The following is a 115,343-nucleotide window of genomic DNA, read 5'->3' on the forward strand; positions in this document are numbered from 1 at the left end:
CCCTGGGCGAAGAACGAATACAGCTCCGCCTGGATTCGGTCGTCTGTGACGCGTTCTGCGCCGAGATCGATCGAGACATCTTCTACCGAGCAGATCTTCTGGTAGCCGACGCCGTCGACCTCGGGGTAGACCGTGCGCAGAACCTCGTGGCGGCCGATAACGTCGTGAACTGCCGAATTCAGGGCCGCCAGATCGAGCGCACCCGTGAGCCGAACGGCAACAGGGACATTGTTGACAGCAGAATCGGTGTCGAATCGGTTGAGGAACCACATGCGCTGCTGCGCCAACGACAACGGAACCCGAACCGGACGCACCTGCGCAGTCAACGCCGCACGTGAACCGCCACCGACATGAGAACCCAAACGAGCAGCCAACGCCTCCACCGTCGACGCCTCGAACAACTCCCGCACCGACACCGAAGCATCCAACGCCTGACCCAACCGAGACGTCACCTGCGTCGCAATCAGCGAATTACCACCGAGCGCGAAGAAATCATCATCCAAACCAACACGCTCGACGCCCAGAACATCCGCAAACGTCTGCGCAACAACCTCTTCCACCACCGACGTCGGAGCACGGAACACCGCAACCTGCAACGACGGAACCGGCAACGCCCGACGATCCAACTTCCCGTTCACCGTCAACGGAATCGCATCCAACACCACAAACGCCGACGGCACCATGTACTCCGGCAACAACGAACCCACACTGGTGCGGACATCGTCGACCGAAACGCTCACACCCGCAGCCGGAACCACATACGCCACCAACCGCTGATCACCCGGAGAATCCTCACGAACAACCACCGCCGTCTGCGCCACCGACACATCCGCCAACACCGCAGACTCGATCTCACCGATCTCGATCCGGAATCCACGGATCTTCACCTGATCATCCGCGCGACCCAGATACTCCAAATCACCAGCACTGTTCCACGACGCGACGTCACCCGTGCGGTACAACACCTCGCCGGCATTGAACGGATTCGCCACAAACCGCGTCGACGTCAACCCCGCCTGACCCAGATAACCCCGAGCCAACTGAACACCAGAGACATACATCTCACCCGCGACACCAACAGGCACCGGAGCCAAACGCGTATCGAGCACGAACACCTGCAGACCCGAAATAGCCTGACCCACAACACTCGCCGACGCATCCGCCGCCAACGCAGCATCCAACACACGATGGCTCACATGCACCGTCGTCTCCGTGATGCCGTACATGTTCACCAACGTCGGCGCGAAGTCACCGCGGCGGCCGTACCAATCCGACAAGCGACGCAGCTCGAGCGCCTCGCCGCCGAAAACAACCCACCGCAACGACAACTCAGCAGCCCGACCGGATTCCGACGCCAACCGATCAGCCTCGGCCAACTGATAGAACGCCGACGGCGTCTGATTGAGCACCGTCACCCGCTCAGCAGCAAGCAACTCCAAGAACTGCTCCGGCGACCGCGACGTCACATAATCCACAACCACCAACGTGCCGCCGTACAACAGCGGACCCCACAACTCCCACACCGAGAAGTCGAACGCATAACTGTGGAACATCGTCCACACATCGGATTCGTCGAACCCGTACACACTCTCAGTATTCGCAAACAACTTCGCCACCGTCGTGTGCGGAACCTGCACACCCTTCGGGCGACCCGTCGAACCCGACGTGTAAATCACATACGCAACATTCGACGACCGCAACGGCGCAACACGATCCGCATCCGAAACCACCGAACCATCGAACTCCGACAAATCCACCGCGTCGATATCAACCACAGGCAAACCAGCGGGCAATACCAACTCACGCCCGGACCACGAAATCGCAGCCACCGGAGCAGCATCAGCCAACATGAACTCGACACGATCAGCCGGATACGACGGATCCACCGGCAAATACCCCGCACCGGACTTCACCACCGCCAACAACGCCACCACAAGATCCGCCGACCGCGGCAACGCCACCGCCACCAACGACTCCGGACCACAACCCTGAGCAATCAACCTGCGCGCCAAACGATTAGCCCGCACCGACAACTCACCATACGACAACGACTCGCCACCGAACCGCACCGCAACCCGATCACCAAACCGCGCAGCAGCATCATCGAACCACGCCGACAACGTCGAATCCACACCACGATCGATCTGGCCGGCACTGAAGCGGGACAGCAGGTTTCGTTCTCCATCGACCAAGATGTCAACGTCACCCACCGCTACGGTGGGATCAGCAGTCACCGCACGGAAGGTCCTTACCAGCCGATCACCGAATTCCACAACGGTCGACTCGTCGAACAGATCCGTCGCATACGTCAAAGAGGCGGACATTCCGGCGGGTGCGCCGGCCTCGTCGGTTCGTTCGGTCAGGGTCAACTGGAGGTCGAATTTCGCCAGCGCAAGATCGGCACTTTCGATCGACACTTCGAGGTCGCCCAGTTCGAGCGTTGTCTGTTCGTGGTTCTGGAACGTCAATGCCACCTGGAACAGCGGATGACGAGCCTGCGAACGAACCGGATCGAGAACCTCCACCACACGCTCGAACGGAACATCCGCATGCGCGAACGCCTGTAGATCCACTTCACGCGCCGACGCCAACAGATCCGTGAACGACATCGACGGATCAACCTCGGTACGCAACACCAAAGTGTTGACGAACATACCGATCAGATCGTCGAGCTGCGCCTCACCGCGACCCGCGATCGGTGTACCGATCGCGATGTCGGTCGTTGCGGACAAACGAGAAAGTACGACGGCGAGCGCTGCGTGAACAACCATGAATGGTGTCGAGTTACTGCTGTGCGCAATCGAATTGACAGCTTCGTGCAGGGTGGCGTCGATATCGAACTCGACCTCGGCTCCGCGCCCTGAAGCGACCTCGGGACGCGGACGATCGGCAGGCAGATCCAACTGCTCCGGAAGATCAGCCAACGCATCCGACCAGAACGCAATCTGCTTCGCGATCACGGACCGCGGATCGTCCTCGGACCCGAGAACCTCACGCTGCCACAACGAGTAATCGGCGTACTGCACCGGCAACGGCGTCCAAGCCGGCACCGACGCTCGTGTACGTGCTTCGTAGGCAACCATCACGTCACGGGTCAACGGACCCATCGAGAAACCGTCGGTCGAGATGTGATGCACGACGAACACCAGAACGTATTCGCTGTCGCCGACTTTGAAAAGCTTGGCGCGCAACGGGACTTCGGACGTCACGTCGAAGCCGACTGTCGCCAGCTCGGCGACGCCCGCAGCCAGGCGATCTTCCGTGATCGACACGGGGCTGAGATCGACGACAACGTCTTGGACGTCGAGGACGTCCTGATAGCCGACGCCGTCGACGTCTGGATACACAGTTCGCAGTGATTCGTGTCGGCCCACGACATCGATCACGGCGGCGTCAAGAGCTGCCACATCGAGGGCGCCCGAAATCCTGATCGCCGCCGGGACGTTGTTCACTGCCGACGCGGGTTCGAACCTGTTCAGGAACCACATGCGCTGCTGTGCCAACGAAAGTGGGATCCGAGCTGGCCGGGGCTGCTGCACCAGTGGGGCGGTGGCGCCCGAACCGGCGTGCAGCTCGAGCCGGACGGCGAGTGACTGCACGGTCGACGCTTCGAAGAGCGCACGAACCGGAACGCTTGTGTCGAGCGCCTCTCCCAGCCGAGCGGCGACACGGGTCGCGATCAACGAGTTGCCGCCGAGTTCGAAGAAATCATCGTCGCGGCCAACCTGTGCGACTCCGAGAACTTCGGAGAACACCTGCGCGACAGTCTCTTCGACGGTCGTGATCGGCGCCTGGTACACCTTGGACTCGAACACGGGCGAGGGCAGAGCCTTGATGTCCGTCTTGCCCGCGGTGGTCAACGGAATCGAATCGAGTACCAGTACCGAGTCGGGGACCATGTAGCCGGTCAGGAACGTCGACACCGACTCGATGACCTGTGCGGGATCCACCTCGGCGCCGGCCTGCGGCACGACGTATGCAACGAGACGATCTCCGAAGTGATCGTCGGAACGAACGAGAGCAACAGCTTGCGCAACGCCCGCGCAACGGGTCAGCGCGGCCTCGATCTCGCCGAGTTCGATACGGAACCCACGGATCTTGACCTGGAAGTCACTGCGGCCCACGTACTCCACTGCGCCACCGTCGATCCACCGGACCACGTCACCCGTGCGGTACAGCCGCTCTCCCGGCGCCCCGAACGGGTCTGCGACAAAACGACCCGCTGTCAATGCCGGCTGTCCCAGGTATCCACGAGCGACCTGAACACCCGACACGTACAACTCACCTGCGACACCAACCGGAACGGGCTGCAAGCGGCCGTCCAAGATCCGCGCGGCCATTCCCCGAATCGGGCCGCCGATGTTCATACGATCAAACGCGGTCAGCGTATCGCTGATGTTCGAGGCGACTGTCGACTCCGTCGGACCGTACGCATTGAAGAATCCACGCACACCGCCATCCGGAAGCGGCACCGCCCACTTGGCAACGAGAGACCGCGAACTGGCTTCGCCACCGACGACAACCACCCGCAACGCGTCGAGCCCGCTCGGATCCACTGATGCCAGCGCAGCGGGCGTCACGAACGCATGCGTCACGCCCTCCGAGCGCAAGATCTCGGCCAATTCCGCGCCGCCGTACACCGTCGTCGGCGCAATCACCATCGTCGATGCTGCTCCGAATGCCATCAGCAACTCGAGAACAGAAGCATCGAAACTCGGCGAGGCGAAATGCAGCGTTCGAGCATCCGCGGTCAGCGCATAGCGCTCGACCTGCTCGGCGCAGAAGTTCGCCACACCCGCATTGGTGACCACAACGCCCTTGGGCAGACCCGTGGTGCCAGAGGTGTAGATGACGTAAGCAGGCTGCCGCTCGTCGATCGCACTGCGTCGATCCGAATCACTCACCGGCGCGCAAGATTCTGCCGCGCACGCCGCCACTGTCTTCTCGTCGTCGAGAACAACCCACGTCAACGCCGACGGCAATCCTGCCTCGACGTCACTGAGCGCAAGACCCAGCACCGCACCGGAATCGGAGATCATGTGGGCGATACGGTCAACCGGATACGTCGGGTCGACGGGCACGAATGCAGCACCCGTTTTCACCACTGCCCACAGAGCGAGAACCGAATCGGCCGAACGCGGAATCGCGATCGCGACCCGATCCTCCGGCCCGACGCCCTTCGCAATCAGAACACGAGCGAGTCGCGACGACCGCTCGTCGAGTTCGCGGTAGCTGATCGACTGACCGTCGAAGCGAATCGCATCCGCCGACGGATCCACAGCGGCCGCCGCTGTGAGGATCTCGACCAGGGTTCCCGAGACCGACTGACCTCCATGAACATCGGCCAGCACACCCCGCTCGGCCGCATCGAGAATATCGATGTCACCGACGACAATCGAAGGAACCGACACGACAGTCTCGAGGATACGAACCAGACGCCGAGCAAACCCCTCGACCGTCGAAACGTCGAACAGATCTGCAGCAAACGTGAATTCGGCCGAGAGCCCTTGCTGGATCCCGTCTTCGCCGATCGACTCTGTTACTGCGAGTTCGAGGTCGAACTTGGCAGTGGTCGTGTCGATTTCGGCGGCCTTGATCGCCAGTCCCGGCAGTTCCAATGCCGTTTGCGCGAGATTCTGCAAGGACAGCACAACCTGGAAGAGCGGATGTCTGGCCTGCGACCGGGCGGGAGCCAAGACGTCCACCAACCGCTCGAAGGGCACGTCCGAGTGAGCGAACGCTCCGAGCGCGGAATCACTCGCCGCAGCCAGCAGATCCGTGAATGCCTGGGCCGGGTCGACCTCGGTCCGCAGAACAAGCGTGTTGACGAACATGCCGACGAGATCGTCGAGCGCCTCGTCGCCACGACCGGCAACGGGAGTGCCCACGGCGATGTCCGAGGTTCCGCTCAGTCGGGCCATCAGAACGGCAAGCGCCGAGTGCAACGCCATGAAGAGCGTCGCGTTGTTCTCCCGTGCCAGCGCGTCCAATCGACGGTGCACATCCCCGGAGATCTCGAACGCGAATCGCTCGCCGCGCATCGACGCCACATCAGGCCGAGACCGGTCCGACGGAAGCTCGATCACATCCGGTAGGTCTGCCAGAGTCTCGGTCCAGTACGAGATCTGCTGCGAGATCAGTGATTCCGAGTCGTCTTCCGACCCCAGAACCTCACGCTGCCACAACGAATAGTCGGCGTACTGCACAGTCAACGGCTGCCACGCCGGCGCGATCCCGTCCTTGCGTGCCGAGTAGGCAATCATGACATCGCGAGCCAGGGGCGCCATCGACCAACCGTCAGCGGCGATGTGATGAACCACGATCGCAAGGGTGTGCTCGGTGTCGCTGACCGTCAACAGGCGGACACGGATCGGCACGTCGACGGTGACGTCGATCGCTGAGGATCCGATTGCAGCGACTCGACTTTCGAGCTCGTCCGGATCCGAAACCGACTCCACGGTCAGCCCGCCGAACGCCTCCGAGAGCGACAGAATCGACTGCTTCGGTCCGGAAGCCCCGTCCGGATATACCGTTCGGAGCACCTCATGCCGGGCCAGTACGTCCTCCAGCGCCATTTCCATCGCGGCAGTATCGAGATGACCAGTCAGGTGCAGAGCAAAAGTGATGTTGTAAGCAGCTGAGTCGGTGTCGAAGCGGTTCAGGAACCACATGCGCTGCTGCGCCAGCGACAACGGAATTTCCGCGGGACGCACCTGTGCGACGAGCGCCTTCTGCCCGCCGCTACCTACGTGCGACTCGATGTGTGCGGCGAGCGCCTCGACGGTGGAAACGTCGAATAGCGTTCGCACCGGCACCGTAGTGTCGAGCGCCCGCCCCAATCGGGAGGTGACCTGAGTAGCCACCAGGGAGTTGCCACCGAGTTCAAAGAAGTCGTCGTCGAGGCCGACTCGTTCCACTCCGAGAACATCCGCAATCACCTGCGCGACAATCTCTTCCACCGGCGTGGTGGGTGCACGAAACTCGCGGACCTCGAAAACAGGCTCCGGCAAAGCCCGGCGATCCAATTTGCCCACCGGGGTCAACGGAACCTCAGCGAGTTCCATGATGACGGACGGAACCATGTAGCTCGGCAGAGCCTCCGCCACGAACGAGGCGAGCACGTCCCGATCGAAACTCGACCCGTCAGCCAGTTCGACGTAGGAAACGAGGGTTGTGACACCCGCCGCGCCTTCGCTTCCGACCGTCACCGCGAAGCGCACAGACCCGTGCGAGGACAGAACTGCGTCGATCTCACCGAGTTCGATACGGAATCCGCGAACCTTGACCTGGAAGTCACTGCGGCCGACGTATTCGAGAACCCCCGCGTCACCGCGCGCGTCTCCGCCGGTCCAGCGCACGACATCGCCGGTCCGGTACATTCGCTCGCCATCCGGCGAATACGGGTTGGCGACAAACCGTTCCGCAGAAAGGCCTCGCCGCTCATGGTAGCCGCGAGCCAATGCAGCGCCCGCAAAGTAGAGCTCTCCCCTGGTACCGACTGGAACAGGATGCAGACGCTCGTCGAGTACCAGTGCCGACATGCCCTCGACGGGACGCCCGATGTCGATCGATCGGCCGATCGCGAGATCGCCGAACGACGAGATGATAGTGGTCTCGGTCGGACCATACCCATTGAAGTAGGCGCGCCCTGGGGCCCATTTCGCCAGCAACTCGGGAGTGGTCACGTCACCGCCGACGGAGACGACTCGCAATTCAGGCAGCTCTGCCGGCTCCATGGTCCCGAGTACTGCGGGAGTGATGATCGCGTGTGTGACCTTCTCGGAATGAAGAAGATCCGACAACTCGTGTCCACCGATAATTGTCGACGGAACGATCACCAAAGTTGCACCCGCGGAGAAGGCGACCATCCATTCGAGTACCGACGGGTCGAAGCTCGGTGAACAGATATGGAGGAAGCGCGAGGACTGTTCTACCTCGTAACGACGCTGTGCTGCGTCTCTGACCCCACGGAGTCCACCGTGAGTGACGCTGACACCCTTCGGTTTTCCCGTGGAACCGGATGTGTAAATGACATATGCAACGTGAGAACTGTGAATCGGAGCGATTCGGTCCTCGTTCGTGACCGGCGCTGAAGATTGCGCCGACAGTTCTCCGTTCAGCGCCTGGCCGTCAAGGACCAACCATTCTGTGACCGCAGGAAGCTGATCTACGAACTGTCCCGACGTGAGTCCCATCGCGGCCGAAGAATCGGCCAGCATGTGCCGGACACGATCTTCCGGATAACTCGGGTCGACTGGGACGTATGCCGCCCCTGACTTCGCCACCGCCCATACTGCACAGACCATCTCGTACGAGCGAGGAAAGGCGAGAGCAACAATGGTCTCGGGGCCGGCGCCACGTCCGATCAGAACCCGTGCGAGCTTCGACGACTGCTCATCGAGCTCTCGATAGGTGATCGATCGACCCTCGAAGCGCACAGCAACCGAATCCGCCTCAGCCGTGCCGGACAGGAAGATGTCGACGAGACTCTGCCGGGGCATCGTGTCATCCGCGGCTACGACCGTCAGATCGGTGCGCTCGGAGCGTGAGAGCAGGTCGATATCGCCGACGATCGTTTCAGGTCGGGTAGCCACGGCATCGAGGATGCGCACGAACCGAGTAGCGAAAGTGTTCACCGTGGCCGGATCGAACAGGTCCGTGGCATAGGTGAAGGTGGCGCTCAAGACGTCCGAGTCTTCGCTGCCTTCAGGATTCTCGGACACCATGAGCTCGAGATCGAATTTGGCGACCGGTACTTCCAATTCAGCTGCAACTGCTTTGACACCTGAGAATTCCAGTTCGCGTCGTCCACTGATCTCCGCAGTGAGCGCAACCTGGAACAGCGGGTGTCGAGCCTGCGAACGCGCCGGACTCAGAACTTCGACCAACCGCTCGAACGGCACATCGGCATGCCCGTAGGCAGACAAGCCCGATTCCCTTACCCGAGCGAGCAACTCTTCGAATCGTTCGTTCGGATCGACCTCGGTGCGAAGCACCAGGGTGTTCACGAACATGCCGATCACGTCGTTGAGCGCTTGATCGCCTCGCCCACCGATCGGGGCACCGATCGCGATGTCGGAGGTACCACTGAGCCGGCTCAACAGCGTTGCATATGCCGCCTGCAACACCATGAACAGCGAGACGCTCCTCGAGCGCGCCAACTCGTTCAACTTGCGCGTCGTGCGTTCGCTGATCTGAAAATGGTGCTTGGCGCCGTGATTGGACGCGATGGCAGGACGAGGTCGGTCGGTCGGCAGATCCAACTGATCCGGCAGATCGGCAAGTGCCCGGCGCCAGAAGTTTATCTGGCGAGACGACTCCGAGCGCGGGTCTTCGTCGGATCCCAGTGCTTCGCGCTGCCACAGGGCGTAGTCGGCGTACTGAATTGGCAGCGGCGTCCACGCCGGCGCAGACTTCTCACTTCGCGCCGAGTAGGCGACGAGAAGGTCACGTGCGAGCGGACGGAACGACAGTCCGTCTGCAGCGATGTGATGGAGAACCATCACCAGGACGTAGTCCGTCGGAGACACCTCGAAGAGGGCAACCCGTACCGGGATTTCGAGCGTCACGTCGAAGCCGCGAGACGCCACGTCGAACAGCGCCGCGTCGAGATGCGAATTCCGAATCTTGACCGGATTCAACTCCACCGCGGCCCGGTCGACCGGCAGAACCAGCTGTTGCGCGGTTCCGTCGACATCAGGGTAGATCGTCCGCAAGGACTCGTGTCGCTCGAGAAGATCCATCACCGCGGTATGCAGGGCGGACGGGTCCACCGAACCGGTGAGCCGGACTGTGAACGGAAGATTGTAGGCGGGCGTCGACGGATCGAGACGGTTGATGAACCACATGCGCTGCTGCGCAAGCGAGAGCGGGACGACCTCGGGACGAGGCTTGGCGATCAGCGGGGTGAGCTGCCTGGCGTTGCCCGCCACCGACTCGGCGCGGGCCGCCAGGGTGGCGACCGTGGTGGATTCGAAGAGCTCTCGAACGCCGAGTTGCACTCCCAATGCCGAACCCACTCGCGTCACCAATTGTGTTGCAACCAGAGAGTTTCCACCGAGCTCGAAGAAGTCGTCATCGATACCGACGCGCTCGACACCGAGAACGTCGGCAAACACGTCCGCCACGATGCGTTCGATTTCGGTGCGGGGCTCGCGGTACTGCTTCGCACTCGCGAACACCGGCTCGGGCAACCCGGCACGATCCAATTTGCCACTCGTGTTGAGCGGCAACGCATCGAGCACCATCAACGCGGCCGGAACCATGTACGACGGGAGGCTTCGGCCGGCGAACTCACTGAGCACCGCAGCATCGATGTTTCGGCCTGGACCCGGCACTACGTAGCCGACCAATTGATCACCGGTCGGGGTGACGGTCACCAAAACGACAGCCTGCGAAACGTCGGGGTGCGCCAGAAGGACGGTCTCGATCTCGCCGAGTTCGATGCGCTGCCCGCGGAACTTCACCTGGAAGTCTGTACGCCCGATGTAGTCGAGATTTCCGTCCTCACGGCGACGAACGAGGTCGCCGGTCCGGTACATACGCTCACCGGCCGTGCCGTACGGATTGGCTACGAACCGATCCGAGCTCAGGTCCGGTCGACCAACGTATCCGCGCGCGAGTTGAACGCCGGCGAGATAGAGCTCACCCGGCTGCCCGATGGGGGTCGGGCGAAGTTGTCCGTCCAGTACGTGCGCCTGAGTGTTCCACTGCGGCATACCGATCGGCACGGAAGTAGTATCCGTGGCCACGGCCTCGTAGTACGTGACCGATACCGCGGCTTCGGTCGGACCGTACAGGTTGTGCAGTCCGGCTCCACAGAGTTCGCGGAAGGCGGAAGACGTCTCGGGCGGGAGCGCCTCGCCGATGACAAACACGTGGCGCAACGAATCACAAGATCCGGCAGGTGCATTCGCAGTGAACAGCGTGAGCATGGATGGCACGAAGTCGGTGATCGTGACGCCGAGCTCCGCGATCTTGTTCGCCACGTAGATCGGGTCTCGATGACCGTCCGGAGTCGCGACGACGAGCGTGGCGCCGACCTGCAACGGCATGAAAAATCCCCACAGCGACACGTCGAATGTCGTAGCGGTCTTCTGCAGGTAGATGTCCGACGCCGAAAGCCCGTACTCGGCGTTCATCCACTGAAGCTGATTGTTGATCGCCGCGTGAGTGACCGCGACACCCTTGGGTCGACCGGTCGAACCCGAGGTGTAGATCACGTACGCAGTGTTCGAGAAATGCAAGGGAGACAGGCGATCCGCGTTGACGATCGGTCTGCTGTCGAGCTGCCCATAGTCCAGTGTGTCGATCTCGATGACCCGTGTGCCCGAGGGCAGATCCACGTCGTCCCGCGCAGTGGTCACAACACACGTGGGCTGCGCCGACTCGAGAATGTAGGCGGTGCGGTCGGCTGGGTGGTCGGGATCCACCGGTACCCAGGCTCCGCCGGCCTTGGCAATCGCGTACAGACCGACCATCAAGTCCAAAGACCTGCGGATCGACAGTCCTACAAGCGATTCGGGCCCAACACCCATGGCGATGAGTTGACGAGCCAAACCATTTGCGCGAGAGTCGAATTCGGCGTACGTGAGGCTGGCGCCTTCGAAAACGACAGCGGTGGCATCGGGAGTTCTCTCGACCTGACGCTCGAATGCTTCGGTGATGGTCTGCGAGGCAACGTGGAAGCCGGTGCGGTTCCACAAGGCAACCTTGTTTCGCTCCTCGTCGGTTGCGACAGGAAGATCCCAGACCTTGCGGCTCGTTTCGGCCGAGACGAACTTCTCGAGAAACTCCACGAACCGCGAGTGATTTCGCTGGGCGTCCGCGGGCGCATACAGATTGGGATTCGACTCGAAGTCGATGTGTGTGCGGGTATCGCCGACGCTCTGATACAGGTTGACACCGAGGTCTTCGATCAAACCCGTGGACAAGATGTGAAGTTCGCCGACGAGGGGCCCGAACGCCAACTCGGTGGAAAACATCATGATGTTGATCCAGGGGCCGAAGAATCCGCCCCGGCCCGGCCCGTCCCCGCCGCGAACCATGTCCTCGTGTCGGTATCGCTGGTGGCGCAGTGCGCCGGACATTTCGTTCCTGACATCGTCCAGAAGCTCCTGGACGGTGGTGTCCGCGGTGACGGTCAGGCGCAGCGGCACGACGTTGGAGACCATGCCTCCGGATCGACGCAGCACGGCTGTTGTTCGACCGGAAACGGGCAGACTCAGCGACACGTCCTCTCGTCCGGTCATCTGAGCGAGGTACGCCGCAAACGCCGCGACGACAGTGCCGGCAACAGTGGTCTTCTCGATGCGCTCGAGGAACCGCCCGAGCAGAGCCTCGACGTGGTTGGACAGCGCTGCACTGTCGATCCGACTGACTGGAGCCGGCGCGGCACTTCGACCCGCGAGGCTCGAGATCTCGTCGAGATTCTCGATCTTGTCTGCCCAGTACTTGCGATCGGTTTCGAAACGACTCGACTGGCGGTACTTGTTGTCCACCTCGTAGACGTTCCGGAGATCGGAGGCCTCACTCGGCTCCGGATCCCGGCCCTCCACGCGCGCCGAGTACAGCTCCGCCACACGAGTGACGAACGTCGACGCACCGAAACCGTCAAGAATTGTGTGGTGGACCCGTGTGTACCAGTAGTAGCGATTCTCGCCGAGCCGCAGGATCGTGGCAGAGATCAAGCGGTCCGTGAGCATGTCGATCGGCCGGCTGCGATCTGCTCGCATCCACCGCATGGCAGCGTCGTGCGAGTCGTCTTCACTACGAAGGTCGACGTAACCGACCGAATCATCGAGTGCGGGGTCGATGATCTGGTAAGGCTGGGCGTCGATCTCGAAGATCCGGACGAAGGCCGACCCGATTTCGCGACCGGCGTCTGCGCAGGCCTGCCGAAGGGCGTCAAGTTCCAGAGCACCACGGAGTTCGACGTACTGAGCGATGTTGACCGGAACGGCGGGATCGAGGTGTTGCGCGAACCACATACCGAGCTGGGCCGCGGAAAGCGGGAATGCGTCGGATCGCTGAACGTCTTCCGGCGAGCTGCCGACCTCCGGCTTGCCGCTCCCCAGTTCTCCGTTACCCAGCGAATTCACGCCCACAGCCTCTCTTCCACACCATTGCGCACCCGTGCGAGCCGAACGTCCGATTCGCAGCAGCTACCGACCTCATCCAACCTCGACGAGCCAGAACCACCCATTGTCTCCGATACATAGGTGACAAGAGAAATCCATACCCCGGTGTATCGACGGTTTTGTTGCAATTCGTTACAAATCGCCCAGCTCATCTACCCCCCGATCGCATTGCCGAAACGCACCGTTCAGACGCGGCGCGCGACACCTCTCCCCCTGGGACAATCAATTGCAACCGACGATCTACACCCCAATCCACATCAGTCACCTCGGACAATTTACAGGGCCGCCGGGTACTGGGTGTCTGAGCTCGAACAAGATTCGACAGTCGCTGATCGAGACTATCGGTACTCGCCGACAGACCGACGAAAGAACGCGCCGACCAGCGGTCGGCGCGTTCTTCGATTTACGGTACGAAGCTTCAGGAAAAGCCCACACCAGTCACACTCTTCAGGTGCTCGCTGCTGACCCCTGGAGCCAGCTCCACAAGCTGCAGCCCGTCCGCGGTGACGTCCAGCACTGCCAGGTCGGTGATGATCCGGTTGACGACGCTCTGACCGGTAAGCGGCAGCGTGCAGGCCTCGACGATCTTGGGATTGCCGTCGCGGTCGGTGTGCTCCATCACGACGATGACGCGGCGGGCACCGTGGACCAGATCCATCGCCCCGCCCATACCCTTCACCATCTTGCCCGGCACCATCCAGTTGGCAAGGTCACCGGTCTTCGACACCTGCATCCCGCCGAGCACCGCGGTGTCGATGTGACCACCGCGGATCATGCCGAAGGAGAGAGCCGAGTCGAAGAACGCGGCGCCTGAATTGACGGTGACGGTTTCTTTACCGGCATTGATGAGGTCGGCATCGACCTGATCATCGGTCGGATACGGTCCGGTACCGAGGATGCCGTTCTCGCTGTGGAGGACCACCTTGACGCCCTCGGGCAGGTAACTGGGGATCAGCGTCGGCAGGCCGATGCCGAGGTTGACGTACTCCCCCGGCCGCATCTCGGCGGCAGCGCGAGCGGCCATCTCGTGGCGAGTCCAACCGATACGGGTTTCCTCTGCACTGGTCACTTGGTGCCTCCTGAGACGGTCCGCTTCTCGATCCGCTTCTCCTGTGGGCCTGTGTGTACGACGCGCGCGACGAACACTCCAGGTAGGTGCACGTGCGCGGGGTCGATGTCGCCCGGCTCGACGAGGTTCTCCACCTGCGCGATGGTGATCCGGCCGGCCATGGCAGCAAGCGGGTTGAAGTTCATCGCCGTCTTGTTGAAGACGAGATTTCCTTCGGTGTCGCCGTAGTCCGCGTGCACGAGCGCGAAGTCAGCGGTGATCGCCTCTTCCAATACATACGTGCGGCCACCGAACACTGCCGTCGCCTTCGGTGGCGACGCCACGGCGATCGAACCGTCCGGGTTGTATCGCCACGGCAAGCCGCCCTCGGCGATCGGGGTGCCGACGCCGGCCGGAGTGTAGAACGCCGGGATGCCGGTACCGCCTGCTCGCAGCCGCTCGGCCAGCGTCCCCTGCGGCGTCAACTCCACTTCGAGCTCACCGGCGAGATACTGGCGCGCGAACTCCTTGTTCTCCCCCACGTACGACGCCGTCACCCTGGCGATCCGGTGCGCGCCGAGCAGAATGCCGAGACCGTAGTCGTCGACACCGCAGTTGTTGGAGAACACCTCGAGATCGGTGGCGTCGCCGTCGGCGATCGCCGCGATCAGTGCGTCGGGAATACCGCACAGCCCGAAGCCGCCCACTGCGAGCCTGGATCCGCTCGCGATGTCGGCAACTGCCTCAGCTGCCGTATTCACGACTTTGCTCATCCGTTAGTTCTCCTTCTGCTGAAAGATTCCGGCTCGGTGAAGAAGCTTCTCGGCGTGACGGAGAACGGGAGCGTCGACCATCTTGCCCTCGAACGCGAACACACCACGTTCAGTAGACACCGCGGCAAGCACTCGTGTGGCCCAGTCGATCTCTTTTTCCGAAGGTGCGAAGGCCCCGCGGATGACCTCGACCTGACTCGGATGGATCGCAACCTTCACGTCGAAGCCGACTGCGACGGCATCAGCGGACTCGACGCCCAGGCCGACGAGGTCCTTGATGTCGAGGTACACGGAATCGACAGCCAACCGGCCGTAGCTCTTCGCGGCCAGGAGAGACGTCGATCGGACGTGCTTGGCAACGTCGCGGTACGAACCGTTCGGGTGCCTGCTCGAGTTGCCGCCGAGACCGGCAACAAGATCCTCGGCTCCCCACATGACACCGATGGCGTTCGCAGCAAGCGCGATGTCGGCCACGGCGAGGGCTCCTCGCGGGGACTCGACGAGCGCAACCACGTCCGCCGGTGCGAGCGAGAGGACGTCCTCGGCCGATTCGCACTTGGACAGCATGAGACGCGAATAGTGTGTGCCGTCCAGCGCGATCAGATCGAGTTCGTGATCAGGCGTACCGACCGGATTGACGCGCACGACCGTCCGCTCCGGATCGAGAGGCGTGTCGATCAGGGCTGCACGTGCGGCTTCCTTGTCGGCCGGAGCCACACCGTCTTCGAGATCGAGGATCACGACGTCGGCAACAGCCGCGGCCTTCGCATAGCGCTCGGGACGATCCGCCGGGCAGAACAACCACGCCGGCCCCGGCGGTGTCCACGTCATGAGGACACCTCTGCCGGACGCAGTTGCACCAGTGTCTTGCGCGTGGCCAATGCGACGACGTCACCGTGCTGGTTACGCCCGGTGTGCACGAGCGTCACGATGCCTTCACCTGGACGGCTCTTCGACTCGCGCTTGTCCGCGATGAGCGTCTCGGCATACAAGGTGTCGCCGTGAAAGAGCGGCTTCGGGAAGCTGATCTCGGAGAAACCGAGGTTCGCCACGATGGTGCCCTGCGTCAACTGCGCGACGGACAGGCCGACGATGGTCGACAGGGTGAACATCGAATTGACCAGCCGCACACCGAATTGAGTGTCCTCGCTGTACGCGGCATCGAGATGCAACGCCTGCGTGTTCATGGTCAAAGTCGTGAACAGGACGTTGTCAGCCTCGGTCACCGTCCGGCCTGGGCGATGCTCGTAGATCGCGCCGACCTCGAACTCCTCGAACCAGAGCCCGCGCTGAGTGATCTTCTTGGGGTTCGTCACAGCCCTGCCTCACGAGCGATGAGCATCAACTGCACCTCGGTCGTTCCCTCACCAATTTCGAGGATCTTGCTGTCACGGTAGTGGCGCGCGACGGCGTACTCGTTCATGAAGCCGTATCCGCCGTGGATCTGCGTGGCGTCACGGGCGTTGTCCATGGCAGCTTCGGAGGAAATCAGCTTGGCGATAGACGCCTGCTTCTTGAACGGCTTGCCCGACAACATGAGTGCGGCCGCGTCGTAGTACGCGGTACGTGCGACGTGGGCACGAGCCTCCATACGCGCGATCTTGAACGCGATGGCCTGGTTGTGTCCGATGGGGCGACCGAACGCCTCGCGTTCCTTGGCGTACTTGATCGACTCGTCGACGCAGCCCTGGGCGGCACCGACGCTCAACGCGGAAATAGCGATGCGGCCTTCGTCGAGGATGCGCAGGAAGTTCGCGTAGCCGCGGCCGCGCTCACCGAGCAGATTCTCTTCGGGGACACGAACATCGGCGAACGTGAGCGGATGGGTGTCGGATGCGTTCCAACCGACTTTGTTGTACGCCGGTTCGGCCGTGAAGCCGGGCGTCGTGGTCGGCACGAGGATCGTCGAGATCTCCTTCTTGCCGCCGTCCTTGACACCCGTGACCGCGGTGACCGTCACGAGCTTGGTGATGTCGGTGCCCGAGTTGGTGATGAACTGCTTGTTGCCGTTGATGATCCACTCACCGCTGTCGAACTTCGCGGTGGTCTTGGTTCCGCCGGCGTCGCTACCCGCACCGGGTTCGGTCAGGCCGAAGGCAGCCAACGACTTGCCGCTGGTGAGCTGCGGAAGCCACTCCTGCTTCTGTGCCTCGTTACCGAAACGGTAGATCGGCATGGCACCAAGGGACACACCAGCTTCGAGAGTGATCGCGACGCTCTGGTCGACCTTGCCCAGCTCTTCGAGCGCCAGGCAGAGTGCGAAGTAGTCGCCGCCCATTCCGCCGTACTCCTCGGGAAACGGCAGGCCGAACAGTCCCATGTCGGCCATCCCGGCCACTACCTCGTACGGGAAGGTGTGGTTGGCGTCGTGCTCGGCAGCAACCGGTGCCACTACGGTCTTCGCGAAATCCGCAACCGTCTTGGCGAGCTGCTGGTATTCGTCCGGAAGCGCTCCGGTGGCAAGGTAATCGGACATCAGGCGTCTTCCTTCTGCGTCGTGTTCTCGGTCTTTACTTCTGCAGTCTCTTCGTCCGCGACAGGTACCACGCGGGCCAGAACCTGATCCACCATCACCTGATCGCCCTGACGGACAAGCACTTCCACGATCCCGTCGATCGGGGACGTCAAGGAGTGCTCCATCTTCATGGCCTCGACCACGACGAGTGGTTGTCCCGCGCTCACTGCCGCGCCGTTCTCGACGTTGACTGCGATGACGGCACCGGGCATGGGGCTGGCGATTTCGGCGTCACCGGCATGCTTGTCCTCACCGCGAACGCTGACTTCGGCTACCTCGCGCACGTGCCAGGTTCCGCCGCCTGCCAGCCACAGACCGCCATCGGTCTGGGCGACGACAAACGTGCGTCGACGTCCGTCGATCACCACCGCCAGTTCGGATCCCGTCAGGGTCGCGCTGAATGCGCGAGGCTGTGAACCTTCGACCTCGACCTTTGCATCCGCGGGAACGCCGACGATCGCAACGTGCGCCGTTCGGGTGCCGGCGGAGAGCCTGATGCTGGTCGGAGCGGGAGTTCCGACGCGCCACCCACTCGGGACGTCCCAGGGATCAACGGATTCCGAAGTTGTCCACCGCGAGAGCCAGCGATACGCCGCGGCAGCAATGAGCACCTCGTCGGAGGCGTCGGCTGCGACAAAGTCTTCGACGCGACGATCGAGCAGACCGGTGTCGAGGTTGCCCGCGATCACATCCGGATCAGCGAGGAGGAACCGTGCGAATTCGATGTTGGTCACGACTCCGAGCACTGCGGTGTCACCGAGTGCGCGATCGAGCTTGCGCAGTGCGCCCGCGCGGTCGGGAGCGTGGGCGATGACCTTGCTGAGCATCGGGTCGTAGTCACTGCCGACGACGGTGCCCGCGAGCAGTCCGGAATCGACGCGCACGCCGGAACCTGACGGCTCGACCAGATCGACGACGCTGCCGCCGGTCGGCAGGAATCCACGGCCCGGATCCTCCGCGTACACACGAGCTTCGATGGCGTGCCCGGTCAGCGTGATGTCACTCTGGGAGAAGGCCAACTTCTCCCCTGCTGCCACACGGACCTGCCATTCGACCAGATCCAGTCCGGTCACCATTTCGGTGACGGGATGCTCGACCTGGAGGCGGGTGTTCATCTCCATGAAGAAGAACTCGTCCGGCTTGTCGGCGGAGACGATGAACTCCACGGTGCCGGCGCCGGTGTAATCGACGCTTCGAGCGGTGTTGCACGCTGCCGCGCCGATCCGGTCACGGGTCACCTGATCGAGCAGCGGCGAGGGAGCCTCTTCGATGACCTTCTGATGACGCCGCTGCAGGCTGCATTCGCGCTCACCGAGGTGAACGACGTTGCCGTGCTGGTCGGCGAGAACCTGGACCTCGATGTGCCGGGGCCGCAGGACGAATCGCTCGAGGAACAGGGTGTCGTCGCCGAACGACGACGCGGCCTCACGGCGGGCACTGCGAAGAGCCTCGGCCAGATTGGCCGGATCCTCGACCAGACGCATTCCCTTGCCGCCTCCGCCGGCCGAAGGCTTGACCAACACCGGGTAGCCGATGTCCTCGGCCGCTGCGATCAGTTCTTCGTCGGTCAGATTGGGGCGAGCGATACCCGGGACCACCGGCACGTCGAACGCGGCAACGGCGTTCTTCGCGGTGATCTTGTCACCCATCACCTCGATGGCGTGCTCGGAGGGGCCGAGGAAGGCGATTCCGGCAGCCGCACAGGCAGCCGAGAACGCCGAGTTCTCCGACAGGAAGCCGTAACCGGGGTGAATACCCTGAGCACCGGTGGACTTGGCAGCGTCGATGACCTTGTCGATGACGAGGTAGCTTTCACGCGCCGCGGCCGGTCCGATGTTGACGGCAGTGTCGGCCTCGCGGACGTGGCGAGCATTCGCGTCGGCGTCGCTGTAGACGGCGACGCTGCGAATTCCCAACTCACGCAACGTGCGGATCACGCGAACCGCGATCTCACCGCGGTTGGCCACGAGAACAGTATCGATAGTGCGCAACTCAGTCATTTCGCTCACATCCGGAAGACGCCGTAGGAGACCGGCTCGATCGGCGCGTTCGCGCACACCGAAAGGGCCAGGCCGAGAACAGTTCTGGTATCTGCAGGATCGATGACACCGTCATCCCACAGCCGCGCAGTGGAGTAGTACGGATTGCCCTGAGCCTCGTACTGCTCGCGGATCGGCGCCTTGAAGGATTCTTCGTCCTCGGCCGACCACGGATTACCCGCGCTGTCGAGCTGGTCACTACGAACCGTCGAGAGCACCGACGCGGCCTGCTCGCCGCCCATGACCGAGATGCGCGCGTTCGGCCACATCCACAGGAAGCGAGGTGAATACGCGCGTCCACACATGGAGTAGTTGCCGGCGCCGTACGAGCCGCCGATGACGACTGTCAGCTTGGGGACCCGCGCACACGCGACTGCCGTGACCATCTTGGCGCCGTGCTTGGCGATGCCGCCGGCCTCGTAGTCGCGTCCCACCATGAAGCCCGCGATGTTCTGCAGGAACAGCAGCGGCACACTGCGCTTGTCGCACAGTTCGATGAAATGTGCTCCCTTCATGGCGGATTCGCCGAAGAGCACGCCGTTGTTGGCGATGATGCCGACCGGGTGGCCCTCGATGTGCGCGAAACCGGTGACGAGCGTCTTGCCGTATTCAGCCTTGAACTCCTGGAACGCGCCACCGTCAACGAGCTTGGTGATGACCTCGTGCACGTCGTACGGAGTACGGGGATCAGTCGGAACGACGTCGTACAGCTCGCTCTGATCGGCGACGGGCGGAACCGTGGAGATGACGTCCCACGGGCGCTCGGAGCGGGGGCCGAGCGTGGCAATGATGTTGCGCACGATCCGAAGTGCGTCGCGGTCATCCTCGGCCAAGTGATCGGTGACGCCGGAAACCTTGGAGTGCAGGTCGCCGCCGCCGAGCTCTTCGGCCGTCACGATCTCACCGGTGGCAGCCTTCACGAGCGGCGGTCCGCCGAGGAAGATGGTGCCCTGGTTGCGGACGATCACTGCTTCGTCGCTCATCGCGGGCACGTAGGCGCCTCCCGCGGTGCACGAACCGAGAACTGCGGCGATCTGGGGAATCCCCTTGGCGCTCATGGTCGCCTGGTTGTAGAAGATCCGGCCGAAGTGCTCACGGTCCGGGAAGACCTCGTCCTGGCGCGGCAGGAAGGCGCCGCCGGAGTCGACGAGGTAGATGCAGGGAAGGTTGTTCTGCAGCGCAACTTCCTGCGCGCGCAGGTGCTTCTTCACCGTCATCGGGTAGTAGGTGCCGCCCTTGACCGTCGCGTCGTTGGCAACGATGACGCACTCGCGACCCGACACACGGCCGATACCGGTGATGACGCCGGCGCCCGGGCACTCGTCGTCGTACAGGCCGTTGGCCGCCAGTGGGGACAGCTCGAGGAACGGGCTGCCCTGGTCGAGCAGCGAGTCGACGCGATCTCGCGGCAGCAACTTCCCTCTGCTCACGTGACGCTCGCGAGAGCGCTCGTTGCCACCCAGCGCTGCTTGCGCCAGTTTCTTCTTCAGTTCGTCCACCAGAACGGTGTGATCGGACCGGTAGCCCGATCCTTGCGTGATTCCACTGGGAGTCATCCCGCCGCCTTCGCCATGAGTTAATGCTCGATAACTGAAACTAGATTAACTATGATTAACTGAGTTGTCCAGAACACAAGCGAAGAAAGATCGAGAGAATGACCTCTGAGCAGGTAGCAGCTCCGACGCGACGCGATCAGATGAAGGCCGACCGTCGACGTCAGCTCTTGGACGCCGCCGCACGGTTGATCGCCGAACGCGGATTCGTGAGTGTGCGACTCGAAGACCTCGGCGCGGCCGTCGGCATCAGCGGCCCGGCCGTGTACCGGCACTTTCCGAACAAGGACGCCGTCCTCGTGGAACTTCTCGTCGGCATCAGCACGCGCCTGCACGAAGGCGGCTCTGCGGCAGCGGAGGCAGCGGACTCACCGAGCGCTGCTCTCGACGCACTGGTGGAGTTCCACCTCGACTTCGCACTGGGCGAGCCGGACCTGATCCGCATCCAGGACCGCGACCTCGAAAGCTTGCCGGCCGACGCGCGTCGACAGGTACGCCAGACGCAGCGCAAGTACGTCGAGGTCTGGGTCGGGGTGCTCGAGCAACTCGATCCCCAACTCGATCAGGCGGACGCACGAATCAAAGCGCATGCCACCTTCGGTCTGATCAACTCGACCCCTCACAGCGCCAACCCCGCTTCGCCGGCACGCGCGCGTCGCGTCCTGCGGGATATGACGCTCGCCGCACTGCGCACCCACTGAAACCGGACACGGCACAATCGGTGGCAGACTGGTTACACCAGCTAACAGATGAGGGTGCCGAACGTGGAAGACAGCAGTGGGGTCAGCAGGGCCGATTTCGCCGAACTGCGGACCGAGTTCTCCCGCTTCATGATGTTGTACCAATTCGGAATCTCCGAACTGATGACCAAGGTGAACATCCTCAAGGACGAGTTCACTCACATCAATCAGTACAGCCCCATCGAACACGTCACGTCACGAGTCAAGTCACCGGACAGCATCCTGCGAAAGGCTCAACGCCTGAACGTCCCGCTGACGATCGACGACATCTCGAAGAACATCTTCGACATCGCTGGAGTACGTATCACCTGCAGCTTCATTTCCGACACGTACCGAATCGCCGAGATGCTCACCAGCCAGACGGACCTTCGGGTGATCGAGCGCGAGGACTACATCGCCGATCCGAAACCCAACGGCTACAAGAGCTTGCACTTGATCGTCGAGGTCCCGGTTTTCATGAGTGACCGCGTCAGGCACGTACCGATCGAACTTCAGATCCGCACGATCGCGATGGATTTCTGGGCGAGCCTCGAACACAAGATCTACTACAAGTACAACCGCGAGGTTCCCGTCGAACTCCTCGACGAACTCACCGAGGCAGCGGCCGCGGCACACCGCCTGGACGTCAAGATGGAACGACTCAACGACGAGTTCGCGAAAATCAAAGCGCTACCGCATCCTGACGACGAAATCCTCGAGCAGGATCTGCCGGCGCAGTTCCTCGAGGCGCTGCATCTTCAGCGACGGGCGCTCTGACTTCGGTCCCCCTCCCCTGAGCGAACGCGCCTTTCGGCGCATCTGAGGCGACGAAAGTGCCGTTCGCTCACAACTGGGGTCGGACAACTAGGGCAAACCAAAAGTGCGCCCTCCCGAACTTCGGGAGGGCGCACTTCGCGAATTGCGTTGGCTTGCTATTTCTTGCCAGTGACGGCGCTGTAGCCGATCGAGAGCACGGCCGCCGCGGCGATGCTGATGATCCAGCGGATCCAGTCGATTCCACCCGTGTCGCCCTTGTCCGAGATCGCTCCCCAGACCCAGTACCCGATAAGCGCTCCGGCGATACCCAGCACGACGGTCACGATCATGCCGTACTGCTGCTTACCTGGCAGTACGAGACGAGCCAGGATTCCGATGACTGCGCCGAAAATGATGGTTCCGATAATTTGCCCCATGACAGCCCCTCTCACACGTCGTGCATGCACGCGGACGGAAGATCACCGCTCAGAGAAACAATAACCACAGTCACACACAACTGTCGCTTGTTGACCGAATTGTTGTCCGAGATGCAACCTCGACGCGTTACATCCACGACATTCGCGAGTTATTTTTTCGCAATCAAGCGGACCTACCGTTCCCATCCATGCCAACTTCCGTAAAACTGCCGAACAGCGAGCTCGCGCGACTCGCCAACAAGCCGCCCTGGTACCGATCACTGTTCGTGCAATTGATCGCCGCTATCGTCATCGGTGTTCTCATCGGCTGGTTGTGGCCGGAATTCGGCGCGAACCTCAAGCCCCTCGCCGACGGGTTCATCAAGCTGATCAAAATGCTGATCGCGCCGATCATCTTCTGCACCGTTGTGATCGGGATCGCCCACGTCGGGGATCTGAAGGCCGTGGGGCGTATCGGCGTCAAAGCACTCATCTACTTCGAGGTCGTGACCACCTTCGCCCTGTTGTTCGGGCTGCTCATCGGAAATCTGATGAAGCCGGGTGCGGGATTCGACATCGATCCGGAGACGCTGGCGAACGGTGCGGACGCCGTGGCAGCCAAGACCGGAAGTGGCGAACTTCCCCACACCGTCGAATTCCTGCTCAATATCATTCCGGTGTCGATAGTTTCGGCCTTCGCCGAGAACGCACTCCTCCAAGTCCTCTTCTTCGCCGTACTGTTCGGGCTCGCATTGGCCAAGGCGGGTGAGAGTGGACCACCGATCGTGTTCGAACTCGTCGATCGTCTGAGCCATCTGTTCTTCACGATCATCGGCTGGATCATGAGACTGGCGCCGTTGGGCGCTTTGGGCGCGATGGCGTACATCGTCGGTCAGTACGGGATCGCTTCGCTCGGAAGTTACGGAAAGCTGATCGCCGCATGCTATCTCGCCGCCGTCCTGTTCATCCTCATCCTGGCCGCGATAGTCAGGTACTTCGCGGGCGTGAACCTGTGGAAATTCGTCAAGTACATCAAGGACGAACTCTTCCTCGCTTTGGGAACGGCGTCGACCGAAGTAGTTCTGCCCCGAATCATGGTCAAGCTCACCAACGCCGGATGCTCGCGCACTACAACAGGATTGGTGGTGCCTACCGGCTACTCGTTCAATCTCGACGGCGCAACGCTGTACCTGTCGATCTGCATGCTGTTTCTGGCGCAGGCACTCGGCGTGGACCTGACACTCGGTGAACAGATCACTGCCGTCCTGGTTCTGATGCTCACCTCGAAGGGAATGGCCGGCGTGCCGGGATCGTCATTCCTGGCGCTGTCGGCCACCGTGGCCGCAATCGGTCACGGCGCAATTCCGGTTGCCGCAGTCGCACTGCTACTGGGCGCGGATCGAATCATGGACTCGATGCGGGTGTCGGTGAACCTGCTCGGGAACTGTGTCGCAACCTTCGTGGTCGCCAATTGGGAGGGGCAGCTCGACAAGGAGCGCATGCGCCGAGTGCTCGACGGAGAAGACGTTCCACCGCTCGAGGAAGTCGATCCGATCACGGGGAAAACCGTTCCGGCACCCGAAACCGAAGGCATCCTGACCCGATAGGTAGGGCCGGCTACCGATTGCACATCGGAAATCGGTGCTGAAGAGTCGCGGGGGCAGACTTCACTGGAAAATCCAGACCGACAGCTACAAAAGCAAATATTTGCAGATGGCGACAACCCGGCCGACGAGGGACCGTTGAATCTACAAATACGACACTTGCGCTGCACCGACTCCACTTCACTGAAAAGCAACTTGCGACATCCAGATATTGCCCGGCGGTTGCCGCAGTGGCGATTCAAAATTCAGCGAACGGGCAGCATTATATTTGCCGGAATTAGAAGGGCTAAAGTCCGGTGTTCGACCGACGAATAGACTCGAGTGGGTAAAAATCAATCAGTTCCGAAAGGCTTATTCTGCATGCATTTATGCCATGCCAGCTGCACTTATGCTGATAGTTTCCCGCAATAAGCTGTTGCAGGATTGATCATATGGCCCTCGGTTCAAATTGTCCGAATGGTCACCTATTGCTATCGTAACCTTTGCGAAGGACTGGACCCGATTGCCCAGCAAAGGAATACAGTGACCGCATCCATGCAGGATATTGAACACTTGTCCACTAATCGACTTTCGGTGGTTGTTCCGGTATTCAACGAAGAGAACGCGGTTTCCGGCTGCATCGAGCGTCTACTGACCCAGTCGGAAATCGATGAGATTCTGATTGTCGACAACAACTCGACGGACGGTACTGCATCGATCATCCAGGAGTTCGCCGAGAAGTACGACAAAGTCAGATATGTCTTCGAGGCCCGCCAAGGCGTCGTACACGCCCGGAACGCGGGCTTCGACGCCTCGACCGGCAACATCATCGGTCGTATCGACGCGGACACACGGGTACAACCGGGATGGGCTGATGCGGTCAAGAGTTTCTTCCAACGCAGCACCGCTCATTCAGCGGTTGCCGGACTCACCTACCTCTTCGAATCGCCGTTTGCTCGAATCCACCGCTACGCACTGGACAGGCAGGTGAAACAGGGGAAGTTCGATTGCGAACGTCAAGTACTCGCTGTCGCCGGAGCGAACATGGCGATCAGAAAGAGCGCATGGCTGTCCGTCCGCGAGCAAGTCAGTGACCGGCCGGACATCCACGAGGATATCGACCTTTCACTGTGCCTTCGGGAGGAAGGGATGACGATCGGTCAGATCGCCGACATGCGAGCAGAAACGTCCGGTCGACGCGGTGAAACCCCTCCGTTGGAGTACCTGAAGTACAACCAAGCATCCGAATCGGTTCTGCACCTTCACAACATCATGAATTGGCGCCTCAAACTGACCATCTGGGGCGACTCGATGCTCCACGCGCTCGTGTGGCCCGTCTACCGCATCTACAACTTCGAGCAGGAGCGCCTGGAGTTCAGGCGCTTGTTCGGCATGTCGAAAGGTCGAATCATGCCAGTTCACCAGTAACCCATCGAATTTCGCTAATCACCGAAGGTTCGCAGCCACCGAATTTCACGACAGTTTCAACGCCGTGATGCGGTCTTCACTGGAACGCAACAGCACCTTCTCCCCCGCCCACAGCTCCCGCGGCATCGCCCAGGGGGTGAACTCGTCGTCCCCGTCCTGGTCCACCCGAACCTCCCAACTACGTTGGCCGGTACGGACATCCGTTCCGTAGACGTTTTCCTCGTCGATAACGACATCGCCGTGCCAGACAACCTCCCCGGCGCGCTCGGCGTTCGATCGCCACAGGACCTCACCGGTGAGCAGGTCCACGAACTGGACCTCGGGTTCGGAACCGGAACGGGTCACGGCAACCACGTTGCCGATCACCGCCAACGACTGTGCGGTGTCGAAGAGTTCACTGTTGGACCACAATTTCTCGCCGGAAGTCCGGTCGAAACCGCTGTGTCCCAGAATGATCGGAGTCGATCCTCCTGCGGGATCATCTCGGCTGTATCGCCCGCCGTAGTACGAGGACTCCGAGGGCAGTTCGTCTGTCCTGGCGAACTCGCGCCCGTTCTGATCGAGCGCGTACTCACTTGTCGGACGGCCATTGCCTTCGCAACCGCCATCCGACACCAATGTCACGCCGTCCGACGATGTGTGCGCGGTCGAACAGGTGGAGTAACCGTGTACCCACCGCTGTTCGCCGGTCTTCAGGTCGAATCCCAGAGACTCGTCGAGAGCGATCACACCCAGATCGCCGTGCACCGACATCACCGGATCGACGTATCCGGCTTCCCACGATCCACCGACGTCGAACGCTTTGGACCAGTTCGCTTCCGGATCGTCGACGGTTCCGCTGTGCACGCGAACGTCGTTGCTCTCGATATCACCCTCGAGCGCGAGGACCGTGTCACCCGAGACAACCGCGATGATCGGTGCCCACGGCGTCTTGATGTCTCGACGCTCTCCTGTCTCGCTATCGAAAAGTGAGTACGAACCACCGGATACGTACGGCCCGGAGAAACACAGCACCGAACTGCCGAGCAGAGTCTCGGAGCAACCACCGACGTCGACCGCCGACGTGCGCCAACGGACAGTGCCGTCGTCGGCATCGAGTGCGACCAATTCCGCGTCGTCCAACGAATATGCCTGGCGGTCCGGCATACCGATCATCGTGACCACGAGTGATCCGGCGTCGATGAATCCGCCCATGTCCATGTTGAATTCGGTTCCAACAAGTGGGCTCCGGAAGATCGCGAACTCGCGCCCGAGAATCTCGGAGGCCTCGACGCTCCATAGCGGCGACGAGATCGCTGTCGGTTCGGAACTCGTCGACGTGACCACCGTGGCGATGGCGGCAGTGACGGTGACTACGGCTGCGGCGGCCGCGATCCGAAGTCGCGATTTCGGGGAGAATCTGGTGGTCATCGAATCTCCAGGCCTTCGGTCGTCGCGAGAAACTCCAACTGCGCGAACGTCATCGGATCGTTCGGGATCGCAGCCGACGACGAAACCGAGACTTGGGTCCCATTCGGGCGGGTGACGACCACCGACCTGCTCGTTTCCTGCGTAGATTCTGCTTTCGAGCCGTCATTTGTCATGGGCACGGTCGTGTAATCCCGTTCGTCTCGCTCGATCACGGATCCATCCGTTCGCGTCACGACCTCCAAGGGGTGCCCGTCGTAGGAAGGGTCGTATTTGTTGGGCTCCGTAGGGAGTGGTTGTCCGCCGGTAATTGTCATGTTGAGGGTCGACTCGCTGTCTCCCGTCCGGGTGAGAAGTCTCTGACATGCAGTGGACTTGTCATTCTCCGCCACCGTCAGAGTGCCCGGTCCGGTATCAAGAATCGGAAAACCCGGAGGTACAGCGCGCCATCTGACTTCGAGTACCGCGTTGAGACGTTCGATCGTCGCGCGATCGAGTTCGGCCACGTCGCCAGAGTCTCGGGGGATCCCGTGGCACCCGGGCGAAAGCGGTGCCGTACCCGGCGGAGCAGGCGTCGTGATTCGCAGTTGCGGCAGGCTGACCAAGGACACCAGTTCGTCGATGGTCAGTGGAAGCGCGCCGCTTGCCTGAACCTCGGCGCCGACTCGGTCGGCAGTGTCATCGAGATAGGCGTGAACTCGTGTGCCATCGATGCCGTAAAGGAACGCCGAACGAGAGAGAGTGCGTTGTCCGTTGATTTCACTCCACGAGTCCTGCACGTCCACAACTGAACCATCCGCGAGTGAGCGACGTTCGACGAGAGAACCGGCAATGCACGGAGGAACCGGCGCCTTACTGCTGTTGACCGAGACCGACAGTCCACCACTGGCCTCGCCTCGAAGTATTGTCGCCGACGCATCAGTGGACGCCAGATCCTCGATCGTCCATCCCTCGGGCAACTCGTCCGAGGTCGACGGTGCCGAGATCGGACCGAACTGGAGTGATCGGCTCGGACTGGCGAACTTGATCTCGACGCCGTCCGGAATCGCATCGGCGACCGCATCCGACATCGATACAGCTTTGGCGCCGGAAAACCACGGAAAACGTGGGTCGTCGTACGCGTCGTCGCCACCTGTCGATGTGAAGATCGAGATTCCGTGTTCGTCGTCCGGCGCTTCGACGCTTTCACAACCCGGAATCGTGGTCGGGTACACCGCGCTCGGCGTGACGTACGAGAATTCAGGCACGTCTTCCGCCGGAATCTCGTCCGGCGTGGATGTCATGGTGATCGAAGATGACGCAGCTACCGAGATGTCATCGGACGGCGAACTGCTCCACCGATCCACCAGCCCGGCAACCACTGTCCCACCGGCGATCAGGGAGACGACCGTCAGCGCGAAGGTCCACTTCTCGGCCCGCTTCGAATCGGTTTGCTCCTTCGACACGTACCCTCGCAGTCACCGTCACGGCTCGCCCCCGATGCGCGTCGCCTCTGGAATTCCTGTCGCGATCACAGCAATTTCTGTTACCAACCGGATGGTTTCCTATCGCGCGGGCTCCGTATGAACACAGAAGAACGGGGTGCCAGTTGCTGTGCAACCGGCACCCCGTTCTGACTGCCTGAGTGCTTACACCCTCACAGGCACCTGATTCGGGTCTGGATCGGAATCCGGATCCTGCTCGATCGGAATCCGTCGAATCGCTTCACCCTCGATGTCGACGTTCGGCAGGATCTTGTCGAGCCACGCCGGCAACTTCCACGCTGAATCACCGAGAATCGACATGACCGCAGGTATCACGATCATGCGGATGATGAAGGCGTCGAAGAAGACTGCCGCCGCGAGGCCGAAGCCCATCATCTTGCTTGTCGTCTCCGAGGACAGCATGAATGCGCCGAACACGGAGATCATGATGATGGCCGCCGACGCGACCACGCGAGCACCATGGGTGTAGCCGGAGATGATGGCGTCCTTGGCCGACAATCCGTGCACGTATTCCTCGCGCATTCGCGTCACGAGGAACACTTGATAGTCCATCGCCAACCCGAAGACCACACCGATCATGAAGATCGGCAGGAACGAGATGATGGGTTGTGTGTGCTCGATCAGCCCGAAGTCGCCCTCCTGGAAGATGGCCACCGTGGCGCCGAAGGTCGCACAGACGGAAAACAGGAATCCGAGAGTTGCGGTCAGCGGCACCAGGATCGAGCGGAAGACGACCATCATGATGATGAACGCCAGCCCCACAACCACGATGAGATACGGGATGAGCGCGGAACTGAGCTTCGACGACATGTCGGCAACGATCGCGGTTTGCCCCGCTACACCGAGTTCTGCGCCTTCCGATTTCACCGTCGATCCGTAGTCCCGGATCTGATTCATCAGCTCGTGGGTTTCGGGGCCGCTCGGTGACATCTGCGGGGTGACCGCGATCAGCGCAGAGTTGGCGCCCGCCATCGGGTTTGCTGCGTCCGGTCCGTTTCCGACCCACATCAACTGATCCGGAGTTGCGACGTTGTCGAGGCCCTTGATGTGCGCGACAGTGCCTTCGGCAATCGCGGTGATGTCGGTGCCGCCAGGCGCGTCGAGCACGACGAACAATTCGCCATTGACGCCTTCACCGAACCCACGTTGCAGCAGGGCAAGTGCCGGCCGCTCTTCGTCCTGAGTGAACGAGAGTCCGAGTTCGAGCTTCGTCATCGGAATAGCCGCGATCACCAGAAGCACCAGCGCAGCACCCGCGATCGGCCACGGGTACTTGGTGACTATCTTGACCCAGCGATGTCCGTTGGATTCCATCGTCTCGGGCTCGTCACCGTGGCGCAGCCCGGGGATACGAGGCGAGAACGCGAATCGGCCGAAGATACCCAGAACCGCTGGGATCAATGTGATTGCGCCGAGCACAGCGATGATGACGGCAACCGCTGCCGAGATTCCCATCTGCGTGATCATCGGAACCCCGACCACCGCCAGGGCCGCCAGCGCAACCACCACTGTCAGGCCTGCGAATACGACAGACGAACCGGCAGTACCTACTGCGCGTCCGGCGGCGGCTTCCCTGGTTCCGCCCAGGTTGAGCTCACTGCGGTAGCGCGACACGATGAACAACGCGTAGTCGATCGAGACTGCGATGCCGATCATCGTGACGATTCCCGTGACGCCTTCGTTGATGTCGAAGAAGCCCGAGCCGAGGGTGACCGTCAGAGTGGCCAGCGCAATTCCCAGAATTGCAGTGAACAACGGGATGAACGCCGCGATGAGTGCACCGAACGCCACGATCATCACGATGAACGCCACCGCGAAGCCGAGCATCTCCGACAGACCGCCCGCGGCCTGCACCTGCATCATCGAGCCGGTTCCTTCGACTTGCAAGCCGCCGGTGCGGAACTTTGCCATCAAGTCGAGGAACGCCGTCTTGTTGGCCTGCGTCTGATCCTCGATGCGAATCGACTGATTGAGCTGGATCAGCCCGACCTTGCCGTTGTCGCCGAGAACGGCCGACGCCACCGCTGGATTGGCCTCCGCGAGAGTGACCGGATTGACGATCTTCTCGGGATCGACGATGTCCGGCAACGTCTTCGCCTGCGCGATCAACTGATCGATCTGATCGCTGTGCGCGGCAAGCCCGTCGTCTGCCGCGATGAGAATACTGGTCGACGCCTGAGTTTGCTGCTCCGCTGCCGCTGCAAAGTTCTCGTTCATCAACTCGGTCGCACGCTGTGAATCGGTGCCCGGAAGGTTGAATTCTTTGGAGAACGTCGGATTTGTGGCGCTGATTGCGCCCCCCACCACCGCGATCACGATAATCCACGCCGCCACCACAAGATACTTGTGGCGGAAAGCGAACTTCCCCAACCTGTAAAGATACGTAGCCAACGTAGGCCTCTCTCGCCGTGGACTGGTCTGTCCGAAGAACACGGAGTCTTTCGGTGCCAAGGTCATACGGTACGGACCGACCGGCTCGTTGGCACCTGGTATATCTGCGAAAACGGCATATCCGGCGCGCTCTCCGTCTCCTTTTCAGACCGCTCGGTACCGTGGACACGACACGGGCAGGCGCCTCACCAGAGCAGACGTCGCGTAGTACGAAAGGCAATCCCATGAATCACGGCCAGGCCGTCGATCGCGATCTCCTCCTTGCCGGCCAACAGCGACTCGACGCGCGGGGGCCACGATTGACGGGATCACCTTCACACCACGCGGTGGTGGAGGAAGTCGCGAACGAACTGACCGAACTGGGCCTCGAAGTCCGGCGTGATTCACACACTTTCGAACGCTGGGATCTACCGGCAACGTCTGACGGACTTCGCATCGAATTGCCCACGGGGCCGATCAAGGTTTCGTCCGCATTCCCCTACTCGGGATTGACCGGCCCTCAGGGAATCTCCGCTCCCCTGGTCCACGTCAGCGCGCGACGCCCCAAGTGGTCCTTGGCCAAGGGCGCGATCGCAGTGATCGAGGTCCCGCACATCGATCTTCCCCGCAAGCTACTGGTCAGCGAGTGGGGTCCGATCGCCACCGACGAGACACTTCGAAATCCGGTTCTCTCCGCGACTCTTCTAGGCCCGAAACTCGACAAGGCCCGCAAAGCCGGAGTGCTCGGCGTGATCGCGGTGTGGCGTGACATCGCTCCGGACAACGCGCTGGGACAATATCTTCCGTTCACGCAGCCGTACCACGACATCCCCGCCGTCTGGGTGGCCGGCGACGACGGCAGGAAGGTTGTCGCTGCAGCTCGTTCCGGCCAGCGGGCCACTCTGGTACTGGATGCGACTCTGCATCCGGACACCCGGACCGACACGGTGTGGGCGGTATCCCCGGGCACATCACCGGAAGAGACGATTCTGCTCATCACTCACAGCGACGGAACCAACGGCGTCGAGGAGAACGGGCATCTGGGAATGTTGGCCTTGGCGCGGCACGCCGTCGCGCAGCCGCATCGACGGTCGTACGTTTTTGTGCTGACGACCGGCCACCTTCGCATTCCAGCGGTGTCCAAGCACGGACAGGCAACGTCCACCTGGCTCGAAGCACACCCCGAGATGTGGAAGGGCGAAGACGGTCAGGCGCGCGCAGTAGCGGGGATCGCAATCGAACACCTCGGCGCACTGGGTGATACCGAAAACACCTCGACCGGCAGCTATTCGTTGGAGACCACTCCGGAACCGGAACTGCTCTACGCGACGAGTCGGGAAGTACACGACATCGTTGCACCGCTGTGGCGCGACATCGGGGCAGGCGATCGCCGAATCGTGGCGCCGGGACCGGTCATTCATTTCGGTGAGGGTGAACCATTGTTCGAGCGGAAGATACCGGCGGTCGCCTTGGTGACGGCGCCGCAGTACCTGCTCGCTCTGCGTGACGCCGACACAGTCACGCACGTCGATCTCGACGCGATGGTCAAACAGGTCGAAAGTTTCCGCGATCTGCTCGACGCCTTCGACGCAACCGACACCGCGGCTTTCGGTCCGGTGGTCTCGCGCTCGGTGTTCGCGAAGTTCTCGGCGCTACTTCAGTTGATGCAGATTTTGTCGAAAGCCAAGAAATAGTGCTGTGCGCCTTTATTAACCGCGGGCGGTTAATAAAGGCGCACAGCACTTGGGGTTACTTGTCGTGAATGATCACGCCACGGATGTTCTTGCCGTCACGTAGATCCTGGTAGCCCTTGTTGACGTCTTCGAGGCTGTAGGTGTTGGTGATCAGTTCGTCGAGCTTGAGCTGACCGGCATCGTAGAGACGCAGCAGTCGCACGATGTCGTACTGCGGATTCATGGACCCGAACAACGTGCCCTTGATCGTCTTCTGATTCAGCGTCAGGTCGGTACCCGACACGTGAACGGTCAGCTTCGCGGGGTCGGCGAGTCCCGTGATCACCACGGTGCCACCCTTGCCGATCACTGCCGTCGCTGCACTGACCACGTCCTCGTCGACGGTGCCGACAAGGATGAGCGCAGCGTCGGCACCCTGTCCCCACGTCAGCTCGTTGACCTTGGCAGCAGCGCTCTCGGCGTCTGCAAAGGCATGGGTTGCACCGAACTTCAGTGCGGTCTCACGCTTGAGAGCAACCGGATCGACCACAACGACGTACTTGCAGCCGGCCGAAACGGCGCCCTGGACGGCGTTGATGCCGAGACCACCGATGCCGTAGATCACCGCGGTGTCACCGGCGCGGAGGTTGCCTGCGTTGACGGCCGTTCCCCAACCCGACGGCACGCCGCAGCCGACGACCACTGCCGTCTCCAATGGAAGCCAGTCGTCGATCTTGACTACCGAGTGCTGAGAAATGGTGGCGCGCTCGGAGAACGTTCCCAACATGCACATTCCGCCGAAATCCATTCCGTTGCCGTGGAAACGGAAGGAACCGTCGGGCATCGAGCCTTCGAGGATGGTGGCACCCATGTCGCAGAGGTTCTGGCGACCGGTCGAGCAGTAGCGGCAGGTGCCGCAGTTGGGGATGAAGCTACACACGACATGGTCGCCCGGCTTGACCTTCGTGACGCCTGGGCCGACCTCTTCGATGATGCCCGAGCCTTCGTGTCCGCCGACGATCGGGTAACGCGGCGGGAGATCACCGTCGGTCAGGTGCAGATCCGAATGGCACAGTCCGGCAGCGGTGTACTTGATCAGTACCTCACCCACACCCGGGCCGTCGAGGTCGAGTTCCATGATCTCGAAAGGCTTTCCGGGCTCGAGCAGTACAGCAGCTTTGGTCTTCACTGGTGATCTCCTTGATTGTCGGACGAGAGAATGAGCGATGGGGTCGGTCAGAGAGCGATGTTGACGGCCTTGGTCTGGGTGTAGAGATCGATAGCCGAAGCGCCGAGCTCGCGGCCCCAGCCGGACTGCTTGTATCCACCGAAGGGCATTGCAGTGTCGAAGCCGTTGTACTGGTTGATCCACACCGAGCCGGCCTTCAAGCGCTTCGCCGTGCGGTGAGCCTTGGAAATGTCCCGGGTCCAGATGCCGGCGGCCAAGCCGTAGATGGAATCGTTTGCGGCAGTGATCGGTCCGTCGTCCGCGTTGAACGGCAGCGCCGCCACGACGGGTCCGAAGATCTCCTCCTGAACGATGGAGAATTCGGGCTTGACGTCAACGAAGACGGTCGGCTCGACGAAGTAGCCCTGATCGCCCCAGCGGTTGCCGCCCGTCAGTGCACGTGCGCCGTCGGCGATTCCCTCACGCAGGTAGCCGGTCACCTTGTCGAACTGCTCCTGCGAGACCAGCGGTCCGAGCTGGGTGGTGGGATCGAGGCCGGGTCCGATCTTGACCTGGCTCGCTGCATGCGCGACGGCCTCGGTGAACTTCTCGAAGATGGTGTCCTCGACGTACAGACGAGTACCCGCAACGCAGCACTGTCCGTGGTTGAACAGCCACGCGTTGAGCGAACCCTCCACCGCGGAATCGAAATCGGCGTCGGCGAACACGATATTGGGGCTCTTGCCACCGAGCTCGAGCGTAACCTTCTTCAGATTGCCCTTGGCGGCGTCGACGATCTTCTTACCCACCTCGGTGGAACCGGTGAACGCAACCTTGTCCACGTCGTCGTGGCCGGACAGAGCAGCACCTGCATCGCCGAAGCCGGGAACGATGTTGACGACGCCGGGCGGGAAGCCTGCTTCTTCGAAGACCTCCGCGAGAAGCAGTGCGGTGAGCGGGGTCTGCTCAGCGGGCTTGAGGATCACCGTGTTGCCGGCGGCGAGCGCGGGGGCGAGCTTCCACGACGACATCAGCAGCGGGAAGTTCCACGGCACGATCAGTCCACAGACGCCGATCGCCTCACGCAGGGTGTAGGCGTGGAACTCGCCGCCCGGAGAGAAGGGCATCGACACGTTGACGGTGCTGCCTTCGATCTTGGTGGCCCAACCCGCGTAGTAGCGGAAAACGTCTGCGGCCCAAGCCACGTCGACGGCGGTGGCGATGGCAACGGACTTGCCGTTGTCGAGAGCTTCGAGCTGACCGAATTCCTCGGCACGAGCACTGAGAATGTCGCCGACGCGCCAGATCATCCGCTCGCGCTCGTTTGCCTTCATACGTGACCAGGGGCCGTCCTCGAAAGCCGTTCGAGCGGCACGTACCGCGCGGTCGATGTCTTCGGCCTGACCGTGTGCCACGTCTGCGAGCTTCTGTCCGTCAGCCGGGTTGTACGTCGCGAAGGTCTGACCCGAAGCGGCGTCGACGAATTCGCCGCCGATGTAGAGCTTCTTCGGTCCGTTCAGGAAACCCTGTACCGCGGAACTGATGGTGTGTTCGGCTACTGCCGTCATCGGAAACTCCCCTGAAGTAGTGAGGTGCGAATGTGATGCACGCCATACTTCCGCGCTTCCGGGGGTGCTAACTGTCCGAACTTTGTACAACTGAAGTCGGACAGCAAACTACACAGTGATGTCGAGCGCCCGCATCCGTGTGTAGAGAGTGCTTCGGCTGATTCCGAGTTGCGCCGACGCGTGAACCTTGTTGCCGCCGCAGTCTTTCAACGCTCCGATGATCGCCTGGCGCTCGGCTTTCTCCCGCCCTGCCAACCGCGACACCTTGGTCGTGGTGCGATAGTCCTCGGGCAGATCAGCGACGTCGATGCGATTGCTCGAGCGTTCATCCGAGGCGCGATTCAACACGACGCGCAATTCGGCCAGGTTGCCCGGCCAGTTGGCCGCCGCGAGTGCTTCGGCAGCGCTGGCGGTCAATCTCAGTTCTGGTGAGATCCCCTCCAACATGACTTGTGCCAACTCGGCGATCTCAGCCTGTCGCTCGCGCAGTGGGGTGATGACAACCCGGGAGGCGCATCGTGAGAGCAGCGCGGCGATGGTCGGCGGAAGATCAACTGCCGCTCCGCTGGTCAGTACGATTTTCGGCCCCTCGGCGCTGGCGTCGATCAGGTCTGCGACCAGCGGCAACACCGAGTCAGGAAGGAGTTGTACCTGTTCGATCACGACCACGCCCGAACGCTTACGGGATGCTCGCACGAGATCGGTGACCCACTGCTCACGGCCGTCGAACGCGATTCGCGTGGCATCGAGCCAACTCGCATCGACACTGCCGACTACGTCCGATGCTGCCGAGGTTCGGCCGGATCCCGCTTCACCCGAGATCGCCACGGCGGCAGAGGTTGCCCGCGCCCGCATCAGGTCGCGCCGCAGTCGTTCGCCGGGAGACGGTGCCCGCTCGTGCGTTCTGCGGATCGGTGCCCGTTCCCGTTGGAGTGGTTCGACCAGGAAGAGCGCACCACCGTCAGCCCCGGAAATCCGGTCGGCTTGAACTCGCGCCAGCGCGCCGGACGCCAATTCGACTGTCACCAATCGTGATTGGTCCGGATTCAGGTCGGCAATCAAGGAACGGAGCGATACATGGTCTGCGGTGTCGAGCAGATCCAAAGCGGTTCGGTTGCTCAGCAGGATGTCGTCGCCGATGGCCGCGACGGCAATGTGGCGCTGATGTGAAACTCGCTGGAATGCGTCGACCAGCCGCTGCTCCGATGCTTTCGAGCCTTCGAGCAGCCGTTTCTCGATGTCCGCTGCAGCACGCGCAAGGAAGGGCGCGAACAGTGGGTTGGCCTGCGAGACAACGCCGGTCATGTCGAGAATGCCCTCGACACGACGTGTGACGGGATGCAGGATCGGCTGTCCGTAGCAGCTCAAACCCTTGAGACTGTCGAGGAAATGCTCGTCACCGTGGATCACCACGCTTCGTCCGACCTCGAGGGGCGTACCAAGCGCGTTGGTGCCGGCGTGCTCTTCACCGAAGCGTGAACCGTTGACGACACCCAACCGCTCGATCGTTCGCTCGACGCGACTGTCGGAGTACACCGAAGCGACCACGCGGCATTCGCGATCAGCAAGCAGCACGCAGAAACCGGTGCCCGCGATCTGTTGCGAAACTTCGTCGAGCACGGGTGCGGCGGCCCGGAGCAGACGAGACTCACCGTCCTGCTCCTCGGTGTCCACGGCGATGGCCGACGACGGGTCGAGGCCACTGAGTCGAGAACGCTTCCAGGAGAGCGCGATCTCGGGGCGTACCGGCTCACGCTCCCCTGGGTTCGCGGACATACTCTCAGGCCTGACCGATCAATTCGATCGCCTGTTCTCGCATCGCGATCTTGCGGACCTTGCCCGTGACTGTCATCGGGAACTCGTCGACGACATGGACGTACCGCGGAATCTTGTAGTGCGCGAGCTTGCCGGTGCAGAACGCGCGGACCGAATCGGCGTCGAGATCGTCTGCACCTTCGCGCATCTGGACCCACACCATCAATTCCTCGCCGTACTTTGCGTCGGGTACGCCGATGACCTGCGCATCGAGAATGTCGGGGTGGGTGTAGAGAAACTCCTCGATCTCACGCGGATAGACGTTCTCGCCACCGCGGATGACCATGTCCTTGATGCGTCCCGTGATGGCGACGTATCCGGCCTCGTCCATTACTCCGATGTCTCCGGTGTGCATCCACCGGGCAGCGTCGATCGCCTCGGCGGTCTTCTCCGGGTTCTCCCAGTATCCGAGCATGACCGAGTAACCACGCGTGCACAGTTCACCCGGCTCGCCACGGGGCACCGTCAATCCGGTTGCCGGATCGACGATCTTGATCTCGAGATGCGGCCCTACCCGTCCGACCGTTTCGGTGCGCTGCTCGATCGAATCGTCCGAGCGGGTCTGCAACGACACCGGCGAGGTCTCCGTCATGCCGTAGCAGATGGACACCTCCGACATGCCCATGCGATCGATGACCTGCTTCATCACCTCGACCGGGCAGGGCGAGCCCGCCATGATGCCGGTGCGAAGGGACGACAGATCGAAGCTGTCGAAGTCCGGCAACGCCAACTCCGCGATGAACATCGTCGGAACGCCGTAGAGGGACGTGCACTTTTCGGCCTGAACGGCTTCGAGCGAAGCACGCGGATCGAAAGCCGGACCCGGAATGACCATGGCAGCACCATGACTGGTGCACGCAAGGTTGCCCATCACCATGCCGAAGCAGTGGTAGAACGGCACCGGGATGCACACCCGATCGACCTCGCTGTAGTGGCACAACTCGCCGACGAAATAGCCGTTGTTGAGGATGTTGTGGTGACTGAGCGTCGCGCCCTTCGGGAAACCGGTAGTACCCGAGGTGTATTGGATGTTGATCGCGTCGTCGGCCGACAACGCGGCCTGGGCTGCGGCGAGCGGAGCCGGATCGCTTGCCTGCGCCGCCAAGCCGTCTGCAAGCACCGCGTCCCACTCGGGTGAACCGAGCAGGAGCACCGACGTCAGATCCGGGCACTGCGGCCGCACCGTCTCGATCATCGACGCGTAGTCCGAGGTCTTGAAGCTGGCCGCAGACACCAGCGTCGAGATCCCGGCCTGCTCGAGTACGTACTGCAACTCGTGCGAGCGGTACGCCGGATTGATGTTGACCAGGATCGCGCCGATCTTTGCCGTCGCGTATTGCGTGAACGTCCATTCCGGACAGTTGGGAGCCCAGATTCCTACCCGATCGCCCTTCCCCACACCACGGGAAAGTAGTCCGGCAGCGAGCCCGTTCACCTGCTCGGCGAACTCCCGGTACGTCCATCGTCGACCGCTGGCGTGGTCGATCAACGCATCGCGGTCGCCGTGTGCGGCAACCGTGCGATCGAGGTTGTCTCCGATGGTGTCGCCCAGCATCGGACCGTCCCATACTCCGGACGTATAGCTGGGCAGCGGCGTACTCATGTGTTCTGTCCTCTCCGGTTACCTGTTCAGGCACCTATGAGAGGGGCCGCCGCAGCGGACCCTCTCATCTACGAATTTACTCGATTCGGTGTGATGCACGACATACTTCCCGGTGCGGGGTGGCCGTAACTGTTCAGAGTCCGGACACCCCACCCGACTGCTGTGCGCCTTTATTAACCGCCGGCGGTTAATAAAGGCGCACAGTGGTTACAGCGCGTGGTCCTTGGTCTCGACGAGTGCCCAGGTGCAGATCAGGCTCAACACACCCAGGATCGCCAGCATGACTCCGATGGCCATACTCCCGTAGGCCGAGGCCAGCGGTGCGGCGATCAGCGGCGGCACTGCCCCACCGAGCACTCCGGCGAGGTTGTAGCCGAGGCCGGCACCGGTGTAGCGGTAGCGGGTCTGGAACATTTCCGGAAGCAGCGCACCGCAGGGGCCGTAGGCGATTCCGAAGATCATGAGTGTGCCGAACATTCCGATGATGAACGCGATCGGCGATCCCGTGTCGAGGAGCGGGAACAGCACCAGCGCCCAGACGACGGCCAGACCACACGAGATCATGATGACCTTGCGGCGCCCGATGCGGTCCGAGTACAGAGCGGAAACGACGATCGCCGCACCGAAGACAACCGCGGAAGCGATACCGACCGACAGGACGAACGGACGGGAGAAGCCGAGGGTCTTTGTTCCGTAGCTCGTCAGGAAAGCCGTGCCCATGTAGAAAAACGCGAACAGGCAAGCCAGGGCGCCTGCCGAGAGCAGGATCTCCTTGGTCTGGAACCGCCAAGCATCCAGGAACGGGAGGGTGCGTGGTGCTTCGTTCTTCTGCTCAGCGACGCGCTCTGCCTGCTCCGCCTTGAAGACGGGAGTCTCCTCGATAGCGAGTCGCATGTAGAGGCCGATGCCGACCAACACGATGGAGAACAGGAACGGGATACGCCAGCCGTAGTCGAGGAAAGCCTGGTTGGTGTCGCCGAGAACTGCGCCGGTGATGAGGAAGGTACTGCTCGAGAGAACGAAGGCGATTGCAGGGCCGAGCTGCGGGAACATCGCATACAGACCACGTTTGCCCGGTGGAGCGTATTCCGCCGTGAGCAAGGTTGCGCCTGCCCACTCACCACCGACCGCGAAACCTTGGCCGAATCGCAAGAGCACCAAGATGATCGGGGCCGCGACACCGATGGTTGCAGCACCCGGCAGCAAGCCGATCAGGAGCGTCGAGATACCCATGAGCAGGAGCGTCGAGATCAGCGTCTTCTTGCGACCGATGCGATCACCGAAGTGTCCGAACAACATTGCGCCGACGGGCCGGGCAATGAATGCGACTGCGAAAGTCGCAAACGATGCGACAGTTCCCGCAGTGGCACCGAGCGCGGGGAAGAACACCGTCGGAAAGACAAGTGCCGCAGCGGTTCCGTAGATGAAGAAGTCGTAGAACTCGATAGTCGTGCCGATACAACTCGCGATTGCGACGCGCCGCACACTGGTGGTGTTCTGCGGGGGCTGCGTCGCACCTGCGGCACTCGCACCCCCGGCGCCGGCGGCACTGGTGCCGCCTGTGGGAGAGACTGTGGTCACTCGATTCCTCCGTGGTCCCGTGGTGTCGCCCTGTGGGCATCACCGTCGATAGAAGGAAAGGTAGTGATGTGGCTCACCCCCACACTACCCCCGAAAGGGGGTACGAGTGATCTCGGTCACCACTTGTATGCAATGGTCACGAGTTTCACGACCCTCGACATGCCGCAGGCCGTCCGATTCGTTCACACGAATCGGACGGCCCTCGAGAAACTGCGTCACGGTGCAACGCTACGGATCAAGCCTTACCGGCAGCCCCGAACAGTTCCTGACGGATCTCGCCCCACACCGTGGCGTAGGAGTCGATGATCGGTTCGGAAATCCACTTGGACTCCCCCGCTTGCACTTTCACGAGAGCATCCGAGAAGAGATCCTGGTAACGAGACAACCGCGGAACGAATGCCGACAGATCGTCGAACAGGTTTGCAGCCCGGCGATCCAACTCTGCAAGGGAATCCGCATCTGCGTCGTCGATGAGCGCGGCGAACTCCTCGTCCAAGGGAAGGAACGCCTCGTACACCTCACCGATGGAGTCCTCGTCGATCGAGACGCGCTCGGCGTCCAACTGATCTTCGAGTTCTGCCAAACCTTTCTCGGTCAGGCTGATGGCGTTTTCCGCTTCGACCGCTTTGCCCTGCGCGACAAGTGCGTCGTACGCAGCTTGACCGGAAGCCGAGCTGACGCCCAGGTGCTCGGCCAGGACGACCGCTCCGACCCGCTCCTTGAGACGTACTGCCTGGAGCAGTGCCAACTCGTCCACATTGCCAGCGAAGGCCATCGATTTCTCCTACTCACGTGCCGCCTCTGCGGCTCCAGCATCACAGCGGACACCCGTGGGTTTCCGCAGCCCGACAAAGGGCTCGACAGAATCAGATCACACCCCGATCGATCGTTGTGAAGTCACCGCGACAAGTCGACCGTCACGCGACGGAATCGACCTGATCGGGGATCACGCTGCCGTCCGCACGAGTCACGGCGCCTTTCTCCCCGGCCGCGTCGGTGTAAGCATCGGTCGAGCAGCGATAGGGAGCATCCGCCTGTGCCTTCGGTTCGATGAACATGGGGTTGACCAGCCATTTCCCGTCACTGTTGTCGTAGGCATTGCACATCAGTTCGGGATTGTTGCGGTTGATCACCAGGCGCGCACCGGTCGCATCTCCGAGGAACGTCACGTCGGTGACAGAATCACCGGCAGCAAATACCTGACGTCGATCGGCGGCCAACTGCTCGAACGCCGTAGGCCCTTGAACCCCGTAGACAACCTCGTTGACCTGGCACCGCTTGCCGTCGATGTACGGAATGACAGAGTCGTCGCCGTCCGCAACGCCACCACACCCACGCAGGCGCCCGGTGAGAACCCCGCCCTCGACGATGGGCCGAACTCCCATCACGTGATCGGCGTCCAATCCCAGCTGTTCCGCCCAGACTCGAACGACCGGTTCGGCCGAGGCGGAGATGATCCGCACGTCGAATCCATGAGCGCCGAGGGATTTCACCAAATCTTCGATTTGCGCGTAGTACCGCACCGAGCCGTCGACTTCCGTCGTACCGACGGTCTGATCGGATCCTTCTGCAGCAGCGAGATTCTCGGCACGGGCTGCGCGAGCGTACTCGGTGATCTCGTCCTCGGTGTGCCCTGCCATCAACTGCACGGCCCACGCGTATGCGGCTTTTGTCCGGCGGTGATCGTAACCGTCGAATGCGGCCTGCCCGTCGCGAGTCTTCTCTTCGAGTACCGCAACGATCTCGTCCGCGCAGTCCAAGTCGGTGCTGGTTGCCAACGGTTGCCCCGGCGCGGTCTCGGAGCCGCACGCGGCGGAAAGTGCGGCAGCGCCGGCTGGCGTCATGAAGCGGCTGGTGGTTGCCCAGTCCCCTCCGGCAGGCTGTAACACCTTGTTGTTCTTGATCATCCAGAATGCGGTGGCGCTTCCGATGTCGTTCTTGACAACTGTGTTGTCCCAGTCGAAGAGCGCCAACGGAGCTCCGTCATCGACATCACCTGCAGCTCCACACGTTCCGAACTCCGTCATCATGGCATCCAACGTCACACGGTTGTCGCCGTACCACGCCAGACTGGGATCCAACGCAGAACAGGATGAACCCCTTTGCGCCACATCTTCTTTCGGGGCACTCTCGGCCGAACTACATGCAGTTGCACTCAACAGGACACTACCTACCGCCAACGCACACAGGGCGCGGGCATGCAGCGAACGGAACATCGATTCCCTCGTTTTCGTCGTGATTCGGGTACGACGGCATACCCGAGTGTCGATCGACCCGGGTATGCCGTGCAGTTGTCAATTAATCGAGCGTCAGCACTTCTCCCGACGCAACGGCGTCGGCGCGAGAGGTGTCCTTGAGGTCGACGCCGGAGCGGCCCAACTGGCGCGCTCCCGCCACCAATCCCAGGACGACACGAGCAGCCTGCTCGTATCCGAGTCCCTCGGGTGGGTGGACATTGGAAATGCAGTTTCGATCCGCGTCGGTACGACCGACGCGCGGAAGGTGAGTCAGATAAATCCCGACGCTGTCCGCAACGGAGAGCCCTGGACGTTCGCCGATCAGGACGATCGCCGTCTGCACTCCCATCGCGGCAGCGATGTGATCACCCAGTGCCACACGGGCATTCGTGGCGATCACGGGCGGCGCAATCGAGTACCGCTCCCCCAACACCGTGACCAACGCAGACAGTAATTGCTCGCCGTGGTCCATCAGTGCTCGCGGCGAGAGTCCGTCGGCGAGGATGAACCCGATTTCCTTGTCGGAACTCGCGATCGCACCCAGGTCAGCCGGTTGGCGCCCCAGGTCGGGTCTCCGGAGATACTCACTGCGGGTGGAGACGCTGCTCGCGACCACCACCGGCGCCCCGATGCCCACCCCTTCGACCCGACTGGCAAGCGTCTCGGAGTCGAGTGGCTCGTGGACCGCGTCGCGGGCTGCGGCGTGAGCTGCCTTGAATTCGAGAACCCGCTTGGTGGGCAACGAATCTCCGGCACGCCCCAGCCCGATACGCGATTGTGTGGTCTTGCGCAGTGGACCCCAGAAATCGAGGATCGGTGCCTGATCTTCGGTCATGAGTTCACCGTCAAAGCCCGCAACGGCGACATTTCGGCATCGATCGGAAGAACCCGACCGTTTGCGTCGGTCATCCCCAAGTTGTGGAGCCAGGTCTCGAACTCCGGGGCGGGCTGCAAACCGAGAACCTTACGCACATACAGCGCGTCGTGGAACGCCAGACTTTGATAGCCGAGCATCACGTCGTCGGCGCCGGGCACCGCGATCACGAACGCCGCGCCGGCGACGCCCAGCAAGGTGAGCAGGTTGTCCATGTCGTCTTGATCGGCTTCGGCGTGGTTGGTGTAGCAGACGTCCACTCCCATCGGCAGCCCGAGGAGTTTTCCGCAGAAGTGATCCTCCAAGCCCGCGCGAATGATCTGCTTGCCGTCGTAGAGATACTCGGGACCGATGAAGCCGACCACGGTGTTGACCAGCAGCGGTTCGAGATCACGTGCCACTGCGTATGCCCTGGTCTCGAGTGTCTGCTGATCGACCGGGGCTCCGCCGGTGCCGTAGTGGGCACCTGAGCTGAGGGCGGACCCCTGCCCCGTCTCCAGGTACATGACGTTGTTGCCGACCGTTCCGCGGTTCAAGGAGCGCCCGGCCTCGTTGCCCTCACGCAGGAGCGGAATGTTCACTCCGAAACCGGAATTGGCGCCTTCGGTACCGGCAATCGATTGGAAGACAAGATCGACCGGCACCCCCGATTCGATCAGTCCGATCGTGGTGGTCACGTGCGAGAGCACGCACGACTGAGTCGGGATCTCGAATCGCTGACGGATGTCGTCGAGCAGGTGGAGCAGATCCGAGGTGGCCTGGGGTGAGTCCGTCGCCGGGTTGATACCGATGACGGCGTCGCCACATCCCATCAGGAGACCGTCCAATGTGGCCGCCGCGATGCCGCGTGGATCGTCTGTCGGGTGGTTTGGCTGGAGTCGGGTGCTCAGCCGGCCGGGCAGTCCGATGGTCGTACGGAACCCCGCGGTCACGGTGATGGCCTTCCCGACGGCGATCAGGTCCTGATTGCGCATGATCTTGCTGACCGCCGCAACCATCTCGGGGGTGAGCCCGGGACTTACGGCGGACAACCGTGCGGAAGCTTCCGGCGCCGACGCGGTCTCGAGCAACCAGTCTCGTAGTCCGCCAACAGTCAGGTGGGCCACCGGCGCAAAGGCCAGGCGATCGTGGCTGTCGATGATGAGCCTGGTTACCTCGTCGTCCTCGTACGGAACCACCAGATCTTCGAGGAACACCGTCAACGGAAGATCAGCCAGAACCCATTGAGCAGCAGCACGTTCGGCGTCGGAGCTTGCCGCGCAACCGGCTAGTTCGTCACCCGACCGCAGTGGTGTCGCTTTTGCCATCAGATCGACGAGACCGTCGAACGAGTAGTTGGTTCCGGATACCTGCTGGTGATACTTGGCCATCCCGCGACTCATCCCAATTCTTCTTCCGCCTGTGCAAGTACAGCAAACTCCTCGTCCGGCGAGTTGGCAACAAGGTGGTGACGACTGTAGAGACCGAAGTACGCCATCAGAACTCCGAAGGCGACCAACGTCAGCAATGCCGCAACGGGATCGACCAGGAAGGTGGCCACCACCGACACTGCCGCGATCACGAGCGCAAACGAGGTGGTGGCGATACCGCCGGGCGTGCGGTACGGGCGCGGCATGTTCGGCTCACGCTTACGAAGAACGATGTGACTCACCATCATCAGGACGTAGCTTACTGCCGCGCCGAACACCGCCATGTTGAGCAACATTGCACCTTCACCGGTGAGTGAGAGCGCGAAGCCGATGATTCCGGGTACGACGAGCGCGAGAGTGGGGGCCTTGCGCTTGTTGGTCACCGACAGGTTCTTCGGCAGATAGCCGGCGCGGGAGAGCGCAAACGTCTGGCGTGAGTAGGCGTACATGATCGAGAAGAAGCTCGCGACCAGACCGGCAAGTCCGATGTAGTTGACGGCCTTTGCCGCTCCGCTGTCCCCCAGAGCCTCGACGAGCGGATTTCCGGAGGTGGACAGGGCGTCTGCGCCGAGCGCACCGGTGGCGAGGAAGAGAACCGTTGCGCCTGTGACGATCAGGATCAACATGCTGATGATGATGCCGCGGGGGACGTTCTTCTCCGGCTCACGTGCTTCCTCGGCGGCCAGCGGTACACCTTCGACCGCAAGGAAGAACCAGATCGCGAAGGGCACGGCGGCCCAGATTCCGAGCAGACCGAATGGCAGGAACGACGACGATCCGACTGCGCTGGTGTCGACGGCGATATCGGTGAGGTTGGACGAATCGAAAAGGCCGACAGCCGAAACCGCGAACACGACCAGGCCGACGAGTGCAATGGCGGTGATGATGAACATCGCCTTGAGTGCCTCACCGGCGCCGGTGAGGTGAATGCCGATGAAGATCGCGTACACCGCGAGGTACACCCACCAGCCGTCGGTGATCCCGAACAGGTTCAGGGACTCGACGTACGCACCGATGAAGGTCGCGATCGCTGCGGGTGCTATCGAGTACTCGATGAGAATTGCTGTGCCGGTGGCAAATCCGCCCCAGGGCCCCATGGCCCGTCTGGCAAACGTGTATCCACCACCAGCGGCAGGAAGTGCCGACGACATCTCGGCCATACCGAGCACCATCGCCAGGTACATACCCGCGATGACAACCGCCGCGATGAGAAGGCCACCGAAACCACCTTCAGCCAGACCGTTGTTCCAGCCGGCGTAGTCACCGGAAATCACATAGCTGACACCCAACCCCGCAAGCAGCACCCACCCTGCTGTTCCCTTTCGGAGTGTTCGTTTCTCCAGATACGAATTGTCTTCCGCATGGAAGTCTGCGCCGTCGTGGTGTGCACCCGCGGCACCGGCGTTTTTGCCGGTTGCGTGGTCGGAAAGAGACATGTCCATCCTCTGAATCGGTCAAGAATGAGACGACGCACGGTGGATGCGTCGCGTGAAATGAACGGTATGTGGGCGATGTACGGAGAAGGTCGCCTGGAGATGACCGTGCTGTTAACTGGCTGTCATGTGAGCGGCCCCGAGTCTGTTCAGATCTTCTTCAGGCTGCCGTTCTCAGGATCGGGCGGCCGCGCCCGGCACCGGGCAGGCGTCGACGGCCTCGGCGACCACCTGGGGAACCGTCGGGGGCAAAGGACGCACGCCCGCTTCCCAATCAGCGCCCACGAGAATGCTCGACGCGCCGAGTGCTTCGTTTTCGTCCGGTGTGAATGCCCTTGCTCGACTGAGGAATCTGAATCCTTCAGGAGACTCCAGGCTGAATCCACTGCCGCGGCCGGGCACGACGTCCAGTACCAACTGGGTGTGCTTCCAGGCTTCGAACTGTGATCCGGAAATCCAGACCTGTACAGCGTCGGTTCCGGTGGGAAGGTCTTCGGGAGTCTCTCCGACAGCAAGTCGGAGATCGACGATTCCGAGTAGTACGTCACGGTCCCCGACGATGAATTCGCCTGAGGGATAACACATCGGGGCCGAGCCGTCGCAGCATCCGCCGGATTGATGCATCATCAGTTCGCCGTGAGTCCCGCTGAGGCGGCGCAGGAGGTCAGCCGCCCCAGCGGTGGTCACCAACCGGGGTGGAACGGCGCCGGTATCGGGTGTGTCCGTGGCGCTCATTCCAACCTCCGTGTGTTTGTGCAGGTTTCGCGTGTTGCAGTCTTGCTCACCGGCACCCGCAGCGAGGGGCTCACGGGTGCCGGTGGGTAGATCAGAAGAAGCCCTGAGCCTTCTGGGCGTAGCTGACCAGGAGGTTCTTGGTCTGCTGGTAGTGCGAGAGCATCATCAGGTGGTTCTCGCGGCCGATGCCGGACTGCTTGTATCCACCGAAAGCGGCGTGTGCCGGGTACTGGTGGTACGTGTTGGTCCAGACGCGACCGGCTTGGATGTCGCGGCCTGCGCGGTAAGCAACTCCGCCGTCGCGGGACCAGACACCGGCGCCCAAACCGTAGAGCGTGTCGTTGGCGATTTCGATGGCCTCGTCGTAGTCCTTGAACGAGGTGACCGAGACGACGGGTCCGAAGATCTCTTCCTGGAAGATGCGCATCTTGTTGTTGCCGGTGAACACCGTCGGCTGGACGTAGTAGCCGCCGGACAGGTCTCCGCCGAGTTCGGCTCGCTCACCACCGGTGATGACCTTGGCGCCTTCGGCCTTGCCGATCTCGATGTACGAGAGGATCTTCTCGAGCTGATCGTTGCTGGCCTGGGCACCGATCATGGTGTCGGTGTCGAGCGGATCCCCTTGGCGCACAGCCTTGGTGCGGATGGCTGCCATCGCGAGGAACTCGTCGAAGATGTCTTCCTGGATCAGCGAACGTGACGGGCAGGTGCAGACCTCGCCCTGGTTGAGGGCGAACATCGTGAAGCCCTCGAGTGCCTTGTCCTGGTAGTCGTCGTTTGAGGCGAGAACGTCGGAGAAGAAGATGTTGGGGCTCTTGCCACCGAGTTCGAGGGTGACGGGGATAAGGTTCTGCGACGCGTACTGCATGATCAGGCGACCGGTGGTGGTCTCACCGGTGAACGCGATCTTCTTGATACGCGGGCTGGACGCGAGCGGCTTTCCGGCCTCGACGCCGAAGCCGTTGACGATGTTGAGAACACCGGCAGGCAGCAGGTCACCGATGATGCCGATGAGGTGCAGGATCGAGACTGGCGTCTGCTCGGCAGGCTTGAGCACGATGGCATTGCCGGCAGCGAGGGCGGGGGCAAGCTTCCACACGGCCATGAGGATCGGGAAGTTCCACGGAATGATCTGGCCGACTACGCCGAGCGGCTCGTGGAAGTGGTACGCCACGGTGTCGGAGTTGATCTCCGAGAGCGAACCTTCCTGTGCGCGAATAGCTCCCGCGAAGTATCGGAAGTGATCGATGGCGAGCGGAATGTCGGCGTTGAGGGTCTCGCGGATCGGCTTGCCGTTGTCCCACGACTCGGCGAGTGCGATGGATTCGAGGTTCTCCTCCATACGATCAGCGATCTTGTTCAAGATGATCGCGCGCTCGGCGACCGAGGTCTTGCCCCAGGCCGGAGCTGCTGCGTGCGCTGCGTCGAGAGCGAGTTCGATGTCTTCTGCGGTGGAACGAGCCACATCACAGAAATTCTGTCCGGTCACCGGTGTCGGGTTCTCGAAGTACTGACCCTTGACCGGAGCAACCCATTCGTTGCCGATCCAGTTGTCGTATCGAGACTGGAAGGACATGATCGCGTCGGCGGTACCTGGGCGGGCGTACACGGTCATTGCAAGCTCCTATGTAAACGTGATCTTCCTGGGCGCACCCACCAAATCGGTGACTGCAATCCCACCCCCCGGTGGGGTGTGATTCACAACACTAGGAGTTGCAACGTTGCAAGTACGTTGCGTGCGAGAAACGCAGATGATTCTCAGATGCCCAATTGGCGGTCGAGGAGATCAATTCTAGCCTGGACCTGCGAATACAGCGGAGATTGAGGATCCAACGTGGACAGGTAGGCCTCCCACACGACGGAGTCTTCGCGGCCGTGCACCGACGTGGTCCACCGGGCCAGAAGGTTGGCGTCACCTCCACGCAGCAGAGCTGCCTGGACCCTGGTGCGTAGTTCTTCCCGCACCTCTTCGATTCCCGGGGAGGCAGAGCCCGCCAGCACCGGGCCCGAATACAGTTTCATCGCCGTCGCTGCGTCGCCTCGGTCCAACGCTGCCCGCACATCGCCGACATCTGTCGTGAACTCCGTGATGATCCGATAGGGGCGCGAAGCCAGCCGGTCGGCGCCGAAAACCTTACGAAGCCGCGACATTTCCGCGCGAATGGTCACTGCGTCGAGTTCGCCCTCGTCGAGCAGCACCGCAAGGTGGTCGGAGCTGAGACCCTCCGGGTGTTCGGAAAGCAGAAGGAGAATCTCGGCGTGACGCTGCGAAATCGGGATGCGGTCACCGCCGCGAACCAGCGTCGGCCGGCCGGCACCGAATGTTTCGAGGCGCGGAGCCGTGGCACTGAGTGGGATGGGCGAGTTCAAGAGATGGAATCGCAATTCCGATTCGGCGGCCGCGACAGTTGCACGGATCAGTGACAGCACTTCGGGAACCGCAACCCTGGGACCACCGGTGATGTCGATGGCACCAAGGATTTGCCCAGTGGTGGGATCGTGGACGGGTGCGGCCGAACAACTCCAGTCGTGCACGGTTCGGTTGAAATGCTCGGATCCGAAAATCTGTACGGAGTGATCGAGAGCAAGCGCCGTTCCCGGCGCATTGGTCCCGACACGATCTTCGCTCCAATCGGCGCCTTCGACGAAGTTCATGGACAACGCCTTGTCCTTGGCCGAGTTGTCACCCTCCACCCAGAGCAGTCGACCGTGTGCGTCACTGATCGCGATCAGTAGTCCGGTCTCGGCAGCATCTTCCACCAGGAGTTTCCGAATCACCGGACGGATCAGTGACATGGGATGCGCGGAGCGATATTTTTCGAGCTCCAACCCTTCGAGCATCTCAGGGTTGCCGACCACATCGGGATTTACCCCCTTGTTGCGGCTACGCATCCAGGACTCGAGTACGACCGAGCGGACATGGGAGTCGTCGGTCAGCCCCTGGCCGGGCACGCCGCGAGCATCGATGAACGACTGATGGGCAGACGAAAGTCGCCGCGCGAGTAACGCGACGTCATCGCCTGGCCTGACCGCCACCCACGGGTTGCCGGGCACAGCCTGTTCACGTGCCATATTTTGCGTTCCTCCGCTCCGTGGACCACTGTAACGCCGATCACAGCCCATAGGCGAGAACGACCATTCGGTATGACTGCCGACCCAGCCTGCTGCCCCTCGCGGTCACTCGTCGCCGAGCAGAATGGCGCTTGCTCGTTCCGCGACCATCACCGCGGTCGCATGCGGGCCGCGGGTCGGGATCGTCGGCAGGATTGACGTGTCAACAATACTGAGTCCTTGCGCGCCGATCACACGGCACCGACCGTCGACGACTGCGAACGGGTCCGCCTCGGCACCCATCACGCAACTACCGGACATATGCAGCGACGTTCCCAGGCGGGATTCGACCCACTCATCGGTGTACTCCACGACGGGGCGATCGATCAACCCCGTCTCGGCGATCGACTCGAGAAGATTCTCGGCGATCCGCATCCCTTCCCGAATGGCAGCTCGATCGTGCGCCGACGCGACGTAGTTGTACCGAATACGCGGCGCCCCAGCGGGATCCCGCGATGCCAGTTCGATGCTTCCCCGGCTGTGCGGCGCCATGAGGACCACTCCGACGCCGTGGTCCATGCGAGGCACACCGGGAACCAGTTCGGTGAAAGATGCGGTGTACGGACGAATTTCGATCTCAGCGAGGTTGAGGGCTGTCTCCAGCACCGGAGTCTGCGATCGAATCGTGCGGGGCTTCGAAAAATGGTACGGCAGCAGCACTTCCGGGTGGTCGACGAAGTTCTGTCCGACGCCCGGTCGATCGAGAACGACGGAAACTCCCTGCCCTACAAGTTGTTCCGCTGGACCAACACCGGAATTGAGGAGAATGTGCGGTGTCGCCACCGCACCCGAACACACGACCACATGGTCGGCACGAATGCGTCGGACATTGCCGTCGCCGAGAACGTCGACGCCGATCGCACGGGTACCCGAGAACGCGATACGAATGACGTTCACTCCGGATTCCACCCGCAGATTCGGCCGGTGCAACGCCGGCATCAGATACCCGATCGCCGTACTGATGCGACGATGATCCGACACGTTCAGTGGCACTCGGCCCACCCCGAACGAGTCCGGCGCATTCTTGTCGACGTCGTCGGGAAAGCCTGCTCCGAGCGCTGCCGCATGAAACTCGCCGCTCAGTGGATGCAGTTGGTCCCACGCTCGACGCTCGACCGGGATCGGTCCGGCGGTCCCGTGGAACTCGCTCTCGAAATCACGATCCGTTTCGGACTTCTTGAAGTACGGCAAGACGTCGTCGTATCGCCATGAACTCGGCCAATGCTCGAAATCAGCACGGGTCGCGCGGGTGAAGTACGCACCGTTGACGGCTCCGGATCCACCGAGTGTCCGCCCCCGCGCAATTGTGGACGCCCGACGCGGCGTCAGTTCGACCGGATAGGTCCACGTGTATTCGCTCGCAGGTCCGACCGGCAGTCGGTACGGATCACCCAGGACGTCCGGGAGTTCGAGCGCCGATCGATATCCGCTTCCCGATTCGAGGAGCATCACCGTGGCGGATGGATCTTCACTGAGCCTGGCTGCGACCACGCAACCACACGTGCCACCACCGACAACCAGGAAATCTGCGTAGTCGGCTTCTGTCACTTGGTGATTCGAGGTTTCAGCGCCGCCCAGTCGCGGGCGTCGAATGCGCCACGCCAGAGTCCGGCTCCATACGCGATGTCGTCGGCTCGTTTGAAGAAGACGTACCGAACCGGTCCCAGCCCGCCTGGCTCACGGTGGCGATACCAGTCCACCAAACCTTCGGTGACTGCTGCAGCGACGGCCAGCCGCCGAATTCGCCTGGAGGCGATCACCGCCAGGAGCGTCACGGGCCAGTAGTGACGACACATTGCCGAGGCGAGTTGCCAGAATCCGCCGACAACTCCCTGCGCGGTGAGGATCGCCGCGATCCGGGTGGGTTGACTCAGGCCGGTGAACATCTTTCGCAGCCGGTAAACGGTAAACAGCAAAGCGCCGAGTGCGCCGGCAAGACCGGAACGGGTCAGTGTTGCGGCGGCGATGCACGCGAAGAGCGTCGAGAACGACATCGCCATCGGCGGAACCGAACCCTCGTGTCTTGCAGCCAACGGCGCCGCACCCGTGCCGTAGAACGCTCTCCTGGCGAACCACTTGTCGAACTGAACTCGATGATCGTGGGCGACATGCGCAACCGGTTCGTACCTCAGTCGCCAACCCGCAGCCTGCAGTCGCCAGCAGAAATCGACGTCCTCGGCTACTTCGAGACCCTCGTCGAAACCGTTGCATTCGAGTGCCACGTCGCGCCGGACGATCACGGCGGCGCTGGGGACATAGGCGACCGGACTGCCCGACTTCACCGCAGCTTCCTTGCGTCCGAGGTCGAGAGACGATCGCATGTTCTCGTACCGCGCCAGCGCCGTCCCGTACGGATCGAGGGCGACGATGCGGGGTGCAACAAGGGCAACCCCCGGATCGCTGAAGTGGCCCAACATCAACTCGAGCCAACCGGCACGCGGTATGACGTCGGAGTCCAGGAAAGCTACGAAACGTGTTTGGGCCGAACGCAATCCCGAGTTTCTCGCTGCCGAGGGTCCGCGGGCACTCTCGTGCCGGACCACTGTGATGGTGCCGGTGCCCGGGCAGGCGCGACGGGGCTCCACCGGCACTTCCGAACCGTCGTCGACAACGATGACGGTCAGATCCTTGAGGACGGGCAATAGGCGTTCGACGCCGGCCTGGTTGTCCTTGACCGGAATCACGACCGTGACATCGGCAGCGGACGGCGTCGACATCGGACGAGGATTCGCGACACCTGAATCGAGAAGGTGTCGCGCAACCGCAGCGCTCTGCTGATCGACCACCTCGAGGAAGCCGTCACCGATCATCGCCGCAGCCGTCGGCGCCAGCTTGAGCATCCGCGTCGGAGATCCGCCGATGAGTACCCGGCCACCCGAGTACGTGCGCACCTTGGGGTCCAACCGAATGCCGAAGCCGTCGGGGAGTCTTGCTGGTCGCATCAGATGATCGTAAGGGACGTAGCCCGTCGTGCTGCAACTCGTCGCAGCCTCGAAAGCCGTCGCAGGTGGACCGTCCGCCCCCACTCGGTCGTGGTCGTCACCGAAGCCTCCCATCTGGACCAGGCTCCCACCGGGCCAGTCCATCCGTCACGCGTCCTACCAACTCACCGAAGATGTATGCGCCGTCTTCGGCGGTAGCCCCGACTGGATTGCCGAGAACGCCGTTTTGCGACACAGCGACCATACCGCCCGAACGCATTCCTGGCATCAGGTCCGCGATAGGAGACAAATTTCCTGTCTCAGCAAGGCTCATGTGCACCAAATCGGGCGAAAGGTGCAGCAATAGGCTCGTTTCAGTGTGTCCGGCATGGGCGTCGGCACCCGGAACAGCGCACGGCACCCAAGCAGCATCACGCCCCTCATACCGCAGAAGTGCCACCGCTTTGGCCAATGCGGGACCATTTCCGCCGTGGCCGTTGACGAACAGCACCCGCTTCGTCCATCGGAACGCCGACCTTCCGTATTCGACGACGACGGTTTCCATGGCCTCGGCACCGATCGAAATCGTGCCGGCAAACCCTTCGTGTTCGCCGCTCGCCCCGTATTCGATGGCCGGGGCCATGACGACGTCGGGCAGAGCCTGTGCGACTGCTCTCGCGATCCGAGTGTCGGTATCGAGAGGCAGGTGCGGTCCGTGTTGTTCGAAAGAACCGACCGGGACCACGACGGTGAGCGCAGTGCCCTCGAGCGCAGGACTCGGGATGGCAGCAAGGTCACGCGGAGAACTCATCCCCCGATCGTATTGGTGCGGGCCCCTCCCACCGCAACACTGCATGCGGATACACCGGGGCATTGTTGTGCCCCGGCGTATTCGTCAGTTGTCGCGGTTCACGCCGCTGTCGGTGGGCTGTTCCCGCCGATCGGCTGTTGATACGGATCGATCGACATCGGTGGATAGAACACCGATTTGCGATCCGGACCGATCTCCACCCGCCACTCCGTGTGTGCAGTGTCCGGTGATGATGACCGCACAACAAGATCAGATTGTCGAGATCTGTTGGGCCACCATCGTTCCAGTGAACAATATGATGGGCATCGCACCACCCCGACGGTGTCCCGCACCCCGGAAACGCACACCCGCCATCACGAACCGTCAACGCCCGCCGCTGCGGAACCGTCGCCGTTCTCGCTTCCTTGCCGCAGTCGAGCGGAACACCATTCTCGTCCAGGAGGATCCGGGTGACGGTGCAGTCGCACGCCAACATCCGGGCAGTATCGATACTGATCGGGCCCACCCAATCCGTCCACGCAAATCCCAGCTCCTCGGTGGACGGCAACAGGTCTTTCAGAACTTTAAGGTCTGTCATATCTTTCGCCGACGCAGTCACCGTGATGTGCGGTTTCACCCCGCCCTCGATCGGACCCAACCCCGCCCGCTCGTACCGCCGCAACAGTTCGCAAAACCCGTCCGCCCGCCGTAATGCCGGAGTACGCGTGTCCTTCACGCCGTCCTTCTCCGGCGTCGGCGCAGACAGACTCGACAACAACGTGATCAGACGCGCCCCGTTCACAGCATCCAAATCACCCTTCACAGTGACCCGCCCGTACAAGCCTTTCGAGGCGTAGAACTCGTTACGTTCGGAATCCTCGCCGACCGGAACGCCGTCCTCACGCTTGCCGTACTGCTTCTCGATCCGCCGGATCGCTGCCCGCACCGCATCACAATCGGCGATGTTCTTCGACGCCAACCCCAACAAGATCCCGCGGGCTTTGTCCACATCCGCCGAGGTCATGTTCTTCGGTGGATGCTGACAGAATGACGCCACCTGACGGGCTTTCAACGCATCCACGTCACCGCGATGGAATGCATCCGCGACAACAGGTTCGAGCATCAACAACCGCGCCAACCCGACCAGCAGACTGCACTCACCGATCGCCAGATTCGTCGACCCGTGCAACCACTGAGCGATCGCCCGAAAACCCTTCCCGCCAAGAACGTCCCGGGAAAACATCTCCACGATCAGCAACACCATCCGCGACTGCAACTCGTGCCGGGCGCGCACCAGATCCAGAACCTCACCCTTGAGGCCCACGCCATCCAGTTGCCACGCTTCCCGACTGTCCATGCTCAAAACATACTTTCGAGAACCAGGGACAAAACGGACGACTATATCGCCAACGCGGCCCGATGCCCCTCGATGACGGCCGCGTGCGAACGCCTCGGAGACAAGGCGTCACCGATGCGAAATTTCTCGAAACAGCTTCCCTGCAAGGTGTTCCACAACTCGTCGACAGGTTCCTGCTGTGTCGCGAAGACCACCCAGTCGACTGCAACTTCCTCGGTCACACCCGTCGGAAGGTGAACCAAGCTCACGAGCGGCGAGGCCCCAGCGCTCACCGAAGTCACCATCAGATCTGTCCGTTGACCGATCGACTTCTCGAACGCTCGGCGGTTCCACCCCTCGAAATCCAGGGTGATGCTCAGGTCCTGCGCGACCACCATGCCGTTGGTCGCGATCGTGACGGCACAGCCTCGATCAGCGAGGAACTCCGCCACCGACGTACCTTGATGGAATCCCAGTTCGTCGTAGACGAGCACCGTTCCACTCGGCAGAATCTTGCCGTCGAGAACGTCTCGAACACCCACCACACGCTCTGATCTACCCGCCCACGCTGGGCGTAAAGGCCGCGCTCCGGTTGCAATCACGACCACCTCGGGCGCGCGCTCCTCCACGATCGCGAGATCAGCTCCAGCATCCAACTCGATCGTCACACCACTTCGGCGACACTCAGATTCGAGATTCCGGACGAGGTCGGCGAGCTCACGGCGAGCCGGTACCACCGAGGCGGTAAGAATCTGTCCCCCAAGTCTTCGTTCACGCTCGAACAGCGTCACCGCATGACCTCGCTGGGCCGCTGTAGCCGCAGCTTGCAGGCCGGCGGGGCCGCCACCGACCACCACCACCGTGCGGCCCCGTCGCCGCGGCATCGGCAGCGGTACCGATTCCCGACCAGCGCGCGGATTTGCGGTGCACCCCAACCAACGTCCCAGACCCATCCGCCCGACGCATTCCTGGTTGCAGGACAGGCAGGTTCGCACCTGTACCGATTGACCAGCACGCGCTTTGTTCACAAAATCCGGATCGGCGATCTGCCCGCGAACTACGCCCACCAGATCGCATACACCGTCCTCGAGTGCAGCTTCGGCTTGCTCCGGCGTCTTGAAACGGCCGACTCCGACGACTGGAAGATCGATGACCTCCCTGATCGCAGACGGGACGAAGTTGGCGTAGCCGGTGGGTACAGCCATCGATGCTTCGACCAGATGCAGTGTTTCCGTGGCCATTCCGACGGTGGTGTTGATGTAGTCGACGTGACCGTCAGCTTCGATGAGTTGGGCGGTGGTTACCGCGTCGGACAGTTCGATGCCACCCCGCGTTCCTTCGTATCCACTCAGGCGCACACCGAGCACACGATCCGGGCCGATGGCCTTACGCAGTACCCCGAGCACTTCGAGAAGGAAACGCGCACGATTCGCCACGCCCCCGCCGTAGCGATCAGTGCGCAGGTTGGTCGAGGGTGCGAGAAACGCGCGCACGATGGACGACTGCGACGCCTGCAATTCCACCCCGTCGAAGCCACCGGCAACGCAGTTGCGCGCAACAAGGGCGAACCCTGCGAGAATCTCGGCAATGTCCGCGTCGTCGACAGCCTTGGGCACCTCGCGGAACAACGGATCCGCAACGGCGCTCGGCGCCAACAGCGGCGATCGCGAATAGGTTCCAGCGCCCTGACCCCCATTGTGGTTGATCTGCGCGAGAATCGACGAACCATGCGCATGAACGGCGTCGGTGATCCGCCGGTATCCCTCGATCGCTTCCGGCCGATAGCCCGCAATCATCTTCTCGTACGGTCGATCCGAAGGATGCGTCGAGTGCTCCTCGGTGATGATCAGACCCGCACCGCCGCGTGCCCGCGCCTCGTAGTAACTCGCGTGCTGCTCCGTCGGCAACCCGTTCTCCGCGTAATTGGTCAGGTGTGCGGAGAACACGACCCGATTGCGGAGTGTCAGGTTGCCCAGGCGCAGTGGCGCGAAGAGGCGCGGGTACGGCGTCATCAGACCTTGGAGTTTCCTTGATCGAGCGCGATATGACTTGCCGTGACGGTGCGGGAACCGTCACCGGCGAGCCACAGGACGGTATCGGCGATCTCGTCAGGTTCGGCGAAAGCGATGTCCGAGAGGATCGGAGTGAAGTTGGGAAGGTACTGCGGAAACTTTGCAAATACCTCGAGAGCGCCCTGGTCGACCCCCATCGGCGTATTCACTCCGTAAGGATGGATCGAATTGACCCTGATCTTGTACTCCCCCAGTTCCTTTGCTGCGGCCTGCGTCAGGCCGACGAGACCGAACTTGGCGCTCGCGTAGTGCGCCTGTCCGGGCAGCGCCTTGAGTCCGGCCACCGAACTGACCACGATGATCGATCCACCGCGCCCACCCTCGATGATCGCCGGCACCGAGGCCTTGAGGGTTTTCCAGACTCCGGTCAGGTTGATGTCGATCAGGGTTTCCCACTGCTCGTCCGACATTTCCCAGAATCGATTCCAGTTGCAGACCCCGGCGTTGGCGACCACGATGTCGAGTCGTCCGAACTGTTCGACGCCGTCCTTGACCACCGCGGTGAGCGCTGCGCCGTCACGGACATCGACCTCGCGGGCGAGGATCTTCCCGCCCTCCGCTTCCACCAGACGTATCGTCTCGGCAAAGTCCTCGGAAGTTGCTGCGTCGTAGGAATTGTCCGACGCCACCGACGCGCATACGTCGACCGCGATGATCGCTGCTCCCTCGCGCGCCATCTTGACCGCGTGCGCACGTCCTTGACCGCGCGCTGCGCCGGTGATGAAAGCAACGCGACCTTCGAGCGAACGAACTGAACCCTGTGTCATGAGATAGCCCTCTCTGCAGAATTGAAACTCGTTCTAGTAGTAAACCCTGCAAAGCGCCCTTCGCGGATGGATTCGAGAACAGTTCTCGGGGCAACCGAGTCGCCCACCTGAACGTCGGCCTCTTCCTTCAGCGTTTCGTTCGGCAGACGAGGCGAGCAGTCGATCACCACTTCGCACTCGAGCTGTGACCGCTCGCCGGTATGGACGTGTTCGACGCAGACGGCCCCTCGAGTGATTTCGGTGACACGTGACGCGAGCACCCTGGTGACCCCGGCCTGCTGGATGCGCGTGTTGGCGCCGACCAGATCCCCACTCGCACCGAGCCTCGAACCGACGATGCTGTCGGGAGTCACAATCGAGACGGAGATGCCATGGGCCGCGAGTGCTTCTGCGAGCGCCACCGCGATCGGTCCACCGAGGGGATCGATCAGCGCGACCGGACCCGGCCCCACGGTGCTCAACTTCTCGAAGGCTTCCGACGCATCCAACCATCGAACCGAATCGTCGACCGGATACGTCGGCGGCCTCGCAGCACTACCGGTGGCAACGACAACAAACTCGCCCCGGCTGCGTGCGTCACCCAGGTCTTGGGCGTCGAGCGCCGCCCCGGTCCGCATCGTCACGCCGCTACGACGGCATTCGTCCTCCAACCACTGCGCGAGGAGTGCGAACCGGCTACGGCCGTCACCTCGCGCAAAAGTTCGGATCATGCCGCCGAACTGCGATGAACTCTCGACGAGTGTGACCGAGTGCCCCGCCACCGCCGAGATCCGTGCGGCTTCCATCCCAGCGGGGCCACCCCCCACGACCAGCACGGCTCCCGGTGTCGAAATCTGCTCTCGCTCATCGGGGTCCACCGTCTCGAAACCCGCGCTCGGATTCCCGACGCACGTCACGACAGGATTGCGAGGATCACGCACGAGGCACGTCTGATTGCAGAGCACACACGGCCGGGGACGATCGCCGCGCGCGGCTTTCACAACCAGGTCCGGGTCTGCGATCTGGGCCCGGGTCATCTCGACGAACTCACCTACTTCCAGCGCCGCGTGAGCGTCGGCGATGTCCACGACGCTCCCCTGCACGACAACAGGAATCGACAGAGCGGCCTTGATCTCACGGCACAGATCGAGGTTGAAGTTCGGCGGGCAGTGAAAATCGGGGCGGTACCCCTCAGACGAATAGAGTCCGCCACGAACGACGACAAGGAGATCGAGGAACGGAGACACTTCACGCGCGATACCGATGGCAAGATCGGGCGTCAGGCCCGCCCATGGAGCTTCCTCGTCACAGGACAACCGCAGGGAGACAACGTGATCCGACCCGACTTCCTCGCGCACTGCCGAGATGACCTCGCGAACAAGAGCAACGCGATCGCTACCGTATCGGTCTTGCCGAGTGTTGGTCAGACCCGAAAGGAATTGTCGCAGAATGCTTCGAGGACCGGCATCGAGTTCCACTCCGTCCATTCCCGAAGCGACGGCCAGCGCCGACGCCTCACGGAAGCCGACTATCAGCTGGTCGATTTCCGGCTGCCCCATTGCCATCGGCAACTCACGCGTCGCCGGGTCGGCCACTCTTGACGGTCCCCACAGCACCGACTGGGAGTATGCGCTCGATCCCTGCATGCCGGTATGACCGAGCCCGGCCAGAACCAGCGTTCCGTACGGAGCACATGCAGCCGCGATCGACTGCCACCCCGGGCCACATTGCGACGCCAACGGCGCCCGCTCGTACGGCCAGTCGTTCTCCGATACCGAGGCCACTTCGGTGACGACGATCCCGGTTCCGCCCTCGGCGCGGCGCTGGTAGTACGCACGGTGCCGATCGGAAAGCGAGCGTCCCACAGCAAGATTGGTCTCGTGCGGACCGAAAACAACCCTGGACCGGACGAGGCGTCCGGCCAGGGTCGTGTGTTCGTCGAGTGTCAACTCACAGCTCTATCGGAGCCGTAATCTCAGCTGGCACCCAATGTGCGTGTGAAGCCTTCCGGAATCACCAGGTCCGCCGGGCTCAGTTCGGTGATGGACGAGTGGCCGAGGCCCATCAGCCCCGAGTCGATGCCCATCCGCATGAGGTCGAGCACGTTCTCGACACCGGCCTGGCCGTTGGCCGAGAGGCCCCACAGGTAGGCGCGCCCGAGCATGACGGCCTTGGCTCCGAGTGCGAGCGCCTTGACGACGTCGCCGCCGCGTCGAATGCCGCCGTCGAGAACAACTTCCACCTGATCGCCCACGGCCTCGGCAATGCCCGGGAGCACACGGATCGGCGCCGGGGTGCCGTCGAGGTTGTTACCACCGTGGTTGGAGACCGAGATAGCGGAGACACCGGCGTCGACAGCTCGCTTGGCGTCGTCGATGCGCATGATGCCCTTGAGCATGAACGGTCCACCCCACTGCTCACGAAGCCAGGCGATGTCTTCCCACGTCGGAAGCGGAGTCTGCATCCACTCGCCGTATGCGCCGAAGAACGTCGGTGCAGGCTGGCCGGGAGCCGCGAGGTTGGGGGTGGTCAGGTCCGGGATCTTGCCGGTCTTGGCGAACTCGAGCAACCACTTCGGGCGCATGATTCCCTCGGGTGCGAACTGGAACATCGCCTTGAGGTCCATCTTTTCGGGGATGGACGGGCTGCCCCAGTCGCGACCGTACGAGAAGGACCAGTCGGTGGTGATGATCAGGCCCTTGGCACCGGCAGCGCGAGCGCGCTCCATACGCTGCAGGAGCACGTCGCGGCTGCCGACCCAATACATCTGGAAGAAGACCTGCGGGTTGGCCGCGGCAACTTCTTCGATGGACTTGCTGGCAAAAGAACTCAGTCCGATGGCTGTTCCCCGTGCTGCAGCCGCACGGGCTACCGCTACTTCACCGTCGGGGTGCACTGCCTGCACACCGGTCGGTGAAATCATGACGGGCAACGAAATGTCCTGACCCATAATGGTGGTGGACATCTCGCGCTTGTCCGACAGCCCGGCAGCGTGGGGAGCGAAACCCAATTCGCTGAATGCCGCGACGTTGTCGTCGACCGTCAGCCCTTTCTCGGATCCCGCTACCAACGCCGCGTACACGGACTTGGGCAACCTCTTCTTCGCACGGCGCTGTGCTTCTGCCACCGTCTCGAAGAAAGCATTCTTAGCCATTGAACTGACCTCTCTGGGGTGCAGCTTTCGCCGCACTGTCGGTATCGCGCAGTAGTTACTGCATTCCCGCAAGCGGGTTTTCGTCACAAATCTTGGCGGGCGGACGCATCATCAGTGTCAGTGGCACCGATGCACGTGGGGTCTTACGTTGACCGGAACGGGAGTGGTCGACACTGGACTTCGGGACCTCTCCCGCCGACGCCAGTGCCATTTCACCGTTGCCGATGACGCACTCGGGGTCAGGTCCGTCCATCGGCAGTCCGGTGAAGAACTTGGCCGCCATGCAGCCTCCGCGGCAGGAGTCGTAGTGGTTGCACTTGCTGCAGGCGCCACCGGTTTGGGGCGAGCGCAGCTCCTCGAACAGGTCCGAGTGCTGCCAGACTTCCTGGAATCCACCGTCTTTCACGATGTTTCCGGCGAGGAACTGCTCGTGAATCGCGAAGGGGCATGCGTACACGTCACCGACCGGGTCGATCAGGCACACGACGCGGCCCGCGCCACAGAGATTGAGACCGGGCAGTGCATCGCCGAAGGCGGAGAGGTGGAAGAACGAGTCGCCCGTCAGGACGCCTTCGCCATTGGCGACCAGCCAGTTGTAGAGCTCGCGCTGCTGCTCCGGACGCGGGTGCAGGTCGTCCCACACGTCGGCGCCGCGGCCCGAAGGACGCAGTCGAGTGATGCGCAGGGTCGCGTCGTACTTGTCCGCGAGAGCCTTGAACTCGTCGAGCTGACTGACGTTGTGCCGCGTGACGACCACCGAAATCTTGGCGTCCTTGAAGCCGGCTTCCTTCAGGTTCGCGAGAGCGCGCTCGGCCATCGCGAACGAACCAGGCCCGCGCACAGCGTCATTGACCTCAGCGGTGGCACCGTCGATGGAAATCTGCACGTCGACGTAGTCACTGGCTGCGAGGCGCGCCGCGACCTTCTTGTCGATCTTCACGCCGTTGGTGGAGAACTTCACACCAACCTGGTGGTCGGTCGCGTAGTCGACGAGCTCCCAGAAGTCGGAGCGTACCGTCGGCTCGCCGCCACCGATGTTGACGTAGAAAACCTGCATACGCTGCAGCTCGTCGATGATGGACTTGCACTGTTCGGTGCTCAGCTCGTTGGGGTCACGACGACCCGACGACGAAAGGCAGTGCACGCAGGACAGGTTGCAGGCGTAGGTGAGTTCCCACGTCAGGCAGATGGGGGCGTCGAGTCCGAGTTCGAACTGATCGACGAGGCGACCCACCTTGGCGGGCGGGGAGGGCTGTTCAAGAACTGAGGTCATGGCTGTGTCCTCGCGAAGAAATGAAGCGGGCGAACGTGCGGAAGGGCTGTTCCGCACGTGGGGGCGAGCGTCTGGCTCAGACAGGCACGATCATGTGCGAGTCGGCGAGAGTGCTCAGCGCGCGGGCATATTGGGGAGCCGCGTCATCTTCGATGCCTTGCGCACGTAGTGCGGACCTGACATCAGGATGGTCTGGCAACGCCTTGACCACCGCAACGATGGTCGTGTTCTTCAGGAACGACAGCTTGCGTGTTCCGAAGTGGTAGAGCAACGCCCCGAAAGGTTCGGGGCGAAGCGCTACCTGCGGGTGGAGTTTCCACCCCGCATCGAGATCCAAAGCAGACACGGTCAGTACACGCCGCACATGCCGTCGATGGAAACTTCCTCCACGAGGGACTCCTCGACGAGGTCGTTCTCGAGCGCCTTGTTGTCACGATCTGACATGGATTCCTCCTGCGGTCGCACTCCGTCTGGAAGTCTGTAGATCAGACTTCCAACCTGGGAGTTGGTGGTCACTAGTGGGACTTCACTGTGACTCGGTTCACCACTGTAATGGCATCGAGTGCAGAATGACACACATGGAGCGAAAAAAGTATGCGTAGCCGCAAGAAACCGTCCGCTCGGATAGGTCGTCGCCCCTCCACAACGAAGGAGGGAATCAGCACGATCGGGATCGAACTGTTTTCGACAGTCGGCTTCAACGAGGTGAGCGTCGACCAGATAGCCGACGCCGCCGGCATCGCGCGTCGGACCTTCTTTCGCTACTTCCCGTCCAAGAACGCCGTCCCCTGGGGAGACTTCGACGGACATCTCGACGAGATGCGCGAGCACCTGGATTCACTGCCCGCTGATATTCCGTTGGTCGACGCACTCGAATCCGCATTGTTGACGTTCAACACCTTCCCACCGGAAGAGACTGCGGTACATCGCAAACGGATGGAATTGATCCTCGAAGTTCCGACGCTTCAGGCATACTCTGTGGTGATGTACGAAGGTTGGCGGCAGGTGGTCGCCGACTACGTCGCACGCCGAATGAATCTCGAGCCGACCGATCACGGCCCACGCACGGTCGGCTATCTTCTGCTCGGGGTCGCGATGTCGGCGTACGAGCAGTGGCTCACCGACGATTCACTCGAGCTACCGGAACTCTTGAAAACAGGTACGCAGTCCCTGCGGACCGGTATCAGCACCTGAGAAAGCATCACCACCTGAGAAAGGCGATCATGTCCACCATCACGAACGAACCCGTCCTGGATTCCCTGGCGCCGTCGACGCCGGGCTTGTGGTCGTTCGGACATGTCACCGTCGAACGCGTCGAGTCCGGTCCGATCTCGCTCGATCGCCGAGGCGGTCGCCTCCACGTCAGGCACTCCCTCACTCCCGCCGATCTGAGTGAGCGACTCGTCGCCGGAGTCACCTCGTCGATCCAGGACGCGGAGTTCGGTCAGGACGAATTCGAGTTGACGATGGTCGGCCTGGTTCGCTCCACCGTGGACGACGCTCTCGAATCCTGGACCACCTACTACCGGAACTCACTTGCCGAACTACTGGACGGCACTGCAGATTTCGCGCCGATTCACGACAAAGCCGAAGAGCTGGTCCGCGGTTCCGTGCTCGATCTGGGTTCCTGCTTCGGTTTCCTGCCCCTGCGGCTCGCGCGCGCCGGAATGGACGTGACCGCCACGGACATCCTGCCCGGAACGATGATCCTGCTCGACGCGGTTGCCCCCGAACTCGGCATCACGATCGACACGGTGATCTGCGACGCGGGTGAAGTACCGGCACCGGACAACAGCGCCGACACCGTCACCGCGATTCATCTCCTCGAACACGTCGACGACGCAGTCGGCGAGGCCGTGATCGCGCAAGCACTCCGGATCGCGCGTCAACGGGTCGTCCTTGCCGTCCCCTTCGAAGACGAAGCCACCGCGTGCCACGGCCACATCCGCACTTTCGATCTCGAGTCACTGCGTGCGGTCGGCCGGCAGAGCCGTGTGCCGTTCGAGGTATTCGAGCATCACGGCGGCTGGTTGGTGCTGGACGCTTCGGCCGCCTGAAAAGAACTACCCTTCTTTCAGCGTATGGGCGACAAGCGCATTCGCGTGCCCATGACCCATACCGTGCTCCGACTTCAACCAGTTGACCAATTCCATGTGCTTCGTTAGGTCTGAGCTTCTGATCAGCTCTTGCCATTCACCGATCGGCCGACCGTACTTCTTCTCGATCGACGGAAAATACGACGCCGGGCCTTTCACGGGTTCAGTCATGACCGGAATCTACCTCCACCGCCCGACAATATTCGCGCACCGGCGGCGCCCGCATGTCCGCACCTGCGGAATCGCTGGGTAGATACGCGACCATCGCATTATGGTCGAAGAACACCCACCCGAGAGCACAGGAGTTCAGCGATGCGACTGTCCACACGAAATCAACTCACCGGCACCATCACCGAGGTCAACCTCGGCACCGTCATGGCGACGGTCAAGGTGAAGTTGGACGGCGGGAATCAGATTGTGACCTCGTCGATCACCCGCGATGCCGCACTGGATCTCGATCTTGAACCAGGCCAAGCCGCAACGGTATTCGTGAAGTCCACCGAGGTGACGATCGGCGTCGAGTAACTGGCGAGCGATGTGATCAGGGCCGGGTGAGATGCGTGGTCATCGTGTAGTCCTTGCTCGGCCCCGTCACGGTCCAGACGACAGTCCAGGTCGATCGATCTCCGGCAGTGACGTCGATTCGCCCGCGGTAGGTATCCGCACCGCACAGGTGCTCGACTTCCTCCCCCGGCGCCCAGTCGTGGAACTCTCTGCCGTCTTCGAATGTCACGGCCCACTCGAGGCCGCGCTCGGCAACGAACAGAGTTCGGAACACGGGTAATTCCAGGTCGCCGTCACGCAGCGTGCCGCTCTCGTACCAGCGCATCCGACCGTCACCGGCGTCGGAGATAGTGGTCTCGCCGAATACATGCTTGGTGGAACCGGAAAGGCGGTCGACGATGTCCCGCTCGAAGTGCCACTTTCCTACCAGCGCCCTCGGCTCGATTTTCGCGTCGTCGACCATGTGGCGATTCTAGTGACCCTGCATTGCCCGACGACACCGGAGACCGACTCGAACACACTGCGAGAGTATGTTCCGAGTACACCCGGAACACGCAGGAGATTTTCACAACCATGAACGATTCGGCCGCCCTTCACAAACGCGCAGTGTTCGCCGAGGATCTCGAGATCGGCCAAGTGATCCCATTGGGTTCGTATTCGGTGACCGAAGAGGAAATCGTCGAGTTCGCAACTCAGTGGGATCCCCAGTGGTTTCACGTCGACAAGGAAGCCGCCGAGTCCGGCGTCTTCGGCGGGTTGATCGCCAGCGGGCTGCACACCCTGTCGATCTGCCAGAAGTTGGTGGTCGCCAGTCTCTACGACCAGTGGAACGTGATCGCCGGGAAAACCATGCGCGACGTGAGCTTCCTCCGTCCGCTTCGCCCCGGTGACACCCTGAGCGGAATGGTCACCGTCGACAACGTCGTGTTCGACAATCGCGCGCGAGGATTGGTGACCATCACAGCGAAATTGGTCGATGCACACGGCAATCGCGTTCTCGACGTGGTCACTGACGCCTACCTGCACTGCCGCTCGACTCGCGGACAGTGAATTATCGGTAAATTTCGCACCACACTGTTCGAATTGCCGTACTTTCAGTGACGTTGCGACGCAACAATACCCATCCCTGCAATCAGGAGTTCCTCACACATGAGCAGCCTCGGCGAGATCAATCCTCTCGGCATTCTTCAGATCCTCATCTACATGCTCTTCGGTGGGTCGTCCAGCACTCCCGAATAGACCCTAGCTTGCCATAGCCATAGTCAGCACCTAGGGTGCTGACTATGGCAATTACTAGTCAGGCATCAGTGGCGGCCGCGCCGTCGACCGACGCAGCGCGTCATCACACCGAATTCGACTCCAGTTGGCGGAGTTTCGACGGCATCCAGGGCGGACTCGCAATTGCACGGATGCTGCGGGTGGCGGCCGACGCGTCCGGAGCCGAACCGCTGGCAGTCACGGCGCATCTGGACCGCCCCGTTCCTCCTGGGCCGGCCGAGTTGACTGTCGGCGAGATGCGGGGCGGGCGGACCGTCAGTTGCCACGTCACGCTGACCGGTTCGGGATCCGCTCTCGTTCGGTTGGCCCGCGACATAGGAGCTACAACAATGTCCGCCCCTGTCGCCGAACCGGCTCCGGCCGACCCGTCAACCCTGCCGCCGCTGGAGATCCCGGTGGATTTTGTGCCGTTCGCCCAGCACCTCGACATCCGGCCGATCAATTCCGCGAGGCCGTTCGCCGGTGGCGACTCCCCTGAATTCGACGTCTGGATCCGCCTGCTCACAGACCTCGATTTCACGGCCCAAGAGCGCGCCGCGGTCCTTCTCTACGCGCTTCCGCCCGGACTGTTCGCGACACTGACGATGCCCGTGGCCATACCGACCATCGAGTTCACCGCGCATTTCACCCCGGAGCACCTCACGGCAGATCCCCGAACGCTGTCACCGTGGTATCGCCTACGCCACGGGACTGCCTGGGCGACGGACACTCTCTGTGTTGACGAATCCGAACTATTCGACTCGACCGGACGACTTGCTGCTCGGGCTCGCCAGCTTCGTCGAATTCTGAGTTGAGTTTCAGCTCTCCTACACCTGGAGGTCGCGACGACGGAACGCAACAAGCGATGCTGTCGAAAGCACCACTGCCACAACGATCATTGCCAGCAGTGGCAGAACTGTCACCGGCTCGGCAGGGGCACCCGGCACGTGAGTGTAGGGCGACAGATCCAGCACTACCTGCGGAAGCTTCAGCAACGTGCCGAGTTGCCCGAGCACGATGCATGCCGCCAAGATTCCCCAGGAGAGCGCCGACGCGTACGTCGGAAACAGTCCGAAAGCCAACGACACCAACCCCACGACTACGAGCACCGCAGGCAGATAGGCCAACGCGGCGCCAGTCATACGAAGTGTGTTGCCGCCGATGTCGTCCGTGACGAGCCCGAAGGCAAAACCGGTTAAGGCACCCATCAAGACGTGCGCGAGGATCACGCCGCCCACAACCACACCCAGGTGGGAAAGCATCCACCTCCACCGCGACAAAGACGTTGCCAGCAACGGTTCGAGCCGTCCCGATGTTTCCTCGCCCCGCATCCGGAGAAGACTCTGGACCGAATACGCCGCGATGACTGTCGACGTGAGCCCCAGAGCAGTGGCCAAGTAGGAATCCACCAGATCCGATCCGCCGCCGCCAAGTTTCTCGAACATCTCCGCGGTCTGCTGCGACGATCCCACCATCGCGTCGATCTCGTTGCCCACAGCGCCGTACGCGAACCCGAGTATGACAACGGCAAAGATCCACCAGAACATCGTCATTCGCTGCATGCGCCACGCCAGGCCCCAGGCCGACGGTAGCCACGATGCCGCGACTGGCGGGCCGGGTCGGGGCTGAACGAGTCCCGCTCCCTGATCGCGATGGCCGATGAGAACAAAAGCCACCACCACGTGCACAGCCGCAAATCCGATCAGCAACAACAGGATCCACCAGGCGTCGTCGTCGAAGGGCCGGATCTGTTGTGCCCATCCGATCGGCGAGAGCCACGACAACCAGCCACTGACCACGCGAGTTCCGACGTCGACGACCGTACTGTTCACGTCGCCGATCGCGCGCAGCATGAAGGCAACGCCGATCGCGGCACCCGCCAGGCCGTTGGCCGTACGAGCACCATCGGTGATCTGCGCCGTCACGGCTGCCACTCCGGCAAACGCGATTCCGGTCCCACCTATCGAGGCGCCCAACGCGAACGAACCGACGACAGGCAAACCGACGGCGATCGATCCCAGTGCAATTCCCAGTGCAAGAACGACGTTCGCACCGACCGTTACGATCAGTGCGGAGGTCAGGAGCGCTCGTCGACCTACCACCGCTGCACCGATCATCTCGGCTCGGCCGGTCTCCTCGTTCTGTCGCGTATGGCGAACCACCGCAAGGGTGCTCATCAATGCGGCCACCAACGCGAACACGAGCACCGACTGACTGGCGACTATCGCGCCCTGCGAATCACCGGACACGATCCCGTTGGTCGCCAGCGCGACCGGCGATACCGCGGAACTGACTGCGATGTTTCGTAATTCCTCGGGTGTCGAGTACAGCCCGGTCACACTGGCGACAACCAGCAGCATGAACAAGACGATGGAGATAACCCACACGGAGAGCTGAATTCGGTCCCGCCGCAAAGCCAGCCGAACCAGTCGGCGTGTGCCGGTGAATTGACTTGCCGAGGTCGGTACCGGTGGAGCGGCCTCGACAACAACGGTCACGGCCGTACTCCGGTCTCGGCTCGCAGGTGTACCGAAGTCTCCCTAGCCCGTTCGTCACCGTAATGCCGCAAGAAAAGTTCTTCGAGAGTCGGCGGAGTGGAAGTGAGCGCCACGATTCCGAATCCGACCAAGTACGTCATGAGTGGTCCGAGTTGCGCGCTGTCGACTTCGCAGGTGACGTGGTTACCGTCGATCACCGCGTCGTGGACACCGCCGAGTCCGTCGAGTCCACCGATCGGACGCTGCGTCTCCGCCGCGACGGACGTGCGCGTGAGATGCCTGAGTTCGGACAGTGTTCCCTCTTCCACCGTCCGCCCGTCGCGGATGATGCTCACACGATCGCACAGCGCTTCGACCTCGGCGAGGATATGGCTCGACAGCAGTACCGTCTTTCCGGCGTGAGCCACCTCCTCGACGCAGTCCTGGAATACCGCCTCCATCAACGGGTCGAGCCCCGATGTGGGTTCGTCGAGGACGTAAAGGTCGACGTCGGACGAGAACGCGGCCACGAGTGCAACCTTCTGCCGGTTACCTTTCGAGTACGTGCGCGCCTTCTTGGTCGGGTCCAATTCGAAGCGATCGAGCAACTCGCTGCGGCGTTTTCGGTCCAGGCCACCGCGCAGGCCCGCCAACAGATCGATAGCCTCACCGCCGGTGAGGTTGGGCCACAGATTCACGTCGCCAGGCACATAGGCGAGACGTCGATGCAAAGTGACAGCGTCTCGCCACGGATCGCCGCCGAGAACGGTTGCGTCTCCGGAGTCCGAGCGGAGCAGGCCGAGGAGCACCCGAATAGTGGTGGACTTTCCGGAACCGTTCGGCCCCAGGAATCCGTGCACTTCACCCGTCGAGACGTCGAGGTCGAGGCCGTCCAGCGCGCGGGTGGTACCGAAGGTCTTGACGAGGCTTTTCACTGAAATTGCCGCACCCATGAATTTGACCGTACGCCGATTTCACAAATGTGTGAAGATAGAAAAGACGGAAAGATCGAAGGGTTCCGATGACCGACACCAGCCACACCGTTGCACCGGACGAGAGCCGACACTATGTCGAGCGACTCTCACTCGTACTGAGCAACATGGGTTTTCCGCCGATGCCCGCCCGCGTCTGGGCCGCGTTGATGACCAGCGAGGCACCCTCGTCCACGCCAGGAGATCTCGGATCTCGGTTGGGAGTGAGCCCCGCCGCCATTTCCGGAGCCGTCAGATACCTCCAGCAAGTCGGATTGATCGAGCGTGTGGCCGTCCCCGGATCGCGGCGTCAGCACTACTGCGTCAGCGTCGACATGTGGGCCGACGCGTTTGTCACGAAACAGTCCTCGCTCTACCAGGTCTCGGCAGTTGCGGACGAGGGCATACGAGTCCTCGGTGAAGGAACAACAGCCGGCGATCGAATTGCAGATCTGCGCGACTTCTTCGACTTCATGGCCGCGGAAATGCCGCGAATGCTCGCGGACTGGCGCTCCCGGCGAAAAGACCGGACACCTGGCAGGTAACTTCAGGTTTACCCGCAATTTCGGCGGGGTACCTCAATTCTCGTTCCAGCATGGTCAGGTGCGGTGTAATCGAGGAGTTGCTGATGAAGCTGTCGATCAGGGGCGCGAACACTTCACCGACTCCACCCTTCGCGCGTACCGCTTCACCCGAAACCTGTGAACGATCGATTTCCCTGAATCGCACCGCCGCCGAGGCATTCGCCGGTGATCACCATGCACTGTCGAAACTACTGGCCCGGTTGCACCCTCGCGTCGTTCTCTACTATCGCGCCAGACTCCTCGGGACGCCCGTCGCGACGTTCGCCGACGATCTCGCCCACCAATGCACCCTGGACGTCGTCACACGAATGTCCGACACGATCTCGGCCGACACACGCATCGAGACCTTCGCGTACGAGTTGGCCTCTCGACGAATTGCGTCAATTCCCCAGTCACGCAACATCGACGGACAATTCAAACGCCCGCGCCGCCTGACCGACGACCAACGTGAGGTTCTGGTACTACGAATCGCAGTGGGTCTGACTGCCGAGATGACCGCGTCGACTCTGCGCACAACTCGTTCGAGCGTGCTCCTCCTACAGCATCAAGCGCTGCGCGCCTGGACGGTCTCCGAGCAGAGCTAGATCAGACCTTGCTTACTCGCGGCGTAGACGGCCTCTGCTCGACGGCTCACCTCGAGTTTGCGCATGATGTTGCTGACGTGAAACTTGACGGTGGTCGGTGAGATGAACAATCTCTCACCGATCTTGATGTTGGACAAGCCGTTTGCGAGGAGTCTGAGCACTTCGAGTTCGCGATCGGTCAATCGTTCTTTCGACGACGACTGCCCGTTGAGCGATCGCACGACAGCTGACGCGCTGCGCGAATCGAACGCACTCTCACCCCGCGAGACCGCCCTGATCGCACGCACCAATTCGGTGGTGTCGACGTCTTTGACGACATAGCCGCGAGCACCCGCGTGCACCGCTCGCACCACCAGTTGATCGTCGAGAAACGTGGTGAGAACCAACAGTCCGAGGCCGGGATGCGCCGAGGACAGCTGGCCACACAGGGTCAGTCCCTCGTAGTCGGAACTGGCGGAGAGTTTGAGATCCATCAGGACGATGTCCGGGCCGACCTTGTCGACCACGGCGAGTGCCTCGGCGAGGGACGACGCCTCCCCCACGATCTCGAGATCGCTTTCGCGCTCGAGAACCGAGCGGAGCCCTTGCCGCAGAATTGCATGGTCGTCGACCAGGACGATTCGAACCAATCCCTGAACCGGCGATGCTCCGCGGGTGATGACGGGACGCGCAGTGGTCATGATTCCTCGCTCTCGATTTCAGTGGTGGAGCAAAGGTTTTCCATGCCCGAGTCGAACGGCAGTGGTAGTCGCACGAGAATCTGAATCCCACCGATCCGCGCGCGCCGTACTTCGAGCGCACCACCCAACTCGAGTGTTCGCGCCTGCATGTTCGCGAGACCGCGATGGCGGCCGTCGACGTCGTTGGTGGCTGCGAGTTTGAGGATCAGACGCATTCGCGCAGGGTCGCCGTCACCGTCGTCGGAGACCGACAGCAACACGGAGTCCGCCCGATAGGTCAGACGTAGCACCGCCCGATTCGCGTGAGCATGGACCGCTGCATTGAAGAGAGCTTCCCCCGCGATCCGGAGAAGAGCGTGTTCGGCATCGCCCGGAAGTTCGGTCGGGGTACCGCCGACGCGAACGCTCACCGCCAACTCGTCCGGCATGTGAACCACGCCGAGTTGCTCGAGCATCTCGGGCAACGACGTCCGGTCCGCGTCCGACGAATGATTGAGCGCGTAGATCGCCGAACGAAGCTGCTCGACCGCCCTCCTGGTCAAATCCTTTGCCAAGTCCAGTCTTTCACTGCGTTCAGCCTCCGGGATGTCACTCCGGCAGACCTCGATCTGCATGCCGGCCGACAACACCGCCTGTGTCACACTGTCGTGCAGTTCGCGGGCGATCCGGTGACGTTCGTCGTCGACCACTTGGTGCCGGTGCGCCACTCCGAGTTGACGCTGGGTGGACTCCAATTCGCTGTTGCGCACCGCAAGGTCGGCTGCAGTACGATTGGCCTCCGCATACGCATCTTCGGCACGCTCGAGCAGCAGTTGTCCGCGCTGATAGAGCGCCGAATTCTGCAGAGCCACAGCAGTCTGGCTGGCCAGAATGCTGAGCACGGCTCCGTCCGTCGTGTCGAGGGTTCGGTTGGCCGGCGTCCAGGCTGCAAAGGCACCTACCACGCCGCCACCGAGCACGATCGGCACAAACGCGTAGTGCGCGTCGATCACCGAGTTGGATTCGATTCTTCCGTACCGGATGTCGTCGAGGCATTCGACGACATCCTCCGGAAGTGGCGGCCCCTCCACATTGTCGACCAGAAAAGGGGTGGCGTCCGGGCCGAGAACCAGTCGCCGTGGTCCGGCGTCGGGCAAAGTTCCGTCAGCCAAGGCGAAGACTATCCAGTTGGCACTCAGATGCGCACGGGCAGCTTCCGCGACCGCGCAGACGAGGGTTTCCGGCCCCTCGACGGTGCGCACCAAAGCCCGCGAGATCAACTCCAAGGCATGCACGACGCGTTCGAGGCGCTCGGCCGCACCGCGATACTGCGGGTAGAACGAACTCTTACCCGATCGTAATCCGGTGAGCCGGGACAGGTCCGCGGTCATCGCCTGCACCAATTCACAGCGGCCCTCTTCACAGCGTCCATCTTCACAAGGCACCTCGGAACAACGCCACCATCTGTTCCTGCGTCGCTTCCCTGGGATTGGTGGACATGCAGGCGTCGAGCAACGCGAAGCTGGCGAGCCTACTCAGGTCTTCCTCGCGAACACCCAACTCCCCCAGCCCCTTCGGCACACCGACCTCCCGGGCGAGACGTTCGACACGGTCGGCCACCGCCAGCGCTGCTTCCTCCGGGGTGCCGCGCTGCTCGGGAAGACTCAGTGCCGCAGCGATGGCGACAAAGGGGGCGGCGTCCGTGGTGGAATTGAACCGGATGACGTGGGGCAAGAGAATTCCGTTGATGACGCCGTGCGGAAGGTCGAGCATGCCGCCCACCTGATGGCTCATGGCGTGCGCGGCTCCGAGTATCGCGTTGGTGAACGCCAACCCGGCCTCGAGGCTCGCCTGCGCCATCACCGATCGAGCTTCCATCTCCATCGGGTCCTGGATCGTGTGCACCAGATTCTCGGTCACGAGGCCGACAGCGCGGAGCGCGTGATGATCGGTCAACGGATTGTGCGCCAGTGAGACGAAGGCTTCGATTCCGTGCGTCAGTGCGTCCAATCCTGTTGCCGCATTGAGCCACTCGGGCATCGTCGTGAGCAACCGCGGATCGATGACCGTCACATCTGGAACCAGCGCCCGGCCGATGATGGTGATCTTGGTGCCGCGGGTCGTGTCCGTGACGATGCAGAACTGCGACACGTCCGCGCCCGTGCCGGACGTGGTGGGAACCATCACCAACGGCGGGATCGGTTTGGTCGCCTGATCTACCCCCTCGTAGTCGAGTATGTTGCCACCGTTGGCAGCGAGGACGGCTACACCTTTAGCCGCGTCGATGACCGAACCGCCGCCGAGCGCGATGATGACGTCACACTCGCCTTCCTGGTACACCTCGAAACCGGCCGCGATCTCGAAGTCCTTGGGATTGGGCGTCAGCCCTGACCACACCGTCGCCGTCAATCCCTGCTCCGTGAGATGGTCTTCGAGTTCGCTGACCCATCCCGCGTCGATCAGACCGGGATCGGTGACCAGGAATGGTCGGAACCCGCCGAACCTCAGAGTCGCGTGTGCTGCCTCGACCAGGGAACCGATACCGAAGACGATCTCGGGGGCGTGAAATTTGACCAGTCGAGCAGCAGTGCCGCGGCGATGAACACCGTGGTTCACAGCATCCGGGTATGCCACGGACACGACCCCACTCTCCTCTCGCTGCTCTGAGATCTCCGGTCGGGATTTCGCATCCGTCGCTCTCAGCGCATCAACTCCCACGTGCACAAACTGGTGTGATCCACCTTACAATCGCTGGCCCCGAGCCTACGCGGACAGCAGTCGGGGCACACCCACCGAAGGAGAGGCGCTTACCTACCCGTTCGGGCAGGTAAGGCGTCTCGGGAAAATGAATGGCGCGGCGAGAAGGTCCCGCTGTACTTTCGGTTGCGGCCAGAGTGGCCCGTAGAACCGATTCAGAAGGTGTTTATGACCCAGCCCGCGCCGAGCGCGCCTCCCGCCCCTGCACTGCCGGCAACCTCGAGGGTCACATGCTGATCCTCGAAACGTCGGACTGACAGCCGCGAGGCCCCCTCGGCCTGCTCCTACTGCTTTGTTCACTCAGCTAGGAGTTCTCCAGTGCCTCAATCACACAATTCCATCTCGAAAACCGACACCTTCTCGTGCATTCAGTGCGGACTCACAGTCATGACGTACGGCCCCGATGGTGATCGCCGAAACCACTGCCCCAGTTGCCTGCATTCCCGACACTTGTTCGACCAGGTGGAAGGTGGACCGTCGGACTGCGGAATGCGGATGGCTCCCATTTCGATCGCAGTACTGCGCAGTGGCGATTGGATGATCATCCACCGCTGCGCACAGTGCCTCGAGCTCACCTCCAACCCCGTCAGCCGAGACGACAACCAGTTGTTGTTGATGAGAATGGCAGTGCGGCCGCTCGCGCAACCGCCCTTCCCGCTCGAAGCCTTCGGCGACTTGTGAGGAGGAATCAGATGCCACGTAGGAATCCCAGCACCCGCCCGCGGCGGGCACCGCAACGGGCCAAGCACGTACTGCACGGAATCGGCGGAGAACAAGGATCGAGCTTCCGTTGTCTCACATGCCGTTTGGACATCTCCACTGCGGCGCCGGGTACCGCTCATCGGAACCACTGCCCGAACTGTCTGGCCAGCCGCCACGTGGACGGTCGCGTTCCGGGCGACCGAGCACAACAGTGCCGAGGTGCCATGGCGGCGCTCTGCCTGTCGGTCCGGCAAGACGGTGAATGGATGCTCGTTCACCAGTGTGTCGAGTGCAATACGTTGAAAGTCAACAGGATTGCCGGCGACGACAACGTCTTGGTCCTGCTGCGCTTGGCGCTACGTCCGTTGGCAGACCCTCGCCTGCGCTCGCGCGCGTTGCTAGCGCTCTGATGATTCGTCCGGTGCAATCGTGCGGTTCTGCGCACGATTACACCGGACGAACACCACGAACACGATCCCGGCGAGCAAGCCCACCGCCGTCGGTCCGAGGACCAGTCCCGAGTACAGCCACGGGGCAGGTTCTGCCGGAAAGAGGTCCATGAATCCGGGTCCGGTGTATGTCGGTTCGGAAAACGGCTCCCGATAGGATCCTCCGGTGAGAATGTGCGGTGACGCCAACGACTTCCACCACCACTGAAACACGCCGAGCGCCACAACCCCACACACGGCGCCGAGCACTGTCAGCGCCGCGATCGGTCGCCAGATCGATCCCCTGATTTCGGACATGAGATCAAACTAGTTCACGACAGATCGCGCAGTGACATCGGTGAAGTGCACTGACATCAGCGAAGTGCGTGCCCCAGCTCGGCGGCCTTTGCCATCAGTTGCGCGGCATCTCGGGCAACAACAACCTCGTCGCAGATCTCCGAATACTCCGGCATCGCGCACGATGCCTGGTTCCAGTAACGCTGTGGTTCAGGCGTAATCCAGGCCAGACGGTGGACCTTTCGGCGGAGTTCCTCGAGCTTGTCCGCCTGCGGGGGCAACCCGTTGCACCGACCGTCGCCCACGATGATGACAGACGTCCGTGAGTTCAAGGTGTTTCCGTGCTCGTCCAACAATTCTGTGAGCACCCGCCCGTAATCGCTGCTGGCTTCCAGATCCAGACCCGGGTGCGCGAGTACCGCGGCCAGTGCGCCGTCACCACTACTGGCGAGAAGGGTGTCGGTCACGTCGACCGGACGATCGACGAAGGCGAGGACTTCACAACGATCTGCTCGGCGATGCATTGCCTGAGCCAAGCGCAGAGTGAACGCGGTGATGGGGCGCACGGACAGCGACACGTCGGCGATGAGAAGTAGTCGAACACGATCGGGGCGAGGAGCTTTCACGACGAGATGGAAGGGTATCCCGTCGGTGCGCAGGCTCGAACGCACCGTGCGCCGCATGTCGAGATGCCCACGAGAGCGCTCTCGGGGCCGCGGTCTGGACGGTCCTCTCATCCGCCGAAGCACTTCGTGGCACGCGAGTTCGATGTCGTTGTGCGTTGCGCCCGCAGCAGATTCGCTGTCGGGCGCATCGGGAGCGCTTTCGGCGAGTGCAGCGGCCGAGAGTGCTTGCACGAACGCTTCGACCGCCTCGACGAGCCGGTTCAGTTGCGCCTGCGTCAGCGGCCCGTCGTCGGAGACGTCCGCATACGCTTTGCTCGGGTCGTATGCATCCAGCCAGGCGAGGATCGACGTCGGATCGTCCCAGGACAACGAACCGACCACTGCTGCAGCAACACTGGTGCTCAAGTCGCCGACCACTGCCGATGCGGCACGGTCCACGTCGACCGTGTAGCTGACTCCCCGTCGACCGGTCTCCGAACCGGTATCCACCGACAGTTCCGCATCGCTGGACGTCATCGACACATCGTCGTCGTCCTTGTGCGGGTTGAACCCCTTCTCCGCTTCCGGAGTATCGAAGTAGTCGCCGACCTCGGCTGCACGCTCGTTGTACTCGGCATACCGGCCTACTTCTTGATCCTCGTCGATCCCCAGCGCGGTGGGCAGACCGTCCGCCACCTCGGCGCGCGAAGCCATCCGCTCGGCGTGCGCTTTGCCTGCGGCTGGCCGGAACAGCGCGTCGAACGCCCGATCGAAACCGGCCTGCTCGTGAGAGTACTTGGCGCACACTGCCCGAAGACATGCTCGCAACGTCTCACGATCCGAAGCGCCGACCATCGCGAGAACACGCCGAACCTCGATGACCTCGGCCGGTGACGCGGAAACTCCGGCCGCCCTCAGCAATCGGCCGAAACTCGCGGACACCACGTCGAGAACAAACGACGGTTGCCACACGGCAAGGCCACCGAGCGTCGTCATCGCGTCGAACGGATTCCGCTGCCGCCGCGGATTCCCTGTTGATGAGGGTCACGTCCACCCGTGCCCCGGAACACGGCCGTCGTCGTGTTGGCGGGTTTGCTTGCCACCGTGGCCCGCTCGATCGGCTCGCCACCGTCACGCGACGATGATTCGAAACGCTTTCCGTCGAATCGTTCCTTGGCCAGCGTCACATCGGACGAGTACTTGAGCAACGCCGTGAGCAGGATGTCGCGCACCTTGGCGTCGGAAGCGGTGTCGAATCCGCCGGCCGCGAGCACTGTTGCCGCTCTGGCCGCGTCGATGACCTCCGAGATGGACGGGCTCTTGCGCAGCGGGAGATCACGCAAGATGCGAGCCAATTCGACAACCTCGGTGGCCGTAGCCGTATCCACCTCAGGCGCTCGGGCCGTGACGATCTCGCGTTCACGCTCCGATGTCGGATAGCCGAGATGGTAATGCAGACAACGACGCTTGAGCGCGGGTGAGAGCTCGCGGGTGTCGTTGGACGTCAGGATGACCCAGGGCTGCGAGCGGGCAACGAACGTACCGACCTCGGGAATGGTGATCTGCTGTTCGGCGAGAATCTCGAGGAGCAGTGCTTCCATCGATTCCTCGGTGCGATCTACCTCGTCGACCAGAAGCACTACCGGATCGGGTGAGAGGATTGCTTCGAGCAGCGGTCGTACGGACAGGAAGTTCTCGGAGTACAAACCGAAATCCTGATCGGCCAGAAACTTGGACGCTTCGGCGACGCTGTCGAATTCGGAAACCTGATCGCTGATCCGGTCGCGGAGCATCTGCACGTGCAGGAGTTGCTTCGCGTAGTCCCATTCGTACAGGGCGCGATTGTCGTCCAGCCCTTCGTAGCACTGCAATCGCACCAGTTTGCGGCCCCCGATCGCAGCCAGAGACTTCGCCAGTTCCGTCTTGCCGACACCGGCCGGACCTTCGAGCAGGAGCGGGCGCCCCAGCGCCGTCGCCAGATGAACGACTACCGCGAACTCGTCATCGGCAATGTAGTCCTGCTCTCGCAGAGCATCTTTCACTTCGATTCCGCTGGAGAAACTGCGACCGGACATGGAACACCTTTCATGGGGGGCAAGCCCCTGTGCGCCTTTTTGGTAGTGCGGGCTACCAAAAAGGCGCACGGGGCCGAAGGCCCTGCTAGAAGTACGACTTGTTGATCGCGTGATCGACAACCGGGATCATCGACTCCACGGTCACCTCACGGGGATTGCCCGGGGTGCACCAGTCGTCCTGAATGTGCTCGGAGATGGCGCGCACAGTCTTCTCGTCACCCTTGATGACATCACCACGGCCCTCGTACTTCTTGGTGTTCATCTGGTTCTTCGCGTACGAGTCGGTGCGAACTTGACCGAAGTTGTCGGGGATACCGACGTCCTTGGCCAGACGGATGGCAGCCTCGACGGCAGCATCTGCGGCCTGAACCGTGGTGAGGTTGCGAGTGTCGACACCGAGTGCGCCGGCCAACTGGGCGTAGCGCTCGTAGCGCGAAGGCAGGTTGTACTCCCACACACGCGGCAACGCGATGGCGTTGTTCAGACCGTGGTGGCTGTCGAAGAAGGCACTGACCGCGTGCGAGATCGAGTGAACGATGCCGAGGCCACCGGAGTTGAAGGCCTGCCCGGCAATGTACTGCGCGTTCATCATTCCCTCGCGGGCCTTGAGGTTGCGCGGCTCGAAGACGGCCTCGCGCAGGTTCTTCGCGACCAACTCGACCGAGTAGATCGCGTTACCGAGCGAAGGCGCGAAATCGAGACGAGACACGAAAGGCTCACTGCCGTGCGCGAGTACGTCGAAGCCGCAGTACGCGGTGAAATGCTGAGGGCAGGTGTAGTAGAGCAGCGGATCGTCAATCGCCAGGGTGACGATGGTCGCCTCGTCGAAGCCCACCCACTTGTGCGGGTTGTTCATGTCCGACGTGTCGGTGATGACGTACGCCCACGACGTCTCGGAACCCGTTCCGGCCGTGGTGGATACGGCGATATGGGGCGGGTTCTCCTTGTTGGTGGACTTGGCGAAGCCCTCGAACTCGTTGATGTTGCGACCGTCGTGTGCGATCACGACGCGAGCGCCCTTGGCGGCGTCGTGGCTCGAACCACCGCCGATCGAGATGATCGAGTCGCACTTCTCCTTCTGGTAGAGAGCCGCGGCCTCCATGACGTTGTAGTCCTTGGGATTCGACTCGACCTTGTCGTAGAGCACGACCTCGACACCCTGGTACTCGATCTTGCCGACGAGTTCCTCGATGATGCCCGAACCGCGCAGACCGGTCGTCATCAGAAGGGTGCGCTTGAAGCCGAGGTTCTTGGCCTCCACCCCGATGATGTCGTGAGCGCCCACACCCATCAGGGCGCGAGGGAAGGGGTGGAACTCCTTGATGGGAAAGTCCCAGATCTGGTTGAGCTCGATAGCCATCGGTATCTCCTCAGGGATGTGCACGAATGTGACTGCGGGAGGGATTCGAGCCGAATCTTTGTGACCGGCGTCTCACCTGGTTCCCACTGTGTACCGACAAACAGCCCGTGCACAGACTTCGGCAGCTCAACCGCCCGGACGCCGCTCACGAACCGCCCGTTCGGGCAGGTCGACGCCACCCCGGACTGCCAGGACGGCTGGATCAGACCGCCGTGGTTCCCGCTGATCGGGAACGTGTTGCTCGGCGACTACGATCCCCAGTAGCTTTTCATCACTGCTAACATTGAACTAGAACACGTTCTAGATGTTGCACTTCACTGACCTGCGCTTTACCCAGCTTCACGAGAGGACTAGCTTCGCGATGACGACAGTCGAGGTACCGCACAGCTCGCGATCGGCGGTACTCACCGTGTCCGGAGTCATCGAAGAGACTTCCGACGCCCGGTCGCTGGTGTTCGAGATTCCCGCAGAACTGAAGGACAAGTTCGACTACAAGCCAGGTCAATTCCTGACCCTGCGCATCCCGAGTGATCAGACCGGCTCGGTCGCACGCTGCTACTCGCTGGCCAGTTCACCCTTCACCGACGACGCCCCCAAGGTGACCGTCAAGCGAACCGTCGACGGCTACGGCTCCAACTGGTTGTGCGACAAGCTCCAGGTCGGCGACACCATCGAAGTGCTGCCGCCGTCAGGTGTCTTCACGCCCAAGTCGCTCGATCACGACTTCCTGCTCTTCGGTGCAGGCAGCGGTATCACTCCGGTGATCTCGATCCTCAAGTCCGCCCTCACGCAGGGCAGCGGCAACGTCGTGCTGATCTACGCGAATCGCGACGAGAAGTCCGTCATCTTCGGCGCCGAACTTCGCGAATTGGCAGCGCAACACCCCGGCCGCCTCACCGTTGTCCACTGGATCGAAACCGTGCAGGGACTCCCCGCCGTCTCACAGTTGGCGACACTGGCCAAGCCATTTGTCGCGTACGAGGCCTTCATGTGCGGTCCAGGCCCCTTCATGGACGCCGTCCACAAGGCACTGGCAGAGGCCGGCATGCCCCGCACGCAGGTTCACGCCGAGGTCTTCAATTCACTCGCGGGTGACCCGTTCCGTGACGTCGAGGTAGCCGAGGTCTCCGACGAGGAAGCAGCCGACGCCGCAACCGTCGAGGTCGAACTGGACGGTGAAACCCACACCCTCGTCTGGCCGCGCAAGCAGACGCTCGTCGACATCATGCTCGCCAAGGGCCTCGACGTGCCGTACTCCTGCCAGGAAGGCGAGTGCGGGTCGTGTGCCTGCACCGTCACCGAAGGCGAAGTTCAGATGGACAACTCCGAAATCCTCGACGCCGAGGACGTGGCGAACGGCTACATCCTCGGTTGCCAGGCGAAGCCGATCACCGATCACCTGAAGATCGAGTTCTGAACCCTGCCTCGATGCATGACGGCCCCTGATTCCCTGCGGAATCGGGGGCTTTGTCATGTTCGGAGTCTCCCGAGTCATCTCCCGAGTCATCTTCCGAGTCCCGCCGCGAAACCCACGCAGGCTCCGTTGTGGGCAACCGCCACAGCGCAAGAATCAGTGCGAGGGTCACGATCAGGAAACCCTCACGAAGGACCAACCCGAACGGCAGCAGGAGCGGTGACGTCTCGATGAACTGCTGTCCCATACTCGGCCCGCAGTAGACGGTGGCCAACCCCAGAGCGGCCGCACCGAACTGCAGCGGCGATCGAAGCCGAAAAAGAACCGTGACGGCGGCAGGCACGAGATACACCCAGTGGTGAATCCAGCTGATCGGCGAAAGAATCGGCGCGCTCAATCCGATCACCAACGCCGCATCGACCGCTCGCCCGACGCGATAGACATCTCGGGCGATCCATAGCGCTACCCCCGCGCACAGCACGGTCGACGGCATCGCCAGAGACGCTGTCCATGGGCCCAGCGCGGCAAGTCCGCCCTGCAGCGAACTGTTGCCGGCACTCGCGATCGCCTGCCCGCTCAAATCCACCCGGTCGCTGAGGTTCCAGACGACGTCCGACCAGAAGGTCCAGCTGACGGCCGGGTCCACCACTGCTGCGACGGCGGTCGCCGCGGCAAATCCGATCGAACTCCAGATCGCGAGTCGCCACTGCTTCGTGACGACGAAGTAGACGATGAAGAGAGCCGGAGTCAGCTTGATCGCGGCCGCGACGCCGATCAGCAGTCCTCGCGGAAACCACCGGCCGAATCTCGAATCCTCTCGGCGAGTCACGTCGAGCAGTACGAGCACCATCAGCACCAAGTTCACCTGGCCGAATGAGATGTGCGCACTGACGATGGGGGTCACCGACACGGCCAGGACCAATGCCGCCATGACGAGCGGCCGCTTGGGGACGCGAGCGGGAGTGAACCTCGCAACCGTCCACACCAACGCCGCGATGCACAATCCCGACCACAGCAGATAGGCAGTCCACCAGTCGAAGAGGACAGTCGGCCAGAGGAAGATCACCGCGAATGGGGTGTAGGTGAACGGCATACCCTCTTCGACGATCAACGGGCCGGACAGATTGCCCTCGTAGATGTTCGATCCCGCTGCGAACGCCTGGGCAGCGTAGCGGTAGACGAGAAAATCAACGGGTTCGACGGCTCGAACGGAGTACACGAGATAACACAGAGCTGCGACGCCGGCAGCGATCAGTGAACCGATCGTCACAATTCGAGACGCCTCGACACGGGTGGCGGGCATACCGAGAATCGTCCCACAACCTACCGAGCGGTACTTCGCTAGCGGGCCGCCCGGAAGTGCGCTCGCTCTTCTGCGGTCAGGTGTTCGCACGCGTAGCTCAGCGCCGTGCGTCCCATGTCTGCTGCATTCTTCGCGAGGAAACCGGTCAACAAATCCCGGTCCACCCGCTTGCCCACCTCGCGGAGCATCCAGCCCATCGCTTTCTGGGTCAGGTCTCGTCGATCACCCAGCACCTGCGCGGCAAGCTCGAGCGTGGTCGACCCGTCGCCGCGAGTGATGAATCCGTAAGTCGTCAGCAGCGCCACCCGTCGTCGCCACAGGTCACCCGAATCGGAAAGCTCGAAGATCAGCCGGCGATCTCGGTCGTACAGCCAGCCGCCGAGGATCTGTCCGGCGGACGAATCCACCAGATCCCAATTGTTCACCCGCCCGTCCTCGACAGCGCTGAGATAGAAGTCGGCGATGCGGGCGCGACTCTCGTCGTCGAAAAATTTTGGGCGACTGACCTTTTCGAATCGAGCAACCAGGATCAACAGACCGGCCAACCGATGCTCGTGGACGTCGCTGTCGAGAAGGAGGCGTACCTGAGGCAACTCGAGACCGACATGCTTCTTCACCACCGAACGCGTCTTCGGTACTCGCACGCCGATGAAGACGTCACCCTCGCCGTACTCCCCCGGCGCTGTCTTGAAGAACTTCTGTAGCTGGACGGCATCCGCGGGATCCGCGAGGTCGGCCAACTGTTCGATCACGTCCTGGGCACTCGATTGCGTCACCCCAGAACCTTCTCACGGGTCGTCTGTGCGGACTCTTCGATTCTCTCAGCGTCCTCACACCGTGTGCCCTGCTCGGCCACAGGTCGGCAGACGACACTCGAGGACAGTCAGTGAAAGGACCACCCATGATCACCGCCGCTATCGCATTCACCACTCTCACCCTCATGGCACTCTCGGGACATATCGCGGCCAGCGCTCCGCGCGGGCTCGTGGCAATCCGGACGAATAGTCACAAATCTTGATATTCGAGCCTCCACATCGCCTCTAACTGCAACGCGAATGCAATTGGCGGAGAGTTGATCTCGATCTGCCGCGGGCGTGTACTACAGGTGGACACACTCTCGTCTTTGGAGGTCTCGTCATGAAGTCGTGGAATCGAATGCAAGATGCCGTCGCGGTGGTTCTCGGCGTCTTTGCGGCTCTCTCGCCGATGTGGCTCGACACCACCGATCGGGCAATGTGGTCACTCGTCGTCCTGGGTGTCCTGGTTGCACTGTCGGGTCTGGCGCACATGGCACGTCCGGACATGGCCATGGCGGATTACGCGATGGGCGTTTTCGGCGTCTTGATGTTCATTTCACCCTGGGTCATGAGCTTCGACTCTCTACGCGGTGCGTCGTGGACGGCCTGGGTGGTCGGGGTCCTGACCGTTGTGGTCGCGGTGAGTGCGATGCCGGTGATGAGTGCGCGGATGCATCACGGGGGTCACGGCGGCGTAGCCGCCCATTGACGGAGCGGAGTAGCCGCCCATTGACAGAGCGGAGTAGCTGCCCATTGATGAATGGCTGGCTGCAGGCTGGATCAGGCTTTGATCGCGCCCAACAACCGCCCGGCGTCGAAGGCTTCGGCGCTGGGCGGTAGCGCGCCCGGACGTCCACTCACGAAAACCTCGACGGTTCCCGATCCTTCACCCGCGTCACCGAGCCCGTCGATCCGCCGCAGGGTCTGTCGTGCAACGGCTTCGGCACTGTCGAAGAGTGTGACACCGGCGGGTAGCCGCGCTGCGATTTCGTCCGCGAGCAGTGGGTAGTGCGTGCAGCCGAGGACAACGCCGTTGACGTCGTCCGGCGTCCGGGCCACTGCGGATTCGATGGCTGCAAGTGCGGCTGCACGATCACCGAGGTCTATCGAATCGGCCAGGCCGTGGCACGGCACCCCGACGACCTTGGCGCCGTTGCCGAACTGTTCGATCAGATCGGCTTGGTACCGGCTGGCAGTCGTCGCGGCGGTAGCCCAGATCGCCACTGAATCGCACGCGGCGGCCGCGGGCTTGATCGCGGGCACCGTTCCGATGACCGGCACACCCGGTCCGACCAGTTCGCGGACGTGTGGGAGAGCGGTGACGCTCGCGGTATTGCATGGAAGAACGATGACCTGAGCCCCACGATCGAGGCTCCGCCGCACCGCACCGAGTACCCGGTCGACGACCCACGGCTCGGGCTTGGGCCCCCAGGGGGCGCCGTCCGGATCGAGGGACAGCACAAGATCGAGATCCGGGCGCAGGCGTCTGAGCCACGCAGAGGTAGGGAGCAGGCCCAGTCCCGAGTCGATGAGTGCAACGATCACCGCACAAATCTATCGCCTCGGAACCGGTCCTGCCTCATCCGTTCAGGCCGGTGTGGACTCCAACACGTCCGAGATGGGCGTGCCGGCTGCGATCTTCGCGCGCATCTTCATCACAGCTCCCGCGCTACCGCCGCCGACGACAGCTGCCAGCACACCGTCGCGCTCGTAGTAGGCGACGAACTTTCGGCCGTCGTCCTTCACGATGTGAACGGTGTCCGTGGGTGCGACGGTCCCCAATGCCTGGATCTTGACGTCGTACTGATCGCTCCAGAAGTACGGAACCTGCGCCGGCGCATCCGGATCACCCGTTCCGGTGATCGCTCCCGCCAGGATCTTGGCCTGGTCCCCAGCATTGGTCCAGTGTTCGACACGCTTGCGTCGATCTCCGATCTGCCAGGACGCGACGTCGCCGACCGCCCAGACGTGTTCGGTGCTGGTGCGGCCGACGCCGTCGCAGAGCACTCCGTTGTCGAGTTCGATCCCCGAACCGTCGAGCCATTCCGTGACCGGCACCGAACCGACTCCGATCGCGACCACGTCGACCGGGATTTCCGAACCGTCACTCAAGGTCGCAGCGGCAACCGCTCCGTCGCCGGACAACGAGGTCAAGCCCGTACCGACTCGGACGTCGATGCCCTCGTTCCGATGCAGACGTTCGACGAGGGCGCCGACGGTGGGGCCGAGCACCGACGCCAGCGGCGTCGGCTGGGGTTCGAGCAACACGACGTCGACGCCGTGAGACTTCATGCTCGCGGCCAGTTCGCAGCCGATGAAGCCGGCCCCGACGATCAGCGCACGCTTACCGGGAGCAAGGTCGGCGCGGAGGGCCAACGCTTCCTCGATGGAGCGCAGAACGTGCACTCCGGACAACTCCGGAAGGCCGGCGATGCGACGCGGAGTCAGTCCGGTCGCGATGACCAACTCGTCGTAGTCCAGGGTGGATCCGTCGGCGAACGCCACCGACTTGGCGACCGTGTCCACCGAGGTTGCCGGCGAACCGAGCTTGAGATCGACCTTGTTCTCGACGTAGAACTCGGCCGGACGCAAGGTCGTCTCGTTTTTGTCGCCGCGGATCACTTCCTTCGACAACGGAGGCCTGTCGTAGGGCAGATGCGTTTCTCCACCCGCGAGCGTCAATTCACCTTCGAAACCCGCTCGTCGCAGTTCCTCGACGGTCCGCAGTCCCGACAAACCCGCACCCACGATCACTATCCGTGCCACCACGTACCACCCTGTCCGACCCATGTCACTTGCAGCGCTCACTATGAACGCCGTCACTATTTGCCTCCGACTCTGCCATACCAAATGCCGGAGTAGGTGTGGTGCATCCCGCATGGTCACCTACCAGTCACTACAGTTGGAGGTACTTCAGACGCACGCACTGACACATGAGCAGGGAGCCCCCATGACCAGCGATTCCAGTGAAAAGAACAGCGTCCGATTCGGCGCCGACGGTGGCGCGGAACTAGTCAGCACCCAGGGTAAGACGATCATCGCCGACGCCGTGGTCGCCAAGATCGCCGGTATCGCGACCCGCGAGATCAACGGCGTGTACGACGTCGGCGGGGGCACAGCGCGTGCGGTGGGGGCACTTCGCGACCGCATACCGGGCGCCCGCGTCAACCATGCCCAGGGCGTGGCGGTGGAGGTAGGCGAGAAACAAGCCGCCATCGACATCGGCATTGTCGCCGAGTACGGCGTCGCACTCCACGAACTGGCGGTAGGTATCCGCCGCAACGTCATTGCCGCAGTGGAAAGCATGACGGGTCTCGAGGTCACCGAGGTCAACATCACCGTCTTCGACGTCATGCTCTTCGAGGATGCAGAGAGCGGCGGCAGTACCGATCCGGAAGCCAAGCCGAGGGTTCAGTGAGTACCGCCGACGCCGGCCGCGAGATCGACGCGGCCGAGGTAGTCGCCGACGCGGTTCTTGCCATCCCGGAAGTGGCAGATCTGCACGGAGGACAGTTCGGCGAAGTGGGAACCTACCTCCCCGGACGCCGCATCACCGGCGTCGTCGTCGACGAAAACTCTTGTGCTGTACACATTTCCGTTCACTATCCGGCAGACGTTCGCAGCGTCGCCGAACGCGTACGAGCGGTGGTGGCGAGATTGGTCGACGTACCGGTGAACGTGACCGTCGGCGACCTGTCGACAGCGGGATATCTACCCGTTGATGCCGAAAATGCAGTCACCGAGCCTGCCACCGTCACAGACATTGCACCGAACATTCGAGAAGGGAACTGACATGAACAGCACCACCGTCGGACTGCTGGTCGGTCTGCTCCTCGCACTCGCCGGAATCATGGGTGGGTTCAGCGGTTTCGTCTTCGCAGTCCTGCTCGGCGCCGCCGGTATGGCGATCGGAGCACACCGCGACGGACATCTCGACCTCGGCGCGATCCTCCGAAGCCGTGGCCGTGGCTGAGCCGTCCGATCCCAGCGCAGCGGACGATCCTGGCCTACGCGGCTCCTTGGTCATCAAGGACCGTGCGATGGCCAAGATCGCCACGGCCGCAGCGGTGAACGTCCCGGGGGTGGTCCGCCAGTCCGGTGGCTTGACTCGCCTGACCGGACGCGACCTTCCGCGAGCCGACATCTCGATGGGTAGCGACGCCGTCGCCATCAATCTCTTCCTCGCCGTGTCCTGGCCGTGTTCGGTCACCGAGTTGACCGGCCGGGTGCGAACGGAAGTCGGTCGCAGCGTCGAATCGCTGACCGGGCTTCCACTCCACGACATGAACGTGATGATCGCGGCAACCGAGGGTTCTGACGACTCCTGTGTTTCCGGCGTCGAGATCGCGGAGGGCCCGGCACAGCAGGCACTCTCGGATCCGATTCCGCCGCGGGTCCCCTCTGCGAACCCGGCGGCCGCGGTTTCGGCCGTCGTCATCGCGTGTGGTCTACTCGCACTCGCCTTCGTCGTCTCGCGCGAATGGTTCATCAACCGTGGAACTTTCGAATCGGCACCCTGGATCCGAAACTCCGTGGAGTGGACGTCTCGTCTGCACTGGCAACCGTGGCTACTTCCGGTGGCGATCGCTGCCGTTGTCGCGGGTGTTGTCCTGATAATGTCGGCGATCAAACGCCGTGCGAAAACCCATGTCCCACTCGGGAACCCGAGCGCATCGACGGTGTGGATGCGGCCGACTGACATTGCACGTCTGTGCAGTAGCCACGCAGCGGTCGTTCCCGGCGTCGGCTCGGCTCACACCAGCGTCGACCGTAAACACGTCAAGGTCCACATCGAATCGACCGGTGGCGATCGAGCTGAACTTGCCGCAGCCGTCGACGCGGCGGTTCGGCCCCACCTCGCGATACTGCAGCGGCCACTGCAACTTTCGGTTGTCGTGCGAGAAACTGTAGTACGACGAAAGGACGCCTCGTGAACCGTTGGATCTCCGCGGTCGATCGGATCATCGTCCTCATCGTCGGAATCGCACTCCTCGCGGCGGGCGCATACGCCATCGCGTGGGACGCGGGCGCGTCGCTGATTCGAACCTGGGTGTCACGCTTCGATCGGGAGGTCCTCTTCGGCCTTCCGGAGGAGCCGTGGTGGCACTGGGTACTGTCGGGCACCTTCGTCCTCTGTGTCTTCGCCGGTTTCGGGCTGTTGTACCTGAACCTTCGCCGGCGCCGCACAAGCGCAGTCACATTGCGGCACAACGAATCCGGTACCGACGTCAGCGTGGATCTCGGACCCGTCGCAGACGGCGTAGCGGCCGAGCTCGCTCAGCTGACCGGCGTGCGGAGCACCAAGAGCAAAGCGACGGTCGATCGCGGATTGCCGACGCTGTCGATTGTCGTCACTGCAGATCCGTCGATCGACGTCGCCGGATTCACCGCTTCGGCCGAACGTATCGCCGGCGCAACCAGGCGCAGCCTGGACGGCTCGACCGTCGCAGTACAGGTTCTGCTGCACCTCGACCGGGTGGAAGCCAACAAGTAAGTAAGAACCACGCAGGCACCCGATCACCGAACACTCGATCACAGGCCACCCGATGGAAGACACAGAAAAGGCGCTCACTCCCCGAAGGGAATGAGCGCCTTTTTCAGTGCTGTGAATCAGCTAGCGAGACAAGAGTCTCACTTGATGATCTTGGCAACCTTGCCGGCGCCGACCGTACGGCCGCCTTCGCGAATTGCGAAGCGCAGGCCCTCGTCCATGGCGACAGGCTGGATCAGCTTGACGGACATCTCGGTGTTGTCACCGGGCATGACCATCTCGGTGCCCTCAGGCAGCGTCACGACGCCCGTAACGTCCGTGGTACGGAAGTAGAACTGCGGGCGGTAGTTGTTGAAGAACGGGGTGTGGCGGCCGCCCTCGTCCTTCGACAGGATGTATGCCTGGCCCTCGAACTCCGTGTGGGGAGTCGTGGTGCCCGGCTTGACGACAACCTGTCCACGCTCGACATCTTCGCGCTTGATGCCACGAACGAGCAGTCCGACGTTGTCGCCGGCCTGGCCCGAGTCGAGCAGCTTGCGGAACATCTCGATACCCGTGACCGTGGTCTTGGTCGAGGTTTCCTTGATGCCGACGATCTCGACCTCTTCGTTGACGTTGACAACGCCACGCTCGATACGACCGGTGACAACGGTGCCACGGCCGGTGATGGTGAAGACGTCCTCGACGGGCATGAGGAAGGGCTTCTCGGTCTCACGAATCGGGTCCGGGATGGACTCGTCGACAGCAGCCATCAGGTCGAGAATGGACTGCGTCCACTTCGGGTCACCCTCGAGTGCCTTGAGTGCCGAGATCGGAATGACGGGGGCTTCCTCGTCGAATTCCTGAGCGGCCAGCAGTTCGCGGACCTCCATCTCGACGAGCTCGAGGATCTCGTCGTCGTCAACCATGTCGGCCTTGTTCAGGGCGACGAGGATGTAAGGAACGCCAACCTGGCGAGCGAGCAGGACATGCTCGCGCGTCTGGGGCATCGGGCCGTCGGTAGCTGCGACGACGAGAATAGCGCCGTCCATCTGAGCTGCGCCGGTGATCATGTTCTTGATGTAGTCGGCGTGACCCGGTGCATCGACGTGCGCGTAGTGGCGCTTTTCCGTCTGGTACTCAACATGCGAGATGTTGATCGTGATGCCACGAGCCTTTTCCTCGGGAGCCTTGTCGATCTGATCAAAGGCCGAAGCCTCGTTCAGGTCGGGGAATGCATCCGCGAGAACCTTGGTGATGGCCGCCGTCGTCGTGGTCTTGCCGTGGTCGACGTGACCAATGGTGCCGATGTTCACGTGCGGCTTCGTCCGCTCGAACTTCGCCTTCGCCACTTTGTGTCCTCCTGGACTGTTGTTGCTTGCCGTATGCAGCAGTGCGGTTGGTTGTTACTAGGTCGTGCTTCGTGCCGGAAGAAACCGAGGTTACTTGCCGGCGCGGGCTGGGGAGCTCGCTGTGCTTACTCGCCCGTCGCCTTGGCGATGATTTCCTTCGAGACGTTCGCGGGAACCTCTGCGTAGGAATCGAACACCATGGAGAAGTTCGCTCGGCCCTGGGTCTTCGACCGCAGGTCACCGATGTAACCGAACATCTCCGAGAGCGGAACCAGCGCCTTCACGACACGGGCACCACTGCGTTCCTCCATGGCCTGGATCTGGCCACGGCGGGAGTTGAGGTCGCCGATCACGTCGCCCATGTACTCCTCGGGCGTTGTGACCTCGACAGCCATGAGCGGCTCGAGAATGACGGGGCCGGCCTTGCGGGCGGCTTCCTTCAGTGCCTGCGAACCGGCAACCTTGAACGCCATTTCCGAGGAGTCGACGTCGTGGTAAGCACCATCGAGCAGCGACAGCTTCAGGTTCACGAGCGGGTAGCCGGCGAGAACACCGTACTGCATCGCGTCCTGCGCACCGGCATCCACGGAGGGGATGTACTCGCGCGGGATACGTCCGCCGGAGACCTTGTTCTCGAACTCGTAGGTAGCACCGTCTTCGCCCACGAAAGGCTCCAGAGCGATGATGACCTTTGCGAACTGGCCCGAGCCACCCGTCTGCTTCTTGTGGGTGTAGTCGTGCTTCTCGACCTTCTTGGTGATGGTCTCGCGGTACGCAACCTGCGGCTTACCGACGTTCGCCTCGACCTTGAACTCGCGACGCATGCGGTCGACGAGGATGTCGAGGTGGAGCTCGCCCATACCGCCGATGACGGTCTGACCGGTCTCTTCGTCGAGCTCGACCGAGAAGGTCGGGTCCTCTTCGGCGAGCTTCTGGATCGCGACGCCCAGCTTTTCCTGGTCGGACTTGGTCTTGGGCTCGATGGAGACCTGGATGACCGGCGCGGGGAACGACATCGACTCGAGGACGATGGGGCTCGCCTGATCGCACAAGGTGTCACCGGTGGTGGTGTCCTTGAGGCCGATCATTGCGTAGATGTGGCCGGCTACGGCCTCGTCTACCGGGTTCTCCTTGTTGGCGTGCATCTGGAAGAGCTTTCCGATGCGCTCCTTCTTGCCCTTGGTTGCGTTGAGCACCTGAGCACCCGGATCGATACGACCCGAGTACACGCGGACGAAGGTCAGCTTGCCGAAGAACGGGTGAGCAGCGATCTTGAAGGCGAGAGCCGAGAACGGCTCGTCCTTGCTCGGCTTGCGAGTGATCTCTACTTCTTCGTCACCGAGCTTGTGGCCGATGACCTCGCCGATGTCCAGCGGGTTCGGAAGGTAGTCGATGACAGCGTCGAGCATGGGCTGAACGCCCTTGTTCTTGAACGCGGAGCCACAGAGAACCGGGTACAGCTCGGAGGCGACCGTCATCTTGCGGATGGCGCCCTTGATCTCCTCGATGGTGAGCTCTTCGCCGCCGAAGTACTTCTCCATGAGAGCTTCGTCGGACTCTGCAACCGTCTCGAGCAGCTTCTCGCGGTACTCGGCAGCCTTCTCGACGAGATCCGCGGGGATCTCCTCGATGGTCGGAGCGGTTCCCGTCGGGACCACGCCGCGCCAGGTGATGGCCTTCATCTCGACCAGGTCGACGACGCCGTCGAAGTCGTCCTCAGCGCCGATGGGCAGCTGGAGAACGAGCGGCTTCGCGCCCAAGCGGTCGATGATGGTCTGGACTGTGAAGTAGAAGTCCGCGCCCATCTTGTCCATCTTGTTGACGAAGCAGATGCGCGGAACGTCGTACTTGGCAGCCTGACGCCAAACCTGCTCGGACTGCGGCTCGACACCCTCTTTACCGTCGAAGACAGCAACTGCGCCGTCTAGCACGCGCAGCGACCGCTCCACCTCGACCGTGAAGTCGACGTGGCCGGGGGTGTCGATGATGTTGATCTGGTTGTTGTTCCAGAAGCAAGTCACGGCGGCAGACGTGATCGTGATGCCGCGTTCCTTCTCCTGCTCCATCCAGTCCGTCGTCGACGCACCGTCGTGCGTCTCACCGATCTTGTAATTGACACCGGTGTAGAACAGGATGCGCTCGGTGGTGGTGGTCTTGCCGGCATCGATGTGCGCCATGATGCCGATGTTGCGGACCTTGTTCAGGTCAGTCAGCACTTCCTGTGCCACAGGTTTCTTCCCCGCTCGTTGCTTGGTTTTCGGGTGTCGGCCTTATCGGTGTGTTCCACCGTCAGGGCCATGGTCTTTCAATTATGTCTCTGCCGAGGCGAACCTGGCCACCTGCGTCCGGAATCCGTCGCGATGATCAGGCCGCCAACGGCGACAAGCGTCGGAGCCCCACCCGATGGCAGTTGCTCCGACGCTTTACATCACCAGCGGTAGTGGGCGAATGCCTTGTTGGCTTCGGCCATCTTGTGAGTGTCTTCGCGACGCTTCACAGCTGCACCGAGGCCATTGCTGGCATCGAGGAGCTCGTTGGCGAGACGCTCGACCATGGTCTTCTCACGACGTGCACGCGAGAAGGTGACCAGCCAGCGCAGTGCCAGCGTGGTGGAACGACCGGGGCGAACCTCGACCGGCACCTGGTAGGTAGCGCCACCGACGCGGCGGCTACGAACCTCGAGTGCAGGCTTGACGTTGTCCAGGGCGCGCTTGAGGGTGACGACCGGATCGGTGCCGGTCTTCTCGCGTGCCTGCTCGAGAGCCTGGTACACGATTCGCTCTGCGGTGGACTTCTTGCCGTCCAGCAGGATCTTGTTGACGAGCTGCGTCACCAACGGGGAACCGTAAACCGGGTCGTTGATGAGCGGGCGCTTCGGAGCGGGGCCCTTACGTGGCATTAGCTCTTCTCCTTCTTGGCGCCGTAGCGGCTGCGTGCCTGCTTGCGACCCTTGACACCCTGGGTGTCGAGGGAGCCGCGGATGATCTTGTAACGGACACCCGGGAGGTCCTTCACACGACCGCCACGGACGAGCACCATGGAGTGCTCCTGAAGGTTGTGACCTTCACCGGGGATGTACGCGGTGACCTCGACCGAAGTCGTGAGGCGAACACGTGCGACCTTACGGAGCGCGGAGTTCGGCTTCTTGGGGGTGGTGGTGTACACGCGAGTGCACACGCCACGACGCTGCGGGCTGCCCTTGAGGGCTGCCGTCTTGACCTTGGCGGTCTTGTCGCGGCGACCCTTGCGGACCAGCTGGTTGATGGTTGGCATTTACCGGCTTTCTTGTGACGAACAGACTGCTCGAGCGAACTCGGGCCGTTCGAAAACGTGGCTGTTCTGAAATTAGGGATCTAGCAGTTGGAGCAAGAGAGCTGCTGCTCCTCACCCACCTCAGAGTCTGTACTCAGCACTTTCATGCCGCGCACTGCCCCCGAGGTCGGGCGTGTCGCATACCCCCACACAGGCAGCCGGATGCTCGTTCATCAGCAGTTTCTGCTCGAACGCGCGCACGGCAATACCTAGCTAGGCACACAGATCGGCCCGGGCATGCCGGACACGACCCATAACGATACCTGTCGGCGCGCCACGAGGTCAAAGCGAGGCCACGGTGATAGTGACCTCACGCTCTGACCAGACACTCTGGCTGCACACTCAGACCACGCAGCCGGACCGGTCGCGATCAGATGCTGCGGTTCAGCGTCAACGCGCCGAGCTTTGCCGCAGCCTCGCACGGATCCGCGCCGCCTTGCGGCTCGGTGACCCACCAACCGAACACTCCCCCGGCCGGTGCGCTCGCGCTCACCCCGCAGCTCTGCGGATCGGCCGGCTGGCGAACCTGGTACCCGCCACTGCCGTTGATGTCGATTTTCGCCACCACGTATCCCAGGTGCTCGAATGCAGCGCGCTCGTGATCGAGGGTGCCCGTCTCGAACCAGTTGAAGGTGATCTTGATCGGACCCGCGGTCCCGATGCCGTCCCAACGGCAGATAGCGCCGAAGAACCCACGCCCGACGGCGTCGGCACCCACGGCACCGGCGATCTGCTCGTCGGTGACGGCTTCGCATTCTTGGAGGACGTTCGCGAATTCCTGGCTGTCACTACCGCCGTAGCTGCCCTGCGCACGGGGAGTCCCGGTGACCACGGAGCCGCACCCCGTGAGTAGAACCAGCGACCCAGCCAGGGCGAGCCCGATCCTTACGCGCTTCACGGCGCCCTCGAACTTCACTGTGCCCTCGAAACTGTTTTTTCCATCAGATCCCGCGCCACCGTGCATGGATCCGCGGTCGGTGGCAGCAAACCGTAGGTGATCGACCAGTGCACGAAGTCTCCGCCGAACGCGATACCCAACTCGCACAACGAACCTGCCGTGGACGCGATGAAGCCTTGATGACCGCCGATCGTGATGTCGTCGGCAGGACGTCCGAGCAGGTCGGACCCGGCCCGTTCGCGGCCGATCGGGCTACCGCGGTACCAGGAGAAACTGACGCTCGGACCGTTCGAACCGGCGACTTCCCACTGGCAACCGACGCCGTTGCGCGTCGTCGTCGCAAAAGCGCCGAGATTGAAGGCGTTGACAACTTCCTCGTCGGTCACCGAGCCGCATTCGGCGAACATCGGGCCCGGATCCGTAGGTGCGAGTGCCTGCGAACCCGCACCGTCGCCCGGCTGATCGACGGACCCGTCGCCGGAGCTGCAGCCGACCACGGCCGAGAGCACGGCAGCCGAGACCAATACCGAAGTCCCGATCGAAGTGAGAGTGCGTGCGACCATGGAGCCGACTGTACTTCTCGGTGGCCCCCGACACACGCCACGTGCGCGTCGAGAGCACCGGCGCCGGCCCCGCCGCTACCGATTCAGGGAGTTGCCACCGGTACCCGAACAAGTGTGGAATCCAATTGCGCCGCCCACTGTTTGACCACCTCGGTGCGTCGGCGCGAGTCGTCTGTCAAGACATCAGCCAGCCCCAGCCCGCGGGCCAGGTCCAGGGTCGCCTGTACCAAGCGGTGCGTCACCGGGTCGGAGTCGTCGACACCCAGACTCTCGACGGCCATGCGGTGCGCGATGCGCCCGAATCGTTCCTCGAGGGGCAGTACGCGGGCACGCAGGTCGGAGTCGGAGGCAGCGGCCGTCCACACCTGCAGCGCTGCTTTGAACAGAGTCCCGGTGTAGTACTCCACCAACCGCGAAATGATCGCCTCGGTTCGTCCGGCACCCACCGGAAGGTCGGTCGATTCCTTTCGTGCCTGATCCATCCGGGCGTCGAACATCACCTCGAGCGCCGCGGTGATGAGGTCCTCGCGGGTCGGGAAGTGATGCTGCATGGCGCCTCTGGACACCCCGGCACGCTGCGCGACGACGCTCATCGTCGTTGCGCTCCACCCGAGTTCGGCGAGACACTCCACAGTCACTTCGAGCAGGTGGGAGCGCGTGACTCGACTTCGGTCCTGCTTGGGCTCTCGAGTCATCGCGCCGCCATCCCTTCTACTTCTGTGTTCCAGCGCTTCTGTGTCCCAGCTGCGCAGTTTCTACTGCGCCCAGGCCGCTGGACGCTTCTGCAAGAAAGACATCATGCCCTCACGAGCCTCGTCAGAGGAAAACAGCCGAGCCGACTGCGCGATCATCTCCTCGCCGTCCCGGTCGAATCCGGCCAGGACCGAACGCGTCGTGATCCACTTCGATTCGGCAAGTCCCTGCGGTGAACATTGGCGCAAGGTGCCGAGCAGTTCGGTGATCGACTCCTCCGTGTCCTGCGACGCGGAGGTGACGAGTCCGATGGATTCGGCCTCGTGCTGGCCGAACTTCTCGCCGGTGAGCAGATAGCGGCTCGCAGATCGCTGGTCGAGCCTCGGCAGGACCGTGAGCGAGATGATGGACGCCGCCAAACCCAACCGTGATTCCGTCACCGCGAAGGTGCTCGCCGGTCCGGCGACGACGATGTCGCACGCCCCGACAAGACCCATGCCTCCGGCCCGGACGTGACCGTCGATCCGTCCGATCACCGGCTTGGGAAGCTCGAGAATGCTGCGCAAGAGTGTCAGCATCCCCCGTCCTCGCTCCTTGACGGCGTCCTCCGGTGATGCGGACGAACCGGAGGCCTCACTCAGATCGGCTCCCGCACAGAATGTTCCACCGGTGTGGGTGAGTACCACCGCTCGAACTGCCGGATCGGCGGCAGCCGCCGTCAACCCAGCCTGCAACTCCGTGACCAACCGCGTCGAAATCGCGTTGCGGTTGTGGGGTGAGTCGAGAGTGATCGTGGCAGCACCGCCCGATACTTCGTACCGTACGTATGGCTTGTCCTGATCCGTCATGAGTCGCCTCTTCCTAGTAGGACCGTGGCAGACCGAGGGAATGCTGTGAGACGAAGTTGAGGATCATCTCGCGGCTCACCGGCGCGACACGGGCGATACGAGCCGCACCGAGCATGGCGGCCAGTCCGTATTCCTTCGTCAGTCCTGCGCCGCCATGCGTCTGGATCGCCTGATCGAGCGCCTTGATGCTGGCTTCAGCGGCGGCGTACTTTGCCATGTTCGCGGCTTCGGCAGCACCGAAATCGTCACCGCTGTCGTAGAGCACCGCGGCCTTCTGCATCATCAGCTTGGCGAGCTCGAGTTCGATCTTCACCTGCGCGAGTGGATGCGAAATACCTTGGTGCGCACCGATCGGCGTCTTCCACACCGTGCGCTCGTTGGCGAACTTCACTGCGGCGTTCAGGGCGTAACGGCCCATGCCGATGGCCATCGACGCACCCAGGATGCGCTCGGGGTTGAGGCCGGCGAACAACTGCATCAAGGCGGCATCGGCTTCGCCGACCAGAGCGTCGGCCGGCAGACGGACGTCGTCGAGGAAGAGGATGAACTGGTGGTCCGGTTCGATGATATCCATCTCCATCTGCGTCTTCACGAATCCCGGAGAATCCGTGGGGACGATGAACAGAGCGGGCTTGAGCTTGCCCGTCTTGGAGTCCTCGGTCCGCGCAACGACGAGGACCGCGTCAGCCTGATCGACACCCGAGATGTAGATCTTGTTGCCGCTCAGGATCCAGTCGTCGCCATCCCTGCGTGCCGTCGTGGTGATCTGATGAGAGTTGGAACCAGCGTCGGCCTCGGTGATTCCGAACGCCATGATCTTGGAGCCGTCGGCGAGGCTGGGTAGCCACTGCTGCTTCTGCTCCGCCGTGCCGTACTTGCCGATGATGGTGCCGCAGATGGCCGGGGATACGACAACCAGGAGCAGACCGGCACCCTGCGCCGCCAACTCCTCCTGCACCAGCGCGAGTTCGTAGATGCCTGCACCGCCGCCGCCGTATTCCTCCGGCAGGTTGACGCCCAGGAATCCGAGTTTGCCGGCCTCGTTCCACAATTCGGTGAGCGGCTCCCCCTTTCGCGCCTTGGGCAGCACGTAGTCGACGTAGTTGAAGCGCTCACCCAGTTTGGAAACGGATGCCCGCAGTTCCTTCTGCTCTTCGGTCTCGATGAAACTCATCATGCTTCCTCTTCTGTAGCGGGTTCTTCCACACGTGCGAGTACCGATCCGACCTCGACCTGCTGGCCGACGGCGACCGGAAGTTCCACCAGGACACCGGCAGTCGGCGCGGTGACGGTGTGTTCCATCTTCATGGCCTCCAGCCACAGAATCGGCTGGCCGGCGGTGACGGTGTCACCGAGTGCGGCACCGAGGCGGATGACCGATCCCGGCATCGGAGCGAGCAACGAACCGGCGGCGACTTCTGCCGACGGATCCACGAAGCGCGGTGCTGCCGTCAACGCGACGGGTCCGAGCGAGGAGTCGACAAAAATCTCACTCCCGTAGGCCGCAACGTCGAACGAGCGCTGTACTCCGCTCTGCTCGAGCACTACCCGGGTCGCAGTTGCCGATACCAGGCGCACGTCGTCGAAGCCTTCTGCACTCAGCACGCCGCTTCGGCTCAGGGAGTAGCGGACGTCGTAGTCGCCCGACGCAGTGGAATAGCTCTTGCTCTGCGGCTGCGACGGGAGGTTGCGCCACCCGCTGGGCAAGCGGCCGATGACGCGGGCCGACGCCCGGTTGTGCGCGGCATCGGCAAGTGCCGCCGCCAGCGCCGAGAGTCTTTCGGCGTCGGTACCGGCCAAGGGCGTAGACAGCTTCTCGAGGTCGTGAGTCTCGAAGAAGGCAGTGTCGGTGTCTCCGGCAATGAAGGCGGGGTGGGCCAGGACGTTGACGAGCAGGTCGCGGTTGGTGCGCAGCCCGTGAATCCTGGTGCGCGCCAGCGTCGATGCGAGCAGCCGGGCAGCTGCGGTCCGCGTCGGCGCGTACGAGATGACCTTGGCCAACATCGGGTCGTAGTGGACGCCGACAACACTGCCGTCGACGACGCCGGAGTCGAGGCGAACGCCCTGCTCACGCAGAACACTGAATTCTTGCGGGTCACCGGGCAACTCGATGTGGTGGACGGTTCCGCTCTGCGGCTGCCAGTTCTTGGCGGGGTCCTCGGCGTACAGGCGCACTTCGATCGAATGCCCACGGATCTCCGGCTGATCGTCCGGAAGTGCTTCACCTGAAGCGACCTGCAATTGCAGTTCCACCAGATCGAGTCCAGTGGTGCACTCGGTGACCGGATGCTCCACCTGCAAACGCGTGTTCATTTCCAGGAAGAAGAAGTCGCCTTTTTCGTCAGCCAGGAATTCAACGGTTCCTGCCCCCTCGTAACCGATGGCGTTGGCTGCGAGCCGCGAGGCGTCGAACAGCTTGTCGCGCATGGCGGGGATGCGTTGCACGAGCGGCGACGGGGCCTCTTCGACCACCTTCTGATGCCGACGCTGGATCGAGCACTCGCGCTCCCCCACCGCCCACACCGCACCGTGGCGGTCGGCCATGACCTGAACCTCGATGTGCCGACCGGTCTCGAGGTACCGCTCACAGAAGACTGTCGGGTCGCCGAAAGCGGACTGCGCCTCACGCCGCGCCGCTTCCAGTTCGCCGTCCAGCGCCGACAATTCACGAACGACACGCATTCCGCGTCCGCCGCCGCCCGCCGACGCCTTGATCAGCACCGGCAGATGAGCCTCGGTCACCGCGGCGGGATCGAGTTCGGAGAGCACCGGCACTCCGGCGGCGTCCATGATCTTCTTGGACTCGACCTTCGACCCCATGAGCTCGATGGATTCGACGGGCGGGCCGATCCACGTCAGTCCCGCGTCGATGACGCTGCGCGCGAACTCCGCGTTCTCGGAGAGGAATCCGTATCCGGGGTGAATCGCGTCGGCGCCCGAAGCCTTGGCGGCGGCGATGACGAGCTCACCCCGCAAGTAGGTCTCGGCAGGCGTGTTACCCGGTAGGCGAACCGAAGCATCGGCTTCGGCGACGTGCGGGCTGTCGGCATCTGCGTCGGAAAATACCGCGACCGTGCCGATTCCGTTCTTGCGGCAGGTTGCAAAGACACGGCGGGCGATTTCGCCACGATTGGCGACCAGTACTGAAGTGATTGTCACGGCGTGCCTCACATACGGAAGACGCCGAAGTTCTCGGTGCCTTCGATCGGGGCGGTGGCGATGGCCGACAGGCACATTCCCACCACGGTGCGGGTGTCTCGGGGATCGATGACGCCGTCGTCGTACAGACGACCCGACAGGAACATCGGAAGTGACTCGGCCTCGATCTGGTTCTCGATCATCGCGCGCATGCCGGCGTCGGCCTGCTCGTCGAAGACCTGGCCGCGGGCCTCGGCAGCAGCGCGTCCCACGATGGAGATGACGCCGGCGAGCTGCGCACCGCCCATGACGGCGGACTTGGAACTGGGCCACGCAAAGAGGAACCGCGGATCGAACGCGCGTCCGCACATACCGTAGTGACCGGCGCCGTACGACGCTCCGAGCAGGATCGAGATGTGCGGAACCTTGGAGTTGGCAACCGCATTGATCATCATCGATCCGTGCTTGATCATGCCGCCCTCCTCGTATTCCTTACCCACCATGTAGCCGGTGGTGTTGTGCAGGAACAGCAACGGCGTGTTGGAACGATTGGCGAGCTGGATGAACTGCGTGGCCTTCTGTGATTCCTCACTGAAGAGCACTCCACGTGCGTTCGCCAGGATGCCGATCGGGTAGCCGTTCAGCTCGGCCCACCCGGTCACGAGGGAGGAGCCGTAGAGCGGCTTGAACTCGTCGAAGTCGGAGCCGTCGACGATACGGGCGATGACCTCACGCGGATCGAACGGGATCTTCAGGTCGGCCGGAACGATGCCGAGCAACTCTTCCGGATCCTCGAGCGGTTCGATGATCTCCGCGCGCGGCGCCGGCCCCTTCTTGGTCCAGTTGAGCCGCTTGACGATCGAGCGCCCGATGCGGATCGCGTCCTGCTCGTCGGCGGCGAAGTAGTCGGCCAACCCGGACTTGCGAGCGTGCATTTCGGCGCCGCCGAGTGCCTCGTCGTCGGATTCCTCACCGGTGGCCATCTTGACCAGCGGCGGGCCTGCGAGGAACACCTTGGAGCGTTCCTTGATCATCACGACGTGGTCGGACATGCCCGGGATGTACGCACCGCCGGCCGTCGAGTTACCGAAGACCAGTGCAATGGTGGGGATTCCGGCCGCGGACAGCTGAGTGAGGTCACGGAACATACGCCCGCCAGGGATGAACACCTCTTTCTGCGTCGGCAAGTCTGCGCCACCGGACTCTACGAGGGAGATCACCGGGAGGCGGTTCTGCATGGCGATGTCGTTGGCCCGGAATCCCTTACGCAGTGTCCACGGATTGCTGGTGCCGCCGCGCACGGTGGGATCGTTGGCGACGATCAGGCATTCGACACCTTCGACGACGCCGATACCGACCACGGTGCTGGCGCCGACCGGGAAGTCACTCCCCCACGCAGCGAGGGGACACAGTTCGAGGAACGGTGAATCCTGATCGAGCAGGAGTTCGATCCGCTCGCGTGCCAGGAGCTTTCCCCGCTTGTGGTGCCGCTCGGTGTACTTCTCGCCGCCGCCCGCCAACGCCTTGGCGTGCTCGACCTCGATCTCGGCGAGCTTGGTGTTCATGGTCGAAGTTGCGGTCTTGTACACCTCGGAATTGGTGTCCAGTGTTGACCGGATGACACTCATGACTGATACCCCAATCGCTTGGCCGCGAGGCCGGTGAGGATTTCGGTGGTCCCGCCACCGATTCCCAGAATTCGCATGTCCCGGTACTGCCTCTCCACTTCGCTTTCCTGCATGTATCCGAGGCCGCCGAACAGCTGAACAGCTTGGTTCGCAACCCATTCGCCCGTCTCGACTGCCGTGTTCTTCGCAAAGCACACCTCGGCGATCAGATCGCCGTCACCGGCCATGTACCGCTCGATCACCGAGTGCGTGTACACCTTGGCGACGTCGATCTTGCGGGCCATCTCGGTGACGGTGTTCTGGACGGCCTGCCGACTGATCAGGGGGCGACCGAAAGTCTCACGGGCGCGGCACCATTCGAGCGTCAGCTCCAGGCAACGTTCTGCACTGGCATACGCCTGCGCGGCGAGCGCTACCCGCTCGGAGACAAATGCCTGGGCGATCTGCGCGAAGCCGCTGTTCTCTGCACCGACCAGATTCTCCACCGGAACCCGGGCGTCGACAAAGGAGAGTTCCGCGGTATCGGATGCGCGCCAGCCCATCTTCTCGAGTTTGCGCGAGACGGTGAATCCCGGTGTGCCCTTCTCGATCACGAGCAGTGAGACACCACCCGCGCCGGGACCACCGGTGCGCACCGCTGTAACGACGAAGTCCGCTCGAACGCCGGAGGTGATGAACGTCTTGGCGCCGTTCACGACGTAATGATCGCCGTCGCGCTTGGCTGTAGTTGTCAGGTGCCCGACGTCGCTGCCTCCGCCGGGCTCGGTGATGGCGAGCGAGCCGATCTTGTCGCCGCGCAGGGTCGGCTTGACCCACTTCTCGATCTGCGCCTCGTCGCCGGCCGCGATCAGGTGCGGCACCGCGATGCCGCAGGTGAAGAGCGATGCGAACAGCCCGCCCGACGCACCTGCCTGATGCATCTCCTCACAGATCACGATGGAGTCGACGGCGTCGCCGCCCTCACCACCGGCCGATTCGGGTGCGCTGGCCCCGAGGAGTCCGAGAGCGCCTGCCTTGCGGTGCAATTCGCGCGGAATCTCGCCGTCTCGCTCCCACTGCGTCAGATGCGGCAAAATCTCCTGGTTCACGAATCCGCGTACGGTCTCGCGAAGCGCAAGCCTTTCCGGTGTGGTCCACACGGTCACCGTGAATCCTCTTTCTCGTCAGTTACGGGGAGTAGCGAAATCGGGATGTCGATGTGGCGCGAACGCAGCCATTCACCAATTCCCTTGGCCTGCGGATCGAACCGCGCCTGCGAGGCGACGCCCTGACCGAGAATTCCCTCGATCACGAAGTTGACGGCACGAAGGTGCGGAAGCTGGTAGCGAGTGACGTTCAGGTCTACTGCTTCCGGTAGCAGTTCCTTGAGCATCTCGACGGTCAGTGTGTGCGCCAACCACTTCCACTGATCGTCCGTGCGAACCCAGACGCCGACGTTGGCATTTCCGCCCTTGTCGCCACTACGGGCACCGGCGATCGTGCCGAGTGGTACCGAAATCGACGTCTGTGGCGGCAACGGCTCCGGACGCTCCGGTTCGCCGACGGGTTCGAGGTCCTGCGTCAACGTGGACGGAGCGATGTCCACGCGCGTGCCGTCCGGCAGTACGGCCACGTGCGGCACCGATCCCGCGTCGACGTAGCCGGGGGTGAACACTCCGTACGGTTGGCCGTTGCTCGGCGGAGCCGTCAGCGAGAAGCCGGGGTAGCTGGCAAGTGCCATTTCCACCGCAACCGCGGAGAAAGGGCGACCGATCACCTTGGGGTCGGAATCGCGAACCACGCAGCGCAGCAACGCACTCGCGGTTTCCTCGGTGTCGGAATCCGGATGATCCGTGCGAGCGAGAGTCCAGACCAGTTCGGCGGGCTTCTTCGTCAGCCAGGATTCGAGCTGAGTCTTCGCCAGATCGGCCTTGGCCTCGATGTCGAGACCCGTGAGGATGAAGGTGGCCTCGTTACGGAACCCGGCCAGCGTGTTCAGGGAGACCTTGTACTGCGGCGGCGGAGCCTCGCCCGTGACGCCGCTGATCAACACCCGGTCCGGGCCTTCCTGGGTGAGCACTGCGTTGTCGATGCGGGTCGTCACGTCCGGGCCTGCATAGCGTCCACCGGTGATCTCGTACAGCAGCTGCGCCGTCACCGTGCCGACGCTCACCTCGCCGTCCGTTCCGGCGTGCTTGGTGATGACCGAGGTTCCGTCCGCGTTGATCTCGGCGATCGGGAAGCCAGGCCGGCCCAGATTGGGAATCTCTGTGAAGAACGCGTAGTTGCCGCCGGTGGCCTGGGTTCCGCACTCGATGACGTGGCCCGCCGCGACAGCACCGGCAAGCTGATCGAAATCATCTCGCTTCCAACCGAAATGGTGAGCGGCCGGACCGACGATCACCGACGCATCGGTGACCCGTCCGGTGACCACGACATCGGCGTCGGCCGACAATGCTTCGACGATGCCCCAGGCGCCGAGGTACGCGTTGGCCGTCAGTGGGGAGCCGAGTCCGAGTTCGTCTGCCCGAGAGATCAAATCGTCGCCCTCGACGTGGGCGATCTTTGCGTTCAACCCCAGCTTGGTGTTGACCTCGCGCAACGCGTCGGCCAGTCCGGCGGGATTGAGACCGCCTGCATTCGCGACGATCTTCACCCCCTTGTCGAGCGCAAGGCCGAGCGTGTCCTCCACCTGCCGCAGGAACGTCTTCGCGTAGCCGAGCGACGGGTCCTTCATCCGATCCCGCCCGAGGATCAACATCGTCAGTTCGGCCAGGTAGTCGCCGGTCAGGTAGTCGAGTTCGCCGCCCTCGAGCATCTCGCGCATCGCCGAGACGCGGTCGCCGTAGAACCCGGAGCAGTTACCGATCCGTACCGAACTCATTTGCCCACCTTCGATGCTCGTCCCTCACCGCTGGATCCGACGGCGGCTCGTCCCTCACCGCTGGGTCCGGCAAAGGCCTGCGCGAACCCGAGCCACTCGTCCGCGTCGGCACCCACGGCGACCAGATCGAGATCGGCGCGATTGGCGCGCTGGGTAACCAGCAGGCAGAAGTCCAACGCCGGCCCGGTGACCTTCTGCGGTGCATCTTCCGGCCCCCAGGCCCAGAGCGACCCGTCCGGCGCGGTCAACTCAACCCGGAAATCGTCGGCGGGCGGCGTTTTCTCGTTGACCGAGTACGCGAAGTTTCGCGTCCGCACACCCAGGTGAGCGATGTTCTTGATGCGCGCCGTCGGAGCGCGTTCGACGCCGAGTGCGTCGGCAACGTCCTGCCCGTGCGCCCACGTCTCCATCAGTCGCGCGGTAGCCATGGAGACACCGCCCATGGGCGGGCCGTACCAGGGGAACTTGGTTCCGGCCGGGGCGGCGGTGAGCGCCTCGACGAGAGCGGTGCGCCCCGCTCGCCAATCGGCGAGCAACTCCGCCGGCTGGCGGGCCGCCTGTTCGGCAGCACCGTCGTCGACAAACCCTGCCGGGTTCACGAACGCCGCCTTCAACTGCTCCGCGAACCCGTCCGGGTCGGTGATCGCCAGGATCGCTGCACTGTCCGTCCAGTGCAGGTGCCCGATCTGATGTGCGATGGTCCACCCTTCCGCAGGCGTCATTGTCGCCCACTTCTCCTCGGGCAGATCCGCAACCAGGGCGTCGAGGCTCTCGCCTTCGGCCCGCAAGTCATCGATGAACGTCTGAAGTTCGGCCATGCGACCAGCATCACACCCACATCCATAAAAATCAAGCACGAATGATTGTTATTGCGAAATCCTGTGGTGAGAGACTGAGTTCAACTGCCATCGACAACCAGGAGCACCCATGAGCGACGCCGTACTGATCTCGCGAACCGGCGATGTGGTCACGTGGACCCTCAATCGCCCGGACACCCGCAATGCGATCTCCGAGATCGACATGATCGAGGCCCTCGAAGACGCAGTCACCGCGGTCAACCGAGATCAGAGTGTGCGCACGGTCATTCTGACGGGGGCCGGATCGGCCTTCTCCTCCGGCGGCAACGTCAAGCACATGCGAGACAAGGAGGGCATGTTCGGTGGCGCACCCGGCGAGATCCGCCAGGGCTACCGGCACGGCATCCAACGCATCCCGCTCGCGCTGTACACGTGTGAGGTGCCGACCATCGCGGCGGTCAACGGCCCGGCCATCGGAGCGGGCTGCGACCTCTCACTCATGTGCGACCTCCGCATCGCCTCGACCGCCGCAGTCTTCGCCGAGAGTTTCGTCAAGGTAGGACTCATTCCCGGCGACGGCGGAGCGTGGCTGCTCCCCCGCGCGATCGGCAACGCCCGCGCGGCCGAGATGGCGTTCACCGGTGAACCGATCGATGCTGCGAAGGCACTCGACTGGGGTCTGGTCTCGCAGGTGACCGAGCCCGAGGAATTGCTTTCCGCTGCGCACGCTTTGGCAGCTCGAGTAGCCGCCAATCCCCCGCAGGTACTCCGCATGACCAAAAAGCTCCTCCGCGAGGGCCAGCACCAGAGCCTCGAGAGCTTGCTCGAACTCTCGGCCGCCATGCAGTCGATCGCCCACCACACCCGAGATCACCACGAAGCCGTCGCCGCGATGCTCGAGCGTCGAAGTCCCGAGTTCACCGGAGAATGAAGGCCGGCAGTCAGCTACTGCCGGTCGGAGCAGTCCTCACGTCGATACTGTCGCTCCAGTTCGGAGCGGCATTCGCGACGACATTGTTCTCGCAGATCGGACCGGCCGGCGCCACGACCCTGCGACTGACGATCGCCGCGATCATCCTCGGCGTCATCGTCCGCCCGCGATGGAGCAGATGGTCGAACCGGCAGCGCAAAGGCATCTTCGCGCTGGGCATCGCCCTCGCCGTGATGAACGGCGCCTTCTACCTCGCCCTCGACACGGTGCCCATCGGAACGGCCGTCACCATCGAGTTCCTCGGACCGCTCACCCTGGCCGCAATTCTGTCTCGTCGGTGGGCCGACGGAGCATGGGTGCTGCTCGCCTTCGGCGGAGTGTTGCTGCTCGGGTTAAGCGATCACGGCGAATCCGGTTTGGACCCGATCGGGGTGATGTTCGCGTTGATCGCCGCTACTGCGTGGGCCGGATACATCGTGGCCGGTTCCCACCTGGCCGCGACGCTCCCGAGCGCCGACGGGTTGGCAGGCGCAAGCATCGTCGCGGCCGTATTGACGCTGCCCTTCGGCGTCGTCTCGGGAGGAAGTGAACTGCTGGATCCGACGATGCTCGCCGCAGGCGCAGCCGTCGCCGTCCTCTCGTCCGTCATCCCGTACAGCTTGGAAATGTGGGCGCTGCGCTCTCTAGCCAAGAAAGTCTTTGCCGTCCTCATCGCCCTCGAACCCGCAGCGGCCGCACTGGCCGGAGTCCTCGTGATCGGGCAAACGCTCGACGCGTTCACACTCGTGGCCATCGCACTGGTGGTGACCGCGGGCGTCGGCACAGTCGTCATGAATCGAAAACCCACAGCGAAGTAGTCCAGGTACCGTCAGAGCACGTCATTCCAACGCACAGGAGAACCATGACCAACCCGATCATCGCCACCGTTCTCGGTAACACCCCGCAGATCGACGAAAGTGCGTTCATCGCACCCAACGCCACCGTTGTCGGCGCGGTGACCATCGCTGCGGGAGCCAGCATCTGGTACGGCGCGGTTATCCGCGGCGACGCAGAATCGATCTCCATCGGCGCTGACACCAACATTCAGGACAACTGCACCGTGCACGCCGACCCGACGTTCCCCGCAGTTCTGGGCGAACGAATCTCGGTCGGCCACAACGCAGTGCTGCACGGGTGCACCGTCGAAGACGACGTTCTCGTCGGCATGGGTGCCGTGGTGCTCAACGGCGCACACATCGGCTCGGGGTCACTGATTGCAGCCGGCGCCGTCGTGTCTCAGGGGATGCAAATCCCGCCTGGATCACTGGTCGCCGGCGTGCCCGCCAAGGTCAAACGTGAACTCTCCGAAGGCGAAAAGGCCGGTATCACCGCCAACGGCGCCGGCTACATCATGCTCGCGAAGGCTCACCAGGACATCGAACAAGCCTGATCGAAACGACGCTCGCGGCCCGTAGCAGCAAGAGCAACGACTAGCCTCGGGGCCGCAACGTACTGTTCGGCAACTCGGGTGCCGGGAGCGCCGGACCGTCGTATCCCGGCACGACGCCGAAACGCCGGTCCGGGACGCTGCCGTCGAATCCGGAGGCAAGCTCGGCCTGCCACTTGCGTCGATACTCGACGATCTCTTCGTGTGTACGGCCCATGAAGTTCCACCACATGATGACCTGCTCGCCCAACGGTTTCCCGCCGAGAAGTAGCAGTCGAGCCGGTTCGGATCCCGGATTGCGCAAAGTCAGTTTTCCGAAACCCGGTGCTTGATAACCCAACTTGGCCCAGCCGACAGTGGTACCACGCAGAACAACCGATCCTTGATCGACGATCACGCCGTGCTCATGTGAACGATCGACATCGAGGGCGATCTCGGCCCCAGGATCCAAAATCACCTCGGCGCCCAACAATTCGGTGAATGTCGACACCGGAGATGTGTCACCGGCGAGCGAACCGAGGAACACACTGAGCGTGGCGCCGCCGGTGGTCACCGGCTCGGGCCGGTAGTGAACAAATGCGGGTGCGGTATCGCGCGCCGCATCCGGCAGCGCCACCCACAACTGCATCCCGTGCAGAACCTTGGTGTTCGGTGTCGACACCTCGGAGTGCGCGATCCCGCTCCCGGCCGTCATCAAATTCAGTTCGCCCGGCCGCACCATCGCGTGGGAACCGATGCTGTCACGGTGCTCGATCTCTCCGGTGAACAGCCAACTCACCGTCTGCAAACCGGTATGCGGATGCGGCGGCACATGCATGCCCGGTCCTGAGCCGACGTCATCCGGACCGTAATGATCTGCAAAACACCATCCCCCGATCAGCGAACGCTCGCGTTGCGGGAGGGTGCGTCGCACTCGCATGGCCCGCGGGCCACCGAGCGGTACGTCGCGCGGGGTGAGGATCTGAATCTCGCTCTCCGCCGGATGGCCTTCGCATTCCTGCTCGACGGGCTGCGCTTCGAGGTTGCTCATATCGTCCATCCTGCCTCCAGTCATGACTGCGCGAGACGCAGACGCGTGCACAATTCGGCCAACAGTCGAAGTTCATCCGCGTCCAGGGCCGGTCCGACGTGGCGGCGAATGCTCGCCGCATGACGGCGACCCACTGATTTCTGCAGCGCTGCACCCGTTTCGGTGAGTTGCACGATCGTCCCGCGGCGATCCTGTGGATCAACACTTCTCGTTACCAGACCTTCGCCCTCCAACCGTTCTACCAGGCGACTGAGCGAAGGCTGGCTCAGCAATATCTCCCGATTCAGGTCATGCAGGCGAAGGGAACTACTCGGCGCAAGACTCAGCGTGAACAGCACGTCGTACTCGCGCATCGACACCTGATCCCAGACGTCGTCGGCAGAGAGCCGCCGCAGCACCGACACCTGGGCGCGAAACAAGGCTTCCCAGGCGTCGGTGGCGAGTTCGGTGGTGCTGACCGGAACCTCAGGCGGTTGCTCGTCAGGCAGTGACACTGCTTGCCTCACGAGCCGCCTTCATCGACGCGTGAGTGGGCGGGTTGTCCGGCACATGTGCTGGCCGCCTGGCCGCGAACTCACGGCGCAGAACCGGAACAACTTCCTCACCGAGCAGATCGAGCTGCTCGAGCACCGTCTTCAGCGGCAGTCCGGCGTGATCCATCAGGAACAGCTGGCGCTGGTAGTCACCGAAGAAATCGGCAAACGCCAACGTCTTCTCGATGACCTGTTCAGGGGAACCGACGGTCAGCGGCGTCTGCTCGGTGAACTCTTCGAGTGAGGGCCCGTGGCCGTACACCGGAGCATTGTCGAAATACGGACGGAATTCCTTGACCGCGTCCTGACTGTTCTTGCGCATGAAGACCTGACCGCCGAGACCGACGATCGCCTGATCCGCGGACCCGTGGCCGTAATGCTCGTAACGCCGGCGGTAAAGATTGATCAGCTCGATGTAGTGCTCTTTCGGCCAGAAGATGTTGTTCGCGAAGAATCCGTCGCCGTGATACGCCGCGATCTCCGCGATCTCGGGGCTGCGGATCGAGCCGTGCCACACGAACGGCGCGACGCCGTCCAGCGGGCGCGGTGTGGACGTGAATCCCTGGAGTGGAGTGCGGTACTCCCCTTGCCAGTTCACGACCTCCTCGTCCCAGAGCCGGCGAAGAAGTTGATAGTTCTCGAGCGCCAACGGGATACCGGCGCGAATGTCCTTGCCGAACCACGGGTACACAGGCGCGGTGTTTCCGCGACCCATCATCAGATCGACGCGCCCCTCGGCGAGGTGTTGAAGCATCGCGTAATCCTCGGCGATCTTCACCGGGTCATTGGTGGTGATCAGCGTCGTGGACGTGGAGAGCGTGATCTTCTCGGTCTGGGCCGCGATGTATCCGAGCATCGTGGTCGGAGATGACGGCACGAACGGCTTGTTGTGATGCTCGCCGGTCGCGAAGACGTCGAGACCGACTTCCTCGGCGTGCTTGGCGATGGTCGTCATGGCCTTGATGCGCTCGTGCTCTGTCGGGGTCGCCCCCGTCGTGGGATCAGTGGTGACGTCACCGACCGTGAAGATTCCGAACTGCATGGTTGCTCCTCCGCGAACTAGATCCATGCGTTTGCATGTAACTGATCAAACATTCAACCATCCAGCTGTATTCCACGGCAAAAAGGTGAGGGCGGCACACAAGATGTGTGCCGCCCTCACCTGGACGAACGATCTACCGAAAAGCGGTCAGTGCATAACGATCGGCGTTGCCGTCTCGCCCTCGGCCACCGGCCTGGTGGTCTTGCTCCGCGGCAGGAAGAACGCCGGGATGAGGGTCAGGACGATCAGCACAGTGGCAACGAGGAAGGTGTTACCGAAGGCATCCGACGCCGCACTGAGAATCGAATTCGCAGCAGACTCCTGCGGACTTCCCGGTTCGGTCGGAATGTGCGAGGCCGCACCGACCATCGTCGTATCGAGGCCACGATCGAGAAGCTGGTTGGTCAAGACCACCGACATCACGGCGGTACCGATCGAACCTGCGGTCTGCTGAACGATGTTCATCAGGGTGGAGCCGCGAGCAATCTGCTCGTTGGAGAGCGTCACGATAGCTGCGGTCATCAGCGGCATCATGGTGCAACCCATACCGAGGCCCATGACGAACAAGGCACCCATCAGCAGCCACGTCGGGGAATCCGAGGCAACCTGTGTGAACACACCCAAGCCGATCAGAATCAACGGCAAACCGGTCAGGACGATCTTGCCCGGGCCGATCTTGTCGACCAGTCGACCAGCGATCGGCATGGTGACCATAGCGCCGAGACCCTGCGGAGCCATCAACAATCCGGCAGCGAGCGTGGTGTGACCGCCGACCTGGATGAAGTAGCTCGGGAACAGCAACCCGGCGCCCATGAAGGCGACGATGAACAGCGACGTCGTGATGACGGCGGTGGTCAACTGACGGTTCTTGAACAGGTGCAGGTCGATCAGCGGGTGATCCTTGTTGAGCGCGTGGAACACGAAGGCGATGATCAGCGCCAGACCGATACCGGCCGACACCAGAACCCGAGCCGACGCAACCGTTCCCACCTCAGGGATGGACGACACACCGAACAAGAACAGCGCGAGGCCGGGTGACAGCAGGATCATGCCGAGGAAGTCGAAGGACTCCGAAGGCTTCGCCTTGTCGGACGGCAGAATGATGAATGCTGCTGCCAACGCGATGATGCCGATCGGCAGGTTGATCAGGAAGATCCAGTGCCAGCTCGCGGCCTCGATCAGCCAACCACCGAGGATCGGGCCACCGATGGGGCCGAGCAGCATCGGGATTCCGAGAACTGCCATGACGCGACCGACGCGGTCCGGACCGGCGGCCCGGGTCATGATGGTCATACCGAGCGGCATCAACATGCCGCCGCCGAGGCCCTGGAGCACACGGAAGCCGATGAGCGAGGTGATGTCCCACGCCATCGCACAGGCGACCGAACCGAGCACGAACAGCACCAGGGCCGTCATGTAGAGGCGCTTGGTGCCGAAACGATCGGCAGCCCAACCGGTAACCGGAATGACCGTCGCCAAAGCGAGGGTGTAGGCCGTCATCGTCCACGCGACGGTGGCGTACGAAGTTTCGAAGTCCTCGGCAAAGGTGGTGAGCGCGACGCTCACCACGGTTACGTCGAGAATCGACATGATGGCGCCGAGCACCACCACGGAAGCGATCTTGAGGACCGCCCCGTCAAGTTTGTCGGACGCCGGTGCCGGCGCGTTCGGCGATGTCATCGCGAAGTCTCCTGGTTAAGTGCTCGCAGATAGTCACCCGCGAGAATGGGCTTGAGAGCCTCGAACAAACGAATCCGCTCTGGCTCAGGAACACGCGACGCGAATTCGCGAAGCTGGCCGCGCTTGCACTCGATGTGGTTGGTCGTCACCTTACGACCGGCCTCCGACAAGGAAACCCGCTTGACGCGTCGGTCCCGCTCGTCTTCACGGCGATCGACCAGACCCATGTTCACGAGCTGATCGATGTTCCGCCCCGTAGCTGCCACCGAGAGCCGAAGCTCGTCGGCAACCTCGTTGATCGGGATCGCCGCATCACGTTGTGCAAGTACGAACAGCACACGCACCTGAGAGAACGAGAGATCCAGTTCGATCAACGCATCGATCGACTCCGAATCACCGGCGCTCATCAGGCGAGTGAACAACTCGTCGAGTGCTCCATACAGGTCATCAGAATCGGAAGCGATCACCTGGCAAATGGTAGTGCGGTTGCAACTATTGCCCAAATGAAAACATGTTGCAACTTATTATTTGGTGACCACCATCACGTTGCGAAGAATCATTCCTGCAGCAAGATGGCCTTTCCGAGAACTTTGCCGCTTTCGAGATCAGCCAGGGCAACTGCTGCGTCGGCAAGCGGATACCGTGCCTTGACCAGCGGACGCAAGCCGTTCCGGACGTGTTCTACCAGCGATGCATGCACCTCGGCTACCGCTTCGGGATTGGTACGCGTGAACTCACCCCATGCCGCGCCGACAATGCTGATATTGCGAAACAGCACCCGGTTCACCTTTACCTCGGGAATACCGCCGCCGGCGAATCCGATCACCACGAGTCGTCCTTCGGGTGCCAGAACCCGGACCGCGTCGTCGAACGCATCGCCGCCCACCGGATCCACCACGATCTGAGCGCCGACGCCGTCGGTCAGTTCCCGAATCCGCTCTCCCCATCCCGGAGCCAGCGCGACCACCTCGTCGGCACCGAGCTCACGCAAGAAGTCATCGACGCCCTCGCGTCGTACCACGGCGATCACCCGGGCACCGTGCGCCTTGGCCAGCTGGATGGTTGCCGTTCCGACTCCGCCTGCAGCGCCGAGCACGACGACAGTCTCCCCCGCGACGATCTTCGCGCGACGAGCGAGCGCGAACTCCATCGTCTGATAGTTGATGATCAGCGAGGCCGCCTCGTCGAAGGCGAGTCCGTCCGGAATTCGGAGTACCTGCGCCGGGTTGACGGCAATCCGCTCTGCATACCCACCCAGATACGCGGCCGCGAGAACACGATCGCCCGGAGCGAAACCCGACCCTTCCGGCGCGGAGACCACGACGCCCGAGATCTCCGCGCCGGGAATGAACGGCGGTTCCGGGCGGATCTGATACTTGCCGTAGGTGATGAGCAGGTCCGGAAAGCAGACGCCACTTGCCTTCACATCGATGAGAACAAGACCTTCGGCTGCGGGCTCGGGAACCTCCTGCGCGACAATTCCTTCGGGACCGGACAGTTCCGTAACCACCATGGCGCGCACAGAAAGCTCCTCTTCGGGACATCTGAAGTCTGGACCGGTAACCCGGTTTTCTCGACTTTAACCCGGTACTCACGTCAGATCATCGTTCGCTCCCGATGTGCAGACGTTCGAGTCCGTCGAGAATCAGATCGAGACCGAAAGCGAATTCGGCGGCGTAGCTGTATCCCGGAGCAAGGACGTGCTCGGTGGTCAACTCGGCCAGGTGCGGATACTGACCGCTCTCGAACGAGCCCATGATCGCCTTCGCCAGTTCCGTCGTTTCCTGCGCTGTTTCGAACGGCAAGCTCACTTCTTGCAGCACGAAGCCGTAGATGTACGCATCCATGATCGAAAAGGCATGCGCAGCAAGGGCGACGGGAAAGTCGGCGGCGCGTAGCGTTCCGATGACGGCATCGTGGTGGCGCAGGGTCGCGGGACCAGGCGTCGTTCGGGACTCCATCAACGGAGTTGCCCACGGGTGCCTCCCCAACACTTCCCTTGTCGATACCGCTCGCACGTGAAGTTCCGTGCGCCACGGGCGTCCCGGCGTCGGCAGATCGATCTCCGCGAAGACCGCATCGACCATTCCGTCGAGCAGATCCCCTTTGTCCGAAACATGGTTGTACAGAGACATCGCTTCGACGCCCAGTTCGGTGCCCAGCTTCCGCATGGTCATCGAATCGATTCCGACGGAATCGGCAAGCGCGACAGCAGCGTGTACGACGTCGTCTCGGGTCAATCTTGCGCGCTTCTCCACGTTGACAGAACTTACACCGTAAGTGCAATACTTACGCTGTAAGTATTCGACGAACGGAGACTCGCATGCCGAAGGAACTGATGACCGCCGTCGTACAGGATCGCTACGGCGAGGCCGACGTTCTCTACGTCGACCACATTCCGCGCCCCACTGTCGCCGACAACGAAGTGCTGATACGCGTCGAGGCCGCGTCCGTCGACCGCGGGGCATGGCATCTCATGGCCGGACTGCCATATCCGTTGCGCCTCGCGGGTTTCGGGCTGCGCAGACCTAGGAACCGGGTACGCGGACTGGACGTATCCGGCCGAGTCGAGGCCGTCGGCAGTTCGGTGACCCGCGTGGCAGTCGGCCAGGAGGTATACGGGATCGCGGTCGGTTCGTTCGCGGAGTACGCACGCGCACTCGAGACGAAGATTGCCGCAAAACCTGCCCGGTTGTCGTTCGCACAAGCAGCAGCGGTGCCGGTCTCCGCCCTCACAGCGTTGCAAGCCGTGCGCGACCACGGCCGCGTGCAGGCGGGCCAATCCGTCCTCGTACTCGGCGCATCCGGTGGCGTCGGGATCTACGCGGTGCAGGTGGCAAAAGCCATGGGCGCTCACGTCACCGGCGTGTGCAGCACCTCGAAAACCGATACCGTCCGCTCCATCGGTGCCGACGAGGTTCTCGACTACCGCGTCGACGACGCCACCGACGGATCGCATCGGTACGACGTCATCATCGACACCGGCGGCAACCGCCGACTGCGAGATCTTCGACGGGCGCTCACACGCACCGGAACGCTGGTGATCGTCGGCGGCGAGAACGGCGGACGGTGGCTCGGCGGAACCGATCGCCAAATACGCGCACAGTGCTTGTCTCCGTTCATATCTCAGAAAATGGGCACCTTCATCGCTTCGGAGAACGCCGACGATCTGGAGGTCCTGACGCAGATGATCGACGCAGGTGACATCACCCCGGTGATCGACTCCGTTCATCCCCTTGCCGACACCGCCGTCGCCGTGGCACGAATGGTCGACGGCTCCGGCTGCGGAAAGCAGATAATCGCCACTCGCTGAAAAGCCTGACAGAATCGGCTCACTCCAGCGAACAGGAATCTCACGTGAACCCAGATCTCACGCTCGCGCAACAGCCGGACCGAGGACCGATCTTCGTCAAGTCCCGCCCGGTCCGCACCGGCGACATCGACGTCGCCAAGCAGGTCAGGCTCGACGCCGTCGCCCGCTACCTGCAGGACATCGGCAACGACAACATCGAGGCCGCGGGAGCCATCGACACCCATCCG

At 62.5% G+C, this 115,343-nt stretch carries 97 protein-coding genes and 1 pseudogene (2 of these 98 only partly in view); 26 read left to right on the forward strand and 72 right to left on the reverse strand.

Annotated features, from left to right (window positions below):
- The 8 genes from G4D79_RS25115 to G4D79_RS25150 form a co-directional block, all read right to left on the reverse strand.
- Positions 1 to 13,100: the beginning of a non-ribosomal peptide synthase/polyketide synthase gene (locus G4D79_RS25115; RefSeq protein ID WP_214514508.1), read on the reverse strand. Its footprint begins 15,646 nt before the window's first position; only the first 13,100 of its 28,746 coding nucleotides appear in the window; it begins with the start codon at positions 13,098 to 13,100; the stop codon falls past the left edge of the window.
- Between the two features lie 457 nt (positions 13,101 to 13,557).
- Positions 13,558 to 14,163, reverse strand: a complete 606-nt coding sequence (locus G4D79_RS25120) for a 3-oxoacid CoA-transferase subunit B (RefSeq protein ID WP_039973146.1) — start codon at positions 14,161 to 14,163, stop codon at positions 13,558 to 13,560.
- A 41-nt stretch (positions 14,164 to 14,204) separates the two neighbouring features.
- Positions 14,205 to 14,960 (reverse strand): CoA transferase subunit A, encoded by a 756-nt coding sequence (locus tag G4D79_RS25125; RefSeq protein ID WP_007730192.1) that lies wholly within the window; start codon positions 14,958 to 14,960, stop codon positions 14,205 to 14,207.
- Positions 14,961 to 14,963: 3 nt separating this feature from the next.
- Positions 14,964 to 15,791, reverse strand: a complete 828-nt coding sequence (locus G4D79_RS25130; RefSeq protein ID WP_003942031.1) for a CoA ester lyase — start codon at positions 15,789 to 15,791, stop codon at positions 14,964 to 14,966.
- A complete protein-coding gene (locus G4D79_RS25135) occupies positions 15,788 to 16,276 on the reverse strand; it encodes a MaoC family dehydratase (protein WP_003942078.1) in 489 nt (162 codons plus the stop codon). The genes G4D79_RS25130 and G4D79_RS25135 overlap by 4 nt, the downstream gene beginning before the upstream one ends.
- Entirely contained in the window at positions 16,273 to 17,436 is a 1,164-nt protein-coding gene (locus G4D79_RS25140) for an acyl-CoA dehydrogenase family protein (RefSeq protein WP_007730190.1), read from the reverse strand. The genes G4D79_RS25135 and G4D79_RS25140 overlap by 4 nt, the downstream gene beginning before the upstream one ends.
- A complete protein-coding gene (locus tag G4D79_RS25145; protein WP_042453639.1) occupies positions 17,436 to 19,475 on the reverse strand; it encodes an acetyl/propionyl/methylcrotonyl-CoA carboxylase subunit alpha in 2,040 nt (679 codons plus the stop codon). Before G4D79_RS25145 ends, G4D79_RS25140 begins: the two co-directional genes overlap by 1 nt.
- A 5-nt stretch (positions 19,476 to 19,480) precedes the next feature.
- A complete protein-coding gene (locus tag G4D79_RS25150; RefSeq protein WP_042453308.1) occupies positions 19,481 to 21,070 on the reverse strand; it encodes a carboxyl transferase domain-containing protein in 1,590 nt (529 codons plus the stop codon).
- Between the two features lie 98 nt (positions 21,071 to 21,168).
- Here G4D79_RS25150 and G4D79_RS25155 point away from each other — a divergent pair, with 98 nt between their 5' ends.
- Positions 21,169 to 21,768, forward strand: coding sequence for a TetR/AcrR family transcriptional regulator (locus tag G4D79_RS25155; protein WP_003941968.1), 600 nt, complete (start codon positions 21,169 to 21,171; stop codon positions 21,766 to 21,768).
- Positions 21,769 to 21,816: 48 nt separating this feature from the next.
- A complete protein-coding gene (locus G4D79_RS25160) occupies positions 21,817 to 22,563 on the forward strand; it encodes a GTP pyrophosphokinase family protein (protein ID WP_024487832.1) in 747 nt (248 codons plus the stop codon).
- 155 nt (positions 22,564 to 22,718) lie between these two features.
- On the opposite strand, the gene G4D79_RS25165 is transcribed toward G4D79_RS25160, so the two are convergent.
- A complete protein-coding gene (locus G4D79_RS25165; RefSeq protein ID WP_003942027.1) occupies positions 22,719 to 22,979 on the reverse strand; it encodes a GlsB/YeaQ/YmgE family stress response membrane protein in 261 nt (86 codons plus the stop codon).
- A gap of 188 nt (positions 22,980 to 23,167) precedes the next feature.
- Here G4D79_RS25165 and dctA point away from each other — a divergent pair, with 188 nt between their 5' ends.
- On the forward strand, positions 23,168 to 24,565 hold the full coding sequence (gene dctA, locus G4D79_RS25170; protein ID WP_037129867.1) for a C4-dicarboxylate transporter DctA: 1,398 nt from the start codon (positions 23,168 to 23,170) through the stop codon (positions 24,563 to 24,565).
- Positions 24,566 to 25,096: 531 nt separating this feature from the next.
- On the forward strand, positions 25,097 to 25,969 hold the full coding sequence (locus G4D79_RS25175; protein ID WP_235171711.1) for a glycosyltransferase family 2 protein: 873 nt from the start codon (positions 25,097 to 25,099) through the stop codon (positions 25,967 to 25,969).
- A 45-nt stretch (positions 25,970 to 26,014) separates the two neighbouring features.
- Here the strand turns inward: G4D79_RS25175 and G4D79_RS25180 are convergent, their stop codons facing one another.
- The 3 genes from G4D79_RS25180 to G4D79_RS25190 form a co-directional block, all read right to left on the reverse strand.
- Positions 26,015 to 27,379, reverse strand: coding sequence for a PQQ-binding-like beta-propeller repeat protein (locus G4D79_RS25180; protein ID WP_214514510.1), 1,365 nt, complete (start codon positions 27,377 to 27,379; stop codon positions 26,015 to 26,017).
- Positions 27,376 to 28,821 carry a hypothetical protein gene (locus G4D79_RS25185; protein ID WP_214514511.1) on the reverse strand — a complete coding sequence of 482 codons (1,446 nt, stop codon included), beginning with the start codon at positions 28,819 to 28,821 and terminating at the stop codon, positions 27,376 to 27,378. Before G4D79_RS25185 ends, G4D79_RS25180 begins: the two co-directional genes overlap by 4 nt.
- 183 nt (positions 28,822 to 29,004) lie before the next feature.
- A complete protein-coding gene (locus tag G4D79_RS25190; protein ID WP_214514642.1) occupies positions 29,005 to 31,251 on the reverse strand; it encodes an MMPL family transporter in 2,247 nt (748 codons plus the stop codon).
- A 224-nt stretch (positions 31,252 to 31,475) separates the two neighbouring features.
- Here G4D79_RS25190 and G4D79_RS25195 point away from each other — a divergent pair, with 224 nt between their 5' ends.
- Entirely contained in the window at positions 31,476 to 32,924 is a 1,449-nt protein-coding gene (locus G4D79_RS25195) for a hypothetical protein (RefSeq protein WP_214514512.1), read from the forward strand.
- 55 nt (positions 32,925 to 32,979) lie between these two features.
- Here the strand turns inward: G4D79_RS25195 and G4D79_RS25200 are convergent, their stop codons facing one another.
- The 24 genes and pseudogenes from G4D79_RS25200 to mftA form a co-directional block, all read right to left on the reverse strand.
- Positions 32,980 to 34,092, reverse strand: coding sequence for an NDMA-dependent alcohol dehydrogenase (locus G4D79_RS25200; protein ID WP_003942086.1), 1,113 nt, complete (start codon positions 34,090 to 34,092; stop codon positions 32,980 to 32,982).
- Between the two features lie 47 nt (positions 34,093 to 34,139).
- Complete coding sequence (locus tag G4D79_RS25205) at positions 34,140 to 35,639, reverse strand: aldehyde dehydrogenase family protein (protein ID WP_019744236.1); 1,500 nt, start codon at positions 35,637 to 35,639, stop codon at positions 34,140 to 34,142.
- Between the two features lie 108 nt (positions 35,640 to 35,747).
- Positions 35,748 to 37,415 carry a sigma-54-dependent Fis family transcriptional regulator gene (locus G4D79_RS25210; protein WP_058038111.1) on the reverse strand — a complete coding sequence of 556 codons (1,668 nt, stop codon included), beginning with the start codon at positions 37,413 to 37,415 and terminating at the stop codon, positions 35,748 to 35,750.
- 4 nt (positions 37,416 to 37,419) lie between these two features.
- Entirely contained in the window at positions 37,420 to 39,057 is a 1,638-nt protein-coding gene (locus tag G4D79_RS25215) for an AMP-binding protein (RefSeq protein WP_003941942.1), read from the reverse strand.
- 207 nt (positions 39,058 to 39,264) lie between these two features.
- Positions 39,265 to 40,542 (reverse strand): MFS transporter, encoded by a 1,278-nt coding sequence (locus G4D79_RS25220; protein WP_085998903.1) that lies wholly within the window; start codon positions 40,540 to 40,542, stop codon positions 39,265 to 39,267.
- Positions 40,543 to 40,873: 331 nt separating this feature from the next.
- A complete protein-coding gene (locus G4D79_RS25225; protein WP_073512114.1) occupies positions 40,874 to 41,413 on the reverse strand; it encodes a hypothetical protein in 540 nt (179 codons plus the stop codon).
- Positions 41,414 to 41,555: 142 nt separating this feature from the next.
- Positions 41,556 to 42,854, reverse strand: coding sequence for an HAD-IB family phosphatase (locus tag G4D79_RS25230; protein ID WP_214514513.1), 1,299 nt, complete (start codon positions 42,852 to 42,854; stop codon positions 41,556 to 41,558).
- Between the two features lie 82 nt (positions 42,855 to 42,936).
- The gene (gene eutC, locus G4D79_RS25235; RefSeq protein WP_075832699.1) at positions 42,937 to 43,710 is read right to left on the reverse strand and encodes an ethanolamine ammonia-lyase subunit EutC; all 774 of its coding nucleotides are present in this window, start codon (positions 43,708 to 43,710) and stop codon (positions 42,937 to 42,939) included.
- Positions 43,707 to 45,131 carry an ethanolamine ammonia-lyase subunit EutB gene (locus tag G4D79_RS25240; RefSeq protein WP_214514514.1) on the reverse strand — a complete coding sequence of 475 codons (1,425 nt, stop codon included), beginning with the start codon at positions 45,129 to 45,131 and terminating at the stop codon, positions 43,707 to 43,709. The genes eutC and G4D79_RS25240 overlap by 4 nt, the downstream gene beginning before the upstream one ends.
- Positions 45,128 to 46,600, reverse strand: coding sequence for an ethanolamine permease (gene eat / locus G4D79_RS25245; RefSeq protein ID WP_003941913.1), 1,473 nt, complete (start codon positions 46,598 to 46,600; stop codon positions 45,128 to 45,130). Before eat ends, G4D79_RS25240 begins: the two co-directional genes overlap by 4 nt.
- Before the next feature lie 165 nt (positions 46,601 to 46,765).
- A complete protein-coding gene (locus G4D79_RS25250) occupies positions 46,766 to 47,326 on the reverse strand; it encodes a DUF779 domain-containing protein (protein WP_003942021.1) in 561 nt (186 codons plus the stop codon).
- 91 nt (positions 47,327 to 47,417) lie between these two features.
- Positions 47,418 to 48,941, reverse strand: a complete 1,524-nt coding sequence (gene adh, locus G4D79_RS25255; RefSeq protein WP_007730158.1) for an aldehyde dehydrogenase — start codon at positions 48,939 to 48,941, stop codon at positions 47,418 to 47,420.
- A gap of 143 nt (positions 48,942 to 49,084) precedes the next feature.
- Complete coding sequence (locus G4D79_RS25260; protein WP_007730155.1) at positions 49,085 to 50,398, reverse strand: helix-turn-helix domain-containing protein; 1,314 nt, start codon at positions 50,396 to 50,398, stop codon at positions 49,085 to 49,087.
- 105 nt (positions 50,399 to 50,503) lie between these two features.
- Positions 50,504 to 51,985, reverse strand: coding sequence for a mycofactocin system GMC family oxidoreductase MftG (gene mftG, locus G4D79_RS25265; RefSeq protein WP_063314731.1), 1,482 nt, complete (start codon positions 51,983 to 51,985; stop codon positions 50,504 to 50,506).
- Positions 51,982 to 53,379, reverse strand: coding sequence for a mycofactocin biosynthesis glycosyltransferase MftF (gene mftF / locus G4D79_RS25270; protein ID WP_214514515.1), 1,398 nt, complete (start codon positions 53,377 to 53,379; stop codon positions 51,982 to 51,984). Before mftF ends, mftG begins: the two co-directional genes overlap by 4 nt.
- Positions 53,380 to 53,476: 97 nt before the next feature.
- Positions 53,477 to 54,169, reverse strand: a complete 693-nt coding sequence (gene mftE / locus G4D79_RS25275) for a mycofactocin biosynthesis peptidyl-dipeptidase MftE (RefSeq protein WP_214514516.1) — start codon at positions 54,167 to 54,169, stop codon at positions 53,477 to 53,479.
- Positions 54,170 to 54,267: 98 nt separating this feature from the next.
- A pseudogene (locus tag G4D79_RS25280) lies at positions 54,268 to 55,505 on the reverse strand (DUF222 domain-containing protein).
- Positions 55,506 to 55,546: 41 nt separating this feature from the next.
- Positions 55,547 to 57,496, reverse strand: coding sequence for a mycofactocin system FadH/OYE family oxidoreductase 2 (locus G4D79_RS25285; protein WP_192712125.1), 1,950 nt, complete (start codon positions 57,494 to 57,496; stop codon positions 55,547 to 55,549).
- The gene (locus G4D79_RS25290) at positions 57,496 to 58,323 is read right to left on the reverse strand and encodes a mycofactocin-coupled SDR family oxidoreductase (protein ID WP_003941966.1); all 828 of its coding nucleotides are present in this window, start codon (positions 58,321 to 58,323) and stop codon (positions 57,496 to 57,498) included. Before G4D79_RS25290 ends, G4D79_RS25285 begins: the two co-directional genes overlap by 1 nt.
- Entirely contained in the window at positions 58,320 to 60,251 is a 1,932-nt protein-coding gene (locus G4D79_RS25295; protein WP_214514517.1) for a mycofactocin system FadH/OYE family oxidoreductase 1, read from the reverse strand. The genes G4D79_RS25290 and G4D79_RS25295 overlap by 4 nt, the downstream gene beginning before the upstream one ends.
- 26 nt (positions 60,252 to 60,277) lie before the next feature.
- A complete protein-coding gene (mftD, locus tag G4D79_RS25300) occupies positions 60,278 to 61,456 on the reverse strand; it encodes a pre-mycofactocin synthase MftD (protein ID WP_003942047.1) in 1,179 nt (392 codons plus the stop codon).
- A gap of 55 nt (positions 61,457 to 61,511) precedes the next feature.
- A complete protein-coding gene (gene mftC / locus G4D79_RS25305; protein ID WP_003942089.1) occupies positions 61,512 to 62,729 on the reverse strand; it encodes a mycofactocin radical SAM maturase in 1,218 nt (405 codons plus the stop codon).
- A 76-nt stretch (positions 62,730 to 62,805) separates the two neighbouring features.
- Entirely contained in the window at positions 62,806 to 63,093 is a 288-nt protein-coding gene (gene mftB, locus G4D79_RS25310; RefSeq protein ID WP_007728309.1) for a mycofactocin biosynthesis chaperone MftB, read from the reverse strand.
- A complete protein-coding gene (gene mftA, locus G4D79_RS25315) occupies positions 63,078 to 63,173 on the reverse strand; it encodes a mycofactocin precursor MftA (RefSeq protein ID WP_063836238.1) in 96 nt (31 codons plus the stop codon). Before mftA ends, mftB begins: the two co-directional genes overlap by 16 nt.
- Before the next feature lie 150 nt (positions 63,174 to 63,323).
- Here mftA and mftR point away from each other — a divergent pair, with 150 nt between their 5' ends.
- Together mftR and mftM are read left to right on the forward strand one after the other, a co-directional pair.
- On the forward strand, positions 63,324 to 63,923 hold the full coding sequence (mftR, locus tag G4D79_RS25320; protein WP_007728311.1) for a mycofactocin system transcriptional regulator: 600 nt from the start codon (positions 63,324 to 63,326) through the stop codon (positions 63,921 to 63,923).
- A gap of 29 nt (positions 63,924 to 63,952) precedes the next feature.
- On the forward strand, positions 63,953 to 64,786 hold the full coding sequence (gene mftM / locus G4D79_RS25325) for a mycofactocin oligosaccharide methyltransferase MftM (RefSeq protein WP_214514518.1): 834 nt from the start codon (positions 63,953 to 63,955) through the stop codon (positions 64,784 to 64,786).
- A 6-nt stretch (positions 64,787 to 64,792) separates the two neighbouring features.
- Here mftM and G4D79_RS25330 read toward each other — a convergent pair whose 3' ends face one another.
- On the reverse strand, positions 64,793 to 64,996 hold the full coding sequence (locus G4D79_RS25330) for a DUF4287 domain-containing protein (RefSeq protein ID WP_007728313.1): 204 nt from the start codon (positions 64,994 to 64,996) through the stop codon (positions 64,793 to 64,795).
- Between the two features lie 141 nt (positions 64,997 to 65,137).
- Between G4D79_RS25330 and G4D79_RS25335 the strand changes: the two genes are divergently transcribed.
- Positions 65,138 to 65,350, forward strand: a complete 213-nt coding sequence (locus tag G4D79_RS25335; RefSeq protein ID WP_003942061.1) for a molybdopterin-binding protein — start codon at positions 65,138 to 65,140, stop codon at positions 65,348 to 65,350.
- Positions 65,351 to 65,366: 16 nt separating this feature from the next.
- On the opposite strand, the gene G4D79_RS25340 is transcribed toward G4D79_RS25335, so the two are convergent.
- The gene (locus tag G4D79_RS25340) at positions 65,367 to 65,792 is read right to left on the reverse strand and encodes a DUF6314 family protein (protein ID WP_042920992.1); all 426 of its coding nucleotides are present in this window, start codon (positions 65,790 to 65,792) and stop codon (positions 65,367 to 65,369) included.
- Positions 65,793 to 65,902: 110 nt separating this feature from the next.
- On the opposite strand from G4D79_RS25340, the gene G4D79_RS25345 reads away from it, so the two are divergent.
- Positions 65,903 to 66,379, forward strand: coding sequence for a MaoC/PaaZ C-terminal domain-containing protein (locus G4D79_RS25345; protein WP_214514519.1), 477 nt, complete (start codon positions 65,903 to 65,905; stop codon positions 66,377 to 66,379).
- A 233-nt stretch (positions 66,380 to 66,612) separates the two neighbouring features.
- Positions 66,613 to 67,401, forward strand: coding sequence for a thioesterase family protein (locus G4D79_RS25350; RefSeq protein ID WP_214514520.1), 789 nt, complete (start codon positions 66,613 to 66,615; stop codon positions 67,399 to 67,401).
- A gap of 12 nt (positions 67,402 to 67,413) precedes the next feature.
- On the opposite strand, the gene G4D79_RS25355 is transcribed toward G4D79_RS25350, so the two are convergent.
- Positions 67,414 to 69,084 carry an ABC transporter permease gene (locus G4D79_RS25355; RefSeq protein WP_214514521.1) on the reverse strand — a complete coding sequence of 557 codons (1,671 nt, stop codon included), beginning with the start codon at positions 69,082 to 69,084 and terminating at the stop codon, positions 67,414 to 67,416.
- The gene (locus tag G4D79_RS25360; RefSeq protein ID WP_003942009.1) at positions 69,081 to 70,016 is read right to left on the reverse strand and encodes an ABC transporter ATP-binding protein; all 936 of its coding nucleotides are present in this window, start codon (positions 70,014 to 70,016) and stop codon (positions 69,081 to 69,083) included. Before G4D79_RS25360 ends, G4D79_RS25355 begins: the two co-directional genes overlap by 4 nt.
- Before the next feature lie 68 nt (positions 70,017 to 70,084).
- Here G4D79_RS25360 and G4D79_RS25365 point away from each other — a divergent pair, with 68 nt between their 5' ends.
- On the forward strand, positions 70,085 to 70,579 hold the full coding sequence (locus G4D79_RS25365; RefSeq protein WP_214514522.1) for a GbsR/MarR family transcriptional regulator: 495 nt from the start codon (positions 70,085 to 70,087) through the stop codon (positions 70,577 to 70,579).
- A gap of 83 nt (positions 70,580 to 70,662) precedes the next feature.
- Positions 70,663 to 71,202 (forward strand): hypothetical protein, encoded by a 540-nt coding sequence (locus G4D79_RS25370; RefSeq protein ID WP_007728324.1) that lies wholly within the window; start codon positions 70,663 to 70,665, stop codon positions 71,200 to 71,202.
- On the opposite strand, the gene G4D79_RS25375 is transcribed toward G4D79_RS25370, so the two are convergent.
- The 3 genes from G4D79_RS25375 to G4D79_RS25385 are packed head-to-tail and all read right to left on the reverse strand — an operon-like array spanning position 71,199 to position 74,501.
- Positions 71,199 to 71,882 carry a response regulator transcription factor gene (locus G4D79_RS25375; protein WP_003942005.1) on the reverse strand — a complete coding sequence of 228 codons (684 nt, stop codon included), beginning with the start codon at positions 71,880 to 71,882 and terminating at the stop codon, positions 71,199 to 71,201. The two genes, G4D79_RS25370 and G4D79_RS25375, sit on opposite strands and share 4 nt — an antisense overlap.
- Complete coding sequence (locus G4D79_RS25380) at positions 71,879 to 73,252, reverse strand: GAF domain-containing sensor histidine kinase (protein ID WP_003941844.1); 1,374 nt, start codon at positions 73,250 to 73,252, stop codon at positions 71,879 to 71,881. The genes G4D79_RS25375 and G4D79_RS25380 overlap by 4 nt, the downstream gene beginning before the upstream one ends.
- 43 nt (positions 73,253 to 73,295) lie before the next feature.
- Positions 73,296 to 74,501, reverse strand: a complete 1,206-nt coding sequence (locus tag G4D79_RS25385; RefSeq protein ID WP_003942060.1) for an iron-containing alcohol dehydrogenase — start codon at positions 74,499 to 74,501, stop codon at positions 73,296 to 73,298.
- 435 nt (positions 74,502 to 74,936) lie between these two features.
- Between G4D79_RS25385 and G4D79_RS25390 the strand changes: the two genes are divergently transcribed.
- Both G4D79_RS25390 and G4D79_RS25395 read left to right on the forward strand, forming a co-directional pair.
- Positions 74,937 to 75,299 carry an RNHCP domain-containing protein gene (locus G4D79_RS25390; protein WP_003941922.1) on the forward strand — a complete coding sequence of 121 codons (363 nt, stop codon included), beginning with the start codon at positions 74,937 to 74,939 and terminating at the stop codon, positions 75,297 to 75,299.
- Positions 75,300 to 75,310: 11 nt separating this feature from the next.
- Positions 75,311 to 75,730 (forward strand): RNHCP domain-containing protein, encoded by a 420-nt coding sequence (locus G4D79_RS25395; RefSeq protein WP_037129880.1) that lies wholly within the window; start codon positions 75,311 to 75,313, stop codon positions 75,728 to 75,730.
- On the opposite strand, the gene G4D79_RS25400 is transcribed toward G4D79_RS25395, so the two are convergent.
- The 4 genes from G4D79_RS25400 to mdo all read right to left on the reverse strand — a co-directional run bounded on the left by G4D79_RS25400 (position 75,719) and on the right by mdo (position 80,085).
- Positions 75,719 to 76,066, reverse strand: coding sequence for a hypothetical protein (locus G4D79_RS25400; RefSeq protein WP_047268921.1), 348 nt, complete (start codon positions 76,064 to 76,066; stop codon positions 75,719 to 75,721). The genes G4D79_RS25395 and G4D79_RS25400 overlap by 12 nt on opposite strands.
- A 56-nt stretch (positions 76,067 to 76,122) precedes the next feature.
- Entirely contained in the window at positions 76,123 to 77,646 is a 1,524-nt protein-coding gene (locus G4D79_RS25405; protein ID WP_050656403.1) for a VWA domain-containing protein, read from the reverse strand.
- Positions 77,643 to 78,725, reverse strand: a complete 1,083-nt coding sequence (locus tag G4D79_RS25410) for a MoxR family ATPase (RefSeq protein WP_047268919.1) — start codon at positions 78,723 to 78,725, stop codon at positions 77,643 to 77,645. The genes G4D79_RS25405 and G4D79_RS25410 overlap by 4 nt, the downstream gene beginning before the upstream one ends.
- 85 nt (positions 78,726 to 78,810) lie before the next feature.
- Positions 78,811 to 80,085: an NDMA-dependent methanol dehydrogenase gene (gene mdo, locus G4D79_RS25415; RefSeq protein WP_003942095.1), complete on the reverse strand. Its 1,275-nt coding sequence runs from the start codon at positions 80,083 to 80,085 to the stop codon at positions 78,811 to 78,813.
- Positions 80,086 to 80,446: 361 nt separating this feature from the next.
- On the opposite strand from mdo, the gene G4D79_RS25420 reads away from it, so the two are divergent.
- The gene (locus G4D79_RS25420; RefSeq protein ID WP_003941851.1) at positions 80,447 to 81,502 is read left to right on the forward strand and encodes a ferredoxin--NADP reductase; all 1,056 of its coding nucleotides are present in this window, start codon (positions 80,447 to 80,449) and stop codon (positions 81,500 to 81,502) included.
- On the opposite strand, the gene G4D79_RS25425 is transcribed toward G4D79_RS25420, so the two are convergent.
- Together G4D79_RS25425 and G4D79_RS25430 are read right to left on the reverse strand one after the other, a co-directional pair.
- The gene (locus G4D79_RS25425) at positions 81,474 to 82,802 is read right to left on the reverse strand and encodes a glycosyltransferase 87 family protein (RefSeq protein WP_214514523.1); all 1,329 of its coding nucleotides are present in this window, start codon (positions 82,800 to 82,802) and stop codon (positions 81,474 to 81,476) included. The genes G4D79_RS25420 and G4D79_RS25425 overlap by 29 nt on opposite strands.
- Before the next feature lie 38 nt (positions 82,803 to 82,840).
- The gene (locus G4D79_RS25430; RefSeq protein WP_042453138.1) at positions 82,841 to 83,578 is read right to left on the reverse strand and encodes a DNA alkylation repair protein; all 738 of its coding nucleotides are present in this window, start codon (positions 83,576 to 83,578) and stop codon (positions 82,841 to 82,843) included.
- Between the two features lie 361 nt (positions 83,579 to 83,939).
- Here G4D79_RS25430 and G4D79_RS25435 point away from each other — a divergent pair, with 361 nt between their 5' ends.
- The gene (locus tag G4D79_RS25435; protein ID WP_116057009.1) at positions 83,940 to 84,308 is read left to right on the forward strand and encodes an SPW repeat protein; all 369 of its coding nucleotides are present in this window, start codon (positions 83,940 to 83,942) and stop codon (positions 84,306 to 84,308) included.
- Between the two features lie 71 nt (positions 84,309 to 84,379).
- Here the strand turns inward: G4D79_RS25435 and G4D79_RS25440 are convergent, their stop codons facing one another.
- Both G4D79_RS25440 and G4D79_RS25445 read right to left on the reverse strand, forming a co-directional pair.
- The gene (locus tag G4D79_RS25440; protein WP_003941981.1) at positions 84,380 to 85,144 is read right to left on the reverse strand and encodes a glutamate racemase; all 765 of its coding nucleotides are present in this window, start codon (positions 85,142 to 85,144) and stop codon (positions 84,380 to 84,382) included.
- A gap of 42 nt (positions 85,145 to 85,186) precedes the next feature.
- Complete coding sequence (locus G4D79_RS25445) at positions 85,187 to 86,389, reverse strand: NAD(P)/FAD-dependent oxidoreductase (RefSeq protein WP_199267519.1); 1,203 nt, start codon at positions 86,387 to 86,389, stop codon at positions 85,187 to 85,189.
- A 160-nt stretch (positions 86,390 to 86,549) separates the two neighbouring features.
- On the opposite strand from G4D79_RS25445, the gene G4D79_RS25450 reads away from it, so the two are divergent.
- Genes G4D79_RS25450 through G4D79_RS25470 form a run of 5 tightly spaced genes read left to right on the forward strand, consistent with a single transcriptional unit; the run spans position 86,550 to position 89,093 of the window.
- Complete coding sequence (locus G4D79_RS25450; RefSeq protein WP_003941912.1) at positions 86,550 to 87,017, forward strand: Asp23/Gls24 family envelope stress response protein; 468 nt, start codon at positions 86,550 to 86,552, stop codon at positions 87,015 to 87,017.
- On the forward strand, positions 87,014 to 87,391 hold the full coding sequence (locus tag G4D79_RS25455; protein ID WP_042453130.1) for a hypothetical protein: 378 nt from the start codon (positions 87,014 to 87,016) through the stop codon (positions 87,389 to 87,391). The genes G4D79_RS25450 and G4D79_RS25455 overlap by 4 nt, the downstream gene beginning before the upstream one ends.
- Before the next feature lies 1 nt (position 87,392).
- The gene (locus G4D79_RS25460) at positions 87,393 to 87,572 is read left to right on the forward strand and encodes a hypothetical protein (protein ID WP_003942043.1); all 180 of its coding nucleotides are present in this window, start codon (positions 87,393 to 87,395) and stop codon (positions 87,570 to 87,572) included.
- Positions 87,559 to 88,533 (forward strand): Asp23/Gls24 family envelope stress response protein, encoded by a 975-nt coding sequence (locus G4D79_RS25465; RefSeq protein ID WP_007728390.1) that lies wholly within the window; start codon positions 87,559 to 87,561, stop codon positions 88,531 to 88,533. The genes G4D79_RS25460 and G4D79_RS25465 overlap by 14 nt, the downstream gene beginning before the upstream one ends.
- A complete protein-coding gene (locus G4D79_RS25470) occupies positions 88,530 to 89,093 on the forward strand; it encodes a hypothetical protein (protein ID WP_054187810.1) in 564 nt (187 codons plus the stop codon). The genes G4D79_RS25465 and G4D79_RS25470 overlap by 4 nt, the downstream gene beginning before the upstream one ends.
- A gap of 137 nt (positions 89,094 to 89,230) precedes the next feature.
- On the opposite strand, the gene tuf is transcribed toward G4D79_RS25470, so the two are convergent.
- From tuf to G4D79_RS25540, 14 genes are all read right to left on the reverse strand, one after another.
- A complete protein-coding gene (tuf, locus tag G4D79_RS25475) occupies positions 89,231 to 90,421 on the reverse strand; it encodes an elongation factor Tu (protein ID WP_003941926.1) in 1,191 nt (396 codons plus the stop codon).
- Between the two features lie 125 nt (positions 90,422 to 90,546).
- A complete protein-coding gene (gene fusA / locus G4D79_RS25480; RefSeq protein ID WP_007728394.1) occupies positions 90,547 to 92,649 on the reverse strand; it encodes an elongation factor G in 2,103 nt (700 codons plus the stop codon).
- 200 nt (positions 92,650 to 92,849) lie between these two features.
- Positions 92,850 to 93,320 carry a 30S ribosomal protein S7 gene (rpsG, locus tag G4D79_RS25485; protein ID WP_003941856.1) on the reverse strand — a complete coding sequence of 157 codons (471 nt, stop codon included), beginning with the start codon at positions 93,318 to 93,320 and terminating at the stop codon, positions 92,850 to 92,852.
- The gene (rpsL, locus tag G4D79_RS25490) at positions 93,320 to 93,694 is read right to left on the reverse strand and encodes a 30S ribosomal protein S12 (protein ID WP_003941908.1); all 375 of its coding nucleotides are present in this window, start codon (positions 93,692 to 93,694) and stop codon (positions 93,320 to 93,322) included. Before rpsL ends, rpsG begins: the two co-directional genes overlap by 1 nt.
- Before the next feature lie 409 nt (positions 93,695 to 94,103).
- Positions 94,104 to 94,649 carry a DUF3558 domain-containing protein gene (locus G4D79_RS25495; protein WP_214514524.1) on the reverse strand — a complete coding sequence of 182 codons (546 nt, stop codon included), beginning with the start codon at positions 94,647 to 94,649 and terminating at the stop codon, positions 94,104 to 94,106.
- Positions 94,646 to 95,194 carry a DUF3558 domain-containing protein gene (locus G4D79_RS25500; RefSeq protein ID WP_214514525.1) on the reverse strand — a complete coding sequence of 183 codons (549 nt, stop codon included), beginning with the start codon at positions 95,192 to 95,194 and terminating at the stop codon, positions 94,646 to 94,648. The genes G4D79_RS25495 and G4D79_RS25500 overlap by 4 nt, the downstream gene beginning before the upstream one ends.
- Before the next feature lie 83 nt (positions 95,195 to 95,277).
- Complete coding sequence (locus G4D79_RS25505) at positions 95,278 to 95,889, reverse strand: TetR/AcrR family transcriptional regulator (RefSeq protein WP_214514526.1); 612 nt, start codon at positions 95,887 to 95,889, stop codon at positions 95,278 to 95,280.
- Positions 95,890 to 95,949: 60 nt separating this feature from the next.
- Entirely contained in the window at positions 95,950 to 96,735 is a 786-nt protein-coding gene (locus G4D79_RS25510) for an enoyl-CoA hydratase family protein (protein ID WP_058038134.1), read from the reverse strand.
- Positions 96,736 to 96,748: 13 nt separating this feature from the next.
- The gene (locus G4D79_RS25515; protein WP_003942033.1) at positions 96,749 to 97,909 is read right to left on the reverse strand and encodes an acyl-CoA dehydrogenase family protein; all 1,161 of its coding nucleotides are present in this window, start codon (positions 97,907 to 97,909) and stop codon (positions 96,749 to 96,751) included.
- Positions 97,909 to 99,894: a biotin carboxylase N-terminal domain-containing protein gene (locus G4D79_RS25520; protein WP_214514527.1), complete on the reverse strand. Its 1,986-nt coding sequence runs from the start codon at positions 99,892 to 99,894 to the stop codon at positions 97,909 to 97,911. Before G4D79_RS25520 ends, G4D79_RS25515 begins: the two co-directional genes overlap by 1 nt.
- Positions 99,895 to 99,902: 8 nt before the next feature.
- Positions 99,903 to 101,501: an acyl-CoA carboxylase subunit beta gene (locus tag G4D79_RS25525; protein ID WP_003941989.1), complete on the reverse strand. Its 1,599-nt coding sequence runs from the start codon at positions 101,499 to 101,501 to the stop codon at positions 99,903 to 99,905.
- A complete protein-coding gene (locus tag G4D79_RS25530) occupies positions 101,498 to 102,646 on the reverse strand; it encodes an acyl-CoA dehydrogenase family protein (RefSeq protein ID WP_007728404.1) in 1,149 nt (382 codons plus the stop codon). Before G4D79_RS25530 ends, G4D79_RS25525 begins: the two co-directional genes overlap by 4 nt.
- Positions 102,643 to 104,364, reverse strand: coding sequence for an acyclic terpene utilization AtuA family protein (locus G4D79_RS25535; RefSeq protein WP_209921358.1), 1,722 nt, complete (start codon positions 104,362 to 104,364; stop codon positions 102,643 to 102,645). Before G4D79_RS25535 ends, G4D79_RS25530 begins: the two co-directional genes overlap by 4 nt.
- Entirely contained in the window at positions 104,361 to 105,182 is an 822-nt protein-coding gene (locus G4D79_RS25540; protein ID WP_058227499.1) for a TIGR03084 family metal-binding protein, read from the reverse strand. Before G4D79_RS25540 ends, G4D79_RS25535 begins: the two co-directional genes overlap by 4 nt.
- Positions 105,183 to 105,291: 109 nt before the next feature.
- Here G4D79_RS25540 and G4D79_RS25545 point away from each other — a divergent pair, with 109 nt between their 5' ends.
- The 3 genes from G4D79_RS25545 to G4D79_RS25555 are packed head-to-tail and all read left to right on the forward strand — an operon-like array spanning position 105,292 to position 107,521.
- Complete coding sequence (locus tag G4D79_RS25545) at positions 105,292 to 106,092, forward strand: crotonase/enoyl-CoA hydratase family protein (protein WP_047268912.1); 801 nt, start codon at positions 105,292 to 105,294, stop codon at positions 106,090 to 106,092.
- Positions 106,089 to 106,949, forward strand: coding sequence for a DMT family transporter (locus G4D79_RS25550; protein ID WP_058227497.1), 861 nt, complete (start codon positions 106,089 to 106,091; stop codon positions 106,947 to 106,949). Before G4D79_RS25545 ends, G4D79_RS25550 begins: the two co-directional genes overlap by 4 nt.
- Positions 106,950 to 106,993: 44 nt before the next feature.
- Positions 106,994 to 107,521, forward strand: a complete 528-nt coding sequence (locus G4D79_RS25555) for a gamma carbonic anhydrase family protein (RefSeq protein WP_003941993.1) — start codon at positions 106,994 to 106,996, stop codon at positions 107,519 to 107,521.
- Between the two features lie 40 nt (positions 107,522 to 107,561).
- On the opposite strand, the gene G4D79_RS25560 is transcribed toward G4D79_RS25555, so the two are convergent.
- From G4D79_RS25560 to G4D79_RS25590, 7 genes are all read right to left on the reverse strand, one after another.
- Complete coding sequence (locus G4D79_RS25560) at positions 107,562 to 108,548, reverse strand: pirin family protein (RefSeq protein WP_214514528.1); 987 nt, start codon at positions 108,546 to 108,548, stop codon at positions 107,562 to 107,564.
- Between the two features lie 20 nt (positions 108,549 to 108,568).
- Positions 108,569 to 109,042 (reverse strand): MarR family winged helix-turn-helix transcriptional regulator, encoded by a 474-nt coding sequence (locus G4D79_RS25565; protein ID WP_042453108.1) that lies wholly within the window; start codon positions 109,040 to 109,042, stop codon positions 108,569 to 108,571.
- A complete protein-coding gene (locus tag G4D79_RS25570; protein WP_007728412.1) occupies positions 109,029 to 110,123 on the reverse strand; it encodes an LLM class flavin-dependent oxidoreductase in 1,095 nt (364 codons plus the stop codon). Before G4D79_RS25570 ends, G4D79_RS25565 begins: the two co-directional genes overlap by 14 nt.
- 147 nt (positions 110,124 to 110,270) lie before the next feature.
- Positions 110,271 to 111,803 carry a DHA2 family efflux MFS transporter permease subunit gene (locus G4D79_RS25575; protein WP_003942006.1) on the reverse strand — a complete coding sequence of 511 codons (1,533 nt, stop codon included), beginning with the start codon at positions 111,801 to 111,803 and terminating at the stop codon, positions 110,271 to 110,273.
- Positions 111,800 to 112,270, reverse strand: a complete 471-nt coding sequence (locus G4D79_RS25580; RefSeq protein WP_003941890.1) for a MarR family winged helix-turn-helix transcriptional regulator — start codon at positions 112,268 to 112,270, stop codon at positions 111,800 to 111,802. Before G4D79_RS25580 ends, G4D79_RS25575 begins: the two co-directional genes overlap by 4 nt.
- A gap of 89 nt (positions 112,271 to 112,359) precedes the next feature.
- Complete coding sequence (locus G4D79_RS25585; protein ID WP_003941986.1) at positions 112,360 to 113,325, reverse strand: NADPH:quinone oxidoreductase family protein; 966 nt, start codon at positions 113,323 to 113,325, stop codon at positions 112,360 to 112,362.
- A 79-nt stretch (positions 113,326 to 113,404) separates the two neighbouring features.
- On the reverse strand, positions 113,405 to 114,061 hold the full coding sequence (locus G4D79_RS25590) for a TetR/AcrR family transcriptional regulator (RefSeq protein ID WP_003941871.1): 657 nt from the start codon (positions 114,059 to 114,061) through the stop codon (positions 113,405 to 113,407).
- A 65-nt stretch (positions 114,062 to 114,126) separates the two neighbouring features.
- Between G4D79_RS25590 and G4D79_RS25595 the strand changes: the two genes are divergently transcribed.
- Together G4D79_RS25595 and G4D79_RS25600 are read left to right on the forward strand one after the other, a co-directional pair.
- Positions 114,127 to 115,116: an NAD(P)-dependent alcohol dehydrogenase gene (locus tag G4D79_RS25595; protein ID WP_007728421.1), complete on the forward strand. Its 990-nt coding sequence runs from the start codon at positions 114,127 to 114,129 to the stop codon at positions 115,114 to 115,116.
- A gap of 44 nt (positions 115,117 to 115,160) precedes the next feature.
- On the forward strand, positions 115,161 to 115,343 hold the 5' portion of the coding sequence (locus G4D79_RS25600) for an acyl-[acyl-carrier-protein] thioesterase (protein ID WP_214514529.1). It continues 576 nt past the right edge of the window; 183 of the gene's 759 nt are visible here — the first part of the coding sequence; the start codon lies at positions 115,161 to 115,163; the stop codon falls past the right edge of the window.

It is taken from the genome of Rhodococcus sp. WY5 (genome assembly GCF_018588185.1).
Classification (GTDB): Bacteria; Actinomycetota; Actinomycetes; order Mycobacteriales; family Mycobacteriaceae; genus Rhodococcus_F; species Rhodococcus_F qingshengii.

Excerpts from the sequence above, each read along its gene's own strand:
- G4D79_RS25450 (WP_003941912.1), top strand. The coding sequence starts at position 86,550 with ATGACCAGCGATTCCAGTGAAAAGAACAGCGTCCGATTCGGCGCCGAC.
- G4D79_RS25545 (WP_047268912.1), top strand. The coding sequence starts at position 105,292 with ATGAGCGACGCCGTACTGATCTCGCGAACCGGCGATGTGGTCACGTGG.
- G4D79_RS25120 (WP_039973146.1), bottom strand. The coding sequence starts at position 14,163 with ATGGCCGCTCGCGCTGCCGCCGAGATGCGGCCGGGGGAGTACGTCAAC.
- mftR (WP_007728311.1), top strand. The coding sequence starts at position 63,324 with ATGCGTAGCCGCAAGAAACCGTCCGCTCGGATAGGTCGTCGCCCCTCC.
- mftA (WP_063836238.1), bottom strand. The coding sequence starts at position 63,173 with ATGTCAGATCGTGACAACAAGGCGCTCGAGAACGACCTCGTCGAGGAG.
- G4D79_RS25340 (WP_042920992.1), bottom strand. The coding sequence starts at position 65,792 with ATGGTCGACGACGCGAAAATCGAGCCGAGGGCGCTGGTAGGAAAGTGG.
- eat (WP_003941913.1), bottom strand. The coding sequence starts at position 46,600 with ATGGACATGTCTCTTTCCGACCACGCAACCGGCAAAAACGCCGGTGCC.
- G4D79_RS25410 (WP_047268919.1), bottom strand. The coding sequence starts at position 78,725 with ATGTCCGGTCGCAGTTTCTCCAGCGGAATCGAAGTGAAAGATGCTCTG.
- G4D79_RS25360 (WP_003942009.1), bottom strand. The coding sequence starts at position 70,016 with ATGGGTGCGGCAATTTCAGTGAAAAGCCTCGTCAAGACCTTCGGTACC.
- mftM (WP_214514518.1), top strand. The coding sequence starts at position 63,953 with ATGTCCACCATCACGAACGAACCCGTCCTGGATTCCCTGGCGCCGTCG.
- G4D79_RS25175 (WP_235171711.1), top strand. The coding sequence starts at position 25,097 with ATGCAGGATATTGAACACTTGTCCACTAATCGACTTTCGGTGGTTGTT.
- G4D79_RS25570 (WP_007728412.1), bottom strand. The coding sequence starts at position 110,123 with ATGCAGTTCGGAATCTTCACGGTCGGTGACGTCACCACTGATCCCACG.
- G4D79_RS25250 (WP_003942021.1), bottom strand. The coding sequence starts at position 47,326 with ATGAGCGCCACGGACACACCCGATACCGGCGCCGTTCCACCCCGGTTG.
- G4D79_RS25195 (WP_214514512.1), top strand. The coding sequence starts at position 31,476 with ATGAATCACGGCCAGGCCGTCGATCGCGATCTCCTCCTTGCCGGCCAA.
- G4D79_RS25500 (WP_214514525.1), bottom strand. The coding sequence starts at position 95,194 with ATGGTCGCACGCACTCTCACTTCGATCGGGACTTCGGTATTGGTCTCG.
- G4D79_RS25345 (WP_214514519.1), top strand. The coding sequence starts at position 65,903 with ATGAACGATTCGGCCGCCCTTCACAAACGCGCAGTGTTCGCCGAGGAT.
- dctA (WP_037129867.1), top strand. The coding sequence starts at position 23,168 with ATGCCAACTTCCGTAAAACTGCCGAACAGCGAGCTCGCGCGACTCGCC.
- adh (WP_007730158.1), bottom strand. The coding sequence starts at position 48,941 with ATGACCGTGTACGCCCGCCCAGGTACCGCCGACGCGATCATGTCCTTC.
- mftD (WP_003942047.1), bottom strand. The coding sequence starts at position 61,456 with ATGGCTAAGAATGCTTTCTTCGAGACGGTGGCAGAAGCACAGCGCCGT.
- G4D79_RS25205 (WP_019744236.1), bottom strand. The coding sequence starts at position 35,639 with ATGACGGCAGTAGCCGAACACACCATCAGTTCCGCGGTACAGGGTTTC.
- G4D79_RS25420 (WP_003941851.1), top strand. The coding sequence starts at position 80,447 with ATGACGACAGTCGAGGTACCGCACAGCTCGCGATCGGCGGTACTCACC.
- G4D79_RS25330 (WP_007728313.1), bottom strand. The coding sequence starts at position 64,996 with ATGACTGAACCCGTGAAAGGCCCGGCGTCGTATTTTCCGTCGATCGAG.
- G4D79_RS25575 (WP_003942006.1), bottom strand. The coding sequence starts at position 111,803 with ATGACATCGCCGAACGCGCCGGCACCGGCGTCCGACAAACTTGACGGG.
- G4D79_RS25405 (WP_050656403.1), bottom strand. The coding sequence starts at position 77,646 with ATGACGACGCTCGGTGGCCTTGCCGTGTGGCAACCGTCGTTTGTTCTC.
- G4D79_RS25285 (WP_192712125.1), bottom strand. The coding sequence starts at position 57,496 with ATGACGCCGTACCCGCGCCTCTTCGCGCCACTGCGCCTGGGCAACCTG.
- G4D79_RS25210 (WP_058038111.1), bottom strand. The coding sequence starts at position 37,415 with ATGTCCGCGAACCCAGGGGAGCGTGAGCCGGTACGCCCCGAGATCGCG.
- G4D79_RS25515 (WP_003942033.1), bottom strand. The coding sequence starts at position 97,909 with ATGAGTTTCATCGAGACCGAAGAGCAGAAGGAACTGCGGGCATCCGTT.
- G4D79_RS25550 (WP_058227497.1), top strand. The coding sequence starts at position 106,089 with ATGAAGGCCGGCAGTCAGCTACTGCCGGTCGGAGCAGTCCTCACGTCG.
- G4D79_RS25240 (WP_214514514.1), bottom strand. The coding sequence starts at position 45,131 with ATGAGTCGCGGGATGGCCAAGTATCACCAGCAGGTATCCGGAACCAAC.
- G4D79_RS25435 (WP_116057009.1), top strand. The coding sequence starts at position 83,940 with ATGAAGTCGTGGAATCGAATGCAAGATGCCGTCGCGGTGGTTCTCGGC.
- rpsG (WP_003941856.1), bottom strand. The coding sequence starts at position 93,320 with ATGCCACGTAAGGGCCCCGCTCCGAAGCGCCCGCTCATCAACGACCCG.
- mftE (WP_214514516.1), bottom strand. The coding sequence starts at position 54,169 with ATGAGTTCTCCGCGTGACCTTGCTGCCATCCCGAGTCCTGCGCTCGAG.
- G4D79_RS25130 (WP_003942031.1), bottom strand. The coding sequence starts at position 15,791 with ATGACGTGGACACCGCCGGGGCCGGCGTGGTTGTTCTGCCCGGCGGAT.
- G4D79_RS25380 (WP_003941844.1), bottom strand. The coding sequence starts at position 73,252 with ATGACCGCGGACCTGTCCCGGCTCACCGGATTACGATCGGGTAAGAGT.
- mdo (WP_003942095.1), bottom strand. The coding sequence starts at position 80,085 with ATGGCTATCGAGCTCAACCAGATCTGGGACTTTCCCATCAAGGAGTTC.
- mftF (WP_214514515.1), bottom strand. The coding sequence starts at position 53,379 with ATGCGACCAGCAAGACTCCCCGACGGCTTCGGCATTCGGTTGGACCCC.
- G4D79_RS25525 (WP_003941989.1), bottom strand. The coding sequence starts at position 101,501 with ATGAGTGTCATCCGGTCAACACTGGACACCAATTCCGAGGTGTACAAG.
- G4D79_RS25535 (WP_209921358.1), bottom strand. The coding sequence starts at position 104,364 with ATGAGTTCGGTACGGATCGGTAACTGCTCCGGGTTCTACGGCGACCGC.
- G4D79_RS25375 (WP_003942005.1), bottom strand. The coding sequence starts at position 71,882 with ATGACCACTGCGCGTCCCGTCATCACCCGCGGAGCATCGCCGGTTCAG.
- G4D79_RS25225 (WP_073512114.1), bottom strand. The coding sequence starts at position 41,413 with ATGGCCTTCGCTGGCAATGTGGACGAGTTGGCACTGCTCCAGGCAGTA.
- G4D79_RS25145 (WP_042453639.1), bottom strand. The coding sequence starts at position 19,475 with ATGACTGAGTTGCGCACTATCGATACTGTTCTCGTGGCCAACCGCGGT.
- G4D79_RS25425 (WP_214514523.1), bottom strand. The coding sequence starts at position 82,802 with ATGCCCGCCACCCGTGTCGAGGCGTCTCGAATTGTGACGATCGGTTCA.
- G4D79_RS25155 (WP_003941968.1), top strand. The coding sequence starts at position 21,169 with ATGACCTCTGAGCAGGTAGCAGCTCCGACGCGACGCGATCAGATGAAG.
- G4D79_RS25140 (WP_007730190.1), bottom strand. The coding sequence starts at position 17,436 with ATGTCCGATTACCTTGCCACCGGAGCGCTTCCGGACGAATACCAGCAG.
- eutC (WP_075832699.1), bottom strand. The coding sequence starts at position 43,710 with ATGACCGAAGATCAGGCACCGATCCTCGATTTCTGGGGTCCACTGCGC.
- G4D79_RS25540 (WP_058227499.1), bottom strand. The coding sequence starts at position 105,182 with ATGGCCGAACTTCAGACGTTCATCGATGACTTGCGGGCCGAAGGCGAG.
- G4D79_RS25395 (WP_037129880.1), top strand. The coding sequence starts at position 75,311 with ATGCCACGTAGGAATCCCAGCACCCGCCCGCGGCGGGCACCGCAACGG.
- G4D79_RS25510 (WP_058038134.1), bottom strand. The coding sequence starts at position 96,735 with ATGACGGATCAGGACAAGCCATACGTACGGTACGAAGTATCGGGCGGT.
- G4D79_RS25230 (WP_214514513.1), bottom strand. The coding sequence starts at position 42,854 with ATGTTCCGTTCGCTGCATGCCCGCGCCCTGTGTGCGTTGGCGGTAGGT.
- G4D79_RS25335 (WP_003942061.1), top strand. The coding sequence starts at position 65,138 with ATGCGACTGTCCACACGAAATCAACTCACCGGCACCATCACCGAGGTC.
- G4D79_RS25365 (WP_214514522.1), top strand. The coding sequence starts at position 70,085 with ATGACCGACACCAGCCACACCGTTGCACCGGACGAGAGCCGACACTAT.
- G4D79_RS25560 (WP_214514528.1), bottom strand. The coding sequence starts at position 108,548 with ATGAGCAACCTCGAAGCGCAGCCCGTCGAGCAGGAATGCGAAGGCCAT.
- G4D79_RS25160 (WP_024487832.1), top strand. The coding sequence starts at position 21,817 with ATGAGGGTGCCGAACGTGGAAGACAGCAGTGGGGTCAGCAGGGCCGAT.
- G4D79_RS25595 (WP_007728421.1), top strand. The coding sequence starts at position 114,127 with ATGCCGAAGGAACTGATGACCGCCGTCGTACAGGATCGCTACGGCGAG.
- G4D79_RS25260 (WP_007730155.1), bottom strand. The coding sequence starts at position 50,398 with ATGGCACGTGAACAGGCTGTGCCCGGCAACCCGTGGGTGGCGGTCAGG.
- G4D79_RS25505 (WP_214514526.1), bottom strand. The coding sequence starts at position 95,889 with ATGACTCGAGAGCCCAAGCAGGACCGAAGTCGAGTCACGCGCTCCCAC.
- G4D79_RS25370 (WP_007728324.1), top strand. The coding sequence starts at position 70,663 with ATGAAGCTGTCGATCAGGGGCGCGAACACTTCACCGACTCCACCCTTC.
- G4D79_RS25125 (WP_007730192.1), bottom strand. The coding sequence starts at position 14,960 with ATGAGCAAAGTCGTGAATACGGCAGCTGAGGCAGTTGCCGACATCGCG.
- rpsL (WP_003941908.1), bottom strand. The coding sequence starts at position 93,694 with ATGCCAACCATCAACCAGCTGGTCCGCAAGGGTCGCCGCGACAAGACC.
- G4D79_RS25150 (WP_042453308.1), bottom strand. The coding sequence starts at position 21,070 with ATGACTCCCAGTGGAATCACGCAAGGATCGGGCTACCGGTCCGATCAC.
- G4D79_RS25180 (WP_214514510.1), bottom strand. The coding sequence starts at position 27,379 with ATGACCACCAGATTCTCCCCGAAATCGCGACTTCGGATCGCGGCCGCC.
- G4D79_RS25445 (WP_199267519.1), bottom strand. The coding sequence starts at position 86,389 with ATGGGTCGGACAGGGTGGTACGTGGTGGCACGGATAGTGATCGTGGGT.
- mftC (WP_003942089.1), bottom strand. The coding sequence starts at position 62,729 with ATGACCTCAGTTCTTGAACAGCCCTCCCCGCCCGCCAAGGTGGGTCGC.
- G4D79_RS25460 (WP_003942043.1), top strand. The coding sequence starts at position 87,393 with ATGAACAGCACCACCGTCGGACTGCTGGTCGGTCTGCTCCTCGCACTC.
- G4D79_RS25215 (WP_003941942.1), bottom strand. The coding sequence starts at position 39,057 with ATGAGTACGCCGCTGCCCAGCTATACGTCCGGAGTATGGGACGGTCCG.
- G4D79_RS25350 (WP_214514520.1), top strand. The coding sequence starts at position 66,613 with ATGGCAATTACTAGTCAGGCATCAGTGGCGGCCGCGCCGTCGACCGAC.
- G4D79_RS25290 (WP_003941966.1), bottom strand. The coding sequence starts at position 58,323 with ATGACACAGGGTTCAGTTCGTTCGCTCGAAGGTCGCGTTGCTTTCATC.
- G4D79_RS25165 (WP_003942027.1), bottom strand. The coding sequence starts at position 22,979 with ATGGGGCAAATTATCGGAACCATCATTTTCGGCGCAGTCATCGGAATC.
- G4D79_RS25555 (WP_003941993.1), top strand. The coding sequence starts at position 106,994 with ATGACCAACCCGATCATCGCCACCGTTCTCGGTAACACCCCGCAGATC.
- G4D79_RS25400 (WP_047268921.1), bottom strand. The coding sequence starts at position 76,066 with ATGTCCGAAATCAGGGGATCGATCTGGCGACCGATCGCGGCGCTGACA.